Origin of the sequence: Frankia umida (assembly GCF_023242945.1) — a bacterium.
Classification (GTDB): Bacteria; Actinomycetota; Actinomycetes; order Frankiales; family Frankiaceae; genus Frankia; species Frankia umida.
This window is the reverse complement of record NZ_JALKFT010000002.1, coordinates 168,305-275,153: the sequence shown is the minus strand read 5'-3', so window position 1 is coordinate 275,153 and position 106,849 is coordinate 168,305. Positions and strand designations below refer to the sequence as shown.

The following is a 106,849-nucleotide window of genomic DNA, read 5'->3' as shown; positions in this document are numbered from 1 at the left end:
GGCCCCCGGGGGGCCACCCCCCGGCCCCCCCGTCACAGCACCGTCGACCGACGCGCGCGGTAGCGAACTACCCGGCGCGTCGGATCAGCGGGTCAGCGGAAGTCGCCGGAGCTGCGGTAGTCGAACTCGTCGAGCGGAACGGCCTGGCCCGAGCCGGTCCCGAAGGCGCCGTACTCGACACTGCCGGCGTCCTCGTAGGCCCCGACGGAGTACATCGCCGCCCGTGCCTCCTCGGTCGGCTCCACCCGGATGTTGCGGTACCGGGAGATGCCGGTACCGGCCGGGATCAGCTTTCCGATGATGACGTTCTCCTTCAGGCCGACGAGCGAGTCCGAGCGGGCGTTGATCGCCGCGTCGGTGAGCACTCGGGTCGTCTCCTGGAAGGAGGCCGCCGACAGCCACGACTCGGTGGCCAGCGACGCCTTGGTGATACCCATCAGCACCGGACGGGCCGAGGCCGGCTGACCGCCGATCTCCACCACCCGGCGGTTCTCCGACTCGAACCGGGCCCGCTCGCACAGCTCGCCGGGCAGCAGCGCGGTCTCGCCGGACTCGAGCACGTTCACCCGCTTGAGCATCTGGCGGATGATGATCTCGATGTGCTTGTCGTGGATCGACACACCCTGCGAGCGGTACACCTCCTGGACCTGCTCGACCAGGTGGAGCTGGACCTGGCGCGGGCCGAGGATGCGCAGCACCTCGTGCGGGTCGACGGCACCGTCGACGACCTGGTTGCCGACCTCGATGCGGTCGCCCTCGCGCACGCGCAGCCGGGAGCGGCGCGACACCGGGTAGGCGATCTCCTCGCTGCCGTCGTCGGGGACGACCACGACCTTGAAGGTCTTCTCGGTCTCCTCGATCTTCACCCGGCCGGAGACCTCGGTGATCGGGGCCTTGCCCTTGGGGCTACGGGCCTCGAACAGCTCGACGACACGCGGCAGACCCTGGGTGATGTCGTCACCGGCGACGCCACCCGAGTGGAAGGTACGCATCGTGAGCTGGGTGCCGGGCTCACCGATCGACTGGGCGGCGACGATGCCGACGGCCTCGCCGACGTCGACCAGCTTGCCGGTGGCCAGCGACCGGCCGTAGCACTGGGCGCACACACCCATCCGCGACTCGCAGGTCAGGGCGGAGCGGACCCGGACGTTCTCGATGCCGGCCTCGATGATCTGGCCGATCGCGACGTCGCCGGCGTCGGTACCGGCGGGCACGATGATCTCACCGTGCTCGTCGACGGCGTCGGAGGCGAGCGTGCGCGCGTAGGCCGAGGTCTCGGCGTAACGGTCGCGCACCAGGGTGCCGTCGGCGCCGCGGCTGGCGATCCGGGTGAGGATGCCGCGCTCGGTGCCGCAGTCCTCCTCGCGGACGATGACGTCCTGGCTGACGTCGACCAACCGGCGGGTCAGGTAGCCGGAGTCGGCGGTGCGCAGGGCTGTGTCGGCCAGACCCTTACGGGCACCGTGGGTCGAGATGAAGTACTCGACCACGGTGAGACCCTCGCGGAAGTTCGCCTTGATCGGCCGCGGGATGATCTCGCCCTTGGGGTTGGAGACCAGACCACGCATGCCGGCGAGCTGCCGGATCTGCATCATGTTTCCGGCGGCTCCGGAGTTGACCAACACGTAGACCGGGTTGGTCTTCGGGAAGTTCGCCTCCATCGCCTCGGCGATCCTGTTGGTCGCCTCGGTCCAGATCTGGACCAGTTCGCTACGGCGCTCCTCGTCGGACAGGAAGCCGCGGTCGAACTGCTTCTGCACCCGGTCGGCGCGCTGCTCGTAGTCGTCGAGGATCTCGGCCTTGTTCGGCGGCGCGACGACGTCCTCGATGGCGACGGTGACCCCGGAGCGGGTCGCCCAGTAGAAGCCGGCGCTCTTGAGGGCGTCCAGCGTCGCCGCGACCTGGATCTTCGGGTACCGCTCGGCCAGGTCGTTGACGATCGCGGCCTGGGCCTTCTTGTTCAGCTGCTCGTTGATGAAGGGGTAGCCCTCCGGCAGCGCCTCGTTGAGCAGGCAGCGGCCGAACGTGGTCTCCAGGGTGAACACGTCCCCGGTGATCCAGTCCGCCGGCGGCGTCCACTCGGCCGGCGGGGTGGTGTCGCGCAGCCGGACGTTGATCCGGGCCTGCAGCGCGACATCCTTCGCGTCGTAGGCCATCTGCGCCTCGGCGACGGACGAGAACGACCGTCCCTCGCCGATCGCGCCCTCGCTCAGGGTCGAGAGGTGGAACACACCGGTGACCATGTCCAGGGACGGCATGGCCAGCGGACGCCCGGACGCCGGCGAGAGGATGTTGTTGCTCGAGAGCATCAGGATGCGCGCCTCGGCCTGCGCCTCGGCGGACAGCGGCAGGTGCACCGCCATCTGGTCGCCGTCGAAGTCGGCGTTGAACGCCGTGCAGACCAGCGGGTGGATCTGGATGGCCTTGCCCTCGACCAGCTGTGGCTCGAAGGCCTGGATGCCCAGGCGGTGCAGGGTCGGCGCCCGGTTGAGCAGCACCGGGTGCTCGGTGATGACCTCCTCGAGCACGTCCCAGACCACGGGGCGGGCCCGCTCCACCATCCGCTTGGCGGACTTGATGTTCTGCGCGTGGTTGAGGTCCACCAGGCGCTTCATCACGAACGGCTTGAACAGTTCGAGCGCCATCTGCTTGGGCAGACCGCACTGGTGCAGCTTGAGCTGCGGGCCGACCACGATGACCGACCGGCCGGAGTAGTCGACGCGCTTGCCGAGCAGGTTCTGGCGGAACCGGCCCTGCTTGCCCTTGAGCATGTCGGACAGCGACTTCAACGGACGGTTACCGGGACCGGTGACCGGGCGGCCGCGGCGGCCGTTGTCGAACAGCGCGTCGACGGCCTCCTGCAGCATCCGCTTCTCGTTGTTCACGATGATCTCGGGCGCGCCGAGGTCCAGCAGCCGCTTGAGCCGGTTGTTCCGGTTGATCACCCGGCGGTACAGGTCGTTGAGGTCGGAGGTCGCGAAGCGGCCACCGTCGAGCTGCACCATCGGCCGCAGGTCCGGCGGGATCACCGGAACGCAGTCGAGCACCATGCCCATGGGCGAGTTGCGGGTGATCAGGAACGCGGAGACGACCTTGAGCCGCTTGAGCGCGCGGGCCTTCTTCTGGCCCTTGCCGCTGCGGATGGTCTCGCGCAGCGAGTCCGCCTCGGCGGCAAGGTCGAAGTCGGCCAGCCGACGCTGCAGCGCCTCGGCACCCATGCCGCCGTCGAAGTACTGGCCGAACCGGTCGCGCAGCTCGCGGTAGAGCAGCTCGTCCGGCTCCAGGTCCTGGACCTTCATGTTCTTGAAGCGGTCGAAGACCCGGTCGAGGTCGTCGATCTTGCGCTGCGAGCGGTCGCGGATCTGGCGCATCTCGCGCTCGGCCGACTCGCGGACCTTGCGCCGCGCGTCGCCCTTGGCACCTTCGGACTCGAGCTGGGCCAGATCGGCCTCCAGCCGCTTCTGCCGGCTCTCGACCTCGGCGTTCTTGCGGTCCTCGAGCTGCTGCTTCTCGACGCCGATGCGGGCCTCGAGGGTGGGCAGGTCGCGGTGCCGCGCCTCCGTGTCGACCTTGGTGATCATGTAGGCGGCGAAGTAGATGACCTTCTCGAGGTCCTTCGGCGCCAGGTCCAGCAGGTAGCCCAGCCGGCTCGGCACACCCTTGAAGTACCAGATGTGGGTGACCGGGGCGGCGAGCTCGATGTGCCCCATCCGCTCACGACGGACCTTGGCCCGGGTCACCTCGACGCCACAGCGCTCGCAGATGATGCCCTTGAACCGGACCCGCTTGTACTTACCGCAGTAGCACTCCCAGTCCCGGGTCGGACCGAAGATCTTCTCGCAGAAGAGCCCGTCCTTTTCCGGCTTCAGGGTGCGGTAGTTGATGGTTTCCGGCTTCTTGACCTCGCCGTGCGACCACTGGCGGATGTCGTCCGCAGTGGCAAGACCGATGCGCAGCTCATCGAAGAAGTTGACGTCCAGCAAGACTGTCGCCTGCTCTCTCTATCTCGGTCGGGACGCAGGGAGTCGGTCAGACTTCCTCGACGCTGCTCGGCTCACGCCGGGACAGGTCGATCCCGAGTTCCTCCGCCGCACGGAAGACGTCCTCGTCGGTGTCGCGCATCTCGATCTGCACGCCGTCGCTCGAGAGCACCTCGACATTGAGGCACAGCGACTGCATCTCCTTGATGAGCACCTTGAACGACTCCGGGATACCGGGTTCCGGAATGTTCTCGCCCTTGACGATCGCCTCGTAGACCTTGACCCGGCCCACGACGTCGTCGGACTTGATGGTCAGCAGTTCCTGGAGGGCGTAGGCGGCGCCGTACGCCTCCAGCGCCCACACCTCCATCTCACCGAAGCGCTGGCCACCGAACTGCGCCTTACCACCCAGAGGCTGCTGGGTGATCATGGAGTAGGGGCCGGTCGACCGGGCGTGGATCTTGTCGTCGACCAGGTGGAGCAACTTGAGGATGTAGATGTAGCCGACCGCGACCGGGTACGGGTAGGGCTCGCCGGTGCGACCGTCGAACAACGTGGCCTTGCCGGAGGAACCGATCAGCTGGACGCCGTCCCGGTTGGGCAGGGTGGAGTCGAGCAGACCGGTGACCTCCGCCTCGCGGCCCCCGTCTACGACGGGGGTCGAGGGGTGCGGCCGGGGGGGGGGGGCCTCGGCGCCGAGGCCGCGCAGCCGCTCCTTCCACCCCTCGGTGCCGGCGTCGACCTGCCAGCCGGTCTTGGCGACCCAGCCGAGGTGGGTCTCCAGGATCTGGCCGATGTTCATCCGTCGCGGCACGCCGTGCGGGTTGAGCACCACGTCGACCGGGGTGCCGTCCTCGAGGAAGGGCATGTCCTCGGCGGGCAGGATCTTGGCGATGACACCCTTGTTGCCGTGCCGGCCGGCGAGCTTGTCACCGTCGGTGATCTTGCGCTTCTGGGCGACGTACACCCGGACCAGTTCGTTGACGCCGGGGGGCAGCTCGTCGCCGTCCTCGCGGGAGAACACCCGCACGCCGATGACCTTGCCGGACTCGCCGTGCGGCACCTTCAGCGAGGTGTCCCGGACCTCCCGGGCCTTCTCACCGAAGATCGCGCGCAGCAGCCGCTCCTCCGGGGTCAGCTCGGTCTCACCCTTCGGGGTGACCTTGCCGACCAGGACGTCCCCGGTCTGCACGTCGGCACCGATCCGGATGATCCCGCGCTCGTCGAGGTCGGCCAGGACCTCCTCGGCGACGTTCGGGATGTCCCGGGTGATCTCCTCCGGGCCGAGCTTGGTGTCGCGGGCGTCGACCTCGTGCTCCTCGATGTGGATCGAGGAGAGCACGTCGTCCTGCACGAGGCGCTGCGACAGGATGATCGCGTCCTCGTAGTTGTGCCCCTCCCACGGCATGAAGGCGACCAGCATGTTCTTGCCGAGCGCCATCTCACCGTTGTCGGTGCACGGGCCGTCCGCGATGACCTGACCGGCCTCGATCCGATCGCCCTCGTTCACGATCGGCTTCTGGTTGATGCAGGTGCCCTGGTTGGAGCGGCGGAACTTGGCCAGCCGGTAGGTGCGCCGGGTGCCGTCGTCGTGCATGACGGTGATGTAGTCGGCCGAGAGGTCCTCGACCACGCCGGCCTGGCCCGCGACGATCACGTCGCCGGCGTCCTTGGCCGCGCGGGCCTCCATCCCGGTGCCGACCAGCGGCGCCTCGGAACGCAGCAGCGGCACCGACTGGCGCTGCATGTTCGAGCCCATCAGCGCGCGGTTGGCGTCGTCGTGCTCGAGGAAGGGGATCATGGCCGTGGCCACGGACACCATCTGCCGCGGCGAGACGTCCATGTAGTCGACCTCGTCCGGCGGGATGAACTCGACCTCACCGCCCTTACGACGGACCAGGACGCGGTCCTCGGCGAACGTGCCGTCGGGCTGCAGCGGCGTGTTGGCCTGCGCCTTGACGTGCCGGTCCTCCTCGTCCGCGGTCAGGTAGTCGATCTGGTCGATGACCTGGCCGTTGACGACCTTGCGGTACGGCGTCTCGACGAACCCGAACGGGTTGACCCGGGCGAAGGTCGACAGCGAGCCGATCAGACCGATGTTCGGGCCTTCCGGCGTCTCGATCGGGCACATCCGACCGTAGTGGCTGGGGTGCACGTCGCGGACCTCGAAGCCGGCGCGCTCGCGGGACAGACCACCCGGGCCCAGCGCCGACAGGCGGCGCTTGTGGGTCAGACCGGCCAGCGGGTTGGTCTGGTCCATGAACTGCGAGAGCTGGCTGGTGCCGAAGAACTCCTTGATGGAGGCGACGACCGGCCGGATGTTGATCAGCGTCTGCGGCGTGATCGCCTCGACGTCCTGCGTGGTCATCCGCTCGCGCACGACCCGCTCCATGCGGGCCAGGCCCAGCCGGACCTGGTTCTGGATGAGCTCGCCGACCGTGCGCAGCCGCCGGTTGCCGAAGTGGTCGATGTCGTCGACCTCGTAGTCGGCCGGGTCGGCACCCGCGTGCAGCTTGACGACGTACTCGATCGTGCGCACGATGTCATCCTCGGTGAGGACGCCGACGTCGTGGGTCACCTCGAGGGAGAGCTTCTTGTTCACCTTGTAACGGCCGACCTTGGCCAGGTCGTAGCGCTTCGGGTTGAAGAAGAGGTTCTCCAGCAGGGTCTGCGCCGACTCCCGCGTCGGCGGCTCGCCAGGGCGCAGCTTGCGGTAGATGTCGAGCAGCGCGTCGTCCTGGCTGGCCGTGTGGTCCTTCTCCAGGGTCACCCGCATCGACGGGAAGTCGCCGAACCGCTCGAGGATGCGCGCCTCGTCCCAGCCGAGCGCCTTGAGCAGCACGGTGACGGACTGGCGGCGCTTACGGTCGATGCGGACGCCGACGGTGTCGCGCTTGTCGATCTCGAACTCGAGCCAGGCCCCGCGGGACGGGATCACCTTGCAGGAGTAGAGGTCCTTGTCGGAGGCCTTGTCGAGGCTGCGCTCGAAGTACACACCAGGGGACCGGACGAGCTGGCTGACCACCACGCGCTCGGTGCCGTTGATCACGAAGGTGCCCTTGGGGGTCATGAGCGGGAAGTCGCCCATGAACACCGTCTGGCTCTTGATCTCACCGGTGGTGTTGTTGGTGAACTCGGCCGTCACGAACAACGGGGCCGAGAAGGTCATGTCCTTGTCCTTGCACTCCTCCACGGAGTACTTGGGCGGCTCGAACCGGTGGTCCCGGAAGGACAGGGACATGGAGCCCGAGAAGTCCTCGATCGGGGAGATCTCCTCGAAGACCTCCTCCAGACCGGAGGTGATCGGAACATCGTCCCGACCCGAGTCGATGGCCTCCTGAACCCGCTCCGCCCAGGCGTCACTGCCGATCAGCCAATCAAAGGACTGCGTCTGAAGAGCAAGGAGGTCCGGGACCTCAAGGGGCTCAATGATCTTAGCGAACGAGATGCGGGAGGAAGAGCGCGAGGCGGCCAAGGTGGTCCTTCCGGTGGCCTGATCGTCGGGCTGGCGTCGCGGACGTCAAGGATCCGTCGGGGGTGGTCAGGTGATCAGTGTCTCGCTACGGTTGTCGGGAACGGCGGCGGGGGTGCCCCGCCGGTGAGAGGATGACCGCGGGACGTCTCTCGCGGGACGAACGTCGCGGGGTCGCCGGCCGACTGGCCACTGACTCGGCGACCGGTCACGCGGTCGGAGTAAACCCCCGTCCCGCAGCGGGATCCGTCGGTTCCTGGTCCATCGGCCCGCGAAGTCGCACCCGGTCGGTGCGGCTGGCGTTCGGCTGACTGCGGGCACGCCGAAGGGCCGTCGCGGCGCGAGCGCGCGGCGACGCCTGGGTCCGCTGAGAACAACGGGTCGGTGCACGGGCGTTGGGTTCCTCGGTGTGGCTGCTAGAAGCCGTGCCAGGCACCAGCACGGCAGCGCGCCTTCACGTCGAACCGGAATCCGCCGCAGACATGGCTCTGACGAGCAACCGGGGCCACCCGGCGGCATGGACCAGACCCCCACTGGAGAGCCCGACCTCGCCCGGGAACCGACGTCAACGGAACCGATGCAACGAAAAGGGCAGCGCAAACTAGCAGTGTAGCCGACAGGCACACCGCTGGCAAGGCCAGGCGCGGATCAACCGCGCGTAGGGAACGTAGCTCACCGCATCTGCTTCCCGACGAGTGTTCGCGACATGATGGAACCCCGATCCACTGAGGCAGTCAACCCCCTCGGGAAAACGTCACGAACAGCCCGACCTGCCCAAGCCCTTACGTAGCAGCGCATCCGGGCATTTCCGCCGCCGCACATGCCGTGGGCCGGGGCACCTCGGAGGTGCCCCGGCCCACGGTCACAGGTGCTACGACGGGCGCCCAGGCGCCCGTCGGAACTACTTGACGGTGACGCTCGCCCCGGCGCCCTCGAGAGCCGCCTTGGCCTTCTCCGCGGCCTCCTTGGCGACCTTCTCCAGGACAGGCTTCGGCGCGCCGTCGACGAGGTCCTTGGCCTCCTTGAGGCCAAGGCTGGTCAGCGCGCGCACCTCCTTGATGACCTGGATCTTCTTGTCGCCGACGGACTCGAGGATCACGTCGAACTCGTCCTGCTCCTCGACGGCCGCGGCGTCGCCACCCGCGCCACCGGCAGCCGGGGCCGCGGCGACGGCGACCGGCGCCGCGGCGGTGACGCCGAAGGTCTCCTCGAACTGCTTCACGAACTCGGAGAGCTCGAGCAGGGTCAGTTCCTTGAACGCGTCCAGCAGCTCTTCGGTGGACAGCTTCGCCATGATGGCGGTTCCTTCCTGATCGGTCTGTTACTCGGCGCCAGCGCCGATGCCCGGCCTGATGCGGCCAGGGCGGCGTCCGGCGTCTGTCTCGGGGGGTGGTACGGGTTCAGCCTGGTGGTGCGGACGTCACTCGGCGGCGACGGCGGCCGGCTCGGTCTCGCCCTCGGCCGCCGGGGCGGCCTCGGCCTCGACCGCCGGGGCCTCGCTCGCCCGCTGCTCGCGCAGCGCCTCGGCCAGTCGGGCGACCTGCGACAGCGGGGCGGCGAACAGACCGACCGCGCCGGACAGCGAGCCCTTCATGGCGCCGGCCAGCTTCGCCAGCAGCACCTCGCGGGACTCGACGTCGGCGAGCTTGCGGATCTCCTCGGCGCTCAGCGGCCGCCCTTCGACGACACCGCCCTTGACGACCAGCGCCGGGTTGGCCTTCGCGAAGTCACGCAGGCCCTTCGCGGCCTCGACCGGGTCACCGCTGACGAAGGCGACGGCGGTCGGACCGACGAACAGCTCGTCGAGCCCGGTGACGCCGGCCTGGTTCGCCGCGATCTTGGTGAGGGTGTTCTTGACGACCGCGTAGCGGGTACCCGTACCAAGGGCACGCCGCAGCTCGGTGAGCTGGCTGACCGTGAGACCGCGGTACTCGGTGAGCACCGCGGCTGTCGAGGAACGGAAGTCCTCGGCGATCTCCGCCACCGCGGCGGTCTTCTCAGCTTTCGCCATGGGGCTCCTTCAGGATGTGCGCCGGTCATCCGTTCAACCATCCGCGCAGCCCCGGAAACGACGAACGCCCCGGCGCAGGCGCACGGGGCGTGATGAGCGCGGAGCCTCGTCCATGGGCTACCGCAGTCCTTCGCTGACCGTCACCTACGCGGGCCGCCCACAATGATCGGGGCCTTCGGCTGTCGACCCAGCCACAGCGTGCGAGGGGCGTTCGCGATGCCCCACGCGCCATGGAGGACGACGGCGACCAGCGGTCTTCGGTGGAAAAACTGTGATCGTCGTTCAGTGTACGCGATGTGCCGCCGGACCTGGTCCGGCACCCCGGCCCGACCCCGTGCCCCGACATGCCACCAGCCCGGACCAGGTGCGCTGGTCCGGGCTGGTGGGCAGGAATGCGGGCGCCGAGGATCAGGCGGTGACCGCGTCCTCGAGCAGGTTGCGGATGCGGTTCGGGTCGACCGGGATGCCGGGGCCCATCGTGGTGGCGAAGGTGATCTTCCTGAGGTACCGGCCCTTCGCCGCCGACGGCTTGACCCGGACGATCTCGTCGATCGCCGCCGTGTAGTTCTCGATCAGCTGGGCGTCGGTGAAGCTCGTCTTGCCGACGACGATGTGCAGGTTGCCCTGCTTGTCGACACGGAAGTTGATCTTACCGCCCTTGATGTCGGACACGGCCTTGCCGATGTCCAGGGTGACGGTGCCGGTCTTCGGGTTCGGCATCAGGCCACGCGGGCCCAGGATGCGGGCGATCCGGCCGACCTTGGCCATCTGGTCGGGCGTGGCGACGGTGGCGTCGAAGTCCAGGAAGCCCTCCTGGATGCGGGCGACCAGGTCGTCACTGCCGACGATGTCGGCGCCGGCGGCGGTAGCCTCGGCGGCCTTCTCACCGGCGGCGAACACCGCGACCCGCGGCGACTTGCCAGTGCCGTGCGGGAGGTTGACGGTGCCGCGGACCATCTGGTCGGCCTTGCGCGGGTCGACACCGAGCCGGATCGCGACCTCGACGGTCGCGTCGTACTTGGTGGTGGAGGTCTCCTGCGCCAGCCGGACGGCCTCCAGCGGGCTGTACAGGTTATCCGGGTTGATCTTCTCCGCTGCGGTGCGGTATGCCTTGCTGCGCTTCATGCTGTCTCCTCGTGGTGCCGGCGGACGGCCGGACGACGCCACGGTCGCCCGTACGCCCTCCCACGGCGTTGGATCGGTCGTGCGGGGAGGCGGTGGCGGCGAACTAGTCGCCGACGGTGATCCCCATCGAGCGGGCGGTCCCCGCGATGATCTTCTCCGCGGCCTCGATCGTCGTCGCGTTGAGATCGGGCATCTTGGTCTGCGCGATCTCACGCACCTGGGCGGGAGTCAGCTTGGCGACCTTGTCCCGGTGCGGGGTACCGCTGCCCTTGTCGACGCCGGCGGCCTTGAGGATGAGCCTCGCGGCCGGCGGGGTCTTGGTGACGAAGGTGAACGAGCGGTCCTCGTACACGGTGATCTCGACCGGCACGACGTTGCCGGTCTGCGACTCGGTGGCCACGTTGTACTGCTTGCAGAACTCCATGATGTTCACGCCGTGCTGGCCCAGCGCGGGGCCGACCGGCGGAGCCGGAGTGGCCTTGCCCGCGTTGATCTGGAGCTTGATGATCGCGGTGATCTTCTTCTTCTTGGGCGGCATGTGCTCGTCTTCCTGCCGGGGCTGCTGGCTTTCGGGTTACGCGGACCGGATGGTCAGATCTTCGCCACCTGGTTGAACTGGAGCTCGACGGGAGTCTCCCGACCGAAGATCGAGACCAGCACCTTCAACCGCTGAGCGTCGAGGTTGATCTCGCTGATGGTAGCTGGGAGCGTGGCGAAGGGGCCGTCCATGACGGTGACCGACTCTCCGACCTCGTACTCCTGGACCCGGACGGTCTCGACCTTCTTCTCCTTCGGCACCGGCGGCGCGAGGATCGACTGCACCTCTTCCCGGCGCAGCGGCGACGGCCGGTTGGTCAGCCCGACGAACCCGGTCACACCCGGCGTGTTACGCACCGCCGACCAGGACTGGTCGGTCAGGTCCATCCGGACGTAGATGTACCCCGGGTACTTCTTCTGCAGGACCATCTGCCGCTTGCCGTTCTTGACGACCGGGACCTCTTCGGTCGGCACCTCGATCTGGAAGATGTAGTCCTCCATGTTGAGGCTGGAGATCCGGGTCTCGAGGTTCGTCTTGACCTTGTTCTCGTAGCCCGCGTAGGAGTGCACGACATACCACTCGCCCGGTGCGTCCTCGATCGCGCGAAGCAGCAGCTCCGCCTCGTCGACCTCGTCCTCCTCTTCGGGGACGACGGTCGAGGGGGAGCCTGCGGACGGCTCCTGCGATGCGGGCTCGGCGTCGGACGCCTGGTCGCCCGGGAGCTCGTCGGGCTCGGCGCCGGCGTCCGTGCTCGCCACCTCGTCCCGCTCGAACGCCGCCAGGGGATCGAGACGGGCGAGGGCTTCCCCCTGCTCGGAGGAGGCGTGCTCGGGGGACTGGGACACGCGGGCGATCCTTTTCTCGTGAACGCTTCTGGTGCTCTGACTCCGCGCCAGCGGGGACGCTGCGCGGGCATGGTGCGGGCGAGCGGTCGCCGACCGGCCGGCGACCCGGCGTCAGGCAACCGCCAGCCGAGCAGCCCCGTCAGCCGAAGATCGCGAGGATCGCCTTCGTCAGCCCGAAGTCGAGGCTGGCCACGAAGGCCGTCACCACGGTGACAAAGATCAGCACCACCGCCACGTAGGTGACAAGCTCGCTCCGCCCCGGGTAGACCACCTTCCGGAGCTCCGCCATGACCTCGCGGATGAACTGCACGGGCCGGTAACGACGCCGAGTCGCGGCACGCGTGGCCCCCCTCGGACGCGGTGCTGCGTCACGGGTATCGGTCGCCACTCACTCCACCCACTCAGTCGCCGAACCAACCAGACCGTCGAACAGCGCAGGGGCGACAGGACTCGAACCTGCAACCGCCGGTTTTGGAGACCGGTGCTCTACCAATTGAGCCACGCCCCTAGAACACTCCCTGACCCCCGCCGCCACCGCCCCGCACATGACGCGCTCCTACCGTAACGCACGGTTCGAGCTGCGGGCCGGTCACCGGAATGGGTGCCCGGGCGGATCGAGCATACCCCCTGCGCGGCCGAACACCACGGACACCAACCGCGCAGGACCCGATCGACCCGGTCGACCCGCGCACCGACCTGCCCGGACCCGCCCGGAGCGGGACCTGTGGGGTGGTGTGGACCGACCCAAGTGGACCGGGAGCCCGGCCCCGCGTGCTCGGCCGGCCCCCACCGCCACCATGGCAGCATAGGTGCCATGAGCAGGATCTCACGCCGCATCGGCGCCATCGCCCCGTCCGCCACGCTCGCCGTGGACGCGACGGCGAAGGCGATGCAGGCCGCCGGACAGGACATCGTTGTCTTCGGCGCGGGCGAACCGGACTTCCCGACTCCGGAGCACATCGTCGCCGCCGCCGAACGCGCATGCCACGAACCCAGGATGCACCGCTACACGCCGTCGGGCGGGTTGCCGGAGCTGCGCACGGCGGTCGCCGAGAAGACCCGGCGCGACTCCGGCGTCACGGTGACACCGAGCCAGGTTCTGATCACCAACGGCGGCAAGCAGGCTGTCTACGAGGCGTTCGCGACGCTGCTCGACCCGGGTGACGAGGTGCTGCTGCCCGCGCCGTACTGGACGACCTATCCCGAGTCGATCCGGCTCGCGGGCGGTGTCCCGGTCGAGGTCGTGACCGGCCCCGACGCCGATTACCGGGTCACCGTCGAACAGCTGGAGGCGGCCCGCACGGAGCGCACGAAGGTACTGCTGTTCTGTTCGCCCTCGAACCCCACCGGTGCGGTGCACACCCCCGAGGAGGTCCGCGCGATCGGCGAGTGGGCGGCCCGGACCGGTATCTGGGTGCTGGCCGACGAGATCTACGAGCACCTCGTCTACGGCGAGGCCCGGTTCTCCTCGATCCTCGCCGAGGTCCCGGATCTGGCGCAGCGATGCGTCATCGTCAACGGCGTCGCCAAGACCTACGCGATGACCGGTTGGCGGGTCGGCTGGCTGATCGGCCCCACCGACGTCATCAGCGCCGCGACGAACCTCCAGTCGCATGCCACCTCGAACGTCTCGAACGTCGCCCAGGCCGCCGCGCTCGCCGCCGTCACCGGCCCGCTGGACGCGGTCGCCACGATGCGCACCGCCTTCGACCGGCGCCGGCTGACCATGCACCGCATGCTGAGCGAGATCCCCGGGGTGCGCTGCCCGGTGCCTCAGGGCGCTTTCTACTGCTACCCGTCGCTGCAGGCGGTGCTGGGCCGTCCGCTGCGGGGGAAGACTCCGACGTCCAGCGCACAGCTGTGCCAGCTCATCCTCGAGGAGGTGGGTGTGGCGATCGTCCCCGGTGAGGCGTTCGGAACCCCGGGCTTCGCCCGCCTGTCCTACGCGCTCAGCGACGACGACCTGGTCAAGGGCGTGGACCGGGTGGCCGCCCTGCTCGCCGAACTCGACTAGCTGCGGCCAGCTCAGGGCAGTCGGACGGTGGCCCGCGAGGCCATCAGCACCTTCTCGCCCCGGCACCGGGTGGTGAGGTTCACCACTACCCGGTTGCCGTCGAGTTTCTTCTCCACCACCCCGCGCACGGACACCGTGGCCCCCTCGTCGTCGTCGGGCACGACGACCGGCGAGGAGAACTTCACCCCGATCTCCAGCAGCGCCCGCGGATCACCGATCCAGTCGGTGACCAGGCGTGCGGCGGTGGCCATCGTGAGCATCCCGTGCGCGATCACCCCGGGCAGACCCGCCTCGGCGGCCGCTCGATCGCTCCAGTGGATGGGGTTGAAGTCGCCGGACGCCCCCGCGTACCGGACCAGATCGGCCCGGCGCAGCGGGAACAGCCGCTCCGGAAGTTCGGTGCCGACCTCGACATCGTCGTAGCCGATCGTCGCCGTCATCGTCTCCCCCACCCCTGTCTCCCCCACCCTGCCGTCCACCGCCGGTGACGCGCTCATCCGCGCGGCGCGGCGGTCCCGCGGGACACCAGGGTGCAGATGCCGGTGGCGACCTGCTCGCCGCCGGTCGTCTCGTACTGGTACGTGGTCACCAGCAGCTCGTTGCGGCCCACGGCCCGGATGCTGGTCAGCGTCGACGACGTGACCAGCTCGTCCCCGGCGACCACCGGACGGTGCAGCTGGAAGCGCTGCTCGCCATGGACGACGAGGGTGTAGTCGAGGCCGAGCGCCGGGTCGTCAGTGGGCAGGCCCAGCGTCCCGGGCATCGCGTTGATCAGGAACGTCGGCGGGGCGACGAGGTCGGCGAAGCCGGCGGCCCTGGCCGCCGCCACGTCGTGGTACAGCGGGTTGTCGTCACCGACGGCCCGGGCGAACTTCCGGATGTGCTCGCGCCCGACCTGGAAGGGCACCTCGGCGACGAAACACCGCCCGACGAAGTCCTGGTTGAGCGGCATCACAGCTCCGTTTCTGGACACGGTTTCTGGACACGGTTTCTGGACACGGTTTCTGGACACGGTGCGGGAACGAGACGCCCTATCCCACCATGCGACCCCGTCCCGCCGCCCGGACCCCGCTCACCGTCGGCCGGTCACGCCCCGGTGCGCCCGGCACGCCGAACAGCCGGCCAGGCGGGAGGCCTGACCGGCTGCGGTGGAACGACACCAGATGTCGGGACATGCCCGACAGTGGTGGATCTAGCGGGTTTCGCGGTGCTCGGTGTGCTTGCCGCAGTTGGGGCAGAACTTCTTCAGCTCAAGACGATCCGGATCGTTACGCCGGTTCTTGCGCGTGATGTAGTTCCGATGCTTGCACACCTGGCACGCCATGGTGATCTTCGGGCGAACGTCAGTGGCGGCCACGGCGTGATGCCTCTTCCTAAGTCGACTGCAGAACTGGTCGAGCGTCGCGGCAGGCCGCGAGCCCAGAAAGGGCGCGGCCTGCCGCACCCTGGAGTAGCGGTGGCCGGACTTGAACCGGCGACACAGCGATTATGAGCCGCTTGCTCTGCCAGACTGAGCTACACCGCCAGGATGGCCACCCGACCGATCGGGGACCGGACCAGCTTACCCAGGCGAACCGGCGGAACAGCTCAACCCGGACACGAACCCACCCAAAGGCTGGTACGTGGAGCCCCTTTACGGAATCGAACCGTAGACCTTCTCCTTACCATGGAGACGCTCTGCCGACTGAGCTAAAGGGGCGCGAAGTCGCGGTGCTCAGATTACACGACGCTGGGCGCTGGTGGGCGACCCACCCCCTGTTCGTTCGTCCGCACCCCCCGCGCGTCGGGCGTTCGCCCGCAGATCTCCCCTTCCCCCCCTTCGCCCGTGGGCGCGCCGCCGCGCCCGACCCGCCACCCGCGACAGGCCAGATAGTGGCGATTTGCCAGGAAGTTAAAACACTCCGTAGCCATCAATCCAGATCCCCTTGACTTAGGTAGCTGTAAGTAACTCTCTTAATGCTTAGCGTGTGGGCCGTCTGGTGCTGCGTCCCTGCCCGGACGCAACCGGACCGGCTTTCGAGCCACCGCACCGTTGCCTCCCGAGCATCGAGGGTTGCCCATGCGTCTCACGCCGCGTCCCGGTCGGTCTGACCGCCCACACACCGCCCGGACCGCGCTCGCCATCCCCCTGCCACGCCGACTGCTCCCTGTAGCGAGAATCACCGCCGCCACCCTGACCGCCGCCACCCTGACCGTGGCGACCACCGTCGGCGTCGCGCAGGCCGCCGGCCCCTCGCCGCTGTGGCCACGGGGCGTGGACATCTCCTCCTGGCAGCACCCCTACGGCGCCGCGATCGACTGGAACGCCGTGCACGCCGCCGGCGTGAGCTTCGTGTACATCAAGGCCACCGAGAACAGCCAGTACACGAACAAGTACTACGCCGGCGACCGGGACGCGGCGACGAAGGCTGGCCTCGCCGTCGGCGCCTTCCACTACGCCCGGCCGTCCGCCTCGCTGGGGACCGCCGTCGAGCAGGCGAAGCACTTCGTCGCGGCGATCGGCCCGGCCCAGGCAGCGGGCTTCCTCCCGCCGGCGCTGGACCTCGAGGAGACCGGCGGGCTCGGCCCCCGCCCACTCGCCGCGTGGACCAGGGCGTTCCTCGAGGAGGTGGAGTCCGAGACCGGACGGGTGCCGATGGTCTACAGCAGCCAGTGGTTCTGGACCGACCGGATGGCCAACACCCGGGAGTTCACCAGGTACCCGTTGTGGTTCGCGAACCACAACGACAGGGCGACCCCCAACACCATCCCCGGCGGCTGGCCCGGCTGGGCGGTGTGGCAGTACAGCGCGACCGGCACCGTGGCGGGCATCGCGAGCCAGGTGGACCAGGACGTCCTGTGCTGCACCCCGGCCACGCTCGCCACCCTGGCGGACGGCACCCGCAGCGAGATCCAGAAGTGGCACGCCGGCGCCGGGCTCACCGCCCTGGCACTCGGCGCCCCGGTCGGGGTGGAGAACCGGGCCGGTGGGGGTGGCCGCTGGCAGCAGTACGCCAACGGTCTGGAGTTCTGGTCGGTCGCTACCGGCGTGCACGCGCTGTACGGGCCGATCTCCTCGAAGTACCTCGGCCTCGGTGGTTCGAACAGCTTCCTGGGCCGTCCTGTCAGCGACGTCGAGACCGCGACCGCGCCTGGCGGGCAGCAGGCCCGGTTCCAGGGTGGCTGGATCTACTGGGGGCCGGCGACCGGCGCCCACGAGGTCCACGGCCGCATCCTGTCGACCTATCTCGGCCTTGGTGGTTCGGGTTCACCGTTGGGCCTGCCCACCTCGGACGAGTACTCCGTGCCCGGCGGCCGGCAGAGCACCTTCGAACGCGGCCGGCTGCGCTGGGACGCGGCGACCGGCCAGGTCTCCCAGCTCCCCCCGGGTCCCTGAGCTGCACCCGAATGACGGTGCGCGGGGATGACGTTCGTGGACGGTGGGTATCGAAAGGAAGCGGCGGACGGTAGTTGTCTGACTACCAGTGACTACCAGGACGTCGCCGGACCGCATGGTGCGGGCTTCGACCCGCCGCGACCGTCAGGTCGCGCCCGCCGTCCCCACCTGTCCGCCCACTACGGGGTCCGGCGGTCACCAGCCATGCGTGTGCCGGCGGGCAACGGGAGGACCAGATGGCAGGAAACCGGGCGGCGTTCCCACGAAGTGGATGGCTCACCTTCGCCGCCGTGATCATGTTCATCGTCGGATTCCACAACCTGATCTACGGCATCGCATCCCTGCGCGACTACACCGTGATCGTGAACAACCTGTCCACCGGCGACATCAACGTGCTGTACGCCGACCGGCACTTCTGGGGCTGGCTGTTCCTGTGCATCGGCATCGTGGAGATGGTGATCGCCTACGGCATCTACGCCCGCAACGACATCGCCCGGTGGGCGGGTGTGGTGATCGCTTCCATCAACGCCATCGGGCAGCTCGCCTACATGGCCGCCTTCCCGGTGTGGTCGGTCGTGATCATCGCCATCGACGTTCTGGTGATCTACGCGCTGCTCACCCACGAGCAGGTACCCGCACGCGATGGCTACGGCCAGCCGTACCCGAGCGACCGCCCAGGCGTCGGCACTCCCACCGGCCGTGCCACCGGCGCCGGACGACCCGCCGAACACGCGACGACCGCACCCGCTGCCCCCGGCACCACGGCGCCGCCCGGTTACGGCCAGCCCCCCGGCTATGGCGGCCAGACCGGCCAGCCCGGTTACGGCGACCAGCCCGGTTACGGCGGCGGCCCAGGCGGCCATCAGCCCCGGTAAGCCCGGTAGGTCAGCCCCTGGAGCGGCTACTGAACCTGGCCGAACTGGCGGACCTGACCGAGTGTGAGCCCGGCCCGCCAGGCCACGCACCGACGCGCATAGCCCTCGAGGTGACGCTCGGCGAAGACCCGCGGGTCCCAGGCCGAGGTGGATGCCACCGAGAGGTCCCGCCACAGGTAGGCGGACACGGCCCGCCCGTCCACCAGGACGAGCGGGCCAACCTCGTAGGGTGCACCCTCGAACGCGTCGAGGAGGGCCACCTCCGCCTCGACCAACCCCAGCAGCAGCCGCCCGGACGTGCGTGCCGCAGGGTCGGGGACCAGTCCGGGGTAGCGGCGTCCCGGCAGGCTGGCCGCCCGCCAGCCGGCGACGACCGCGGGCTCGATCCGCGGGACCCGGTCGAGCAGGACGGTCAGCACCTCGGCGAACATCAGGGTCCCGTACACGAACAGCGGCGGGCGTTCGGTGGCGGGCGCGGACATGAGATCACGCTAGCCGGGCCCGACGCACTACAGTGCTCGAACGTGAGTGACGACGCCACGCTGGCCGCCCGGGTTCGGACCGCCTCCCACCTGACCGGCACCTTCCTGCTGCGCTCCGGTCGGACGAGCACCGAGTACTTCGACAAGTACCTCTTCGAGGCGGATCCGGCGCTGCTGGCCGCCATCGTCGACCAGATGGTCGACCTGCTGCCACCGGGTGCCGAGGTGCTCGCCGGTCTGGAGCTCGGTGGCGTTCCGCTGGCGACGCTGCTCTCCCAGCGCACCGGCCTGCCGACCCGCTTCGTGCGCAAGAAGGCCAAGGAGTACGGCACCATGCGCACGGCCGAGGGCGGCGCGGTGGCCGGCCGGCACGTCGTCCTCGTCGAGGATGTGGTGACCTCCGGCGGTGCGGTGCTGGACGCCACCCGGGTGTTGCGGGCCGAGGGCGCGATCGTCACGGATGTGGTGTGCGTCATCGACCGTTCCGAGGGCGGCCGCGAGCGCCTGGCGGAACTCGGCCTGCAGCTGCGCCCGCTGTTGACCCGGGCCGACCTCGATGCCGCCGCCGGTTGACCGACGGGCGCGCATCGCCCGCGCTGACATGCGACAGGCCCCGGAGGAGTCTCCAGGGCCTGTGTCGCAGCTGATCCGGGCTGCGCCGGGGGTGGTGGCAGGTGATGGATTCGAACCATCGTAGGCTGAGCCGGCGGTTTTACAGACCGCTCCCTTTGGCCGCTCGGGCAACCTGCCGTCGTGGACGAGCATACCGGTCCCGACGGAGCATCGGGACGCGGGCTGGCCGCAACCGCCACCACATCTTCCGATCATTACGGCGCGTAGTCGCCGCGCCGCGCCATCCGTCCGCATCTCGCACCGAACAGGAGGCCCGCACCCGTGGCCGACCCGTCCTTTGACATCGTCAGCAAAGTTGACGCCCAGGAAATCGACAACGCGGTCAACCAGACGGCCAAGGAGATCAGGACCCGCTTCGACTTCCGGGACACCGGCGCGTCCGCGGAGCTGTCCGGCGAGTCAATTCTGCTGGTAGCGAACACGGACGAGCGAGTGAAGGCGATCCTCGACGTCCTGCAGGAGAAGTTCGTCAAGCGCGGCATCTCCCTCAAGGCGCTGACGTTCGACGAGCCGAAGGCTTCGGGCAAGGAGTTCCGCCTGCCCGTGACCGTGCAGCAGGGCCTGTCCGAGGAGAAGGCGCGCGCGATCGCCAAGAAGATCCGCACCGACGGACCCAAGGGCGTGCAGGCCCAGATCCAGGGCGACCAACTGCGGGTGACCGGCAAGAAGCGGGACGACCTGCAGCGGGTCATCGCGCTGCTCAAGGGCGAGGACTTCGAGGTCCCGCTCCAGTTCGTCAACTACCGCTGAGCGGGCCTGGCCTCGCCGGCAGCGGTGGCGCCAGTGACCGCGGAAACGGCGCACCCCGCCCGATGGGGGGATCGGGCGGGGTGCCTGCGGCGGAACCTGGGGGGTGTGCTCCGCCGCGGTCAGGGGCGCACGGGCGGCGACCGCCGCCGTGCGTCTGGCCACGCAGGGAAATATTACTCCGAATCCTCATCCATAAGCCCGCGACACCACGACAGGCAACAACGTAACCAGCCGGCCGGGTCACCGATACGGATTCATGCGGGACATCTGCTCCAGTCGCGCGATTCGTTCGTTCATGGGCGGATGCGTCGAGAACAGCTTGGCGACGCCACCGCCGCGGAACGGGTTCGCAATCATCAGCGCGGCCGCCGGACCCACCCGGGAGGTCGGCGCGAGCGGCCGGGCGGCGGTACCCGCCTCCAGTTTGCGCAGCGCGTTCGCCAACCCGATGGGGTCGCCGGTGAGCGTCGCCCCGGACTCGTCCGCCTGGTACTCGCGCGCCCTGCTGATTGCCAGCTGGATGATCGTCGCGGCGACCGGACCCAGGATCATCAGCAGGAGCAGCTCGAACATTCCGGGCCCGTTCTCGTCACTGCGACCGCCACCGAAGATGGCCAGGAACTGGGCCATGTTGGCCAGATACACGATAATACTGGCCAATGCTCCGGCCACGGAGGCGATAAGGATGTCCCGGTTGTACACATGGCTGAGTTCATGCCCCAGGACGCCGCGAAGCTCCCGGTCGTCCATGAGTTCCATGATGCCTTCGGTGCAGCAGACGGCCGCCTTGCGCGGACCACGACCGGTGGCGAAGGCGTTGGGCGCGCCGGTCGGGCTCAGGTAGAGCCGCGGCATCGGCATCCGGGCCTGCCGGGCGAGATCGCCGACGATGGCGTAGAGCCGCGGCTGCTCGACCTGGGTGACCGGATAGGCGCTCATCGCCCGCAGTGCGATGCGGTCGGAGTAGAAGAAGGACACGCCGTTCATCGCGAGGGCGAGGAACAGCGCGACGAGCAGGCCAGCGCGACCGAACAGCGAGCCGACCAGCAGGATGGCAGCGGACAGCACGCCGAGCAGCAGCGCGGTCTTCAGGCCGTTGAGGTGGCGATGTGGCATGGCGATCGGTGGTCCGTCCTGTGCGACGACATCCGTCCGCCGGCGGTGGCCCACTCGGACGGCTGTGCACCCGAACCAACGTGGCGGCGCCAGACCAACGTTCCCCGAGCCGGCCCGTCCGATCGGTGATGTGGCTGATTTCTCCCCTGGTTCAACCCTGGCCCCTGGTTCAACCCTGGCCCCTGGTTCAACCCTGGCCACAGCGGTCGGACGGATCGGCGTCCTCGGTCAGTTCGGCCCGCAGCCGCGTGACCTGCGCCTCGTCCAGCGCTCCGGCCGCACCCAGCTCATGCGTGGTGAACAGGGCCAGCGCCCGGTACACCTCGGCGATGGCGGGATCGGCCCGGTCGAGCGCCTGCCGGTGAGCACGCAACGTGGCGACGTCGGCCCGCCGCACCGGTCCGGTCGCCGCCGCCCAGCCACCGGCCAGCGCGTTGTCCAGGGACGCGCGTAGCAGCGGGCCCAGCGCCGCGGCCGGATCGTCGATGCCCACCCCCCCGAGCAGGTCCCGGGCGGCACCGGTCAGGCTGGCCAGAAAGTTCCCCCCGAGCACCAGCGCGGCGTGATATTGCGCACGTCCTTCGTCCGCGATCTCGAGCGGAACACCCCCCAGATCGGCCACCACGCGCCGGGCCGGCTCGAGTGCCTCGGCGTCCGCGGTGACGCCAAACGGAACCCTAACAAAACCATTCAAATCGGCCTTTCCGCCAGTTCCAGGCAGTGTCATGATCGGGTGCAGCGCGGCTCGCCGGGCACCGCATCCCAGTCCGGCGGCGAGCACCGAAAGCCCGTGCCGGCCGCTCAGATGCGCGATCAGCTGGCCCTCCCGGACCGCGCCAAGAGCGACCAGCCGACCCGTGACCTGGGCAATCACATCGTCGGGCACGGCGATCAGCAGGAGGTCGGCGGACCGTAGCCGGCTGGCGATCCGCGCCGCCGGGCCCGTCCACGCCTGGGCGAACCGGCGGGCCGCCCGGGCCCGGGACGACTCGGTCCGCGTGGCCACCGCCACCACCGGGTACCCCACCTCGGCCAACGCGTGCCCCACCGCCACGCCAGCCCGGCCGGCGCCGATCAGACCCACCCTGACCGGGGCGTCGCCGGCCGGGTCGCCGCTGGCCAGGCGGGTGTTGATCGGGTCCGACGCAGAAGTTCGACCGCTCATGGCTCGATGCTCCCGCCGGTGCCACCAAGGTGTCGGATCCACTGTCGTCAAGGGCACTGTGGACCCCGCGAGGTACCCACGTCGGCCGGACGACAGCTCGCCACAAGGCCCTGGGCCGATACGCTCGGTGGAGCGGCCCTTCCTCCGCACGTCCCGCGCATGGTGGCTACAAAGGATGGTGAGTCGCAGGCACAGAGTCATCGCGAGCGCCGGTGAAGCGTCCGCAGGCCAACCGATCCCGCGGTGGGTGGTGCACGTTACGTGGTACACGGAGCACCTCGGTAGTCACGTTCCGAACCGGGCTCAACACGGGTGAGTCCCCCGCAGTGGTGAACCCCTCGGCCGGATACCTCGGCCCGGCACCATCGGCCGCACCCGTACGAACCACCGCGGCGGAACAACGGGGTGCGCATACGCACACGGACGCAAACGCACACAGAGTCGTACACAGAGTCGACAGCCAATCACCCCCAGGGCAGAGAACCGTAGATCATCGGATTCGGGTTCGATCGGTCGGCCGCGTCCGGGCACCTGGCCCGGCCCGGCTCGCCGCACGCACCTCAATGCGGCAGCCGCTACGCTGGTGTGGTACCCGAGGAGGTTACTGAAAGTGTCTGAACAGGTCAGGGAGCGGGAGACCCGCCGACTCGACCGGGTCGTCGTGCGTTTTGCGGGCGACTCCGGCGACGGTATGCAACTCACCGGAGAACAGTTCACCAGCGAGACCGCCACGTTCGGCAACGACCTGTCGACGCTCCCGGACTTCCCCGCGGAGATTCGCGCGCCAGCCGGCACACCGGCCGGAGTCTCCGGATTCCAGCTGCATTTCTCCGACCACGACATTCTTACGCCGGGCGACGCCCCGGACGTCCTGGTCGCGATGAATCCCGCCGCTCTGAAGGCGAATCTGAAGGATCTGCCGCCCGGCGCGAACCTCATCGTCAACACCGATTCCTTCACAGGTGGAAACCTGAAGAAGGCCGGTTATGCGACGGATCCGCTGACGGACGGGACGCTCGACCCCTACGTCGTCCACCGGGTGCCGCTGACCTCGATGACCATCAACGCGGTGCACGCCGCCGCCGACGGTGGCGGGTCGGTCAACAAGAAGGAGGCCGAGCGGGCGAAGAACATGTTCGCCCTCGGCCTCATGAGCTGGCTGTACCACAGGCCGACCGGCGGCACCGAGGCATTCCTGACGAAGAAGTTCGCCAAGCGGCCGGAGATCGCCGCGGCGAACATCGCGGCGTTCCGCGCCGGCTTCAACTACGGCGAGACGACCGAGTCGTTCACCGTCACCTACGAGGTGGCGCCGGCCCGGATGAAGCCCGGCACCTACCGGCGGATCAGCGGCAACCTGGCCCTGTCCTACGGGCTGGTCGCCGCGGGTGAGCTGACCGGGCTGCCGATCTTCCTCGGCACCTACCCGATCACGCCGGCCTCGGACATCCTGCACGAGCTGAGCAAGCACAAGCGGTTCGGCGTACGGACCTTCCAGGCCGAGGACGAGATCGCCGGCATCGGCTCGGCGCTCGGCGCGTCCTTCGGTGGCTCGCTCGGGATCACCACGACGTCCGGCCCGGGTGTCGCGCTCAAGAGCGAGACGATCGGCCTCGCGGTCAGCCTCGAGCTGCCCCTGGTGATCGTCGACATCCAGCGCGGTGGCCCGTCCACCGGCCTGCCGACCAAGACCGAGCAGGCCGACCTGCTGCAGGCCATGTTCGGCCGCAACGGTGAGGCCCCGGTGCCGATCGTGGCGCCCCGCTCCCCCGGTGACTGCTTCGACGCGGCCATCGAGGCCGCCCGGATCGCGACGAAGTACCGCACCCCGGTGTTCCTGCTCTCCGACGGGTACCTGGCCAACGGCTCCGAGCCGTGGCTGATGCCGACCCGCGAGGAGCTTCCGGATCTGGGCGTCACCTTCACCACCGAGCCGAACCACACCGGCGACAAGGGTCCGGAGTTCTGGCCGTACCTGCGTGACCCCGAGACGCTCGCCCGCCCGTGGGCCGTCCCGGGCACACCCGGCCTCGAGCACCGCATCGGCGGCATCGAGAAGTCGGACGGGCCGGGGAACATCTCCTACGACCCGGCCAACCACGACCGGATGGTCCGGCTGCGGGCCGCCAAGGTCGCCGGCATCGCGAACGACGTTCCCCCGCTGGAGGTGGAGGACCCCTCCGGCTCCGCCCGGGTCCTCGTGCTCGGCTGGGGCTCCACCTTCGGCCCGATCGCCGCCGGCTGCCGGCGGGTACGGGCCAAGGGACTGCAGGTCGCGCAGGCGCACCTGCGTCATCTCAACCCCTTCCCGGCCAACACCGGGGAGATCCTGCGGTCGTACGACAAGGTGATCATCCCTGAGATGAACCTCGGCCAGCTGCGGATGCTCATCCGGGCCGAGTACCTCGTCGACGCGATCGGTTACAACCAGGTCCGCGGGTTGCCCTTCAAGGCAGCTGAGCTGGCCGGCGTCTTGGAGGACGTGATCAACCAGTGACCGTCACGACGAACCGTTCCGGGATCAGTAACCGTCTGCTCGATCTGGTGCCCGCGGCACCAGGTCCGCAGAGCCGCAAGGACTTCACCTCCGACCAGGAGGTGCGCTGGTGCCCCGGGTGCGGTGACTACGCCATCCTCGCCACGGTGCAGGGTTTCCTGCCCGAGCTCGGCATCGCGCGCGAGAACGTCGTGTTCATCTCCGGGATCGGCTGTTCCTCGCGCTTCCCGTACTATCTGCAGACCTACGGGATGCACTCCATCCACGGTCGGGCGCCGGCGATCGCCACCGGCCTCGCCACCTCGCGGCCGGACCTGTCGGTCTGGGTCGTCACCGGGGACGGCGACGCGCTGTCCATCGGCGGCAACCACCTGCTGCACGCGCTGCGCCGCAACGTCAACGTCAAGATTCTGATGTTCAACAACCAGATCTACGGGTTGACCAAGGGCCAGTACTCGCCGACGTCCGAGATCGGCAAGATCACGAAGTCGACGCCGTACGGCTCGCTGGACCGTCCGTACAACCCGGTCTCGCTGGCTCTGGGCGCCGAGGCGACGTTCGTCGCCCGCTCGGTCGACTCCGACCGCGCGCACCTGACCTCGGTGCTGCGCGCCGCCGCCGAGCACCCCGGCACGGCGTTCGTCGAGATCTTCCAGAACTGCAACATCTTCAACGACGGCGCCTTCGACACCCTCAAGGACCGCTCGACCCGCGACGACGTGACGCTGCGCCTCGTGCACGGCGAGCCGCTGGTCTTCGGCGCCGAGGGTGACAAGGCCATCCGGCGCGGCGACGACGGCGGCCTGGAGGTCGTCTCCGCCGACGCCCCCGGGGTCCTGGTGCACAACGCCTCGGCCGCCGAGCCCAGCCAGGCGTTCGCGCTGTCCCGGCTCACCGGGGACACCCACGGAGTCACCCCCATCGGCATCTTCCGTAACGTCGATGTCCCCACCTACGACGAGGCGCTCAACAAGCAGGTCGCCGACGCGAAGGCGAAGCAGGGCGACGGTGATCTGATGGCGATGATCTCCGGCGGGGAGACCTGGACCATCGACTGATCCCAGTCCCCACGGGGCAGGTCAGGCCGGTAGTGGACGAGGCCGGGACGCGCACACGACGTGCGGGTCCCGGCCTCGTCGTCGTCGTTGTCGTCGTTTCCCGTACTTCCGGCGGCTTCGTCCGGATGCCCAGAGGGGCCAGGCCGACGGACATCACGCGGCCACAGCGCCGTTACGCGCCCTCCGTCTGATATTTGCCGCTCTGCGTTGGTCGGGTACTGTGACAGTGCGCGTGGGGGTGCCGTGCGGCCCGGGGGGGCTCACCACACCAGTGCAGCCGGAGGCATAGTGCGGGGTCATCGAGCCCTCAGCCCACGACCCGCGGCCGGTCCGCGTTCGCCGATGGGTCCTGTCCATGCGCCCGTCCTGATGGCGGCGCGACCTCGTGTTCCGTCCGGAGGCCCCCGTGGGTAGCCATTCGGCCGGCCGGCACGCCCGGCACGGCACCGCCGACCAGCGCTCCACCGACCAGCGCCCCACCGACCGGCGCCCCGCGGGCCCCGCGGCCCGCCCCGCTCCCCGTCCCACCCCCTGGCCCGTCCCGGCCCGCCCGCCCGTCGCACCCCCAGGCGAGCGAGACACCATCACCGGCCCCCTCTCGGTCAGCACCACCGCCCGCCGCGACCGAGACCTGGCCCCGTACACCCCAGCCCCGTACACCCCAGCCCAGTACACCCCAGCCCAGTACGCACCGAGCCGGTACACCACGAGCTCCGTCCTGGTCCCGACCGCCACCCCGCGGCCCCCGGCCGCCCCCGTCTGGCCCGCCACGGACAGCTGGCCTGACGACGCAGACCCCTACCCCGCCACCGGCGGCCACCCCATCCCCAGCACCGACCAGCTGCCGGACGACGCCTGGTACGAGCAGCCCATGTCCGACGGCGCCCACTGGGCCGATGACGACGCCAACGGTTACGGGACAGACGGTTACGGGGCCCAAAGCCACGAAAGCGGCGGCTACAGCAACGGCGTGGACTTCACAGCCAGTCGGATGCCCGTGCGCCCCGCCGGCATGGTGCCGGCTTCCCGTCCGCGCGACACCCAGGCCGTCCGTCTCCCGGGCGCGCACCGGGCGCCAACGCGGCGCGGCAACGGGCGGGTGCGCCTGGCCGCGGCCGGCACCGTGTCACTCGCGGGCCTGTCGGCCATCGTGGCCGGGGTGACCCTCGGCGGCGAACAGCCCGGATCCGCGACTGTTCCCACCAACGGCGACGCCTCCCGCATCCAGTACAACGGCAGCACCGACGCCCTCGCGTTCGGCGCCTCGCAGTCCCAGGCGGCCCGCGGTTCCATCCGTTCCACCGCGCCGCGCGCCGTGCCCGCGCCGCATCCCGGCCAGAGCACTGACGGCACCTCCAGCGCCGTCACCACCACCACGCTTGGCCCGACGACCGCGCCGATCCCGATCATCACGCTGGTCCCGCAGGGCACCGCCACCGGCCCGACCGACCTGCGCGGGTTCACCCCGGGCACCTCGTCGACCGGCACCCCCGAGTCAACGGCCGCCTCGCCCACCTCGGACGCCACGATCAGCCCGAGCACCAGCCCGTCCGCGACAGGCGACCCCGACACCGGCCTGCCGTTCACCCCGGACACCCCCTCGGCGTCCCCCGCAGCGTCGTCCCCATGGTCGTCCCCATCGTCGTCCCCATGGTCGTCAGTGCTGCAGCCCGGCCCGATCAGCATCACCCCGCTGCTGCCACGCTCCACGACGGCCGCCGGGCACTGAGCCCCCCACACCGGCGGGTGGGGGCACTGTGGCCCCCCGCCCGCCGGGTCAGCCGGTCCGGTCGAGAACGAAGTCGGCCAGCGACAGCAGCGCGGTCTTCGCCGGGCAGTCCGGCAGTGGTGCCAGGCAGTCGCGTGACCGGGCGGACCAGACAGCGAGTTCCCGGCGGGCGCGGGCCATCCCCTCGTGGCCGCGCAACAGCTCCAGCGCCTCCGCCACCCCGTCATCCGGGTTTCCGCCCCCGGCGGCGAAATCGGACGCGATGAGCTCACGCAGTCGCCGAGCCGCCGGATCGTCGGTCTGCAGCGCGTAGAGCAACGGCAGGGTCGGGATGCCCTCGCGCAGGTCCGTCCCCGGGGTCTTGCCGGAGGCCGCCGCGTCCGAGGCGACGTCGATGATGTCGTCGGAAAGCTGGAAGGCCACCCCGAACATCTCACCGAACGTGGCCAGCGTGTCCACAGTGATCGGATCGGCGCCGGCGAGCATGGCACCGAGCCGGCCCGAGGTGGCGATCAGCGAGGCGGTCTTCTCCCGCACGACCCGCAGGTAGTGCTCGACGGGATCCTCACCGCCGGACGGCCCGATGGTCTCCCGGATCTGCCCCTCGCACAGGGTCGCGATGGTGCGGGCGAGGATGCGTGTCGCCTCCGGGCCGAGATCCGCGGTGATGTCCGAGGCGCGGGCGAACAGGTAGTCGCCGGTGAGGATGGCGACGGTGTTCGTCCACCGGGCGTTGGCCGAGGCCGCCCCCCGGCGCCGCGGTGCCTCGTCCATCACGTCATCGTGGTACAGGGTCGACAGATGGGTCAGCTCGATCGCGACGGCCGCGGGAACCACCCCGGGGGCCTGTGGATCGGCGAACTGCGCCGCCAGCAGCACGACGATCGGGCGGAACCGTTTACCTCCCGCGTCGACGAGATGCCTGGAGGTCTCGGTGACGAAGCTGAACTCGCTGCGCACCGAGGCACGCAGCAGCTCCTCCACCTCAGCGAGACCTGCTCGCACGGCTTTTTCGAGATCAGGATCGGTCCTGATCCCCACGACGTCCAGCCCGATAGCGCTCATACCACCGTCAGCGTACGAAGCCGGACGACGCCGCGGTGTTCGCCAGGTCGAGAAGAGGCTGTGGCGCTACTCCCAGGACGAGTGTCGCGAGCGTGCCGATACCCGCCGTAGCGAAGGTGAGGGTGGGTCGGGTGATCACCACGGGCCCGTCCGCGAGCGGCTCGGAGAAGAACATCAGCACGATCACCCGCACGTAGAAGAACGCCGCGATCGCGCTGCAGACCAGTGCGACCACGACCAGTGGGGTGGCGTCTCCCTCGATCGCCGCCTGGAACACCGCGAACTTGCCGGTGAACCCGCTGGTGAGCGGAATGCCGGCGAGGGCCATCAGCAGGAACGAGAACACCCCGGCCAGCAGCGGTGAGGTGCGGCCCAGCCCCCGCCACTGGGACAGGTCGCTGGCCTCCCCGTCGGACGTGCGCACCAGCGAGATGACGGCGAACGCGGCGATCGTGGTGAAACCGTAGGTCACCAGGTAGAACATCGCGCCGCGCAACCCGTCGGTGTTGGTGCCGGCGAGGCCGACCAGCAGGAAGCCGGCGTGGGCGATCGCCGAGTAGGCGAGCATCCGCTTGATGTCACGCTGGGTGAGCGCGAGCACCGCACCGACGACCATGGTGAGGATGGCGACCGTCCACAGCACGGGCCGCCAGTCCCAGCGCAGCGGTCCGAAGGCGATGTAGAAGACCCGCAGGATCGCCCCGAAGGCGGCCACCTTCGTCCCCGCGGCCATGAACGCGGTCACCGGCGTCGGCGACCCCTGGTAGACGTCCGGGGTCCAGGAGTGGAACGGCACGGCGCCGATCTTGAAGAACAGCCCGACCGCGATGAGCCCGACCGCGAGGTACAGATAGGCGTCGGTCCTACCGGTCGTACCGACCGCGGTGGCGATCTTCCCCAGTTCGACGCTGCCGGCGTACCCGTAGGCGAACGCGAGGCCGTAGAGGAAGAACGCCGAGGAGAACGCGCCCAGCAGGAAGTACTTCATCGCGGCCTCCTGCGAGAGCAGGCGCCGTCGGCGCGCCAGGCCCGCCAGCAGGTACAGCGGCAGCGAGAGGATCTCCAGCGCGACGAACATCACCAGCAGGTTGTTCGACGCGACGAACAGCATCATGCCGGTGACCGAGAACACCATCAGCGGGTAGGCCTCGGTCTGCATGTCGGCTGACGTCCGTGCCGCCGTCGACCCCTTCGACCCTGGGGTGATCGCGGCCGAGGCGACGATCGCACCGCCGGCCGAATCCAACTGCCGTTCGGCGACCAGCAGCACCGACAGCAGCGCGAACACCAGGATCGTGCCCTGCATGAACAGTGCCGGAGCGTCGATGGCCACCGCGTTCGCGGCGAGCAGCGCGTGCCGTCCGTGCAGGACCGCCACCGCGACGAACGCGGCGATGAACCCGCCGGCCGCGAGCACCGGCTGGATCACCCGGCGGGCCTCCCGCTGCGCGAAGGCGTCGACGAGCACCCCGATCAGCGCCACCACGAACACGATGAGCAGCGGGCTGAGCGAGGAGTACTCGATCGACGGCGGGGTGATCTTCTCGGTCTGCGCGAGCAGGCTGGCGCTCACGAACGGCCTCCGGGCTGGACGGTGACGGGATGGGTCGGGGCCGGATCGGACTTGCCGACGTCGGTGTAGGTCGCCGTGACCGTCGGCCGGATGATGTCGATCAGCGGCTTCGGGTACACCCCGAGCCCGATGATCAGTGCGATCATCGGTGCGACGACGGCCTTCTCCCGCCAGGACAGATCGGGCAGCGTCCGGTTGGCCTCGTGGGTGATCGGGCCGGTCATCGTCCGCTGGTACAGCGACAGGACGTAGATCGCCGCCAGCACGATTCCGGCGGTGGCGACGATCGCCAGCGCCTTGTTGTAGGTGAACGTGCCGACCAGGACCAGGAACTCGCTGACGAAGCTGTTCGTGCCCGGCAGCGCCAGCGATGACAGACCAGCGATGAGCATCGTTCCCGCCAGCACCGGTGTCACCTTCGCCAGTCCGCCGTAGGCGCCGATGTCGGCCGTGCCGCGGCGGGCGATGAGGAAGCCGACGACCAGGAACAGCAGTCCGGTGGAGAGCCCGTGGTTCACCATGTAGAGCACGGCGCCGGTACCGGCCTGGCTGGTGAAGGCGAACAGGCCGAGCGTGATGAACCCGAAGTGGGCCAGCGAGGTGTACGAGACCAGCCGTTTCATGTCCCGTTGCCCGATCGCGAGCAGCGCCCCGTAGAAGATTCCGATGATCGCCAGGGCCAGCACGAGTGGCGCGAAGTAGTCCGACGCGTCCGGGAACAGCGGGATGCAGTAGCGGATCAGGCCGAACGTGCCCACCTTGTCCAGCAGGCCGACGAGCAGCACCGCTCCCCCGACCGGCGCCTGCGCACCGGCGTCGGGCAGCCAGGTGTGGAACGGGAACAGCGGCGCCTTGATGGCGAACGCGACGAAGAAGCCGAGGAACAGCAGCTTCTGCACACCCGGGGTGATGTCGAGTTGGCGTAGCAGGGCGAAGTCGAACGTGCCGCTGCCCAACTGCTCGGCGGACACGACGTACAGCCCGATCACCGCGGCGAGCATGAGCAGCCCGCCCAGCAGGCTGTAGATCAGGAACTTCACCGCCGCGTACGAACGCTGCGCCTGCTGCCCCGCCGGCCCGAAGCTTCCGATCAGGAAGTACATCGGAATCAGGATCGCCTCGAAGAAGACGTAGAACAGGAACACGTCGGTCGCGGCGAACACCCCGACCAGCCCCGCCTCCAGCACCAGCACCAGCGCGCAGAACACCGGCACCGACCGCCGTGGCGCCACCGCCGCGCCCACCGCCGCAACCGCGTCCACCACCGGCGTCGGCGGCGCCGCCACCAGCACCGCCGTCCCCCCACCCCCAGTACCAGGATCGCCGCCAAGGCCACTGCCACTGCTACTGCTACTGCTACTGCCACTGCCACTGCCGCTGCCACTGCCGCTGCCATCACCCGGCACGACCCCACCGGACGGGCTGGCCGGCCCGTCCGGTTCGCTGTCGAACTCGTCCCAGGACGACAGCACCACGACCGGCACCAGCAGCGCGGTCAGCAGGATCAGCACCAGCGAGATGCCGTCCGCTCCGACCGCGTAGGAGATGCCGAAGGTGGAGATCCAGTCGTAACGCTGGGCGAACTGGAAGCCGGCCCGGTTCGGGTGGTAGGCGAACGTCGCCAGCACCGCGAGCACCAGCACCACCAGGGTGACGGCGAGGGTGAGCTGCTTGGCCTGGGTCGCGAGCCGCCGCGGGAAAGCGGCGACGACGACCGCGGCGACGGCCGGGACGAGCAGCAGAATCGTCAGCCAGGGCACCGAGTTCACGTCAGCCGCCCCACACCAGCAGCAGTGCGCCGACCATCAGGACGGCACCTCCCAACATCGACAGAGCGTAGGACCGGACGAAACCGGTCTGCAGGCGGCGCATCCGCCCGGACAGTCCGCCGATGCCGGCGGCGCTGCCCCGTACGAGCCCGTCGACACCGACCAGGTCCAGCCAGACCAGGAAACGGGTCAGGAACTGGCCGGGGCGCATCGCGATGGTCTCGTTCAGGGTGTTCGCGAACAGGTCATGCCGGGCGGCGACCGTCACCAGGGTGACCTCCGCGTCCGGCCGGGCGGTGGCCTCCACCGGACGAGCCTGGTAGCGCAGCCAGGCCGCGGCGCACCCACCGGCGACCACGACGAGGGTGAGCGCGGTCAGCACGATCGGGGAGAACGTGTGCACGCCCTCGACCCCTTCGCCGGCGACCGGCTCGAGCCAGTTCTGCATGCTGTGGCCCAGAACGAACAGGCCGCCCGCGAACGTCGAACCGATGGCCAGGATGATCATCGGTCCGGTCATCGTCGGCGGCGACTCGTGTGGATGACGGGCGTCCTCACCCTCACCTGACCAGCGGGGCCGGCCGTGGAAGGTCATCAGGAACAGCCGTGACATGTAGAACGCGGTGATGCCGGCGCCGAGCAGCGCGACCGCGCCGAGCAGGTAACCGGAGGTGCCGCCCTTGTCGAAGGCGGTCTCGATGATGCGGTCCTTGGTGAAGAACCCCGACAGCCCCGGGAACCCGATGATCGCGAGGAACCCCAGGCCGAACGTGGCCCAGGTGATCGGCATGTACCGCCACAGTCCGCCGTAGTGGCGCAGGTCCTGGTCGTCGTCCATCGCGTGGATGACCGACCCGGCGCCGAGGAACAGTCCGGCCTTGAAGAAGCCGTGCGCGAGCAGGTGCATGATGCCGATCGCGTAGCCGGCGGGCCCGAGACCCACCGCGAGGAACATGTAGCCGATCTGGCTGACCGTCGAGTAGGCCAGCACCTTCTTGATGTCGTCGTAGGCGCAGCCGATGACGCAGCCGAGCAGGATCGTGATCGCGCCGATGACGACGACGACGGTGCGGGCCGCCTGCGACTCGTTGAAGATCGGTGCCGAGCGGACGATCAGGTAGACGCCGGCGGTCACCATGGTCGCCGCGTGGATCAGCGCCGAGATCGGCGTGGGACCCTCCATGGCGTCCGGTAGCCAGGCCTGCAACGGGAACTGGCCGGACTTGCCGCACGCGCCGAGCAGCAGCAGCAGGGCGATCGCGCTGATGGTGCCGTAGCCGATGACGTTCGCCGCCGCGGCGCCGAAGACGTCCGCGTAGCTCGTCGAGCCGACAGTGGCGAACATCAGCATGATCGCGATGGCCAGGCCGACGTCACCGACCCGGTTCATGTAGAACGCCTTGTTCGCCGCAGTGGCCGCGGCCGGCTTGTACTCCCAGAACTTGATCAGCAGGTAGGACGACAGGCCGACGAGTTCCCACCCGGCGTAGAGCGACAGGAAGTTGTTGCCGAGCACCAGCAGCAGCATCGAGGCCAGGAACAGGTTCATGTAGGCGAAGAACTTCCGCCTGGCCGGATCGTGCGCCATGTAGCCGATCGAGTAGATGTGGATCAGTGTGCCGACGCCTGTGATCAGCAGGACGAAGACGATCGAGAGCTGGTCGACGAGCAGGCCGACGTCGACCTGGAAGCCGTTCACCGGAATCCAGGAGAACAGGTGCTGCGAGACCGCCCGGTCCTCGCCGGAGCGCCCGAGCATCGCGGCGAACAGCACCACACCGACGACGAAGCTCAGCGCCGCGGCTGCCGTGCCGATCAGATGACCGAACCGGTCGGTGCGCCGCCCGCCGAGCAGCAGCACGGCCGCACCAGCCAGGGGCAGCGCGATGAGCAGCCACGACAGCGAGAACGCGCCGGAGGCGGCGGCGTAGTGAACCGGAGTATGCGTCACTGAAGTCTCGTCCGTTCTTCCGTGATCAGTACTTCAGCAGGTTCACGTCGTCCACCGACGCCGAGCGGCGGGTCCGGAAGATGCTGAGGATGATGGCGAGGCCGATGACGACCTCTGCCGCGGCGACGACCATCACGAAGAACGCCATGATCTGGCCGTCGAGGGTGCCGTGCAGCCGGGAGAAGGTGACCAGGGTCAGGTTCGACGCGTTGAGCATCAGCTCGATCGACATGAACACGACAATGGCGTTGCGCCGCACCAGCACCCCGGCGGTCCCGATCGTGAACAGCAGCGCCGCCAGAATCAGATAGTTCGCCGGATTCACTGCTCATCCCCCTTACCCGCGACTCCCTTACCCGCGACTCCCTTACCGGCAGCCCCGGCCAACGCCGAACCCCCATCGTTCGCGGCGGGTTCGGGCGACTCGATGCCCGGGATGCCCCCGATACCCGAGGCCCGCCCGCCCCCGGGTAGCAGCCCCAGCGTGTCCGCCGAGTCGTGCCGGGCGAACACCCCGGGCCCGGGCAGCGGAGTGACCTGCCCGCCGGAGGCGAAGCGCCGCCGCATCCACTCCCGCTGGCCGACCGGGCCGCCGTCACGTTCGCGGTGGCCGAGCACCATCGTTCCGATCGCGGCGACGACCAGCAGCGCCGAGACCGCTTCGAAGACGAACACGTACTGGCTGAACAGCAGCCGCCCGATCGCCTGGACGTTGCCGCCGGTGTTGGCGGTCTCAAGCCCGTCCCCGCGGACGCCGTCGATCGCCGAGCCGATCGGGAAGACCAGCAGCCCGGCGAACCCCAGCCCGAAGATCACCGCGCCGAGTCGCTGCCCGCGGATGGTCTCCACCAGCGAGTCGGACGAGTCGACGCCGACCAGCATCAGCACGAACAGGAAGAGCACCATGATCGCGCCCGCGTAGACGATGATCTGCACGAAGCCGAGGAACGGCGCCTGCTGCAACAGGTAGAACACCGCGACGCAGAACAGGTTCGCCACCAGCAACAACGCCGAGTGCACGGCGCTGCGCACCATGATCATCCCGAGCGCGGCCAGCACCGCGACCGGCGCGAGGATCCAGAACGTCACCGCCTCCCCGGTGGACGTACTGGTCAGCTCGCCCGCGGCCGTCACCAAGGAGCTCATCGGTCCTGGCCATCGGTCTGGCTCGCGACCTGCCAGGGCAGTGGTGCGTCCGGGTCACGCAGGTAGTAGTCGGTCTCGGTCTCGCCGAGGCGCAGCGGATGCGGCGGGGCCTCCATGCCCTCGGCCAGCGGCGCGAGCAGCTGCTCCTTGGTGAAGATCAGGTCCTGGCGGGAGTCGTCGGCGAGTTCGTAGTCGTTCGACATCGTCAGGGCCCGGGTCGGACACGCCTCGATGCACAGCCCGCACAGGATGCAGCGCAGGTAGTTGATCTGGTAGACCCGGCCGTAGCGCTCCCCCGGAGAGAAACGTTCGGTCTCGGTGTTGTCGGCGCCCTCCACGTAGATGGCGTCCGCCGGGCACGCCCATGCGCACAGTTCGCAGCCGACGCACTTCTCCAGCCCGTCCGGATGCCGGTTGAGCTGGTGGCGGCCGTGGAACCGCGGCGCGGTGGCCTTCTTCTCCTCGGGGTACTGCTCCGTCGTCGGCTTCTTGAACATCGTCGAGAAGGTGACGCCAAAGCCCTTGTAGGGATCGAACACGCCCATGTCTCAGCCCTCCTGGCGCGGCTGGTGGTCCACGGCGACGACGGATGCGGGGGTGGCCGTCGGCTGTTGCGGCGGTGGCCACGGAATGTTCTCGAGGCTGGGTGCCTCGGCGAGCTTGCGGCGCTCGGTCTCCTCGAGTTCCCGCTGGTAGCGACCGCCACCGGGATCGATGAGCGCGACTATGACGAGCACACCGACCACCACCCCGATGCCGATCAGCCATGGTGTGCGGTCGTCGACGTCCTTCTGGTAGACCCGGAACACGGCGATGATCAGCACCCAGAGCAGTCCGACCGGGATGAGCACCTTCCACCCGAACGCCATGAACTGGTCGTAGCGCAGCCGCGGCAGTGTGCCCCGCAGCCAGATGAAGAAGAACAGGAACAGCAGCAGCTTGAGCACGAACCAGATGATCGGTACCCAGCCGTGGTCGAGACCGGACAGCCCCGGAATCGGCGGCGGCTGCCAGCCACCGAGGAACAGCGTGGTCGCGATCGCCGAGACGGTGACCATGTTGATGTACTCGGCGAGGAAGAAGAACGCGAACTTGATCGAGCTGTACTCGGTGTGGAATCCGCCGACCAGTTCACCCTCGGCCTCGGGAAGGTCGAACGGCGTCCGGTTCGTCTCGCCGACCATCGAGATCACGTAGAGGACGAACGACGGCAGCAACGCGATGTACCACCGTCCCGACTGGCTTTCGACGATCCCGGACGTCGACAGTGTCCCGGCGTACATGAACACCGCGACGAACGACAGGCCCATCGCCACCTCGTAGGAGATGATCTGGGCGGCCGAGCGCAGCGAGCCGAGCAGCGGATAGGTGGAGCCGCTCGACCAACCGGACAGAATCAGTCCGTACACCCCGAGTGAGGCCGCGGACAGCATGTACAGCACGCTGACCGGCAGGTCGGCGAGTTGCAGCGTGGTGTGCTGCCCGAAGATCGACACCTGCGGTCCGAACGGGATCACCGCGAAGGCGAGGAACGCCGGAATCGCCGAGACGATCGGCGCCAGAACGAAGATCGGCTTGTCGGCCAGCGCCGGGATCAGGTCTTCCTTGAGCATGAGTTTCACGCCGTCGGCGAGGCTCTGCAGCCATCCCCTGGGCCCGTGCCGGTTCGGCCCGATCCGCTGCTGCATCCGCGCGACGACCTTGCGCTCGAACACGATCGCGAACAGCGTCATGAGCAGCAGAAACGCGAAGACCGCCACGGCCTTGACCAGCACCAGCCAGAACGGGTCCTGCCCGAACCCGCTCAGATCCGGGTCCACCGGCGCCGCGAACACCGCCGTGCCCACCGCCGTGCCCACCGCCCCGTTCACAGCCCTCCCTCCGGCCTGACGCCGTTCACCGACGGCTGGCCGATGCTGGACGGTGGCAGCCCACTGGCCGCGATCCGCACCACCGCCCCGGCCGACGCCCCCAGCGACCGGCGCACATGCGAGCCGGCCGAATGGGTTGGCACCCAGACCACCCGATCCGCCATCGCGGTCACCGCGCACGCCAGTGTGATCGACCCGTGCCCGGTGGAGACCCGCACCGGCTCCCCGTCGCGCACCCCGATCTCGGCCGCCGTCGCCGCCGAGAGCCGCACCACCGAGGCACGCGCGGTGCCCGCCAGGTACGGCTCGCCGGCCAGCAGCACCCCGTCGTCGATGAGCTGATGCCAGCTGGCCAGCACCGCCTCACCCACGCCCGGCACCGCCGCTGGCGCGGCGGGTTCCGTCGGTGCCGGCACCCGCGCGATCTGGGAGCCGACCCGTCCGACGCTGCGCAGCTCGCGCGCCGCCGCACCGGTGTCCGGCAGGCGCAGGTCGATGCCCATCTCGGCGGCCAGCAGGTGCAGCACGCGGACATCGGGCAGCGCCGTGGTCGACAGCGCCCGCTGGAACGGCCGCAGCCGTCCCTCCCAGTCGACGAACGACCCGGCCTTCTCCGCCACCGGCGCGACCGGCAGCACCACGTCCGCGATCTCGACGATCGACGAACGCCGAACCTCCAACGACACGCAGAACGGCACCCGGGCCAGCGCCGCCAGCGCCGCCCCCGGGTCCGGCAGATCCTCGGCGTCGACCCCGGCGACCAGCACCGCGTCCAGCCTGCCGCCGACGGCCGCCGCGAGAATCCCGCTGGTGTCCAGTCCCGGCGCTCCCAGCAGCCGCGTCCCCCACACCGCCTCGACCTCGGCCCGCGCGGCGGGGTCGGCCACCGGCCGTCCACCCGGCAGCAGCGAGGGCAACAATCCCGCCGACACAGCACCCCGCTCGCCCGCCCGCCGCGGCACCCAGGCGAGCGCCGCACCGCTGGCGTCGGCCAACCGCAGTGCCGCGGACAGCAGCCCCGGGATCTGCGCCGCCCGCTCACCGACGAGGATGACCGCGCCGGAGGCCCGCACCGCCCGCGCCGTGGCGGCCAGCGGATCGGTCTCCAAGCCTCCCGCCCCCACCGCCGCGAGCGCGTCGAGGATGGCCGGCTCGGCCCCGGGTTCGGCGCTCACCCATGTCGCGTGCAGTTTCGCGAGCCCCCGGCTCACCAGCGGCGCGAGCGCGTGCACCGCCGTGGCCGACTTGTCCGCGGCCTTGCGCAGCCGCAGGAAGACGATCGGGGACTCCTCCTCCGGTTCGAACGCCACCAGCAGCACCGTGGGTGCCGCCTCCAGATCGGCGTAGGTCACCCCGATCCCGGTGCCGGCGACCGCGTGGCCGAGGAACTGCTCCTCCTCGGCCGAATGCGGCCGTGCCCGGAAGTCGACGTCGTTGGTGTTCAGCGCGACCCGGGCGAACTTCGCGTAGGCGTAGGCGTCCTCGCGGGTCAGCCGTCCACCGGCCAGCACCCCGACGCCGTGGCGGCCCCGGCACTCGGCCAGTCCCCGCGCCGCGTACTCCAGGGCCTCGCTCCAGGTCGCCTCGACCAGCTGCCCGGACTCGTCATCGCGGATCAGCGGGGTGGTCAGCCGGTCGGCTCCGCGGGCGTAGGTGAACGCGAAGCGGCCCTTGTCGCAGTTCCACTCCTCGTTGACCGCCGGGTCGTCGCCGGCCAGCCGCCGGGTGACCCTGCCGCGCCGATGGTCGGTACGCAGGCTGCACCCGGACGCGCAGTGCTCGCAGGCCGTCGGGGTGGAGACCAGGTCGAACGGGCGGGCCCGGAACCGGTAGGCGGCGCTGGTCAGCGCGCCCACCGGGCAGATCTGCACGGTGTTGCCGGAGAAGTAGGACGAGAACGGCTCCCCGTCGCTGATCGCGACCTGCTCGTCGGCGCCCCGCTCGAACAGTTCGATGAACGGGTCCCCGGCGATCTGCGCGGAGAACCGGGTGCACCGCGCGCACAGCACGCAGCGTTCCCGGTCGAGCAGGATCTCGGTGGAGATCGCCAGCGGCTTCGGGTAGGCCCGCTTGGTCTCCCTGAACCGCGAGGACGCGCCACCGTTGGCCATCGACTGGTTCTGCAGCGGGCACTCGCCGCCCTTGTCACAGATCGGGCAGTCCAGCGGATGGTTGAGCAGCAGGAACTCGATCGTGCCGGCCTGGGCCTTCTTCGCCACCGGCGAGGTCAGCTGGGTACGGACCACCATGTCGGCGGCGACCGTCGTGGTGCAGGCGGTCACCGGCTTGCGCTGCCCCTCCACCTCGACGATGCACTGCCGGCAGGCGCCGACCGGGTCGAGCAGCGGATGGTCACAGAACCGCGGAATCTCGATGCCGAGCAGTTCGGCCGCCCGGATGATCAGGGTGCCCCTGGGCACGCTGACCGGCTGCCCGTCGACGTTGAGCGAGACGAGATCTGCTGCCGGGGTCGTTGGCGCGACGGTCATGGTGTCAGTGCGCTCCCGCGTAGGCCCCGTCGGGGCTGCTGTCCGGTTTCGTGGTCACCGCGCTCACCGGGATGAACTCGTCCCGGAAGAACTTGATCCCCGACACGATCGGCGAGGTGGCCCCGTCGGCGAGAGCGCAGAACGCTCGGCCGAAGATGTTGTCGCAGGCGTCGACGAGGGTGTCCACGTCCTGCGCGTCGCCCCCGCCGGCCTCGATCCGCTTGAGGATCTTCACCATCCAGCTGGTGCCCTCGCGGCACGGCGTGCACTTGCCGCACGACTCGTGCGCGTAGAACTCGGTGAGCCGGCGCACCACCTTGAGCATGTCCGTCGTCTCATCCATGATCATCAGTGCGGCGGTGCCGAGCAGCGAGCCGGCCTCCTGCATGCCCTCGAAGTCCAGCGGCGCGTCGAGGTGGTCGGCGGTGAGCATCGGCGTGGACGAGCCACCCGGCGTCCAGGCCTTCAGCCGGCGCCCCCCACGCACCCCACCGGCGAGCTCCAGCAGCTCCCGCAGCGTGGTGCCCATCGGCGCCTCGTACTGGCCCGGCCGGGTCACGTGCCCGGACAGACTGTAGATCTTCGGTCCGGGCGACTTCTCCCGGCCCATCGATCTGAACCAGTCCGCGCCGTGGTTGACGATGAACGGCACACTGGCGATCGTCTCGACGTTGTTCACCACGGTCGGCGACGCATACAGCCCGTGGGTGGCCGGAAACGGCGGTCGCAGCCGCGGCTGCCCACGCCGTCCCTCCAGCGAGTCCAGCAGCGCCGTCTCCTCGCCGCAGATGTACGCCCCCGCCCCGGAGTGCACCACCAGGTCAAGATCGAACCCGCTGCCGAGGATGTCGCGCCCGAGGAACCCCGCCGCGTACGCCTCGGCCACGGCCGCCCGCATCCGCCGGGCCGCGTGCACCAGCTCACCGCGCAGGTAGACGTACGCCTGGTTGGCCCGCACCGCGTACGCGGCGATCACGATGCCCTCGATCAACGAGTGCGGATCGGCCTTCATCAGCGGCGCGTCCTTGCAGGTCCCCGGCTCGCCCTCATCGGCGTTGATGACCAGGTAGTGCGGCTTGCCGTCGCCCTGTGGGATGAAGCCCCACTTCATCCCGGTGGGGAAACCCGCGCCGCCGCGCCCGCGCAGCCCGGAGTCCTTCACCAGCTTGATCAGGCTGTCCGGGTCGCCGGCCAGCGCCGTGCGCAGCGCGACGTACCCGTCCAGGCGGCGGTAGGTGTCGATCGTCCACGACTCCGGCGTGTTCCAACGCCGGGTGAGAACCGGAGTGACGGGCATCCTCAGCTCCCCTTCGCCTCGGCGCCCGCCGGCGCCTGCTCGGCAGTCCACCCAGCGGCCTCGGCCAGCAGCAGGCCAGCCACCGACGGCTGCCCGACCCCCGGCCCGGCGACCCCCTCGGGTCGCGGGTCGGCGAACCCGGCGAGCTGGCGGGAGACCTCCGCGAACGAGCACAGCGGCCCGCCCCGCGTCGGCGCCGGCCGCTGCCCCGCGCGCAGACCCTCGACGATGGCCTGCGCGCTGTCCGCGTCGACCTGGTCGTAGAACTCGTAGTTCACCGTCAGCACCGGCGCGTAGTCGCAGGCCGCGAGGCACTCGGCGTGTTCGAGCGTGATCTGGCCATCCGGCGTCGTCTCGTCATGCCCGATCCCGAGCTGCTCCCTGATCCGGTCGTAGACCTCGTCCCCGCCCAGCAGCGCACAGGACAGGTTCGTGCAGACCGAGACGAGGTACTCGCCGACCGGATGGCGCTTGTACATGGTGTAGAAGGTCGCGACCGCGCCGACCTCGGCGGCGGTGAGGCCAAGCTGCTCGGCGCAGAACGCGACACCCTCGGTGGTCACACAGTTCTGCTCGGCCTGCACCAGGTGCAGCAGTGGCAGCAGCGCCGAACGCGACCGGCCGGCCGGATAACGGGCGATGATCTCCGCCGCCGCGGTGTGGGTTTCCGGTGAGAACGTCATCAGCGGTCCACTCCCCCGAGCACCGGGTCGACCGAGGCCACCCCGACGATCACGTCCGCCACCTGGCCGCCCTCGGTCAGCGCCGGCACGGCCTGCAGGTTGACGAAACTTGGATCGCGCACATGCACGCGGAACGGCCTGGTCCCGCCGTCGGACACCACGTGGTAGCCAAGCTCGCCGCGGGGCGACTCGACCTGGGTGTACACCTGCCCCGCCGGCACCCGGAACCCCTCGGTGACCAGCTTGAAGTGGTGGATGAGCGCCTCCATCGAGGTGCCCATGATCTTTCGGATGTGCTCGAGGGAGTTACCCATCCCGTCCGAGCCGATCGCCAGCTGCGCCGGCCAGGCGATCTTCTTGTCGGCGACCATGACCGGCCCCGGCCGCAGCCGGTCCAGACACTGCTCGACGATCTTCAGTGACTCGCCCATCTCGTTGAGTCGCACCAGGTACCGGGCGAACGAGTCGCCGTCGAGCTCGGTCGGCACGTCGAACTCATAGGTCTCATAGCCGCAGTACGGCATCGTCTTGCGCAGGTCCCAGGGCAGCCCCGCCGCCCGCAGCACCGGGCCGGTGACCCCGAGCGCGATGCATCCGGCGGCGTCGAGGATGTTGACGTCCACCATCCGGGCCTTCCAGATCGGCTGCCCGGTGAGCAGCCGGTGGTACTCCTCGATCCGCTTGGGCATCTCCAGAAGGAACTCGCGGATCGCCCGATCGGCCCCGTCCGGCAGGTCCTGCGCGAGGCCACCGGGCCGGACGAACGCGTGGTTCATCCGCAGCCCGGTGATCAGCTCGAGCAGGTCGAGCACCTTCTCCCGCTCCCGGAAGCCGAAGATCATCGCGGTGGTGGCGCCGAGTTCCATGCCGCCGGTCGCCAGCCACACCAGGTGGGACGCGATCCGCTGCAGCTCCATCACCAGCACCCGGATCACCGTGGCCCGTTCGGGGATCTGCTCGGTGATGCCCAGCAGCCGCTCCACCGACAGGCAGTACGCGGTCTCGTTGTACAACGGCGACAGGTAGTCGGCCCTGGTCAGGAAGGTGACCGCCTGCGTCCAGGTCCGGTACTCGCAGCTCTTCTCGATCCCGGTGTGCAGGTAGCCGATGACCAGTCGGGTCTCGGTGACCGTCTCGCCCTCGATCTCCAACACGAGTCGCAGCACCCCATGGGTGGACGGATGCTGCGGCCCCATGTTGACGACGATGCGCTCGGCCTCCTGCTCGCCGTGCCCGAGCACATCCTCCCAGTCACCGCCGGTGACCGTATAGACCCGCCCGCTCCCGGACTCGGCATAGCCAGCCTCATAGGGCTGGGACGTCGTCGTCATCGCGCACCTCGGATCACGAGTAGCTCCGGCGCTCGTCCGGTGGGGGGATCGTGGCGCCCTTGTAGTCGACCGGGATGCCGCCCAGCGGGTAGTCCTTGCGCTGCGGATGCCCGATCCAGTCGTCGGGCATCATGATCCTGGTCAGGCCGGGATGCCCGGTGTAGACGATGCCGAACAGGTCGTAGGCCTCCCGCTCGTGCCAGTCCGCGGTCGGCCACACCGATGTCAGGCTCGGCAGCGTCGGGTCGTCGTCCCCGACGCTGACCTCGACCCGCAGCTGGCGGCGATGGGTCATGGACGTCAGCTGCACCACCGAGTGCAGCCGCCGTCCGGTGAGATCGGCCGGGTAGTCCACCCCGGACAACGACGACAGCAGCTCGAAGCGCAGCCCCGGATCGTCACGCAGGGTCTGCGCCAGCGCCAGCAGCGCCTCGCGCCGCACATACAGCGTCAGTTCCCCGCGATCGACCACGGCCCGCTCGACTGCCTCGCCGAGCTGCGGAAAGACCCGCTCAAGGGTGTCGTAGACGGTGTTCGCGTCGGCGTCGACGAAGGGCCGCTCGCTGCTGGTGAGTACCGGAACCGGCGCCACCAGCCCCCCGAACCCGGAGGTGTCGCCCGTCCCACCGGCACCGAAGGCGTCCTGGGGCAGGCCCGGCCCGCGCGCCTGCCCGCCGGCCTCGACCAGTTCGCCGGCCTCGACCAGTTCGCCGGCCGCGACCAGTTCGCCGGCCGCGTCCTGCGGCGTACCGTTCTCGCCGCTCATGAGCGCGACTCGGCAGGGCCGGACTCGTCGCTGGGCGCCGGGTCGATCGGCGCCCGCTTGTCCCGACCGAACACCGAGGTCGGCGTGACCGCCGCGGGCCGCCGAGCGTCGAAGTCCGCGTCGACCCCACCCCGGCCGGTGGTCGCCGGCGCACCGGCAGGAATCTCGAACCGCTTGCGGTCGTTGACCGACAGCGTGCGCGTGTCGAGCGCCCCCGCCGGCAGCCCCGCCCGCGCGGTGGCCACGTCGATCGGCTTCGGGTATGGCGAGTCACCCGGCTCGGTCCAGGCGGTCTGCCCGCTGACCGGCCCGGCGAGGATCTTCTCGTGCAGCTTGAGGATCGCGTCCATCAGCATCTCCGGCCGCGGCGGGCAGCCCGGCAGGTACATGTCGACCGGAACGATGTGGTCGACGCCCTGCACGATCGCGTAGTTGTTGAACATGCCGCCGCTGGACGCGCACACGCCCATCGACAGCACCCACTTCGGGTTCGGCATCTGGTCGTAGATCTGGCGCAGCACCGGCGCCATCTTCTGGCTGACCCGGCCGGCGACGATCATCAGGTCGGCCTGCCGGGGACTGGCCCGGAACACCTCCATGCCGAACCGGGACAGGTCGTAACGGCCGGCTCCGGTCGACATCATCTCGATCGCGCAGCAGGCCAGACCGAACGTCGCCGGCCACAGCGAGGAGCGGCGGGACCAGTTCGCGAGCTTCTCGACGCTCGTCAGCAGAATGCCGCTCGGCAGTTTCTCCTCTAGTCCCATTCCAGACCTCCCCGGCGCCATTCGTACGCATACGCGACGAAGATCGTCGCCATGAACAGCGCCATCGCACCGAGCCCGAACACCGCGAGACTGTCGAACGCGACCGCCCACGGGAACAGGAAGATGATCTCGATGTCAAAGACGATGAAGAGCATCGCGGTGTTGTAGTACTTCACCGGGAACCGCTGCGGGCCGGCCGGCGCCGGGGAGGGTTCGATGCCACACTCGTAGGCGTCGATCTTCGCCCGGTTGAACCTACGCGGGCCGGTCAGCGCACCGGCCGCAACGGAACCGACCGCGAACAGCGTCGCGATCGCCATCAGTACGAGGATCGGCACGTAGTTCGAAAGCATGCCGAACTCCTCCCCTTCAGAAGAGTGTTACCGGATGTTTTCTGGGGTCCAGCTTCCGGGCACGGCTCACCGCGCGCTCTCGCCGCGAGTGCTCTCGCCGCAGGCGCTGTCGGCTCCGGCGGCGCCCGCCGCACGGCCCCCCCGCTGGCCTCCCCGCCGGCACAACACGTCGATCCAGCCCACCTGGGACACGGCCGGACCGACCCGGGTAACACGTCAGGCCGCGGGGGCGAGGCGGGTCATCGCATTGATCAGTCGGTCCATCGCATCCCCTCCCCGAGGGTCGGTCAGATTTGCCATGATCTTCAGCAGGAACCGCATGAGCAGCGGCCGCGGCAGACCGTACTTCGCCCCGAACGCCATCACCGTGGGATTCCCGATAAGCTGCACAAAGTAACGCCCAAGGGTATAGTAACCCCCATATCGGGCGCGCATCAGTTCCGGATAGTGCGACAGCGCGCGTTCCCGCGCCGGCCCCTGCGCCCGAGCCAGTGCCTGGACTGCGACCTCCGCCGCATACCGGCCCGATTCCAGTGCATAGGCGATGCCCTCGCCGTTGAACGGATTAACCATGCCGCCGGAATCGCCGACCAGCAGGACACCATCCCGGTAGTGGGGGGTACGACTGAAACCCATCGGCAGCGCACTGCCGCGCACCGGCCCGGTCGCGTTCTCCTCGACGAAGCCCCATTCTGGCGGCAGCGCCGCCAGCCAGCGGCGCAACAGATCCTGGTAGTTCGTGTTCTGGAACGCGCTGGTCGTGTTGAGCAGACCCAGCCCCACGTTGCTGGTACCGTCACCCACCCCGAAGATCCACCCGTAGCCGGGCAGCAGCCGACTCTCCCGCGGCCGCCCCTCCCACAACTCCAGGTGTGACTCGAGATGGTCGTCGTGCGTGCGGGTGCTGCGGTAGTAACGGCGCACCGCGACCCCGAGCGGCCGATCCTCCCGCCGCCGGATGCCCATCGCCAGGGCGATCCGCGCGCTGTTGCCGTCCGCCGCGACGACCAGTGGCGCCCGGTAGGTCACCGGCTCGCGGTCCGGACCGGTACGCGCCCGGACCCCGACCACGCGGCCGCTGCGCTCGTCGACCACCGGCGCGGTGACGGACGTGCTCTGCGACAGCCGCGCCCCCGCCTTCTCGGCATGCCGGGCGAGCAGTTCGTCGAAGTCGAGCCGGGGCCGCACCAGACCGTAGCCAGGCCAGTTGGCCAGTTCCGGCCAGGGAAGTTCGAGCCGGACGTTGCCCCCGACGATGCGCAGCCCCCGGTTGCGCGCCCACCCCGCGGACTCGGACGTGTCGATGCCCATCTCGATGAGGCTGCGCACGGCGCGCGGCGTCAGCCCGTCACCGCAGACCTTCTCCCGCGGGAAGGCGGTCTTCTCCAGCAGCAGGACATCCAGCCCCGTACTGGCGAGGTGATAGGCGGCCGACGAACCGCCGGGCCCGGCTCCCACCACGATGACATCGGCGTCGGCCGTCCCACTGCCGCCGCTGCCGCTGCCATCGGTGCCTGCCGTTGCCTTCGCCACCAGCACTCCGGATCTCTACCGAGGGATCGCTACCGATCGCTACCGAGGATGGTCCGTTCGGGCCGCTCGTGAAATTCTTCACGAGCACCCCCGGCGAGTGTAGGCCCTACGCAGGCCAATCGCACCAACCAGGACGCGGAGATGGCTGGACGAGTCGAATTCGAACACCGGGAGACCACTCCCAGCAACAACGATCACCCGTCGGCAACTTTCACGTCCCAAGCCATCCGTACCAGCCTGGTACAATCCCCGACTCAGCCGGCGTGCCCCCGGTGCAGCGCGACAACCCCGCCGGTGAGGTTGCGCCATCCCACCCGCGTCCACCCGGCGTCCCGCAGCAGGTCGGCCAGATCGGCCTGCGCCGGCCAGGCCCGGATCGACTCCGCCAGGTAGACGTAGGAGTCAGGGCTACTGCTCACCGCCCGAGCCACTCGCGGCAGCGCCCGCATCAGGTACTCCAGGTAGACCGTTCGCCACGGCCGCCACACCGGCCGGGAGAACTCGCAGACCACGAGGACACCCTCCGGTCTGGTCACCCGCCGCAACTCCGCCAGGCACCGCCGGGTGTCAGCCACGTTGCGCAGCCCGAAGGAGATCGTCACCCGATCGAACACCGCATCCGGAAACGGCAGCGCCAGCCCGTCGCCCGCGGACAGCACCAGCCGCCCCGCCGACAGCTCCAGCGGCCGCTGGCCCAGCCGTCGCTGCCCCTCCCGCAACATGCCCAGCGAGAAGTCACAGGCCACGACATCGGCCCCCGCCTCGGCGAAGGCCCGCGAGGACGTCGCCGTACCCGCCGCGAGATCCAGCACCCGTAGCCCCGGACGCAGCTCCAACGCTGCTGCCGCCGCACTCCGCCAGACCCGGTCCAGACCACCACTGAGGACGGCGTTGGTCAGGTCATAGCGTCCGGCGACCCCGTCGAACATCGCCGCGACCTCCCGCGGCGCCTTGTCCAGCCCCGCCCGGCTCACAGCGCCACCGCCCCGATCCGCGCGAGCGCCGCCGGCGCCGCCACCCGCGCGGCCCGCTCGACCGCGTCCCAGTCGGTCGCCTCGCCGAGCTTGCGCAGCCCCACCCGGACCGGCTCCTCGCACAGCGCCCCCGCGACCCCCGCCGCGTACAGCTCCCGGGCCGGCACACCCAACCCGGCGGCCACCGCGTACTCGGTCTCCAGATCGGTGCCGAACATCGCCGGATCGTCGGTGCCCAGCGAGCACGCCACCCCCGCGGCCCGCAGCTCGGCCAGTGGATGCTCCTCCAACGTCGTCACCGACCGCGTCCGCAGATTCGACACCGGACACACGTCCAGCACGATCCCCTCGTCAGCGAGGCGCCGCACGAGCGCCGGATCCTCGATCGCCCGCACCCCGTGCCGGATCCGCCGGGCCCCCAACATGTCCAACGCCCCCCGCACCGACTCGACCCCCACCGTCTCTCCCGCGTGTGGGACCGCCGCCAGCCCCGCCTCGCGTGCCCGCGCGAAGACCGGTGCGAACGGCTCCGGCGGATGCCCTGCCTCCGGCCCGCCGAGCCCGAGCCCGACGATGAGCCGCTCGGGATCCCTGCGCGCGAACCGCGCCGACCAGTCCGCCACCTCCATCGCCGCGTCCACCGGCAGGACCCGGTCGATGTCCGGTGTCAACCGCACCTGGACGCCGTACCGTGCCTCGGCCTCGAGCGCACCGTCCAGATAGCCGTGAAAGATCTCCTCGACCCGCACCCCGCGGTGCACCCGGTACCAGGGCGAGAAGATGCCCTCCACGTACACGGCACCGGCCGCCGCCGCCTGCGCGGCGTAGTCCACCACCACCTGGCGGAAGTCGGCCTCGGTGCGCATGACGTTCGTCGTCATCACCCAGACCTGGATGAAATGACTGAAGTCGCGAAACCGGTAGAGCTCCGTGAGTTCCGCCTCCGTGCGCACCGGCAACGCCTCGTTGTTGCGCCGGGCCATCGCCAGCAGGGTCGCCGGCCGTACCGTCCCCTCAAGATGGACGTGTAGTTCGATCTTCGGCCCGGTAACCGTGGGGGCCACCGTCACGTGGTGCTGACCAGCGGCAGCGCCGTCGAGGAGAAGTGCGAGGCGACGCGGTCATCGACCGGGTCGAGCGTCGGGTCACGATGCACGACCAGATGCCGGTAGAGCGTGTCCCGCTGCGCCGGGATGCGCCCGGCCGTGCGGATCAGCGAGATCAGCTCGGACCGGTTTGTCCGATGCCGCGCCCCCGCCGCTGACACGACGTTCTCCTCCAGCATCACCGACCCGAGATCATCCGCCCCCATGTGCAGGGTGAGCTGCCCGACCTCCTTGCCGGTGGTCAGCCACGAACCCTGCAGGTGGGCGATGTTGTCGAAGAACAGCCGCGCGACGGCGACCAGCCGCAGGTACTCCAGTGTCGTGGCCTGGGTCCGCCCGCCCAGGTGGTTGTTCTCCGGCTGGTACGTCCACGGGATGAACGAACGGAACCCCCCGGTGCGATCCTGCACCTCACGGATCATCCGCAGGTGCTCGATCCGCTCGGCGTTCGTCTCCCCCGTACCCATCATGAACGTCACCGTCGACTCGACGCCGAGCCTGTGCGCCGTCTCCATCACCGACAGCCACACGTGCCCCGGCTCCTTCAGCGGTGCGATCGCCCGCCGAGGACGCTCGGTGAGAATCTCCGCCCCCGCGCCGGCGAAACTGTCCAGCCCCGCGTCCCGCAGCCGGACGATGGCCTGCTCCACCGTGATGCCCGAGGTCCGGGAGATGTGCATGACCTCGCTGGCACCCAACGAGTGCAGCGTGAGCTGCGGATACGCAGCCTTGATCGCCGAGAACGTCTGCTCGTACCACTCGATGCCGAACTCGGGATGGTGCCCGCCCTGCAGCATGATCTGGGTCGCGCCCAGCTCGACTGCCTCACCACACTTGGTGACGAGATCGTCGACGTCGCGGACCCAGCCCTCCTCGTGCTTCGGCGCGCGGAAGAACGCGCAGAACCGGCAGGCCGTCACGCAGACGTTCGTGTAGTTGATGTTCCGGTCAATGATGTACGTCGCGATCCCATCGGGATACCGCCGTCGCCGTACCGTGTCCGCCGCGCCACCCAGCGCATGCAGGGGTGCGCGTGTGTAGATCAGCAGCGCCTCCTCGGGTGAGATGCGCCCACCCTCGGCCGCCCGCTCCAGGATTTCGCGGATCTCGCGGGCCTCACCCCCCGCGCCGCCGTCGCCCCGACCCACCGGAATCTCGCCGTCGACATCCACAACACTCACTCCAGGATCGTACGACCTGCCCTCCCACCAACGGGCCGAGTCGCCCCGCCAGCTACCTCACCCACCACACGACCCAGCACCGCCCAGCCCCGCCCGGCGCTGCCCAGCACCGCCGGTGGTTCCGCGGAACCACCACCACCGCCACCTGCCCGTCCCAGCCCACCAGCACGAGAGTCAGTGCCATGTTGGCGCGCCGACACCGGTCCCGATCCGACCGCCGGACTGTTCCGCGGAACCGCGGACGCCCACCAGGGCCGGGACCGGCGCCGCCAAGGCCTCGAGGCGGTTCCGCGGAACCAGGGTCGAACTGTTCGATCTGACGTTCGAAAATCTTCGCTCACATGGTCGAAAAATCCCGCGCCGCGTGAGACACTGGATCTGTCAGCAACCACCCGATCCTCACCCCTGAACCGGTGATGACCATGACGGACAGCCCCAGCCCTGCGCTCGATCCCGAGCAGGCCCCTCTTGATGACGTCGCCCAAGCCCTACGTCGCTGGTCCGTGCGCCTCGCTAAGGCCAGCCACATCTGGTTGACCGCCATCGCCGCCTTCGACCGTCGTGAGGGCTGGAACGACCTCGGTGTCCGGTCCTGCGCCCACTGGCTCGCCCTCCATTGCGGCCTGGATCTACGCACTGCTCGCGAGCACCTCGCCACGGCCCATGCCCTGTCCCGGCTTCCGTCCTTGAGGGCCGCATCCGCCGCCGGTCTGCTGTCCTACTCCAAGCTGCGCGCGGTCACCCGCGTTGCCACTCCCGACAGCGAGGCCGACTGGCTGGACCGCGCCCTCAGGAACACCGCCAGCCGCCTCGAGCGTCTCGTCTCCCGCCGCAGCCAGCAGGCCGCCGACCCCGCGAAGCTGCGCGCTGCCCGCGCCCTCTCCTTCAGCCACAGCCCCGACGGCACCATCCGCCTGACTGCCACGCTCGCCCCCGACGACGCCGCCATCCTCATCGCCGCCATCGACGCCGCTCACGCGAGCCTCGAGGCGAACAGCGGCTCCGAGCCCGTCGGCCCGCCCGCCGACGGCGACTTCGCCCAGGCCCCACGCGGACGCGCCCAGGATGCCGATGCCCTCATCGCGCTCGCCGAGGCGTTTCTTCACCACAACGCCCCGGCCCTCCAGGACTCCCCGCACGCCCTCACCGTCCATCTCACTGCCCCCGACGTCGGCGACGAGCCCGCGCAGGAAGAGTCCCGTCCGCCGAGCTCCGATGACGAGCAGGAGAGGCAGGAGAGGGGGGTCGACGAAGACGAAGACGAGAACGAGGGCGAGGTGGAGGAGCCGGTCCGCCCGCCCAGCCTCTTTCCCCCGGGCATCGCCGCTGTCCTGGGTTGGGGCATCGGGCTACCGCCCGCCATGGTCAGCCGCCTCGCCTGCGACAGCATGATCCGCGCCCTGGTCAGCGACCCCCAGCGCAATCCCCTGCATCTCGGTCGCCGCCGCCGCCATCCCACACGCCGTGTGCGTGACGCCGTCTACGCCCGAGATCAGGGAATCTGTCAGTTCCCGGGCTGTGACCACACTCGGTGGCTCCAGATACATCACTGCCACGAGTGGCACGCGGACAGGGGCGAAACGAACGTCGAGCTGCTCCTGCTCATCTGCGGCGCTCACCACCGCGCCATCCACGACCAGAGCCTCACGGCTCATCGGGATCACGACGGAACGGTCACTGTCCGCGCCCCCGATGGACAATGTCTGCGGAGCAGCCCCCGGAACGTGCCGAGCCCCAGCGTCGTCAATCTCGACGATCCGGTTCTCTGCGATGAAGACGGCCATGGGCTCACCGTCTGAACAGGCGAAAGGCGGGCACACGCGATGTGGCGCATGCCCGCCTCGCCGATGGAGAGAGACCGGCTGTAGATCAGTGGCCGGGGTTCGAGCCCGGGCCGTCTCGTCCGGTGCCGGGGGCGACATCCGTCTCGTAGCCGCTGGTCGGCATAGCGGGCGGATTCGGGCTGGGGCTGGGGCTGCCGTGGGAGTGGGCGCGGTTGGTGACCTTCGCCTGCATGTCCTTGATCTTCTGCCGGTTCTCGGGCTTGGTCGCTGCGGCCTTGGCCTTGTCCACCATCTCTCGGGTCTTCGGGCTGTGCAGAAGTTCGTTGATCTTCGTTGTAATGCTCGCCATGGTGTCGGTGTACCTGCCCGACGGCAGGTTTACGCCTGTCGGGGGTGGGCCTCGAAGTCAGCGGCACTAACCGGACGAGGAACCGGTGAAGGGGTCCTTCGCCTGGTTCCACCAGCTGTCCAGGTGATCGTTGACGCTGTCGCTGATCGAGGTGGTCGCCTTGTCCCAGAATCGGGTGCGCTGCTCGTCGAGCATCGAGGCGATCTGATCGATGGCGGAGAGGAGCAGGAGAACGAACAGGATGAACAAGATCGTTCGCTTGAAAGGGATCCGAAGCCTCAGCCGACGCCGTGGGCGAGGCTCCCGCTGGGCCGGAGGCGAGTACGGCTGGGCCGGCGGGTAGGGCTGGGCGGGCCTGGCCGGATGGGGAGCCGGCGCCGGGGCGGGGCGGGGCTGAACGGGGCGGGGTGGAACGGGGCGGGGCGGAGGCTGCTGGTCCTCGTATTCGACGAATCCGCGGCGGCGGCGGTTGGGCGCGGCGAAGTCGTCCGCGGCCCTGGGCCGGGGTTTGGCCGGTTCAGCGGGGGCGGCGGGGGCGGCGGGGGCGGCTGCGGGGTCCTCCCACCAGTTGCGCTGCTCGCTGGTGCGGGCGATCCGGGTCGGCTCCGGGCTGCGGTCCGCGACGGCGCCGCGGCCCTGCGGCCAGGTGCCGTTGAGGGCGGCGGAGGCGGCGGAGGCGGCGGAGGCGGCGGCTCGGGCATCGCCGTCCGCAGGGAGGCCGTTGCCGAGCAGCGTGAACAGCAATCGCTCGCTGGACGGACGGTCCCGGGGGTCGCGGGCCAGGGCGGCGGCCACGACGGGAGCGAGATCGGCGGGGATGCGGCGCAGGTCGGGGCGACCGTGCAGGATCTTCTCGGCCATCTGCTGGTACGTGCCGTCGCCGTAGGGATGGCCGCCGACCGCGGCGTAGCCGATGACCAGGCCCCAGGCGAAGACATCCACGGCGGGGCCGAGCGGCAGGCCGCCGTCCATCTGCTCGGGGGCCATCCAGCCGATCGAGCCGAGGACGAAGCCGGTCTGGGTGCGGCCCTGGGAGGCGTCCAGCGCTCGGGCGATGCCGAAGTCGATGACTCGGGGGCCGGAGTAGGAGAGCATGACGTTGCTCGGCTTGAGGTCTCGATGGACGATGCCGACCCGGTGGATCGCCGTCAGTGCGCTGGCCACGCCGATCGCCACGCCCTGCAGCGTCGACAGCGGCAGCGGGCCGGAGTCCTCGATCTCCTCGTCCAGGCGGACGCCGTCGATGTACTCGGTGACCAGGTAGGGGCTGCGCGCGTCCGGGTCGGCGTCGAGGACCTGGGCGGTGCAGAACGGTGCGACGCGGCGGGCCGCGGCGACCTCGTCGCGGAAGCGGGCGCGGAACTCCGGGTCCGCGGCCAGGCTCGAACGGATGACCTTCAGGGCGACGTGGGCGCCGCTGGGAGAGCGGGCGAGATAGACGGTGCCCATTCCGCCCTCGCCGAGGCGGCGCACGATCCGGTAGGCGCCGATAACGGTCGGATCGCCGGGGCCGAGCAGGTCGCCCCTGGTCACGCCCGCGGACCGGCGCAGGTCCGTCGATCGATCCACCCTTCCACGCTAGCCCCCTCGGGCCGCCACGCGGCGGCATCTGTCCATCATCCGACCGGTGGGGCCTGTCCGGCAGGTCCGGCAGGATGGGGCTGTCCCGGCCGTACCGGAGCCAATCCCATCCGATGGAGGACTGCGATGCCCGTGGCAACAGCTGATCATGCCGAGCGGATCGACGTGGACATGCTGGACGTGGACATGCTGATCGTCGGGGCGGGGCCGGTGGGGCTGTTCGGGGCGTACTACGCGGGGTTTCGCGGGATGTCCGTGGCGGTGATGGACGCGCTGCCCACGGTCGGCGGGCAGATCACCGCGATGTACCCGGAGAAGGTGATCTACGATGTGGCCGGGTTCCCCGCGGTGCGTGGGCGGGAACTGATCGACGCGCTCGTCGCGCAGGCCGCCCCGTACCAGCCGGAGTATCTGCTCGGCCGGCAGGCGATGGAGCTCGCGTCCGATCCGGAGGCTCAGGCTGTGGTGGTGACCGACGCCTCGGGTGGGCGGGTGCGAGCGCGGGCTGTCGTGGTGACCGGGGGGATCGGGGCGTTCGCGCCGAAGCCGCTGCCCGGGATGGCCGGGCGTCTGGGGCGGGGGTTGTCGTACTTCGTGCCGCGGCCGCAGGAGCACGCCGGGCGCGATGTGGTGGTGGCCGGTGGCAGTGACAGCGCGGTGGACTGGGCGCTGGCGCTCGCGCCGGTGGCGCGATCGGTGACGTTGGTGCACAAACGCGAGCAGTTGCGGGCGCATCCGGCGGCGCTCGCCCGGCTCGAGGCGTCCGAGGTGCAGGTGCGCACACTCACCGACATCACCGCCGTACACGGGGACGACTGGATCGCGCAGGTGGAGCTGGTCGATACCCGCGACGGCAGCCGGCAGACCCGGCCGGCGCAGGCGATCATCGCGGCGCTCGGGTTCGCCACTGATCTCGGGCCGCTGACCCGCTGGGGGCTGACCGTGCAGCGGCGACGCATCATCGTCGGTCCGGCGATGGTCACCGGGGTGGAGCGGGTGTTCGCCGCCGGGGATGTCGTGGACTATCCGGGCAAGGTACGTCTCATCGCCACCGGGTTCGGCGAGGTCGCGACCGCCGTCAACAACGCAGCGCCGATCATCGACCCGAACGCGAAGGTCTTCCCAGGCCACAGCTCCGACGACGGCGCACACTAGGGGCATGCGGGGACTTCTGGTGATCGGACACGGCTCCCGACGGTGGGAGGCGAACGCCACTGTCCGTGAGCTTGCCCGCCAACTGGCGGACGACCAGCGCTGGGAGGCGGCCGTGGCGGCGTTCCTGGAGGTGAGCCACCCCGATATCGCCGAGGGCTATGGCGTGCTCGCCGCGGGCGGCTGCACCGAGATCATCGCCTACCCGTTCTTCCTGTTCGACGGGAACCACACCCATCGTGACATTCCCGCGGCGTTGGAGGCGGCCCGCGAGAGCCATCCGGCGACCCGCTGGGTGCTGTCCGAACCGCTGGGTCTGCACGCCTGCGTCATCGAGGCCGTCCGGGCGCGACTCGCCGACACCCTGGTGCGCACGGCTAGTTCAGGGGATCGCGACTCGCGGTGACGAAGTCGGCGACGGCGGCGGCGAGCGGATGGACACCGGGTTCGGCGGGGACGATGTCGACGCGGATTCCGGCGGCCTCACAGGCCTGCGCGCTGCGGCGGCCCATCGCGGCGACCAGCAGGTCGGGGGGTAGCGGGCCGTAGAGCTCGGCGGTGCCGCGCACCGCGGTCGAGGAGGCGAAGGCGGCCACGTCGAAGTCGCCGTGGCGCAGTTCCTCGGCGATACGGGGATCGGGTTCGGCGGCCACGTCGGTGAGCAGGGTCAGCCGCCGCACAGACCAGGCGTGCTCGGCCGGGCCCAGGTCCGGTTCGGCGCCGGCCACGGCCAGCACGGTGGGCGGGCCCAGGGGGCGGGGCTCGGCGTTCAGCTGGGCGCGCAGGTGCGTACGGGGGACGCTGGCCAGGCCCAGGGAGTCGAGGGCCTCGCGGGCGGATGGGCCGGCGGCGACGAGGGTCCGGCCGGCGAGGGCGCGGACGTCGGTGCCGGCGGAGCGCAGCAGGCTGACCAGGGCGGCGACCTCGTCGGGGTCGGCGAGCAGGATCGCGTTCACGCCGTCGAGGGCTGTGAGCAGGGCCGCGGCGGCGTCGTCGCCACCGGCGGGGGCGGGACGGGCGACGACGGTCTCCACCGCGTCCGCGCCGAGTGCGCGCAGGCGGCGGGCCAGCAGGCCGGGGCGGGCACGGGTGCGGGCGACGAGAACCCGAACGCCGACGAGCGGGCGGGACGCGACGGCGGGACGGGCGCCAGCGGCGGGGGCGGTGGGAACGGCGGCATCGTTGCGGGCGGCTACCTCGCCGATGACGATGACGGCGGGTGAGCGGACGCCGGCGGCGATCGCGTCGACGGCGAGGCCGTCCAGGGTGGTGCGGAGCACGCGCTGGGCGGCGGTGCCGCCGCGTTCGATCACGGCGACGGGGGTGGCTTCGGGGCGTCCGCCGTCGAGCAGGGCCTCGGTGATCGCGATCAGGCGGGCCACGCCCATCAGAATGACGAGGGTCGCGCGGGACGCGGCGAGGCCGGGCCAGTCCACGGTGGAGTCGGGATGGCCGGGGGCGAGGTGGCCGGAGATGATCGCGATCTCCTGGGCGACGTCACGATGAGTGACGGGGATGCCGGCCAGGGCGGGAACGGCCAGGGCAGAGGTGACGCCGGGCACCACGGTGCAGCGCACGCCGGCGGCGGCGCAGGCCTCGGCCTCCTCGCCACCGCGGCCGAGCACGTACGGGTCGCCGCCCTTGAGGCGCACGACCCGCGCGCCGGCCCGCGCCCGCTCCACGAGCAGCGCGTTGATCCGCTCCTGGGACCAGGACGGCGCGGTGGCACTCTTGCCGACGTGGATGATCTGGGCCGAGGGGGCACATTCCGGGGAGGCACCGTCCGGGGGGGCACCGTCCAGGGGGGCACCGTCCAGGACCGCCAGGGCCAGGCGGTCGACGACGATGACGTCGGCGGTGGCGAGCAGGTCGCGACCGCGGACCGTCAGGAGTCCGGGGTCGCCGGGGCCCGCTCCGACCAGCCAGACTTCACCCGCTGCGTGTCCGTCCATCACGGCAGGCAGGTTATCTCTAGTGGATGCCGCACTCGGTCTTGGTGCTACCGACCCAGCGTCCGGCCCGGCCGGCGCCACGCTGCGTGCAGGGGGCGCAGCCGACCGAGTCGTAGCCGTCGGACAGCAGCGGGTTCACGATCACGTTGTGCTCGGCGACGTAGCGGTCGACGTCGGCCTCGGTCCAGGCGGCCAGCGGGTGGATCTTCACCTTGCCGCGCCGGGCGTCCCAGTCGACGACCCGCAGGTTCGCCCGGGACGCGGATTCGGCTCGCCGGGAGCCGGCGGCCCAGGCGCGGTAGGGGGCCAGCGCCCGGTCGAGCGGGATGACCTTGCGCATCCGGCAGCACAGGTCGGGGTCGGTGCGAAACAGGTCCCGGCCGTGCACGGCGTCCTGGCCGACGACGGTGAGCTGCGGGCGGGCGCTGATCAGCGGGACGTCGTAGGTCGCGGCGACGGCGTCCCGGGTGCCGATCGTCTCGGCGAAGTGGTAGCCGGTGTCGACGAAGACGACCGGAATGTCCGAGCGTATCCGGGCGAGCATGTCCACGAGGACCGCCTCCGCCATGGACGCCGCGACCACCAGCTTGGGGCCGAACTCCTCGACGGCCCAGCCGAGGATCTCCTGCGCCGGGGCGCCTTCGAGCTCGTCACCGGCGCGCAGGGCCCGGGTCTTCAACGCGGCGTCCATCTACGGTCGTCTCCTTCGTGGTGTCCGCTCGTGCCGTGCTGTCTGCTACCAGGCTGTCTGCTACCAGGCTGTCTGCTACCAGGCTGTCTGCTACCAGGGCTGTCAGGCTGAGGCGGAAGGCGCGTTGGCATGATCGACATGCCCAGTGGCCGTGCTCCGGCTCGGGGACGAGGGTCTCCTCGCCGCAGTACGGGCAGTAGAACGGGACGGCCCGAGCGCTGCCGGCCATCAGCTCCCGCCACCGGTCAGCGCGGACTCGTCGGCGCGTTGGGCCCAGTCGGCGAAGCTCTCGCTGTCGTCACGTTCGGCCTGGTAGGTGCTGAGCAGACCGGTGACGTAGTCGAGCAGGCCGTCCGCGGTGACCTTCAGGCCGCGGGACTTGCGCCCGAGCCGCGAGTGGGTGCCCAGATGCCCGCCGAGGTGCACCTGGAAGCCCTCGACCATCTCGCCGGTGCTGTCCGGGACGAGTGAGCCCTTCAGGCCGATGTCGGCGACCTGGAAGCGTGCGCAGGCATTCGGGCAGCCGTTGATGTGGATGCCGATCGGCTCGTCGAAGCCGGGCAGGCGCCGCTCGAGTTCGGTGATCAGGTCGCGGGCGTTGGCCTTGGTCTCGACGATGGCCAGCTTGCAGAACTCGATGCCGGTGCAGGCCATCGTGCCGCGGCGGAACACGCTGGGGTTCACCACGAGGTCGAGTTCCGCGAGGGCTGCCTCGAGCGGGTCGACCTGCGCGTCGGGGACGTCGAGGATGACCAGCTTCTGGGTGGTGGTCGCCCGGATGCGGCCCGCGCCGTGGCGGTCGGCGAGGTCGGCGACGGTGCGCAGGATCGTCCCGGTCAGACGACCGGCGCGCGGGGCGAAACCGACGGCGTTGCGTCCGTCGCGCTGGCGGTGCACACCGACGTGGTCTCGGCCCTCGTTGCGGGGCGGCGCCGGCGGCGGGCCGTCGGGCAGCGCGGCGGTGAGGTACTCCTTCTCCAGGGTGGCCCGCACCCATTCGGCGCCCATGTCGGCGACGAGGAACTTCAGCCGGGCCCGGGTCCGCAGCCTGCGGTAGCCGTAGTCACGGAACAGGCGGGCGACACCGTGCCACACCTCGGCGACCCGCTCCGGTGGGACGAACGTGCCCAGGCGCACGGCGAGCATCGGGTTCGTCGACAGTCCCCCGCCGACCCACAGGTCGTAGCCGGGGCCGAGTTCGGGATGCACGACCCCGACGAAGGAGATGTCGTTGATCTCGTGCATGGCGCAGTGGTCGGCGCAGCCGGAGATCGCCGTCTTGAACTTGCGGGGCAGGTTCGCCAGCGTCGGATCGCCGATGAAACGCTCGACGATCTCGTCGATGACGGTGGTGCCGTCGATGACCTCGTCCCCGTCGACACCGGCCAGCGGGCAGCCGAGGATGACGCGGGGGGTGTCGCCGCAGGACTCGGCGGTCGTCATCCCGGCACCTTCGAGCGCGCCCCAGATCGCGGGGACGTCCTCGATCCGAATCCAGTGCAGCTGGATGTTCTGCCGGTCGGTGACGTCGGCGACGTCGCGGCCGTAGCGGGTGGAGATGTTGGCGATGACGCGCAGCTGGTCGGCGCTCATCCGGCCTCCGTCGAGACGGATCCGCTGCATGAAGTAGGAGTCGTCGAGCTCCTCGGGTTCGAGCACCGCGGTGCGTCCGCCGGAGATCCCCGGCCGGCGCTGGGTGTAGAGCCCCCACCAGCGGAACCGGCCGCGCAGGTCCTGCGGGTCGATGCTGTCGAAGCCGGTCTTCGGGTAGACGTTGAGGATGCGCTCGCGCACCTCCAGGCCGCCCTGGTCCTTCTTCATCTGCTCGTTGGCGTTGAGCGGCTCGGTGTAGCCCAGCGCCCACTGGCCCGCGCCCTTGGGACGGGACGCAGGCGCGGCGGAACGGGCCGGACGGGCAGCAGAAGGCATGAATGATCTTTCGACGCGCGGGGATGCGCGGCACCGTCGACACGGCACCGCGCGGGGACGTCAGCGGGAGCGGCGACAGCCGGCGCTGGAAACCCGCAGCAGGTCAACGTGCAGACGGGCGACGAGCATCGGCTCGATCACCAGGCACGGGGCTGCGGGGGACGACACAACGCCGCGCCGGAATGCGATGGCGACCGAACGGCCAGCCCTACGCACAACCGGCGCCCCGAGGGTGAGGGCGCGCGCGACCACCCCGTCATGCTTCCACAGATGTGGAGCCGATGGGTGGGTTGTGAGGCCCCTGACGTCAGGTGGCCGCAGATTGACCCACCTAAGGGCGGGCAAAACGGGCGAAAACGCTACGACGGTGTTACTACGGCGCCGCGATCAGGCATCGAGACAGGACGACAAAACCTACTCTACCCCACCGGTAGGAAAAATGAACAACGCGCGTGATCCGGGACGGGCAGCCGTCAAGGCCGGGGGCTCAGACCGGGGGATGGAAGGCGTGGGACAGTCCGGCCTGCTGGGACAGCGGGCGACGGCTGTCGCCGCCGAAGCGATCGATGCGGCCCTTCACCAGCGCGATGAGGCGGGGCTGGCTCGCTCGCCCACCGGGCGCCGTGAGCATCTCGGCCAACGCCTGGGTGGCCGCGTCCGCACCGGCCGACTGATCGAGGTCAGCCCAGCTCTGCTCCGCGACATCGCTGGCGCTGGCGCTGGCGCTGCGGGCGGCGGCGTCGATCAGGTCGTTGACGGCGAGGGTCCAGGCCCGCAGACCCTCGTGGCCGGTGAGCTCGGTGAACACGGCCGCCTCCAGGCAGCAGGTGCTCGCGCCGGCGAGTTCGTCCACGTCCAGCAGGGAGATCGCCAGCAGGCCGGCGAGGTGACCGGCGAGCATGAACAGGCGGAACTGCTGGTGTGGAAGCAGTGGTGTACGCAGCAGGGTGTCGACCACGCTCTGGTGATCGAGCACGAGCGCGGTGACGTCCACCGGGTCAAGACCGTCGGCCCGGGCGATGAGGTCGGCGACAAGGCGGTCGAGGTAGTCCAGCTCGCCGTCACTGCGGCGATGGTCGAGCAGGTCGGACACGCGGCGGCGCGACTCGGCCTCCGGATCGGGACCGCGCCGAAGCCGCTCGGCCCGGGCCGCGACGGCGGCCTCCCGCAGGTCGATCAGCGCGCCGCCGGCCTCGAGCGCCGCATCCACCGCGGCCATCACCGGCCGGGCGGGGATGCCACGGCTGGGCTGCTCCAGCTGGGCGACGTACTGACGGCTGTAGCCGGTGCGCGCGGCGAGCTCGTCACGGGTCAGGCCACGCTCACAGCGTCGCCGACGTACCTCGCCGGGGAGCAGGTCCTCGGCGGTCGCCGTGCCGTGACGGCCTCGGCTCCGTTGCCGCATCTGCGCTGTCCTTCCGGCACGCCCGGCCGGGCCATCCGGCTGGATTCACTTATAGTGATCAGATTACTCCATGGAGCACCCTTGTAGGCTAGGGGCAGAAAGTCCCATACGCGAGAGATCCCGGTGATGACTCTCAGTAATCACAGTGCGGGGCGAGATGGGGCGGAGCGAGGGCGGGCCGGCCGCCCATCGCCGCATTATGCCGGCCATCTTGTGTTCTTGTTGGGAAACAAGAGGGATGGTGTCGAAGTTCCGCCGGAAACATTGAGAATCCCGGCGAGCCGACCTGATCGGAGTATTCCGCCAGGTGTCACACCATGTCTCTGTGCCATGTCATGGGTGCCATGTCATGGGTGCCATGTCATGAGTGCCATGCCCGGCTCGGCAGGTATCGCGATGATGACCGGTCTGGGTCATCCTCGAAAACCATCCCGAATGACGATGCACATGGCCGACCTGCGCGCGTACAAAAGAATGGTGGATACCGGCCGTCTGATGGACGCCCGCGCTGTTGGGCCAAAGCCCGGCGAGGCCACGACCGATCCCGGTTCGCCGGTCGCCCCGGGCCCATGCCGGGTCGTCGTCGCCGACGACGCCGACGGTGTGCGTGACCTGCTGTGCCTACTACTCGGGACCGAGCCGGACTTCACCGTCGTCGGCGTGGCCGCCGACGGTGCGCAGGCCATCGACGAGGTGCATCGCACCGATCCGGATCTGGTGCTGCTCGATCTCGCGATGCCGGTCCTGGACGGTATCGGTGCGCTGCCTCGGATTCGGCGCATCGCGCCGCGGGCGGTCGTCGTGATTTTCACCGGTTTTTCGGAGGAGACCCTGCTGGATCAGGTGCTCGCCCTCGGCGCCGACGCGCTCCTGGAAAAGGGCCTTGCCACCGGTCCGCTGGTCGACCAGCTGCGGCAGTTGTACGCGGCGCGACGGCCGGCCTGAGCAGAGCCCAGACTCGGAGCAGCTCAGACTCGGAGCAGCTCAGACCTGGGCGAAGGTCATGGTCCGTAGCGGCGGTACGTCGCCGCGGCGGGCGGCCCGGGCCGCGAAGGCCCGGATGCCGGCCTGTTGCCGCTCACCCAGGGAGAAGTCCAGCGTGGTGAAGTAGCGGGCGAGCGTCGCCGGGTCGAACACCTCGAACCGGGCCGCCCGGGCCGCGACCGCCGCCACGTCGCCGAGCGCGAGGTCGAGGCCGGCGCGGAAGGCGTCATGCACCTCCTTGACCACCCCGGGGTGCTGGTCGGCGAAGGACCGGCGGGCCGCCCACACCGCGAACACCATCGGCAGGCCGCTCCAGTCCCGCCAGGCAGCGCCCAGGTCGATCAGACCGAGCGGATGCGCTGCCCCGTCCCGCTCGGCCTCGTAGGTCTCCCGCAGCGCCACATCGCCGATGATCACCGCCGCGTCCGCCTCCCGCAGCATCAGCGGCAGGTCGGGCGGCATCGTCACGTAGGTCGGGGTGAGGCCGTGCAGTTCCTCCAGCAGCATCCGCGCCAGCAGCACACTCGTCCGGGACGTGGAGCCGAGCGCGACCGTGCGCACCTCGGCCAGCGGCACCGCCGTACTGAGCAGCACGGACAGCACCGGCCCGTCCGACCCGACGGCGAGATCCGGCAGGACGACCAGCTCGTCGGCATGGCGCAGGTACTCGACCAGGCTGATCGGCCCGATATCCAGATCACCGGCGACGAGCGCCTCGGCCAGCCGGTCCGGGGTGTCCTTGGTCAGTTCGAGGTCGAGCAGCGCGCCCGAGTGGACCAGCCCCCAGTACAGGGGCAGGCAGTTCAGGAACTGGATGTGCCCGACCCGTGGCCGCGCCGGCCCGCTGTTCAACGCTGCCCGCCGTGCCGGTTCTCCATCGCGTCGATGACGGCCCGACGTTGTCGCAGCGCCAGCGGGTAGCTGGCCAGCCCACTGATCGCCAGCGCCAGCAGGAAGGCGAGCAGGCCGCCGAGCCCGAGCAGCAGCACGACGGCCAGCACCACCCCGAACAGCAGTGCCCGCACCGCGAAGTAGCGCACATTGATGGCCAGCAGCCCGCGCTGTGGCCGTGGGCCGGGCCGGTTGGGCCACTTCATCAGGACCTCCGTTTTCTCGCCGGCACCCAGCCGAGGCGGCGCAGCACGGTCGGGAAGAAGCCCAGCCCGACGAAGACCGCGAGCAGCCCCAGCAGGGCCGCCGGGCCGATCGGCACCCCGACCCAGGCCAGCAACGCGTCGACCACGATGCCGGGGACGAGAATGACCACGAACGCCAGCGCGAACACCCACCCCGTGCCCGGTGCCCCCGGCGGGCGGGACGGATACCGCGGGTTGCTGCTCACCATCGCGACGGCCCGCCTCAGGCGTCGATGGCCGTGGCGACCTCGCGGCGGGCCGGATCGGGCCCGTCGTAGGCGCGGATCTCCCGGTAGCGGGTGTCCCGCTCGACCGGCCGGAACCCGGCGTCCCGGATGATGCCCAGCAGGTCCTCACGGGTCATCGTGGTCGGGGTGCCGAACCGGTCCGCGTCATGAGTGATCTTGTACTCGACGACGGAACCGTCCAGGTCGTCAGCACCGAAGTTCAGTGCGAGCTGGGCGGTCGTGAGGCCGTGCATCACCCAGAAGCACTTGACGTGGTCGACATTGTCGAACAGCAGCCGGGAGACAGCGAAGGTCTTCAGCGCCTCGGCACCGGTCGCCATCGGCTGGTTCATCAGCCGGTTGCGCGGGTCGCCGGCCGCGTCGTGCTGGAACCGCAGCGGGATGAACACCGCGAACCCGCCGGTCTCGTCCTGCAGTTCACGCAGCCGCAGCACGTGGTCCACCCGGTGCCGGGGCTCCTCGATGTGGCCGTAGAGCATCGTGCACGGCGTGCGCAGCCCCTTGGCGTGCGCGAGCCGGTGGATGCGCGACCAGTCCTCCCAGTGGGTCTCGTGGCCGACGATCTTCTGCCGGACCTCCCAGTCGAAGATCTCCGCGCCGCCGCCGGTGAGCGACTCGAGGCCCGCGTCGATCAGTTCGTCGAGGATCTCGTCGGCAGGCAGCCCGCTGATCTTCTCGAACCAGTGGATCTCGGTGGCGGTGAACGCCTTGAGCGCCACCCCCGGCAGCGCCTTGCCCAGCTCGCGCAGCGAGCGCGGGTAGTAGCGCCACGGCAGGGTCGGGTGCAGGCCGTTGACGATGTGCAGCTCGGTGATGCCGGCCGGCTCCATCTCCTTCGCCAGCCGGACGGCCTCCTCGATGCGCATCGTGTACGCGTCGGACTCGCCGGGCTTGCGCTGGAACGAGCAGTAGGCGCAGGACGCCGAGCACACGTTGGTGAGATTCAGGTGCCGGTTGACGTTGAAGAACGTCCGGTCGCCGTTCTTGCGGGTGCGGACGTCGTGCGCCAGGCCACCCAGCCAGGCCAGGTCGTCGCTGCCGTACAGCGCCTCACCGTCGGCTCGGCTCAGGCGCTCACCGGCCGCGACCTTCGCCTCGATCTCCCGTTTGAGCCCAGCATCCATACGGTCCAGACTAGCCCGATCGTCGCCCCGCTCCGCCTGTCTCGGCACGGCTGCCCCATCACAGCCCCCCTCGTCGCAGGGGTTCACTACTGGCGGTCGCGCCTGGCCGCCCGCCGCTGCAACCGCCCCAGCGGCCAGGTCAGCAGCCCCGCCACGACGAACCCGATCAGCACCGCCAGCAGCACGCTCACCCCCATGAGCGCCAGAACCACCGTGACCAGCACCAGCACCGCCAACCGCGCCACGAAGTACGGCAGCTGCGCCCGCAGATCGACATCGGACGGCGGGGCCACCTTCGCCTTCGCCTTCTTCTTCGCCGAGTCGCCGCCCGCCATATCCGTCACCCTCGCCTGTCCAGGAACGCCTCGCCTGTCCAGGAACACTGTGCTCCCTCGGAGGCTGGTTCCGCCAGGGAGCCTCGGGGGTGGCTGTGGGGCGATCATCGGCCTGGATGCCCGAGGTCGCCAGCCGGTTCCGCGGAACCGTTTCGGGGCTGCGTGTCGCCGCGGGCGGCGCCGAGTTCGCCGGACCAGCGGCGGTAGAGCGTGTGCGGGACGCCGGCGGCGTCCAGGACTCGTCCGGCGACGAAGTCGACCAGGTCGGCGGCGTCGCGGGCGCCCGCGTAGAAGCCGGGGCTCGCCGCGGCCACGACCGTGCCGGCCTCGTGCAGGGTGAGCATGTGCCGCAGGGTCGCCCCGGTGTAGGGCATCTCGCGGGGGACGACAAGCAGGCGGCGGCCTTCCTTGAGGGTCACGTCCGCGCAGCGTTGGAGCAGGTCCTTGGACAGGCCGAGGGCGATGCCGGCGAGGCAGGCGGTGCTCGCCGGGACCACGATCATCCCGCGGGTGGGGTAGGAGCCGCTGCTGGGCCCGGCCGCGAGATTGCCGGGGGCGTGCACCCTGACCTGCGCCGCGAGCAGTTCCCCGAGCCTGGACGCCGCCCCGGGTCCGGACGGGACAGCGGAGGTGGCTGCGGCGCCGAAGGGGGCGCGGAGCCAGGCGGCCAGGACCGGCGGCCAGGCACTGTCGTGCCAGGCGAGGCCGGTCTCGTCCAGCAGGGTGAGCCGGGCGGCGCGGGAGAGCACCAGGTCGACCGGATGGCCGGCGGCGAGCAGGCCGCCGAGCACCGCGGCGGCGTACGGGGTGCCGCTGGCGCCGCTGACCCCCACCACCCAGGGCACCCTCGGCACGTCAGACCGACAGACCGCGGCTGAACAGGTCGGCGACGGCGAAGGCGAACAGGGCGATGCCGACGAAGCCGTTCGCCGTGAGGAAGGCCCGGTTGACCCGCGAGAGATCGTTCGGGGAGACGATGGCGTGCTCGTAGGAGAACGCGGCCGCGGTCACGGCGAGGCCGGCCCACCAGAACGCGCCGGTGCCCTCCATCAGGCCGTACGTCACGAACAGGGCGAACGTGACGATGTGTGTGACCGTCGAGCCGATCAGCGCGCCGCGGATCCCGAACCGGGCCGGGACCGACCGTACGCCGATGCGGCGGTCGATCTCCGCGTCCTGGCAGGCGTAGATGAGGTCGAACCCGCCGATCCAGGCGCCGACGGCGAGGCCGAGCACGACGGCAGCCCACGACCAGTGGCCGGAGACGGCGATCCAGGCACCGACGGGGGCGACGGCCTGGGCGATGCCGAGGACGGCGTGCGGGAAGTCGGTGAAACGCTTGGCGTACGGGTAGACGACCAGGGGGGCGACGGCGACCGGAGCGAGGGCCAGACACAGCCAGCTCAGCATCGCCGCGGCGGGGAGGAACACGGCGAGCGCGACCACCGAGCCGACCACGGCGGTGCGCACCGACACCGCGCCGGTGACCAGTTCCCGACCGGCGGTGCGCGGGTTGCGGGCGTCGATCGCCCGGTCGATGATCCGGTTGGCGGCCATGGCGAAGGTGCGGGCGGCGACCATCGCGATCGTGACCAGCCCGAGGTCCGTCCAGTGCACCGAGCGGGACGCGTCGAAGCAGGCGGCCAGCGCCGCGATGTAGGCGAACGGCAACGCGAACACCGAGTGTTCGATGACGACCAGCCGTAAGAACGCCCGCACGTGGCCCAGTTCGTGCTGCCCGCCGCCCCCGGAGGAGCCGGACAGGCCGCCGGACGGTTCAGGCAGGAAGGTCGCGTCACTCACAGGCCGTACTCCTTCCAGCGCCGGGTGACCCGGTCGCGTACCGCGGCATCCATCACGATCTCCTCGGGCCAGCCGCCGTCCCGGCGGTAACCCTCGGTCGGTAGCTTGCGGGTCGCGTCGACCCCGACCTTGCCACCCCAGAACTGCTCGTACGAGGCGTGGTCGAGATGATCGACCGGGCCGATCGTGGTGAGCAGGTCGTGGGCGTAGTCCACATTGCCGAACGCCCGCCAGGCCACCTCGTGGTAGTCGTGGACGTCACAGTCCGCGTCGACCACGACGATCAGCTTGGACAGCGACAGCAGCCCGGCGCCCCAGATGGCGTGCATCACCTTCTGGGCGTGCTTGGGGTAACGCTTGTCGATCGAGACGATGCAGCAGTTGTGGAACACGCCGGCTTCCGGCAGGTCGTAGTCGACGATCTCGGGAATCATCATCCGGATCAGCGGCAGGAAGATGCGTTCGGTGGCCTTGCCCATCGGCCCGTCCTCCTGCGGCGGGCGGCCGACGACGATCGTCTGGAACACCGGATCACGCTGCATCGTCATCACGTCGACGTGCAGTGCCGGGAACGGCTCGACGGGCGTGTAGAAGCCGGTGTGGTCGCCGAACGGGCCCTCGGGCAGCCGCTCCCCCGGCTCCAGCCAGCCCTCGAGCACGATCTGCGCGTTCGCCGGCACCCGCAGCGGGACGCTGCGGCAGTCGACCATCTCCACCCGCTCGCCGCGCAGGTAGCCGGCGAACAGGTACTCGTCGATGTCGGCGGGCAGTGGGGCGGACGCGGCGTAGGTGACCGCCGGGTCGCAGCCGAACGCGATCGCCACGGGGAGCCGCTCGCCGCGCCGCTCGGCGACGGCGTGGTGGGCGTTGGAATCCTTGTGGATCTGCCAGTGCATGCCGACGGTGCGGGCGTCGTGGCGCTGCAACCGGTACATCCCGAGGTTGCGGGCGCCGGTCTCGGGATGACGGGTGTGGGTCAGCCCCAGGTTGAGGAAGGCGCCGCCGTCGCTCGGCCAGGCGTGCACCCCGGGCAGGCGGAACAGGTCGACGTCCGACCCTTCGAGAACGACGTCCTGGCAGGGGGCCGTGCGCACCCGGCGTGGCGGCAGTGACGTCAGCGACGCGGCCTTGCCCAGGGCGTCGCGCAGGCCGGACAGGCCGACCGGTAGTTCGGGGCGCAGCAGGGCGGCGATCCGCTCGCCGATCTCGTCCAGACGCTCGACGCCGAGGGCCGCGGCCATCCGCGCCTCGGTGCCGAACACGTTGATCGCCAGCGGCATGTCCGACCCGAGGGGGGCTTCGAACAGCAGCGCCGGGCCGTGCTCGCGCACCACCCGGGTGACGATCTCGGTGACCTCCAGCCTGGGGTCGACGGGCACCGACACCCGTCGCAGGTCACGCCGCCGTTCGAGGTGCGCGAGAAACGCGCGTAGATCCGCCCAGGCCATTGCCCCATCCTCGCAGCCGGCACCGACAACCGTAGGCTCCCCCACCACCGGTGACGATCGGCGCACCCAGCGCTGCCGGTCGGGGCGACGCCGACGACGCTGTTGCCAACCGGCCGGACGTGACCCCGGGAGGAGGGGCACACTAGGGATACACGGGCCGGCCATCTTCGCGACACGTGCGCCCTCCGGGGGCCGCCTTCGGGCAGCCGCGGACAGCGGGGGAGCACACCGTCCGGCCCGTCCGAGTCGCCGCGCACGGCCAGGACCCGCAGGCCGCGGCGGCTGCCCCGCTGGGCCACGGTGACCGCCCGGCGGACCGGGACTACTAACCCGCGTGCCGACGTTCATAGCCCATATGCCAGGCGAAACCTGACAGGACGTAATCGGTCACGGAGAGCTGGAAGGAGCGACCAGCAGGTGCTGGGCCTCGCGCTGACGTTTGTGATCATCGGTGTCTGGGCGTACGCGATCATCGATGTGGTCGGGACGCCCCCGGACGAAGTACGAGTGGGGTCGAAACTTCTCTGGATCGTGGCGGTCGCGCTGTTCTGGATCCCCGGCGCGGTCGGTTGGTTCCTGTTCGGCCGGCCGCGGGTGAACGGCTACGGCGCACGCGCGCCGCGACGCGCCGTCTCCGACCATCCGGCGTTCGGTCAGCGATCCGCCTGGGAGGTCACCCGGCGTGAGGCCGGTCTCGGCCGGCCCGGCTCGCGGATGGGTACCCGCCGTCCCGTCGCCCGTCCCAAGGGCCCGGACGACGACCCGGAGTTCCTGCGGGAACTCACCGAGCGCATCCGCGGCGGCGAGTCCGAGCCCCCCTCGCCCTCCCGCGGCTGACAGCCGCCCCCCGTCCAAGGCGCCCCGACCGAGGGGCGGCCTGGACGAGGGGATCTTCTGTGCCGGCGTCCGGTCAGACGCCGGCGTAGGAGTGCAGGCCGGTGATGACCAGGTTGACCAGGTAGTAGTCGACGAACAGAGCCGTGAACGCGACCAGTGAGATGGTCGCGGCGCGGCGGCCACGCCAGCCGGCGGTCGCGCGGGCGTGCAGGTAGGCGGCGTAGCAGACCCAGGTGATGAACGACCAGGTCTCCTTGGGGTCCCAGCCCCAGTAGCGACCCCACGCCGCCTCGGCCCAGATCGCGCCGGCGATGATCGCGAAGGTCCAGATCGGGAAGGCGAACGCGATGATCCGGTAGGTGAGGGTGTCCAGCGCGGCTGACGAGGGCAGCCGCATGACGATCCCACCGCGGTTCTGCATCGCCCGACTGGCCTCGGCCCGTCCGGTGGCGACCTCGGCCAGCCGGTTCTCCCAGCGTTCCTTGATAAGGAACAGCAGCGTGGTCACCGCGGAGACGAGGAACACCCCGCTCGCGACGATCGCCCCGACCACGTGGATCTTCAGCCAGTACGAGTTGAGTGCCGGCACCAGCGGTCCGGGCGCCACGTAGAGCACCGTCCCGGCGAAGCCGAGGTAGAGCACCACCGGCACCATGACGAAGACGCCCAGCCAGCGCACGTTGTGCCGGGTGATCAGGCCGAGGAACGTCGTGACCGCGATCAGGCAGATCATCGACGAGTACTCGTACATGTTGCCCCACGGCACCCGGTCCGCCGCGACCCCGCGGGTGATGACCGACGCGAGATGCAACGCCCAGCCGACGGCGGTGGCGCCCACCGCGAGCCGGCCGATCCAGCGGGCCCGCGCCGAGACCCGCAGGTCACCGTCATCACCGCCGGCGAGCGAGTGCGCGGCCCGGTCCCGCCGGCGGACCGCCTCGATCTCACGGGCACGCTCCGCGGCGTCCGCGGCCGGACGGTCGATCACGCTGCCCGCCGACGCGGCGGCCGAGGCCGCGACCAGCACGGCGGACCGGTCCGCCGACGTACGTGCGGCCGGGACGGCAGAGGTCTCGGTGGAGGTCTCGGTGGAGGTCTCGGTGGAGGTCACCGCCTCGCCGTCACGGGTGCCCAGGCGGCTGAACGCGAACTCGGCCGCGAAACCGAGCATCGCGGCCGAGTACACCGCCATGCCGCTGCCGAACAGATGGTTGGACAGGCTGGCGAAGCCCTCGTTGACCGCCATCAGCGCTCCCGTTCCCTGCTCTTCGGCTCTGCTGCCTCAGCTGGCTGTGCTGGCTGTGCTGGCTGTGCTGCCTTGTCCCGCGGTGGTGCTCCGGTGGCCTCGCGGACGCCGGTGGTGAGGTCGGCGAGTTCGGTGGCGAAGCCGTCCCCGTGCGAGCGGGACAGGCCGCCGATCTCGACGATGGACCCGCCGCCGGACGCCGGACGCGCGCGGACCCAGACCCGGCGGCGGCGCACCCGCAGGCTCGCGATCAGGCCGACGATGATGAGCACCGCGAACACCAGCGCCTCACGCTTGGCCGGGTCGGCCTTCACCTGGAAGGTGGCGAACTCGGCGACGCTGTCGACCTCGAGGCTCAGGCCGCCGGGCAGGCCGGTCAGCGTGCGCTGGCGGGGGTTGTTCGGGGCCAGGATCTGCGCGGTGCGGCCGGCGCCGGCGGGACCGGTCAGCGGGATCTGCTTCATGTCCCGGGTGTCGACGGTGTAGACGTTCTGCGGCACGCCCTCGTCCAGGTGCAGGTTGCCGACGAAACCGGTGATCGTCATCCCGGGGGCGGTGGCCGCCGGGAAGATCGAGACGTAGCCGCGGGTGGGGTCCAGCCGGGTCGTCGGGGTGAAGACGCCGCTGAAGGCCAACTGCTGCGGTTCACGTCGGGTACCGACGGGCGCGAGGCCGGCGTCGGGGATCTTCACCGTGCAGGTCGAGGTGAACATGCCGTCGCGTGGCGTGCAGGGCACGTTGTTCTGCCAGACGACGGTGCCCTTGGCGTCACGCAGGACGAAATGCGGCGCGTACCCGTGGCCGATCAGGTAGACCTTGGCGTCGTGGAGGATCAGCGGATGGTTGACCCGGATCGTCGACGTCCGGGTCGGGGCATCCAGGTCGGTGGCGTAGCTGACGTCCGCGCGGAAGTCGGCCGGTTCGCCGTTGGGCTGGTAGGACGCCCGGAACCGGTCCAGGGTCAGCGAGAAGGGCTGCAGCTTCGCGGTGTTGACGAGCTTGCCGCCACTGAACTGGTCATAGGAGACGAGCGTGTTGGCGAATCCGTCGCCGGAGACCACCAGGGTCGTCCCCGAATAGCCGAACCAGGAGCCGAAGCCGACCGCGGCGAGCAGGCCGACCAGCGCGACGTGGAAGACGAGGTTGCCGGTCTCGCGCAGGTAGCCCTTCTCCGCGGCGACGGAGTGGTCGGGGGTTCCGTCCGGCCGGCGGGCGTCGGCGGGCGCGACGCTGGCCCGGAACCGCCGCCCGCGCAGCACCCCGCGGGCGATCTCGGCGGCCTCGTCCGGCGGCAGCGGGGACGTCCAGGAACTGCCCCCGGGCAGACGACCGGGACGCGCCGGGGCCTTCGGCGGGGCGGTGAACAACGCCCGCGCGTGCCAGCGGATACGCGAGGACAGGCAGCCGATCAGCGAGATGAACAGCAGCAGGTAGATCGCGGCGAACCAGGGTGCGGCGAAGACGTCGAACCCGGAGAACCGGTCCAGCACCGGACCGATCGTCGAATGATCCTTGAGATACTGCTCGACCCGCAGCGGGTTGATGTTGCGCTGGGGCAGCAGCGAACCCGGCACGGCGGCGAGCGCCAGCAGGAACAGCAGCAACAGCGCGGTGCGCATGCTGGTCAGCTGCCGCCAGCTGCGCACCGCGAGCGCCCACGGCCCGGACCGTCCCACCGCGGCCCCGCCGGGACGCGTCCCGCTCGCCCGCGACGGCGCGTCCGGCTCGGCGGCTCCCGCGCCGGTGTCCGCGCTGGCGCTGGTGCGGGTCGGTGGGTCGAACGCCTCCGGACGGGCGGTGGCGGCCGCGTCGGCATGGCCGTCGGGGAGCCGGCGGGTGGGCGCGGACTCCTGGTCGAACCCGGCGTCCTCGCTGGTCTCACGCGTGGACGAGGTGGAGCTGGCAGGAGAGGTGGAGCTGGGAGGAGGGGTCACAGCGGCGTCTCCGAGAAGCCGGGAGCGTAGGGCCGCAGGAAGATGATCAGGTCGGCCCAGGCCCCGGTGAGTTGGAGCATTCCGACCGCGACCAGCAGGAGCCCACCGGAGACGGTCAGAATGCGGGAGTGCCGGCGCAGCAGGAGCAGGGCACCAGCGGCCCGCCGGAAGGCGAGCCCGACCGCGAGAAACGGCGCCCCGAGCCCGAAGCAGTAGACGGCGGACAGGAACGCGCCCCGGCCAGCGGTCGCGCTCGTCGTCGCGAGCCCCAGCACGGCGGTGAGGGTCGGACCGATACAGGGCGCCCAGCCGACACCGAACATCACCCCGAGCAGGGGCGCACCGATCAGCCCGGGACGCGGCAGCCGGTGGAAACGCCATTCCCGGTTCGCCCAGGACAGCTGGGAGAACAGCCCGGCGAACGCGAGGCCCATCACGACCGTGAAGGCACCAAGAATCTGGTTCACCCCCACCTGGTGGGCCAGCAGTCGGTTGCCGAGCCCGCCGAACGCCGCGCCGTAGGACACGAACACCGCCGTGAACCCGAGCACGAACAGTCCCGTGCCGGCGGTCACCCGTCCGCCCCAGCGCAACTGGCGCAGTCGCGCCCGCGGTCCCGGTTCCCGCCGCCCGGCCAGACCGGGGTTCGCGGGCAGCACCGCCCCACCAGCTGACACCGCCCCCACGAGTACTGGTTCGGCCGGTTCGGGGAGGGCGTCGCGGCGCTCGCGCTCCTCGAGTTCCTCACCGGACAGACCAGTGACGAAGCTGAGATAGCCGGGGACGAGCGGCAGCACGCACGGAGAGAGAAACGACATCAGTCCGGCGGCGGCCGCCACAGGTGCCGCAAGCAGCACCGAACCGTTGGTGACCAGGTCAGCGGCGCTCATGAGCGGATCACGTCTCGGCCTGCAACCGGGTCAGCACGGGGGCGAGTTCCTCGGGCAGGACACCGCCGGTGAACCGGGCGGCGATCCGACCGTCGGCGTCGAGCACGAACGTCGACGGGAGCCCGGGCGCCACCGGCCAGCCGGCGGCGAGTGTGCCCAGCCGGTCGACGACACTCGGATAGGGCATGTCGAAATCACGGGCGAACGCCTTCGCGCTGGACGTGCCATCCTTCTCGTTGACACCGAGGAAGGCGACCGACCGCTCCTGACGGGCGAGCTTGGCCAGGCCCGGTGACTCGGCGCGGCACGGCGCGCACCAGGAGGCCCAGAAGTTGACCACGACGGCCTTGCCCCGCAGCGAGGCCAGGTCGATCGGCTTGCCGTCAAGATCCTTGCCGGACAGTCTGGGCGCGGCGTGCCGGTTGCCGACACTGACGTAGTCCGTCCCGGCCGACTGCTGGACGAAGCCGTAGCCGTCGCCACCCGTCGCATCGGTCGCGTTGCCGTGCGCGGAGCAGGCGGCGAGCACACCGACCAACGCCATCACCAGCGCCAGCAGGCGCCCCACCCGGACCGGTCGAACACGGGCCGGTCGAACACGGGCCGGTCGAACACGGGCCGGTCGAACGCGGGCATGGCCAGTCCGCGGCGAGTCCGGACCATCAGCTGATCTGAACCGCCGTCCCATCTCTGCCACGCGCACCAGTATGTGCCCTGCCCCTCTCGGCTCCCGCACCCGTCTACGACCCACTGTAGAACTACGACCAACTGTAGAACTCGACTCAGCGTAGGCGCGAGTACCCACCGGTGCGCGTGTGGTTCCCCACGGCCGCGCCGGTGTCAGCAGCCGCGGCCGCCGGCTACCATGCCGCCCTGATCGAACCGGCCAGTCCGGGCGACCCGGCGTGGAACGGGTGCAGCCGGAAGCTCGCGGTGACGGGCACGGTGGCGCTCTCGAGGTCGCTCCCCCAGGCCGCGGCGGCGGCCTGACACAGGTCGTCGCGGGTGCGATGGTGGCCGGTGGGACCCATCAGGGCGAGGTCGACGGCGGCGGTGACCGGGAGTGTGAGCGGGACGTCCAGCTGCTCGACCGGGCCGGGGCTGAACTGTTCGGTGAGCCGTCCCGCGAGCTGGCCGTCCTTGTCGGGGTGCAGGCCGACCAGACCGAGCGGGCCCCTCAGCTCGGCGAGATGCGCGGGTCCGGGTGTGACGACGAGCAGCAGCCCGCCCGGGCGCAGCACCCGGCGCATCTCACCCGGATGACGCGGGGCGAACACGTCGAGCAGCACGTCCACCTGGCCGTCCGCGACGGGCCACTGTTCGGCGGCGTCGAAGGAGACTGCCCCGATTCGCGGATGCGCCCGAGCCGCGCGACGCAACGCCGGTGGCGCCACGTCCACCGCGATCCCACGGGCACGGTGCCCTCGAGCACCCTGCTCCAGGGCGCCGTGCTCCAGGGCGGTCAGCACGCCGGCCAGGTGGTGGCCGGTGCCGGCACCGATCTCCAGGATCGTCGGTGCGGCCCGGCCGTCGGCGCGGGCCGCGGCGGTGAGTGCGCCAAGCCGGGCGGTCAGCGGCGCGTAGTACCCGGCGTCCAGGAAGGCGGCGCGGGCGGCCACCATCGCCGAGGTGTCGCCGGTGATCCGCCGTGACCGGCCGCCGCGCAGGCTGAGGTAGCCACCGCGGCCAAGGTCGAAGCTGTGCCCCGCCGCGCAGCACACCTCACCCGCACCCGCACCAGCACCGCCCAGCTCGCCGGCGCACACCGGGCAGCGCAACGCCGACAGGATGCCGGTCAGGCCCGGGTGGGCGCCCACCGCGCTCAGGCGCCGACCGAACCGGGCGTGTTGCCCGTCGGGCCGTTGGGCTCGGCGTACTCGACGCCGACGAGCTGGCTGCCCTGGTAGACCGCGGTGGTGACGCTGGCCAGGGCGCACTGGCGCCGGTCGGGACGGTGCCACAGGTGGACGCCCTCCAGGGCGCGCCGGGCCGTCCACACCGGGAGCTGGTGGCTGACCAGCACGATGTGGCGGCCGGGGTACTGGTCGCGCCAGTCGGCGACGGCGGCGAGCATGCGCTGCGCGATCTCGGTGTAGGGCTCCCCCCAGGACGGCCGGAACGGATTGCGCAGCAGCGGCCACATGGCGGGGCGGCTCAGGGCCGCCGGGCCGGCCTCGAAGGTGCGGCCCTCGAACGCGTTACGGCTTTCGATGAGGCGCGGATCGACGCCGACGGGCAGGTTGTGGGCGGCGGCGATCGGCCCGGCGGTCTGCTGGGCGCGGTCCAGAGGGCTCGCCACGACGGCGGCGATGTCGAGGTCGGCGAGGTGCTCCGCGGTGATTTTGGCCTGGCGGTGCCCGTTGTCGGACAGGCCGAAGCCGGGCAGCCGACCGTAGAGCACCTTGCCCGGGTTGAACACCTCACCGTGGCGGACCAGATGCACCCGGGTGCGCCCGTCCAGGGGCGTCACGACGCGCCTCCGGCGGCGACCGGGGTGGCGTCGGGGACGGCGGCGGCGGCACGGGCGGCGGCCGGGGCGGCGGCGGCGATCCGCTCGAGCACGACGTCGTCGTGGGCGGCGGAGACGAACCAGGCCTCGAACGCCGACGGCGGCAGGTAGATGCCGGCGTCGAGCATGCTGTGGAAGAACGCGGCGTAACGGGCGGCGTTCTGCGCCTGGGCACCGGCGTAGTCGATCACGGCGGTGGCGTCGGTGAAGAAGAAGCTGAACAACGAGCCGGCGCTGGCCGGCAGGTGCGCCACGCCCTGTTCGGTGAGCGCCGTGGACACGATGCCGGCGACGTCAGCGGCGCGGGCATCCACTGTCGCGTACACCTCGTCGGTGCAGGCCCGCAGGGTGGCAAGGCCGGCGGCGACCGCGATCGGGTTCCCGGACAGCGTGCCGGCCTGGTAGACGGGCCCGGCGGGAGCCAGCCGTGACATCACGTCGGCCCGCCCGCCGAACGCCGCCGCGGGCAGCCCACCACCCATCACCTTGCCGAAGGTGAACAGATCCGGCGACCAGTCCTCAAGGTCGCCCTCGATGCCCCACCAGCCGGCCCGGGAGATCCGGAAGCCGGTCATCACCTCGTCCAGAATCAGCAGTGCGCCGTGGATGTCGCACAGCCGGCGCAGGCCCGCGTTGAAGCCCGGCAGCGGCGGGACGACGCCCATGTTGGCCGCGGCGGCCTCGGTGATGACGGCGGCGATCGTGGCGCCCCGCTCGGCGAAGACCGCCTCGACCGCGGCGAGGTCGTTGTAGGGCAGCACGATCGTGTCGGCGGTAGCGGTGCCGGTCACGCCCGGGGTGTCGGGCAGGCCGAAGGTGGCCAGGCCCGAGCCCGCGGCGGCGAGCAGCGCGTCGACGTGCCCGTGGTAGCAGCCGGCGAACTTGATGATCGTCGCACGGTTGGTGAAGCCACGGGCGAGCCGCACGGCACTCATGGTCGCCTCGGTGCCCGAGTTGACCAGCCGGACCTTCTCCACCGGCCCGACCCGCTCCACGATCAGCTCGGCGAGTTCGACCTCGCCGGGCGTCGGCGTGCCGAAGCTGGTGCCGGCGGTGACCGCCCGCGACACCGCCTCGACCACGGCCGGGTGCGCGTGGCCGAGGATCATCGGCCCCCAGGAGCAGACCAGATCGACGTAGGTACGGCCGTCGGCATCGGTGAGATAGGGACCGTCACCGGAGACCATGAAGCGCGGGCTGCCACCCACGGCACGAAAGGCTCGGACAGGCGAGTTGACCCCGCCGGGAACAACACGCTCGGCGCGCCGGAACAGCTCCTCGGAGGCCGGCGCGGCGGAGGGAACCACCATGCCCCGATCCTCGCAGGTCCCTACGACAGTTCGCGCCCCGCATGGACGTGCCGCCGGTCTCCGCCTGGCCCGGATGGGCGCCACCAGCACCGACGGGCTCAGGCCGCCGGCGGACGGGGGTCTGCCCCGGCCGCCCACCGGCGGCGGTCTGTGCGCCACACGCCGGGAATCAGGCTTTATGACCGTGTTGCCCTGATATCGTCCGGCAGGCCGCAATGTTCCTGGTTGACCCTACCGAGGGGCGGTGCCGCCTCGCCCGATCGGGGGCCCGCGCCGTGGCCCACGCCGTGGCCTGCGGCGCCGGCAATGCCGCCTGTTCAGCGCATCCTCACCCCAGACACCGACCCGCCATGACAAGAGTCACCCTTGTTCCGCACGACCATGACGGCGGTGGACGGTCATCGGCAGCCCACCAGCCGGGCGAAGAGTGACCTGCGGGACAGGCACCACATCGGTGCCCGGCACCGGGGCCAGCGACCAGTGCCGGGAGATCGCGGCCAGCGCGAGCGCGCCCTCGGCCAGAGCGAACGTGTTGCCGATGCACTGACGCGGCCCCCCACCGAACGGGAAGTACGCGAACCGCGGCCGGCCCGACTGGCCCGACTGGCCCGTCCAGCGGGTGGGGTCGAAGACCTCCGGCCGCGGCCACCAGCGTTCGTCGCGGTGCACCACCCACTGGCTGAGGATGAGAGTGGAGCCGGCGGGCAGGCGGTAGCCGGCGATGTCCCGGTCGGCCAACAGGTGCCGTCCCATCGCCCAGACGGGCGGGTACAGCCGCATCGCCTCGGCGAGGACGGCGTTCGTACAGGGCAGTCGGGTCAGGTCGTCCATGGTCGGGCACCGCTCGCCGAGGACCTCGTCCAGCTCCGCGTGCAACGCGGCGCGGACGGCGGCGTCCCGTCCCAGCAGGTGAAACGTCCAGGCCAGGGCGTTCGCGGTGGTCTCATGTCCGGCCAGCAGCAGGGTGAGCGCCTCGTCCCGGATCTGCTCGTCGCTCATCGGCGCGCCGGTTTCGTCGTCGCGGGCGGCCAGCAGCAGGGACAGCAGATCGTCGCCGGTGGCCCCGGCGGCTCGGCGGGCGGCGATCATCGCGTGGATCGCCTGGTCCAGTGCGGCGCGCGCGTCCCGACGGGCCCTGGACGCGGGAAGCGGCAGCCGCTCCAGGGCTGTGAAACCGGGTAGTCCGGCCCGGCGGGCCGCCGGCATCGTCAGGTCGATCGTGGTGCGGACGATGTCCACGACCTCGCTGTCCAGGTCGACGTCGAACAGGGTCCGGGCGACGATCGCCAGGGTCATCTCGGTCATCTCGGCGTGCACGTCAAGACGCTGGCCGTCGCGCCAGGTGGCGGCCCTGCGCTCGGCGATCCGCGCGAAGGTCGCGGCGTGACCGGCGATGCGCTGCCGATGGAACAGCGGCTGGATCAGCCGGCGCTGTCGCCGGTGGACGTCCCCCGCGCTGGTCAGCAGCCCCTCGCCGAGCAGCAATGTCAGCGGCTGCACCACCGTGCGCCGGCCCGCCGGCCCGCGCCGCACCGCTCCCTTGCCATAGGCCCGGTGCCCGCTGACCAGCACGTCGGCGATCGCGTCCGGCTCGGCGACGAGATACGCCGACACCGGCCAGCTCGCCACCCGCACCACCGGACCATGCTCGCGAGCCAGTTCGGTGAGCCGCCCAAGCGGATCGGCCCGCAACCGCCGCAGCGCCACGATCGCGTTGTCCGCGGGCCCCGGTACCGCGAGCGGCACCGCCGCCAGCCGCGGCACGGACTCGACGGACGGCGCCTGGGACGTTCGGCTCATCGTGGAGGCTCCCTTCGGCACAGGTGCACCGGTGCGTTCTGGATGCACCGGTAGGCCGAGAACATCAGGCTTACGTGTGAGTCGCCTGCGTGGAACATGTGCGGCGGATGCGAGTCCGACGCCGCCACCGACGCCCCTGGCCGGAGACAGGTGTTCCGCGGAACCGCCCGGACCGCGAGCGGCGGGTCAGGGCGGCGGGTCAGGGCGGCGGGGTCAGGTGGTGGCGGGTGCGGGCGGCCTGGCGGGTGAGGTGGTCGCGTTCGGCCACGCTGGTGGCGGCGTGGGCGGCCTGCGCGTAGAGGTCCGCGGCGTGGGCCAGGTCGCCGGCGCGTTCGTGCAGGTAGGCCGAGGTGGCGGCGTATCTGGGCAGGTCGGGGGGTACGGCGGCGAGGGCGGCCAGGCCGGCCTGTGGGCCGTCGGCCTCGCCCAGGGCCACGGCTCGGTTGAGGCGGACCACCGGGCTGTCGGTCAGGCGCAGCAGTTCGTCGTACCACTCGACGATCTGTACCCAGTCGGTTTCGGCGGTGCTGGGGGCGTCCGCGTGCAGGGCCGCGATCGCGGCCTGCGCCTGGTACTCGCCCAGCTGATCACGGGCCAGGGCGTGTTGCAGGATCGTCACACCTTCGGCGATCGCGGCCGTGTCCCAGCGGGTACGGTCCTGGTCCGCGAGTGGCACCAGGTCGCCGGACGGGCCGGTCCGCGACGCCCTGCGGGCATGGTGCAGCAGCATGAGCGCGAGCAGACCCGCCACCTCGGGCTCGTCGGTCAGCTCGGCGAGCTGGCGGGTCAGCCGGATCGCCTCGGCGGCGAGGTCGACGTCCCCGCCGTAGCCCTCGTTGAAGACGAGGTAGAGCACCCGTAGCACGGTCGCGAGGCCACCGGCGGTGTCCAGGGGGAGGCCGGCGATACGCCGTTTCGCCCGGCTGATGCGCTGCGCCATGGTCGCCTCGGGGACGAGGTAGGCCGACGCGATCTGCCGGGTGGTCAGGCCGCCCACCGCACGCAGCGTCAACGCGACGGCCGACGCCGGCGCCAGCACCGGCGACGCGCACAGGAAGTAGAGGCGCAGGGTGTCGTCGGTGGCGGGCACCGGGCCCACCTCCGGCTCGGAGTCGACGACCTGTTCGCGTCCACGTCGGGACGCCTCGGCCCTCGTCGCGTCGAGGAAACGCCGCCACGCGACCGTGACCAGCCACGCCTTCGGGCCCCGCGGGGAATCCTCGGGCCAGGTCTCGAGCGCTCGGATCAGCGCCTCCTGCACGGCGTCCTCGGCCGATGCGAAATCCGCCCCGCGTCGGACGAGGACGCCGATCACCGTGGGCACCAGCTCCCGCAGCAACGACTCGTCCACCATGCCCCTGATCACCCGCCACCTCCGGTCACCCGACAACCCTGGCCTTTCATGCCCTGGGACGGAGCCGCCGCCGTGTTCTCGACATCGGCCGGCGGGGTCAGTGTCGGCCGGCGGGGTCAGTGTCGGCCGGCGGGGTCAGTGTCGGGGAGCGGCCGTCCGCGGGCTGGTGTGGATGGTCGCCGCGGACAGCCGGCGGATGTGGTGCAGCAGATGGGCCTGGGCGGCATGGGCGACGTCGTGGGCGGCGGCCAGGGTGAGGGTGGCGTCCACGGTGACGTCGACCTCGGCGCGCAGGCTGTGGCCGATCCAGCGGATGCGCAGCTCGCGGATGGCCTCGACGCCGGGGGTGTGCAGCAGGGTGCGGGTGGCCTCGGCGACGATCGCCGGGTCGACGGCGTCCATGAGCCGGGCACCGACGACGCGGGCGGCCGAACGCAGCACCCCGAGGATCGCCACGGTGATCACCAGGCCGATCACCGGATCGGCCCCTCTCCAGCCGGCCGCCACGCCGGCGGCGCCGAGCAGAACCGCGAGACTGGTGAACCCGTCGGTGCGGGCGTGCAGGCCGTCGGCGACCAGCGCCGCCGATCCGATGCGGCGTCCCACCCCGATCCGGTAGCGGGCCACGATCTCGTTGCCGACGAAGCCGATCAGACCGGCGGCCGCCACCGCGCCGAGCTGATCGATCTGCTGGGGGTGCAGCAGCCGGTCGATCGCCGCGTAGGCCGCGACCCCGCTCGACAGCGTGATCATCGCCAGGACGGCGAGGCCGGCGAGGTCCTCGGCCCGTCCGTAGCCGTAGGTGAAACGGTCGGTCGCCGGGCGGCGGGCCACCGTGAACGCGATCAGCAGCGGTACCGCGGTGAGCGCGTCGGCGACGTTGTGCAGCGTGTCGCCGAGCAGCGCCACCGACCCGGACAGCACCACCACGATCGCCTGCGCGGCCGCGGTCACCGCCAGACCACCCAGGCTGATCAGCAGCGCCCGCCGGCCGGCCGCGTCCGCCTCGAGCGCGTCGTCGATCTGGTCGGCGCTGTCATGGCTGTGGCTCCCGAACAGATGCCCGCCGAACGGATCCGAGAGCCGGTGGCGCAGCCGTGGCCACCATCGGGTGGACCCGTCCAGATGAGAACGGGCATGGGGATGGCCGTGGGGGTGATCGTGGCTGTGGGTGGGTGCTGGTCCCATGGCCTGGGACGGTAACCCAAAATGATCAATGCGGCATGATCGCAGCTGCCAGTCCGTCGCACCTGTGCGTCATCCGGCGCGGCGTAGGATCTGGCTGTGTCGACGACACGGGTCAACGCCGAGGCGACGAGCAGCCGGATGATGCTGATGCACATGCCATCCGGCCTCTTGCGCGCGTCCTGACAGACCACCGATGAGGCCCCGGGCGGAGCCTCCTCGGGTGAGGCCGCGGCGGGGCGGGAGGATCCGAAACCGATGGGTCGCTACTTCGTGACGACGGCCATCCCGTACGTCAACGGCAAACCACACGTGGGGCACGCGCTGGAGCTGGTCGAGACCGACGCCTACGCTCGCCACCTGCGGGCGCGCGGCGAGGAGGTCCGGTTGCAGACCGGCACCGACGACAACGCGCTGAAGAACGTCCAGAGCGCCGAGGCCGAGGGCATCACCCCGGTGGAGTACGTCGAGCGGGTGGCGGCCCGGTTCATCTCGCTGCGCGAACCGCTGGACCTGTCCTTCGACGACTTCATCAAGACCAGCACCGACCCGCGGCACCGGCCCGGGGTGGAGAAGCTGTGGGCGGCGTGCGCCGAAGCCGGCGACTTCTACCGCAAGAGCTACGCGGGCCTGTACTGCGTCGGCTGCGAGCAGTTCTACGGCGAGGACGAGCTGGTCGACGGGCGCTGCCCGGAGCACGGCACCGTCCCGGACCTGGTCGAGGAGAGCAACTGGTTCTTCCGGCTCAGCCGCTACGCCGACCAGCTGCACGAGCTCATCTCCACCGACCGGCTGCGCATCGAGCCCGCCACCCGCAAGCGTGAGGTGCTGTCGTTCATCGAGGCGGGGTTGGAGGACTTCAGCGCCTCGCGGAGCATGACCCGCGCGCGGGGCTGGGGCATCCCGGTGCCCGGCGACCCCGACCAGGTCATCTACGTCTGGTTCGACGCGCTCGGCAACTACATCACCGCCCCCGGCTACGGTACGGACGAGGCGAGTTTCGACCACTGGTGGACGAGCAGTGACGCGCGGGTGCATGTCATCGGCAAGGGCATCATCCGCTTCCACGCCGTCTACTGGCCGGCGATGCTGCTCTCCGCGGGCGTGCGGCTGCCGGACACCATCTTCGTCCACGAGTACCTGACCGCCGACGGGATGAAGATCTCCAAGTCGGCCGGCAACGCCGAGGACCCGGCCGACATCGTCGCCGCCTACGGTTCCGACGCGCTGCGCTGGTGGATGCTCAGTGACGTGGCCCGAAGCGGCGACACCGACTACACCACCGAGCGTCTGGTCAACCGGGCGAACGAGGATCTCGCGAACAACATCGGCAACCTGGTCAACCGCACGGTGTCGATGGTCCGCCGCTACCGGGACGGGGTGATCCCCCCGGTCCCCGCGGACAATCCGGGCGCGGCCGCCCTGCGCAGGGCGCGCGCGGACGCGCCCGCCGCGATCGACGCCGCCTTCACCGCGTTCGACTACCGGCGGGCCGCCGAGGCGATCACCGCGATCGGCGACGAGGGCAACCGTTACGTCGAGGCGGCCCGTCCCTGGGAGCTGGCGAAGGCCGAACGCAAGCAGGACGCGCCCCCCGCCGCCCTCGACGCCGTACTCGCGGAACTGGTCGCCACCTGCCGTGAGATCGCGACGCGCCTGGTCGCGTTCCTCCCGGAGGCGGCCGCGCGCATCGCCGCCCAGTGCGGCGACGGCGGCGACCAGGTGGCCGAGCCCACGCCGGTCTTCCCCCGGCTGGAGCTGGCCAAGACCTGAGTCCGCCAGCCGGCGGACCCGCCGGACCGGCCCCGCGCGCCGGACCAGCCCAGCGGGGCCGGCTCGGCGGGCGGGGGCTACGGCGGAGTCGGGCGGAAGCGGCGCAGGCGCAGGCTGTTGGTCACGACGAACACCGAGCTGAACGCCATCGCGGCGCCGGCGATCATCGGGTTGAGCAGGCCGGCGGCGGCCAGCGGCAGAGCCGCGACGTTGTAGCCGAACGCCCAGATCAGGTTGCCGCGGATCGTGCGCAGGGTGGCGCGGGACAACCGGATCGCGTCGGCCATCAGCCGTGGATCGCCGTGCACCAGGGTGAGGTCGGAGGCCTCGATCGCCGCGTCCGTCCCGCCGCCCATGGCGATGCCGAGATCGGCCTGGGCGAGCGCGGCCGCGTCGTTCACCCCGTCACCGACCATCGCGACGGTGTGGCCGTCCTGCTGGAGCTGGCGCACCGCGGCGACCTTCTCCTCGGGCAGCACCTCGGAGATCACCTCGCCGGCGGCGATGCCGACCTCGGTGGCCACCGCCCGCGCGACGGCCGTCGAATCCCCGGTCAGCAGGATCGGACGCAGACCGAGGCGGCGCAGGTCGGCGACCGCGGCGGCCGCGGTGGGCCGCACCGTGTCGGCGACGCTGATCAGCCCGCGGGGCTGCCCGGCCCAGCCGACGACGACGGCGGTCCGGCCAAGTTCCCGCTCGCCCGCCAGAGCCCCGGCGAGCACGGGGGGAAGCTCGCCGAACAGGCTGTCCCGGCCGACGACCACCCGATGGCCCTCGACCACCGCGCGCACGCCCAGGCCCGCGTCCCCGGCGAACTCGGTCGCCGGCGGCAGCGTGGCGTCGGCCCGCGCGTCCCGTGCGGCCCGCGCGATCGCCCGACCGATCGGATGCTCGCTGCCGTCCTCTGCGGCTCCGGCGATCCGCAGCACCTGGGCGGCGTCCTCCCCCGGTGCCGGATGGACCTCCGTGACCCGCATCCGGCCGCTGGTGAGCGTCCCGGTCTTGTCCAGCAGCACGACCTGGATGCGACGGGTCGACTCGAGGACCTCCGGTCCTCGGATGACGATGCCCAGCTGCGCGCCGCGTCCGGTGCCGACCAGCAGCGCGGTCGGTGTGGCCAGGCCCAGCGCGCACGGGCACGCGATGATCAGTACGGCCACGGCCGCGGTGAACGCGTCGGTCGTCGACGCGCCGGTAACCAGCCACGCCACCAGTGTGATGAGGGAGGCCACCAGCACGACCGGGACGAACACGGCCGAGACCCGGTCGGCGAGCCGTTGCACCTTCGCCTTGCCGCTCTGGGCCTGTTCCACCAACTGCCCGATCCGCGCGAGCTGCGTGTCGGCGCCGACCCGGGTCGCCCGCACCACCAGCCGCCCGCCGGCGTTCACGGTCGCGCCGACGACGGCGTCCTGCGGTCCGACCTCGACCGGCACCGACTCCCCGGTGACCATGCTCGCGTCGACCGCGGAACGCCCCTCGACCACGACCCCGTCGGTCGCGATCTTCTCGCCGGGTCGCACGACGAACTCCGCGCCGATGCGAAGTTCCTCGATCGGCACCCGGACCTCGACGAACGTGTCCTGAGGACGGTCCGCCGACGCGGCTGGCGCGGCCGGTCGCGTCACGTCGGCGGGACGGCGGATGGTGACCTCCCGCGCGCCCAGGTGCAGCAGGGCGCGCAGCGCCGCCCCCGAACGCCGGCGGGCCCGCAGCTCCAGGAACCGCCCTGCCAGCAGGAACACCGGGACACCGGCGGCCACCTCGAGATAGATCGCCGCGTCGTCCGTGCCGCCGGCGGCCCCGCCGGCCGGTGTCATCCCCGGCATGTTCGCCATGCCTGGCATGTCGTCCATACCGGGCATGGCGGGTGGGGTGGGGTGGGTGCCGATGTCGCCCAGGCCGCCGGTGAACGAGAAGCCATGGCGCATCCCGGGATCTCCGGCGCCGCCGAAGACCAGCGCGTAGAGCGACCAGCAGAAGGCCGCGAGCGTGCCGAGGGAGACCAGGGTGTCCATGGTCGCCGCGCCGTGCCGGGCGCCCCGGGCCGCCGCCGCGTGGAACGGCCAGGCCCCCCAGGTCACCACCGGCACCGTCAGGGCCAGGCTGACCCACTGCCAGTAGTCGAACTGCCAGGCCGGGACCATCGCCAGCGCGATCACCGGCGCGGCCAGCACCGCCGAGACGAGCAGACGGCGGCGCATCAGGCGCAGATCAGCGCCGCCGGGTTCCGCCTCGGGCCGCCCGGCGGGTTCGGCGACCCTGTCCGGATCGGCCCCGCCCCGGTCGGCAGCGGGGCTGTCCGGCTGGGCGCCGGCCGTGGGCTCCGCTGTCGGGGCTGCCGGTGAGAACGCCGGTGCGGCCGTCGCCGTGTAACCGGCGGCACGCACGGCCGCGATCAGATCGTCGACGGACAGTCCGAGGCTGGTGGGCTCGGCGCCGATGGTCTGACCGCTGGCCGCCTGACCATCGGCCGCCGCCGTGTCGGTGTTCAGGATGTCGGTGTTCAGGGTGTCGGTGTTCAGGATGTCGGTGTTCAGGGTGGGAGCGACCCGGGTGATGGTGGCCTTCTCGGTCGCGTAGTTGACCGTGGCGGTGATGCCGTCCAGCCGGTTGAGCTTGCGTTCCACCCGTGCCGCGCAGGACGAGCAGGTCATCCCGCCGATCGCGAGCTCCACCCGGTCAGGGTGCGTGGAGTCGGTGGCGGGCACGGTCAGGCGCGCCCGACGAGTTCGAACCCGGCCTCCGAGATCGCGGCGCGGACGTCCCCGTCGGCCAGCTCCTGCTCACTGACCACGGTGACCCGACCGTCGGCCAGATCGACCGTGATGGTCGAGACCGAGGGCAGCCGCTCCAGCTCCTCGGTCACCGACTGGACGCAGTGGCCGCAGTTCATCCCGGTCACGGTGTAGGCAGTGGTGGTCATCGGCGACCCTCATCCCTTTCTCGGTCTTCGGTCAGCGTGCTCCGCGGGCGACGTCCTCGCCGGGCGGAGCACCCGGGCGGGCACGTCCGGCATGCCGAAGGTACCCCTCCCCCGTATCGTCCACCACTACCCCCGGGGGGTACCAGATCCGAAGCGACGGATGTCACGACCCCGACGCGGACAGAGCCGCCTGCGACCCTGACGCGTCCGCCCGCCCCGGCCCGAGCCGCGCGCGTCACGACACCTGCCGCCACCTGCGTCAACGGTCCGCGGCCACATGGTGACGCCGGTCCGCCACGATGGGCATCCGCGTGACGGCGGCCGCCAGGACACCGACCGTCACTTTGGACGGAGCACCGTCGTCCGATAAACCGCGAAAGTACCAATTTATTGACATGATGCCCGCCTCCCACCATCTGGCCACGAGGGGCCAGCGCGGCAGGGGATCAGTACGACAAGGGGATCAGCGGGTGGACCGCAGGCCGCGGGCGACCTCGACGGCCCAGTAGGTCAGGATGATGTCGGCGCCGGCACGGGCGATGCCGGTGATGGTCTCGGCGATCATGCGGTCGCGGTCGATCCAACCGGCGGCCGCGGCGGCCTCGATCATCGCGTACTCGCCGGAGACCTGGTAGGCGGCGACCGGCACGTCCACCGCGTCGGCCACCGCACGCAGGATGTCCAGGTAGGCCAGCGCCGGCTTGACCATCACCGCGTCCGCGCCCTCGGCGAGGTCCAGCGCCACCTCGCGCAGCGCCTCCCCCACCGACCGGGCCGGGTCCTGCTGGTAGCCGGCCCGGTCGCCGAACCGCGGCGCGCACTGCGCGGCCTCGCGGAACGGGCCGTAGAACGCCGATGCGTACTTCGCCGAGTAGGCCAGGATCGGCAGGTGGGTGAAGCCCCCGCCGTCCAGGGCCTCCCGGATCGCGGCGACCTGGCCGTCCATCATGCCGCTGGGCGCGACGACCTCGGCGCCGGCCCGGGCCTGGGCGAGGGCGATCTCGGCGTAGCGCACGAGCGTGGCGTCGTTGTCGACCTCGCCGTCGGCGGTGAGCAGGCCGCAGTGTCCGTGGTCGGTGTACTCGTCCAGGCAGAGGTCGCTCATCAGCACGACGTCGCCGCCGACCTCACCGGCGAGATCCGCCAGCGCCAGTTGGACGATGCCGCCCGGATCGTCGGCGCCCGAGCCGCGCGCGTCCTTGTCCGCCGGCACCCCGAACAGGATCAGTCCGCCGACACCGGCCTCGACCGCCTCCACCGCGGCCCTGCGCAGCGAGGAACGGCTGTGCTGGACGACCCCGGGCATCGAGGAGATGGGGACGGGTTCGTCCACGCCTTCCCGGACGAACATCGGCAGCACCAGGTCGGCGGGGTGCACCCGGACGTCGGCGACCAGCCGGCGCAGGGCGGGCGTCCGCCGCAGGCGCCGGGGCCGTGCCGTCGACCAGTCCCCCAGCGGCCCGCCGGGCAGCCCCCCGGACACGCTCACCGCCGGGCGCCGCGCCGCGGCTTGGGCAGGCGGGCGGCGAGCGGGCCGATCTTGCCGAGTTCCTCGCGGTGTTCCGCGGCGAACTCGGCCAGGGCGCCGACCAGCGCCGGGATGGACGCCTCCGGGGCCTGGACGTCCACCCGCAGACCGAGTTCCTGGGCGGTCGCGGCGGTGGCCGGGCCGATCACGGCGATCACGGTCGTCTCGTGTGGCTTGCCCGCGATCCCGACCAGGTTGCGCACGGTGGACGAGGAGGTGAACACGACCGCGTCCACCCGGCCGCCCTTGAGCGCCTCGCGGATCGGGGCGGGCGGCGGGGCGGCGCGCACCGTCCGGTAGGCGGTGACGTCGTCGACCTGCCAGCCGCGGTCCTTCAGGCCCGCGACGAGGGTCTCGGTGGCGATGTCGGCCCGGGGCAGCAGCACCCGGTCAAGCAGGTCGAGGGACTCGTCGAAGTCCGGCCAGTCCTCCAGCAGACCCTCGCTGGTCTGCGCCGCCGTGGGGACGAGGTCCGGTCGGATGCCGAACGCCCGCAGCGCGTCCGCCGTGGCCTCGCCGATCGCGGCCACCTTGACCCCGGCGAACGCCCGGGCGTCCAGGCTGCGCTCCTCGACCTTCTCCTGGACGGCGCGCACCGCGTTCACGGAGGTGAAGGCCACCCACTGGTAGCGCCCGGAGACCAGGCCGGTGATCGCCCGCTCCATCGGGGCCGCGGTACGCGGCGGCTCGACGGCGATCGTCGGCACTTCCAGCGGACTCGCGCCGTGCGAACGCAGCAGGTCGGACAGGGTGGCCGCCTGCTCCTTGGTGCGGGGGACGAGCACCGTCCAGCCGAACAGCGCGCGGGTCTCCCACCAGGACAGCTTCGCGCGGGTGGCGACCACCGGGCCGACCGAGATGACGACCTGGGAGACGGGTGCCTGGCTGGCGTTCAGCAGCGGCGCGACGTCGGCCTCGAGGCGGTCCAGCGTGGAGGTGACAGTGCGCTGGTCGGTGGTGGTGCCATCGACGGTGACGGCGACCGGGGTGTCCCCGGGCCGGCCGTGTTCGACCAGGGCGGCCACGACCTTGCCCGTCTCGGTCGGCGCCGCGGTGATGACGAGGGTCCCCGGGGTCTGCGCCAGGGCGCCCCAGTCGAGGTCGCCGGGGGCGGGCGGCGGAGCGCCGAAGCCACCGAAACCACCGCCACCCAGGCCCAGCGGCGAGCCGAAGCCGCTGCCCAGACCCCCACCGAGGCCGCTGCCCAGCCCGGTCATCGGCCGGGCGCCGAGCCGGCCGAAACCGGGTGCGGTCAGCGGCCCGACCGGGTCGCTGCCGCCGAACGGCGACGGCGCGGGCAGCGTGCCCGAGGAGGAGAAGTCACCGGCAGTGGTGGCGAACGTGATCGGCGAGCCGGGTGCGACGCCGGCGTAGGTGGCGACCGCCGCACCGGTGAGGATGCCGGGCACCACCCGGTAGGGGATGCGGGCCTTCGCCAGCGCCTGGGCGTCGGCGGCGCCGATCCGGGTCAGCCACGGGTCGGACGCGTAGAGCCGGACCACCCGGTCACCGGCGCGGGCGCGGCTGACCACGGCGGCCGTCGCGGCCTCGGCGTCCCGGATCGGCTTCGACGCCTCGAGGTCACCGATGCGCAGGACCTCGGCGGTGAGGTGGTCCAGCACGGCGGGTGCGACGTCGGGATCAGCGACGACGAGATCGGCCGCCGCCAGGGTCTCGACCGCGAGCACCGTCAACAACCCGGGGTCGCGGGGACCGGCGCCGACCAGTGCGACCGGGGAGACGGGCTTCTTCGTGCGTCGGGTGGCCATGCTCAGCTAGTTCCCATCAGCGAGTGTGCTCCGGCGGACAGCATGTCGTCCGCGAGGCGCTGCCCGAGCGCCTCCGGGTCGACGGCGGACCCGGTCACGTCACGCCGGAGGACCGTGCTGCCATCCGGCGCGGCGACGACCGCCCGCAGGCGCAGTCGACCCGCGGGGGACGCATCACCGGCCGTTGCCACTGAGCCGGCGCCCACCAGGCCCGCGTCCGCCACCGGCGCCGGCTGTGCCACTGCCAGGGCGCCGACCGGGGCGGTGCAGCCGGCCTCGATCGCGGCGAGGAACGCGCGTTCGGCCCTCACCGCGATGGACGACGATGCGTCATCGAGCACAAACCGTAGCAGCTCGGCGAGGGCACCATCGACGGGCTGACCATGATCTGGCCACGTTTGGCCACCGGTCGATCCCGCAGACGCGCGCCACGCCGCCGTCACGTCCTGGATCTCCCGGTTCACCCCTTCACGTTCGGTCATCGGCGCGCCGACCAGAACCCGCCCCGGACCGGCCAGCACGAGCCCGCCACCACCGCCGCACTCGATCGCGAGCGCCCCCTGGCCGGGCGCCGGCAGCATCACCTCCGGGTCGATGACCTCGGTGACGGCGTCGAGCCGGTCGAGGCGGGCGAGCCCGGCGTAGGCGAGCACGACCGCGTCGACCTCGCCGTCGATGGCCTTCTTGATCCGGGTGTCGACGTTGCCGCGGATCGGGACGACGTCAAGGTCCAGCCTGAGCGCCCGCAGCTGCGCGGCACGGCGCGGCGACCCGGTCGCGACCCGAGCGCCGCGCCCGAGCTCCCGCAGCCGCCGGCCGCTGGGTGAGACCAGCACATCCCGAGTGTCCTCCCGGGGCGGGACGGCGGCCAGGACGAGGCCGGGCGGGGTCGCGGTCGGCAGGTCCTTCAACGAGTGCACGGCGAGGTCGATCTCCTGCGCCAGCAGCGCGTCCCGCAGCGCGCTGACGAACACGCCGGTGCCACCGATCTGGCTGATCTCCGCGGCCGAACGGTCGCCCGCCGTGACGATCGGGATCAGGTCGACCTCGCAGCCGACCTGCGCGCGGAGCTGGTCGGCGATCATCCCGGACTGGGCCATCGCCAGCGCCGATCGGCGGGTGCCCAGCCGCAGTCGACGCCCGGCGAAGTGGGCGCGCAGCTGCGCGCGCCGCCTCGCGGGTTCGACGTGGTCGCTGGTCGGGTCGGTCGCCGTCACGAATGCTCCACAAGATCAAGATCGGGCGCGGACACCACTGCGGGTACCTCGCGCGGCAGGTCGAACAGTTCCCGCAACGCCTCCGCGTAGGAGTCGCCGCCGGGTGCGCCGGCCAGCTGCTGGACGCGCACGGTCGGGGCGTGCAGCAGCTTGTCCACGACGCGGCGGACCGCCCCCTGCACCTGTTCCCACTCTCGACTGTCCAGGTCAGGCAGGCGGGTACGCAACCGGGCGAGCTCCGCGCCGACGACGGAGTCGGCGTGGGCGCGCAGCGCCACCACGGTCGGCGCGACCCGGTCGGCGCGGCGCCGGTCGAGGAATCCCGCGACCTCGGCCGCGACCAGCCCGCGGACCGCCTCGACGTCGTGCGCCACCTGCGCCCCGTCCAGGGCGACCCGCAGCGTCTCGATGTCGATGAGGCTGACCCCCGCCAGCTCACGCACGCCCGGGTCGATGTCGTGCGGGAGCGCGAGGTCGAGGAAGACCAGGGGTCGCCCACCGCGCCCGGCGAGGCCGGCGGCCGTCATCTCCTGGTCGACGACCAGGCCCGCGGCACCGGTGGAGGAGATCACCAGGTCCGCCAGCATGATCTCGTGCGGCAGGTCCGACAGGCTCACGACCCGCCCGCCGTGCAGCTGCGCGACCCGGTCCGCCCGGGCCGCCGTACGGTTGGCGATCACGATGTCGCTGGCTCCGGCACGCCGCGCCGTCTGCGCCGCCAGCGAGCCGACCGCGCCCGCGCCGATGAGCAGCACGCGGGCACCCGCCAGCGGCGGCTGCGCGGGCTGGGCGGGCTCGGTCAGGGGTGCGACCGGGGTCTCCGCCAGGACACCGAGACTCACCGCGGCCAGTTGGATGCCCACCGCTACGATGGACGCACCGGCGGCGTCGATCGACGTCTCGGAATGGGCCCGCTTACCGACCCGCAGCGCCGCCTGGAACAGGCCCGACAGCGCGGCACCACTGCCCCCGGCCTCCTGCGCGGCCCGGTACGCGCCACGTACCTGCCCGAGGATCTGGGACTCGCCCACCAGCATGGAGTCGAGCCCGCAGACGACGGAGAACAGGTGCCCGACCGCCCGCGCGTCGTGGTGGACGTAGAGGTGCGCGGCCAGGTCGGCGAGGTCGATGCCGCAGATCCGGCTCAGCTGGTCGGAGATGTCGGCGACGCCGCCGTGGAAGGTCTCGACCTCCGCGTAGAACTCGGTGCGGTTGCAGGTGGAGAGCACGACCGCCTCGTTCACGTGCGCGGCCGCCGTCAGATCGTGCAGGACCTTGGGGGTGTCCGCGGGCGAGACCGATGCCTGCTCCAGCAGGGAGGTCGGCGCCGTGCGGTGGTTGAGTCCGACGACCAGCAGGCTCATGCCCACTCCCCACCCGGACCACCCGAGGCACTCGGGCGGGCGGCGAACATCGGCGGCGCGGCCACCACACCGCGCGGCAGGACCGGCGGTGTCGGTTGCCCCGACCAGCCTGGTTGCCCCGGCCAGCCTGGTTGCCCCGACCAGCTCGGTCCGATCTCGTGCACGACCTGCGCCGGCCGTGCCTGTCCGGCTTGACGAGTCACCCGCACGACCCCATCCGTCTCGCTTGTCACCCTGTCCGGCCGGGAGTTCACCCCACGTGCCGCTGTCGTCGGGGGCGGATCGCCCAGCCGGTCGCGATCCGCGACGGGTGGCTCCGCCGTCGGCGTCGTCGCCAGCCCCGGACGCGGTTCGCCCACCGCCCCGGCCAACCTCCGCGGCCGCGCCCGCGCTCCGCTGTGGACCTCGAGGGCGCCACGGGCACTGACCGTCGTGGCGGAATCCGCGGCCTTGCCGGTCCGCACGGGCGGGGCGGGGCTGGACGACCCGTCGGCGGCGGATGCCGCCGGTCGTTTGCGCGCCTCGTGGAACGAAAGGATCTGCAGTTCCACGGCGAGGTCGACCTTACGCACGTCCACCCCTTCCGGCACCATCAGAACCGTGGGGGCGAAATTGAGAATGCTCGTGACCCCCACGGCCACCAGCCGGTCACACACCCGTTGTGCCGCAGCCGCCGGAGTGCAGATCACCCCGATCGTGACGGCACACTCGGCGATCACCTGCTCCAGCTCGTCGACGGGACGGACGACCACCTCGCCGACCCGCTCGCCGACCCGGTCGGGATCCGCGTCGACCAGAGCCACGATACGGAAACCCCGCGCATGAAACCCCCCGTAACCGGCGAGAGCATGGCCAAGATTGCCCACCCCGACCAGAAGGACGGAACGGTCCTCGGTGAGCCCGAGCCGCGTGGCGATGCAGTCCAGCAGGACATCCACCTCGTAGCCCACCCCACGGGTGCCGTAGGAACCCAGATAGGACAGGTCCTTGCGGACTTTCGCCGACGTCACCCCGGTGGCGGCGGCCAGCGTGTCGGACGACACAGTGTGCACGCCATGATCCGCCATGGTCGTCAGTACGCGGAGGTAGAGCGGGAGCCGGGCCACCGTCGCCTCCGGCACCGATGATCGGTTGGCCGCCGGTTCACTGCGCGCACGTCGCCTGATGACCGCTGGGCGACGCCGTGGCTGGCTCATCCGCGGCTCCGATCTGCGGGCACGCGTCCCTCGCTGCGAGGACGGGAGATCCCGTCAGAAGTCGCGGGCCCATCTTTCGTGGCCTTGCCGATCCTCGTCGAGGTGCGGCACCACAAGTCAGATGTCGTCGGGCAGTGTACGACTTCGTGAAGCGATTCACGAAGTGCACGAAAGTGCTCTGGACATGGATCAGGGACGGCCGCTGGGACGCATCGACCATCGGCCGCCGCCGACGAGGGCCTGGCGCAGCCGCTCCTGCTCCACCCGCCAGTAACCGTGCTCGCGGCCGTCGACCAGGGTGACCGGCACCCGGTCGCCGTACTCGTCGGCGAGCCGGACGTCGGAGTCGACGTCGACCTCGTGCCAGCCGACCCCCTCCTGCGCCGCGACGCGAATGATCGCGTCGCGGGCGGTGTCACACAGGTGGCAACCCACCCGGGTCAGGAGCGTGATGCGGGCCTCGCCGTCCGGTTCCGCGGAGCCTGGGCCGTCGGGTCTCATGCCCCCGATGGTAGGTCCAGGCCGTGCTTGGGAGGGCCGGTGCGGGGCGGCCGCGGGCGACCCGGATGCGATCCCCGACTGCCACCCGTACGCGGTACAGCTACACTCAGCTACCTGAGTCCTTGTCCACCGAGGCCTCGCGGCCGTCCTGGCGCGACCGAACCTCCGGAGTCCGGACTGTGACCGACTGCACGTTCACCAACGTCGCCGCCGGCCCTGCCAGTGCACGGCGAGGCCGGAACGTGCGACCGGCCCCTGCGCTGTCTCCCGCGACCGGCCGACCGGTCGGCCGGGTTGGCCGGGTTGGCCTGCCTGGCCTCGTCCGGCTCGGCCGCTGGCTGCTCGCCACCTCGGTGGCGTCGACGGGCGCGTCACCGCCCATCGACGCACCCGCGGAGCGCACCGCCGCCGATCCCACCGCCGCGATACCCGGCCCGGACCGCCCCGGCCGCAGCAGCGACAGCCCGGACGCCCCCAGCAGCTCGACCGCCCCGGCGGGCGGACCGGACCCGGCCGCGGAACCCGACCGGCACGAACCCGCCGACCAGCGTTGGGCGGCCCTGGTCGCCCGGGCCAGCCGGGGCGACAGCGATGCCTTCGGTGAGCTCTACGACCACTACGCCGATCGGGTGTTCCGCTACGCGCTCTACCGGGTGGGCGGTGATCCGGCGGCGGCCGAGGACGTCGTCAGCGAAACGTTCCTCCGGGCACTGCGGATGATTGGTGCCTTCACCTGGCAGGGCCGCGACATCGGCGCCTGGTTCATCACCATCGCCCGCAATCTGCTGGTTGACCAGGCCCGTTCCGCGCGGCGTCGCTTCGAGATCCCGACCGCGGACATCCTCGCCGCCGCCGACCGCGACCACCGGCACGTCACGCCCGGCCCCGAGGAGCTGATCGTCGCGGGCCTGACCCGCCAGGAACTGCTGGAAGCGATCCAACGCCTGGGGCCGGACCAGCGGGAGTGCATCGCGCTGCGGTTCCTCGAGGAGATGTCGGTGCGCGAGACCGCGCTGGCGATGGGCCGCAACGAGGGCGCCGTGCGGGCCCTGCAACTGCGCGCGGTACGCACGTTGGCGCGCTCCCTGCCCGCGCACAGATCGGCCTGAGTACCGATCCATCGGATCGGACTCGCGATCCGCGGAATTTTCCGGCGAATCACCGACCCGCCCTGCGCGTTGTTGTTGGCGGGAGCACCTTCGCGCCATCAGATCCCCGCCGGGAGCCGTCCGCAGACAGCATCGCGCCGTAGTCTGACGACACGTTGACGGGCGCAGGACCGCATGGAGATGACCGGATGAGGGTGCGACGCAAGGGTGCGGCCGAGATCAGGCAGGCGGCCGAGGCTGCGGCGATCGCCGCGCTGAAGGTCGCGGCGCAGGAAGTCCCTCGTCCACCGTTCGACGAGTCCACGGCCGCCTTCTTCGACGTCGACAACACGGTGATGGCCGGCGCGTCGATCTTCTACTTCGCCCGCGGTCTGGCCGCCCGGGACTTCTTCGACTCCCGCGATCTGCTCCGCTTCGGGCTGGCGCACCTGACCTACCGGCTGCGCGGGCAGGAGAACCCCGACGGCATCCAGGACGCCCGGGAGACCGCCCTCGCCTTCGTGGCCGGCCGTTCGGTCGCGGAGATCGTCCGCTACGGCGAGGAGATCTACGACGAGCGGATGGCGGAGCAGATCTACTCGGGCACCCACGCGCTCGCCCAGCAGCATCTGGACGCCGGCCAGCGGGTCTGGCTGGTGACCGCGACCCCGGTGGAACTCGCCTCGGTGATCGCTCGCCGCCTGAGCCTGACCGGTGCGCTGGGCACCGTCAGCGAGGTCCGCGACGGTTCCTACACCGGCAGGCTGGTCGGCGGGCTGCTGCACGGCCAGGCGAAAGCCGAGGCGGTGGCGGCCCTGGCCGAACGTGAGGGGCTGGATCTGTCCCGCTGCTGGGCGTACTCCGACTCGATCAACGACCTTCCGCTGCTCTCCCTGGTCGGCCATCCGGTCGCCATCAACCCGGACCCGGATCTCAAGGCGATCGCCCGGGAACGGGACTGGCCGGTCAAGGATTTCCGGACGGCCCGCAAGGCGGTCCGGATCGGCATTCCGGCGGCCGCCGGCGCGGGCGCGCTCGCCGGCGGTGTCGCGGCCGGGATGGCGCTGCGGCGGCGGGTCGTCAGCGCCTGATCCGCCCACGACCCACTGGCCGGCTGGCCCCTGTCAGAAGAAGACCGAACGGCGCTGCATCAGCAGGCTGTACAGCGTGTGCTGAATCGTCTCCCGGATACTGTCGGTGAGCTCGAAGACGAGCATCGGATCGTCAGCCGCCTCCGGCGGATGAACATCGGTGGCGACCGGCTCACCGAACTCGATGTACCACTTCGATGGCAACGGGACCAGACCGAACAACCCCAGCCAGGGGAAGGTCGGTGTGATCGGCAGATAGGGCAGTCCGAGCAGTCGGGCCAGTGACTTCGCGTTCCCGATCATCGGATAGATCTCCTCCGCGCCGACGACCGTGCACGGAATGATGGGCACGCCGGCCCGCAGCGCCGCCGAGACGAATCCGCCCCGGCCGAAACGCTGGAGGGTGTAGCGATCCCGGAAGGGCTTTCCCACCCCTTTGAACCCCTCCGGCCACACGCCCACGAGATGGCCCGCACCCAGCAGCCGCTCGGCGTCGGCCTGACAGGCCAGCGTGTTACCGATCTTGCGGGCGAAGGGCGCCAGGAACGGCACCGCGAACACGAGATCCGCCGCCAGCATCCGCAGGTTGCGGTGGGCGGGATGGTGGTCGAGGATCGCCATCGCCATCATCAGGGCGTCCACGGGCAGGGTGCCGGAGTGGTTGGCGACCACCAGGGCACCACCGGTGTCGGGAATGTTCTCCAGACCCCGGGTCTCGACGCGGAAGTAGTCGCGGTAGATCGGGCGCAGCAGCGGAGCGAGCACGTGCTCGGTCAGATCGGCATCGAAGCCATGCTCGTCGATGACGTAGTCGCCGGTGATCCGGCGGCGCAGAAAGGCGAGCACGCCCGCCAACGCCGACTCGAGGTCACCGGTGCCCGCGCCGGGTCGCTCGGCGTCGTCCGCCGGCCGGTCGGCATCGTCGGCCGTCCGGTCGGCGTCGCCGACCGCGGGCCGCGGGCCCATCTCGGTGACCGTGGCTGGCGGATCGGCCGACGCGGGGCCGTCCAGCGTCCTGCGGCGGGCTCGAGGTGCCCGCGCTACCTCACCGGTCGCACCGGTCCGGCCACGCGACGGTGTTTCCGCGGCCGTGCGGGAGGCCGCGGGGGTCCGGTTCGCATCCCGCGGGCCGGCGGCGTCCGGGCCGACACCGCGCAGGGGGGACTCGCCACCGTCGTCGGCGTCGGGGGTGGCACGTGCCGCGGCGGGAGCGGTCGGCTTGGTCGCGGCGGTCGGGGTGGTCGAACGGCGCTGTGCCGGCTGGGTGGTGCCATGCGCGGTGGTGCCACGCGCGCGGGTCCGGTCACGGCGGGTGGCACCGGGCCTCGCGCCCTCCTGGTCCGGATGTCGGTCACCGTTGAGTTGGATGATCTTCGCCTCGCCCTGTGTGGGCTCGGGTACGTCACCGTCGGACATGAACGCCGCCGCCTTCCCTGGCTTCCCGCCGGGCATGGCGGAACGTCGCGAACCGGGCCGTCATCGCGCCGAACCCGCCAGCCGTCGCCGGTTCAGCGAACCGAGCAGACCATGTTCGACGCGGGAGACCAGCTCGTGATCGATGGTGAATCGAAGGTCCCGGTACCGCACGAACGCGTCGAAGGTCTCCACCGTCGAATACCGCGGGCGGTAGCCGAAAACCCCGATCAGCCGACTCGTGTCCACCGCCCGCCCATGCGTGAGCAGATCGAGCTGCTCCGCGGAGTAATCGATGATCCGTAGTCGGCGGGCGAGCCCCCCGAGCAGTTCGATGGCCGGGAAGGGAGCGGGAACACTCGGCCGGCCGGCCCGTCGAATCGCCTGCGACAGCAGCATCACGCCATCCCCCGCGACGTTGAAGGTACCCGCGTGGTGGCCGCGCGCGGCGCGCAGCAGCACCGCGAGCGCGTCGGTGGAGTGCAGCAACTGGATGCGCGGGTCGAAGCCCAGCACCGTCGGCACCACCGGAAGATCCAGGTAGAGTGCCAGCGCGTTGTCGGAGTGCGGGCCGAGGATGTTGGTGAACCGCAGCACGGTGACCGCGATGTCGGGCCGGCGCCGGCTGAATCCGCGCACGTAGCCCTCGACCTCGACGGCATCCTTCGCATAGCCGGCCACGGGCAGCGCACGTGGCTGTGTGTCCTCGGTGAACAGCGCGGGATCACGCGCGGAGGAACCGTAGATCGCGGTGGTGGACTTCACCACGAGCCTGGTGACCGTGGTCGATTTCTGGCACGCGGCGAGCAGCTGCATCGTGCCGATCACGTTCGTCTCCTTCATCGCGGCTCGACCGCCGGCTCCCAGCGGCGTCGCGATGACGTTGAGATGCAGCACCGTGTCAATACCGGTCGCGGAGATCACCTTGGCGATCAGCGGATGGCGGATATCGGCACGAACGAAATGAGTACGGCCGAGATCGGCCGTGGGAACGGTGGTGTCAACACCGATCACCGATTCGATCTCGGGATCGGCTGCCAGCACGGAGGCGACCTCGGCGCCCAGCGGACGGGCGACACCGGTCACCAGAACCCGGCGTGGTCTCATCGCAGTCTCCCCGGAACGGCCCGGCCCCGACGCGGTGACGTGCCACGCCACGGCTGATCGCGAGATGCCCCCGCAGACCACCAGCCACCCGTCCACCATCCACCGGGTGCTCGTGGCTGCGCCATCGTCCTCGTCATCGTACGCGCACACACGCCGCATTCACTGCGCAGCGTAAGGATGCGGCGGCGCGTTAGCTACTCTGAGTAGCCATTTCGCGGTGGTGGGCGGCCGCCGGGTCAGACGGACAGGGGCAGATCCCGGACTATCTGAAAGGGAGACGTCTCGCGGGGCAGTTGGCTGACGACGACGGCGTCCTCCCGGCGCAGCCGCAGCGCGTCGCTGGCACGCCCGCAGTTGACCGCGATCATCAGACGGCGCAGCGCGTCCTCGCAGATCGTCACGCCACCCCGGGGCACCTCGCCGTAGGTGTGGGTGAAGGTCAGCCGCATGGCCCGACTGCCGGTGCGGACCTGCACGGGATCGCCGAGCAGGATGCCGGCGGCCTCGAGGTCGTTACGCGTCATGTTCAGCGACAGGTTGCCGAAGTGGTCGATCGAGACGACCTCGCCGTGCACATGGTCGTCGTCGACGACGCAGCTGCGGGGCCGGAACTGGATGAGGCTGGCCGCGTCGAGGGGCGGGCCGACCTGGGCCAGGTCGAGGCCCCCGGCGATCCGGGCGGCGACCGGCGCGTAGACGTCACGCCCGCGAAAGACCGCGGTCGGCAGCGGCAGCCACAGTTCCCGGTTGGCGATCTCGCGAACCTCGACGATCCCGCCGCGGGCCTCCCAGGCCAGCGAGGCGACGCCGTTGTCCGGGCAGACGAACACCGAGCCGTCGGCGGCACGAACCGCGATTCCCCGGGTGTACCCGTCCGCGTCGAGGCGCTCGACAACGACGAGATGGATGCCGATCGGCAGGTAGCCCACCGCATCGGCCAAGGTTATGGCGGCATGACCGACGTCCTGCGGTGCGATCCCATGACAGAGATCAAGCACGCGGGCCGACGGGGCATGCCTGGCGATCACACCGTGACAGACGCCGACAGAGGCGTCGTCCACACCGTAGTCGGACAGGAAACTGATCCACGAACTCGCCATCTCACTCCCCTGCCTGCGTCAGCACGCGGCAACGCCACCTTGTGACGCCAGCCTGCCACACCGCAATCGTCAGAGCACGTAGAGCGATATGCCGTGCTTCCCTGAGGTACATGACAGGGTGCTGGTGGCGGGCCGGTGACCAGGCAGGCGCCCGTGCTGGACGCGGTCAGCCGGATCGTCCGACGGACGGGCTCGGACGAGCGGAGTCACAGGAGCGAGACGGCGGGGCCGTGCCTACTTCTTGTTACGACGCTGGACGCGCGTGCGCTTGAGCAGTTTGCGGTGCTTCTTCTTGGCCATCCGCTTACGACGCTTCTTGATGACTGAGCCCACGTACCCGACCGATCTATGTTGAGGAGGTTACCGAGCGAGCCTACCCGCCTCGGCGGGCAAACACGGGAGCCCGGTGCTCCGGGCTGCCAGCGACGACGCTGGTCGGCTAGGTCTGGCCGAGTTCGCGGGAGCGGTCGCTGGCGGCCAGGCAGGCGTCCATCAGCGCCGCGCGCACCGCCGCGCGATCCAGGTGATGGAGCGCGGCGATGGTCGTACCGGCCGGCGAGGTCACCGCCTCACGCAGCAACGCGGGGTTCTCGCCGGTCTCGGCCAGCATCCGCGCGGAGCCGGTCGCGGTCTGGGTGACGAGCTGCGTCGCCAGCGCCCGCGGCAGCCCGAGCCGCACCCCGGCCTCGACCAGAGCCTCGACCACGTAGAAGAAGTAGGCCGGCCCGCTGCCCGACAACGCGGTCACCGCGTCAAGGCTCGCCTCGCTCACCCGGACGACCTGACCGACCGGCTCGAGCAGCGCCTCGGCCGCGGCCAGATGCCTGTCCCCAGCGTGCTGACCGGCGCAGATCGCCGACATCGCCGCCCCGACCAGCAGCGGCGTGTTGGTCATGACCCGGATGACCGGCGGCTTCGACGGCAGGTGCCCCTCGATCGCCGCGGTCGTCACCCCGGCCGCCAGCGACACGACCAGCGTGTCGGCGGCCACCACGGGGGCGACCTCGGTGAGCGCGGCGGCGACGTCCTGCGGCTTGACCACGACCAGCAGGACGTCCGCCCGCTGCGCGACGACCGTCGGCGGATGAACCTCCACCCCGTGCTGACCCGCGATCTCGGCCGCCCGGGCCGCGTCCTTCTCCGCCACGACGACGTCCTCGGCGGCGTGCCCGGAGGCGAGCAGGCCGGCGAGCACCGCGCTCCCGAGCCTGCCCGCCCCCATGACCCCGATGACCATGAACGTCCCTTTCCTCAGCCCTTGATCCAGCGTGTCCAGTTCGTCCAGCTTGCCGGCCAGGAGAGTATGGCCCACCCGGACGTACCCCCGCAGCCGACCGCCCCCCACCCACGCCCGGCCACCGCCGGACCCGCGGGTCAGCCCGCCAGGGGCCGACGCGAGACGCCGCGCGATGAGTGCCAGGGGTCCTCCACGCGTGCGGGAACGCCCGTCTCGCGGGGTGCGACGATCAGCTCACCGGGGTACACCTCGTCCACGTACGCCGGATCGGCGGGCAGCCGACTCGGACCGGTCACCGGATCCCAGCCGGCCACCGACCACCGATGATCATATGCCGGCGGGGCGGGCGGACCGGGGACGGCGCCCACCGGATCCACCGGGACATCGGCGTAGCGGACGTCGCCGTGGGTATCCATCCCCCGGGCGGCGTGGCTCGCGTACCCGACGGGGACACGCGCATAGCCCTCATCCACCCAGACGTCGTCGGTCTCCGGTTCGCTGGACCACGGGTATCCCAGCTCGGATGACCGCGTCGGGCTGCCGCGCCGGAGGGCGAGGGTGTCCTCACCGGCGCGGACCATGCCCGCCCGGGGGCTCGGGCGGCCCTCGTCCGCGGACTCCCACCGCCAGCGCAGCCCGGCGGTGTCCTCCACCCGCCGCTCGGCGGGATGCGCGAACCGCTCCGCCACGGCGACGGCCGCCCGTCGCGGGCCACGCGGGGTGTCCGCCCACCCCGGACGCATCCGCTGCGCCGGGCGCTCGATCAGACGATGGGAGAAGTAGGCGACGAACGTGCTGGCCGCCGCCGCGCAGACGACTGCCGGCCACAGGCCGATCCGGGGCACCAGCTGTCCGTTGGCCGCCGAGATCACCGGGTAGTGCCACAGGTAGACGCTGAAGGTCATCTTGCCGAGGGACGCCATCCGCGGCCGGCCGAGCAGCCGCACCCAGGCGGCATCCCGGCGAAGGTCGGCGCTGAGCACGACGATCGCGGCCAGCAGCGCGCTCGGCAGGTAGGCGGCGCGGTCGAGCCAGTTCGCGGCGTGGACGTTCTTGTTCGGGCCGAGGAAGGCGAACAGGACCAGCCCGATCGCGGCGGCGAGCCCCAGCGCCGCGATGCGTCGTCCCGCCGGCCACCGTCGTACGACGGCCGCGGTGGCACCAGTGGTGCTGTCGCTACCGGTCCGAGGTCGCGAGGCGTGTCGCCGATGGCCCTGAGCCCTCGCCGCCGACCAGGTCGACGCGACGCGACGTCCGGACGGCCCGGGTGGCGTGGACGGCAGCGGCAGCGGCAGCGGTGGCGTGGGCGGCACGGGCGGAGCGAGGTCCTCGGCCCGGGACAGGGCGCGCAGGCGGGTGTCGCGCCACACCGCGAGCAGGCATCCGATCAGCAGCGGGGCGACATGCGTGTCGAGAGCGAGGTAGACGCGGGTGTGCGGCGCACCGTCGCCTGCCAGGACGTAGGTCCAGCCGGCCAGCATCAGGACCAGGCCGAGCAGGATCAGCCCGAGGTGCCGGCGCAGCCGCGCGGACCGGCGCACCAGCACGAACATCACCGGCCACAGCAGGTAGAACTGCTCCTCCAGGGAGAGCGACCAGACGTGGGCGAGCCAACGTCCACCCGCCTCCGGGTGCGCGACCTTGTACCAGTTGTTCACATTGAAGAAGGCCGATGTCGCACTGCCGACGAAATCGTCACGGAACGCGGTGTCGTCCCATTTGAACAGCGCCGTGACCAGAAGCCCCACGAACAGGTAGACCCACATCGCCGGCATGAGCCGGAAGGCTCGCCGGACCAGGAACCGACCGATCGAGACGGTTCCGGTCCGATGATGTTCGGCCAGCAGCAGCGCCGTGATCAGAAATCCGCTGAGCACGAAGAAGACATCGACCGCGACGTTGCTCGCTCGAATCGCACCCATGTGACCGGCGAGGATCACATAGATACAGATCACCCGTATACCGTCCAGAGCCGGATGGTAGGCGAACTTCGCCGCGGCCTGGGCTGCCTGGGCGGCCTGTCCCGTCTGTCTTGCATCGGCCCGATGGCCCGCCGATCCGCCGGCGGGTCGGCGGTGCGACGGAACCGTCACCTGTGGTTTTGACTTGGTAGCACCCCGCACTAGGGCCGTCGCCTCCTCGATCAGCGCGCCGACGGGCGGCACCCTGCGTCCGGGGTGGGCATACGACGGCGGGATGAGCCGTGCACTGTCATCCCCACCGGAGGCGGCGCGGCGGCGAGGCCCTGCGGCCAGACCATCCACGCACTGCACCGGCGAAGTACGACTCCACCCCGCGATCGCGGCCAAGACTAACGGATCGAAGCACGAGAGAGAAACCGACGATGAATCACACGACTCGATTCGACGTGACGTATTCGATTCATTACAAACAAGCACACATCCAAAGCAAAACGGGACCACTATCGGGGTGCTCGAAGGTCGTCCCGCGTTACATCTGGAGATAGCCGAGCGGGGGTACCCGAACAGCTACCCTCCGGGCGGCTCGTACTACTCGGCGAGCGTCGACGACCCGGGTTGCGCCGGGACGCGGGCAATCACCAACAGGGTACGGAAGGGCTCGACGACGATCCCGTCCGGAAAGGCGCGCAGGACGCTGTCGCGCTCGGCCTCGAGATACTCGCCGAGGTCGGCGCCGATGGCTGCCACATAGGACTTCGAGCGCTGCCAGGTCAGGTAGTCCTCGAGGGCGATCCGCCGCTGCCACCGCCCGGTGAGGGTGACGACCTCCTCGAAGTGGCCCGTCCAGCGCAGTTCGTCGGCGTAGGGGCGGGTGCGGTAGTCGCGCCGGTAGCCGGGGCTCATCCGCTCGAGTCGATCCTGCTGACGTTGCCACCAGCGGGCATCCGACGCGTCGACGTCGTTCCACCAGACGGCGAGCACGCCACCGCCCCGCAGCACCCGGGCGGCCTCCGCGGCGGCGACCGGCACATCGACCCAGTGCCAGGCCTGGGCGTAACAGACGAGGTCGACCGCGTCGGCGCGCAGCGGCAGCGCCTCACCGTCCCCACGCACCGCGGGGAGCCCGGGAGTGGCGGCGAGCAGCCGGGCAAGCATGTCCGGCCCGGGTTCGACCGGCAGGACCCGCGCGCCGCGCCGCAGCAGCAGCCGGGTGGCGATGCCCGTACCGGCCCCGACGTCGACGACATCCGCGCCGGCCAGGGGTCGTCCAAGAATCCGCTCGATGTCGAGCAGGATCTGCTCCGGGTAACCGGGGCGTGTCGCCGCGTACGCGTCCGCCAGCGCGTCGAAGATCGAGCCGGTGGCGGTACGGGCACCGGTCACGGCCTGATTGTGCCGAGGGCTTCGGCCGCTGTCAGCCCCCACCGGGTCGCGAACCACCTGGCCGGACGGTCATCACGACCGAACGCCGGGAGTGTTGGCGGTGCCGCTGTCGGTGCCGGTGGCGGTGGTGTTCGCGGCGCTGGCGAGTGCGGGGGCGGCGAAATGCAGGCGGGTGAAGGCCAGCGCCTCGGCCAGGTCGGCCTCGCGCTGCACCCGGGATTCGGCCCGCCGGGTGTTGATCTCGACCACGATCGTGCCGTCGAATCCGCTGGTCGCGAGTTGTTCCAGCAGTTCGGCGCAGGGCTGGGTGCCCCGTCCCGGGACGAGATGCTCGTCCTTGGCCGAGCCCATACCGTCGGCCATATGCACGTGGACGAGCCGTTCCCCGAGCTCACCGGCCATGGCCATGGCATCGGAACGGGACACGCTGGTGTGGGAGAGGTCGAGGGTGACATGGGCGTAGTCGTCGTCCACCGGCGACCAGTCGGGTGCGTAGGCCGAGACCTCCCGACCGCGGGCGCGCAGCGGAAACATGTTCTCCACCGCGAACCGGACGTCGGTCTCCCCCGCCATCCGCTCGATGCCGGTGATGAACTCACGCGCGTAGTCGCGCTGCCAGCGAAACGGTGGGTGGACGACGACCGTCCCGGCGCCGAGCGTCTCGGCGACGCTGCGGGCGCGCACCAGCTTGGCCCACGGATCGGTGCCCCAGACCCGCTGGGTCAGCAGCAGGCACGGCGCGTGGATCGCCAGGATCGGTATCCCGTGGTAGTCGACCAGGCGACGCAGCGCCTGCGGATCCTGGCTGACCGGATCCGTCCAGACCATGATCTCGACACCGTCGTAGCCGAGCCGGGCGGCCATCTCGAACGCGGACGCCGTCGACTCGGGATAGGTGGACGCGGTGGACAGCGCCACCCGCGCCGCCGGCACCCGCAGCGCCGAGCCGCTCTCGCGCTGCGCCGTCACGATGGCCGGACGACCAGCCCGCCCAGCCGAGGCGACCGGAGCCGAGCGGACCGGGGTCGAGGGAGCCGGGGTCGAGGGGACCGGAGCCGAGGGGCGTGGAGCCGAGGGGCGTGGAGCCGAGGGGCGTGGAGCCGAGGGTGGTGGGGTCGAGTCCGGCGCGCAGGAGTCGGCTGGAACCGGCCATCGGGAGACGGCCGAGTCGGCCGACGGGGGCTCGGGCAGCGGCACCTGGGACGGGGGCGGGCCGGCGGCATCCGACCGGGCCGCATCGGCCGGTCGTGTGCTCGGACGCCTCGCCCGCAATCCATCTCCCTGCCGTAGAAGCCGGCGGCCGGAGCTGCCGGGTGCCTTCCTCGTCCAGGCTAGGCCATCGCCGCGGGTTCGCCCATGCCGCGGCTCGTCCACCGACAGTACATAGCCTGATATCGCACGTGACAGCGGCCACATCCGATCATCATCGCATCCCGGCGGATCCCCCACAACCCGAAAAGTACTTTTTTCCCCTTATGGGCGGATGCTGTCAGCCGGAGTTGAGCCAGTCGAGCCGGCGCAGGATGACTCCCTCCCGCAACGCCCAGGGGCAGATCTCCGCCTCCTCGACGCTGAACAGATCGAGCGCCTCCGCGGCCACGATCGCGCCCGCGACCAGTTGCCCGGCCCGGCTCGCCGAGACCCCGGCGAGCGCCGCCCGTTCCTCGACGGTCATCCGGGTGATCTTCGCGACGACGTCCGCGAGGTCGTCACGACGCAGCACCCGGCGGGTGTAGGGGCCGCGGCTGTACGGTTCGGCGCCGGCGATCCGGGCCAGCGAACGGAAGGTCTTCGACGTCGCCACCACCCGGGTGTGCTCGCCGAGGTGGTAGATCGTGCCGACGACCGGAGCGATCTGCGCCCGCACGTAGCGCCGCAGTTCCGCGAGGTCGGCACGTCGGGGCGGGTCGTTGTCCGCGCCGGCCAGCCAGTCGCGGGTGAGCCGGCTCGCGCCCAGCGGCAGCGAGGCGACGACCTCGGGATCCTCGTGCATGCCGGCGCCGATCTCCAGCGAGCCACCACCGATGTCCAGGGCCAGCAGCCGCCCGGCGCTCCAGCCGAACCAGCGCCGCGCCGCGAGGAAGGTGAGTCGGGCCTCCTCCTCACCCGAGAGCATGCCGATCCCGACCCCGGTCGCCGCCCGGACCCGGGCGAGAACCTGATCGCCGTTGCTCGCGTCGCGCAGCGCCGACGTCGCGAACGCCGCGAGGTCCTGCACCCCGAGCGCCTCGGCCTGCTCCCGCATGTCCCGCACGCACGCGGTGAGCGCCTGTTCCCCCTCGGTACCGAGGGAGCCGTCGGCCTCTAGCAGTTCGACGAGGCGCAGCGGCACCCGGACGCTGGCCGCCGGCTGTGGCTGCCCGCCACGGTGGGCGTCCACGACCAGCAGGTGCACCGTGTTCGACCCGATGTCGATCACGCCCATCCGCATCGGGCCGGGATGCGGCCCGGCCGGCAGCGGCCCAACACCGATGCCCGCCCGTGGGCGCCCGGCGCCCGCGGGCCGCACCGGGACGGCATCCCCGGCGAGCACCACCGCCCCGGCCAGCACGACCGACCCACCCGGTGGCACCGACCCACCGGATGTCGCCGGACCCGGCGCGGAACCGTCCGACGCGGCGGGGTCGGAACCCGACGCGGCCGGCGAACCCGCGGGCACCTGGCCCACGGGGTCGCCCAGCCCGGTCAGCTCGACCGCTGCGACCAGTCCCGCTCCCGCCGACTCCACCGGATCGGCCGGCTCGGCCGCGTCCGCGGGCCCGGCCGTGGCCACCGTGGTGGGACGGTCCGACTCGCCGACCCTCGACCGCGCGGCCGCACGATGCGACCCGAGCGGGAACCAGCCCGCCGGACGAACGCCTCCGAGCACCCGAACACCGCCCCTCCGCCGGACCGGCCAGCGGTCACGGCTCGAACTTGTAGCCCAGGCCCCGCACCGTCACGAGGTGACGCGGGTTCCCGGGTTCGCGCTCAATCTTCGTCCGAAGCCTCTTGACATGTACGTCCAGGGTCTTGGTGTCACCCACGTAGTCGGACCCCCACACCCTGTCGATCAGCTGCCCCCGCGTGAGTACCCTCCCGGCGTTACGCAGGAACATCTCCAGCAGCTCGAACTCCTTCAGCGGCAGGGTCACCATCGCGCCCTCGACCGTGACGACATGGCGTTCGACGTCCATCCGCACCGGCCCGGCCTCGAGCGTCGTGTCCGAGACCTCCTCCGTCTCCGAGCGGCGACGCAGCACCGCTCGAATCCGCGCGACGAGTTCGCGCGACGAGAACGGCTTGGTGACGTAGTCGTCCGCGCCCAGTTCCAGGCCGAGCACCTTGTCGATCTCGCTGTCGCGCGCGGTGAGCATGATGATCGGCACACTCGAACGGGTCCGCAGGGTGCGGCACACCTCGGTGCCGGACAGCCCCGGCAGCATGAGGTCGAGCAGGACCAGGTCAGCGCCGCGGCGATCGAACTCCGCCAGGGCGCTGGGACCATCGGCCACGACGCCCACCTCGAAACCCTCCCGTTCCAACATGAACGACAACGCGTCGGAGAACGACTCCTCGTCCTCCACTACCAGCAGCCGGGTCACCCGATCGCTCCCCATGTCCCGTCCGACGGACCGGCCGACCCGGACCGCTTCCCGCGTTCCCCCCGGAACTCAGCATCATGATCGCCCCGGGCCTGATCGCCGTCGACCTCGGTGGCACCCTCGTCCCGGACGGACGCCTCCCA

93 protein-coding genes and 4 tRNA genes (1 of these 97 only partly in view) are annotated in these 106,849 nt (G+C 70.9%); 16 read left to right on the top strand and 81 right to left on the bottom strand.

Annotated elements, in window-relative coordinates; all coding sequences use genetic code 11:
* Positions 1 to 92: 92 nt before the first annotated feature.
* The 9 genes from MXD59_RS03390 to MXD59_RS03350 all read right to left on the bottom strand — a co-directional run bounded on the left by MXD59_RS03390 (position 93) and on the right by MXD59_RS03350 (position 12,479).
* Complete coding sequence (locus MXD59_RS03390; protein WP_248823393.1) at positions 93 to 3,983, bottom strand: DNA-directed RNA polymerase subunit beta'; 3,891 nt, start codon at positions 3,981 to 3,983, stop codon at positions 93 to 95.
* Positions 3,984 to 4,029: 46 nt separating this feature from the next.
* Positions 4,030 to 7,455: a DNA-directed RNA polymerase subunit beta gene (gene rpoB, locus MXD59_RS03385; protein ID WP_248823392.1), complete on the bottom strand. Its 3,426-nt coding sequence runs from the start codon at positions 7,453 to 7,455 to the stop codon at positions 4,030 to 4,032.
* An 898-nt stretch (positions 7,456 to 8,353) separates the two neighbouring features.
* The gene (gene rplL, locus MXD59_RS03380) at positions 8,354 to 8,746 is read right to left on the bottom strand and encodes a 50S ribosomal protein L7/L12 (RefSeq protein ID WP_163547624.1); all 393 of its coding nucleotides are present in this window, start codon (positions 8,744 to 8,746) and stop codon (positions 8,354 to 8,356) included.
* Between the two features lie 126 nt (positions 8,747 to 8,872).
* Entirely contained in the window at positions 8,873 to 9,463 is a 591-nt protein-coding gene (gene rplJ, locus MXD59_RS03375) for a 50S ribosomal protein L10 (protein WP_248823391.1), read from the bottom strand.
* Positions 9,464 to 9,871: 408 nt separating this feature from the next.
* Positions 9,872 to 10,588: a 50S ribosomal protein L1 gene (rplA, locus tag MXD59_RS03370; RefSeq protein WP_248815339.1), complete on the bottom strand. Its 717-nt coding sequence runs from the start codon at positions 10,586 to 10,588 to the stop codon at positions 9,872 to 9,874.
* A 103-nt stretch (positions 10,589 to 10,691) separates the two neighbouring features.
* The gene (gene rplK, locus MXD59_RS03365; protein ID WP_163547621.1) at positions 10,692 to 11,126 is read right to left on the bottom strand and encodes a 50S ribosomal protein L11; all 435 of its coding nucleotides are present in this window, start codon (positions 11,124 to 11,126) and stop codon (positions 10,692 to 10,694) included.
* 53 nt (positions 11,127 to 11,179) lie between these two features.
* Entirely contained in the window at positions 11,180 to 11,971 is a 792-nt protein-coding gene (nusG, locus tag MXD59_RS03360) for a transcription termination/antitermination protein NusG (RefSeq protein WP_248823390.1), read from the bottom strand.
* A gap of 139 nt (positions 11,972 to 12,110) precedes the next feature.
* Positions 12,111 to 12,281, bottom strand: coding sequence for a preprotein translocase subunit SecE (gene secE / locus MXD59_RS03355; RefSeq protein ID WP_225438050.1), 171 nt, complete (start codon positions 12,279 to 12,281; stop codon positions 12,111 to 12,113).
* A 125-nt stretch (positions 12,282 to 12,406) separates the two neighbouring features.
* Positions 12,407 to 12,479: transfer RNA gene (locus MXD59_RS03350), tRNA-Trp, on the bottom strand.
* Positions 12,480 to 12,785: 306 nt separating this feature from the next.
* Here MXD59_RS03350 and MXD59_RS03345 point away from each other — a divergent pair.
* Positions 12,786 to 13,985: a pyridoxal phosphate-dependent aminotransferase gene (locus MXD59_RS03345; protein ID WP_248815340.1), complete on the top strand. Its 1,200-nt coding sequence runs from the start codon at positions 12,786 to 12,788 to the stop codon at positions 13,983 to 13,985.
* Positions 13,986 to 13,996: 11 nt separating this feature from the next.
* Here the strand turns inward: MXD59_RS03345 and MXD59_RS03340 are convergent, their stop codons facing one another.
* From MXD59_RS03340 to MXD59_RS03320, 5 genes are all read right to left on the bottom strand, one after another.
* On the bottom strand, positions 13,997 to 14,425 hold the full coding sequence (locus MXD59_RS03340) for a MaoC family dehydratase (RefSeq protein WP_248823456.1): 429 nt from the start codon (positions 14,423 to 14,425) through the stop codon (positions 13,997 to 13,999).
* A 53-nt stretch (positions 14,426 to 14,478) separates the two neighbouring features.
* The gene (locus MXD59_RS03335; RefSeq protein ID WP_163547617.1) at positions 14,479 to 14,937 is read right to left on the bottom strand and encodes an FAS1-like dehydratase domain-containing protein; all 459 of its coding nucleotides are present in this window, start codon (positions 14,935 to 14,937) and stop codon (positions 14,479 to 14,481) included.
* Positions 14,938 to 15,177: 240 nt separating this feature from the next.
* Positions 15,178 to 15,342 carry a 50S ribosomal protein L33 gene (rpmG, locus tag MXD59_RS03330; RefSeq protein WP_009740545.1) on the bottom strand — a complete coding sequence of 55 codons (165 nt, stop codon included), beginning with the start codon at positions 15,340 to 15,342 and terminating at the stop codon, positions 15,178 to 15,180.
* A 94-nt stretch (positions 15,343 to 15,436) separates the two neighbouring features.
* A tRNA-Met gene (locus tag MXD59_RS03325) sits at positions 15,437 to 15,510 on the bottom strand.
* 98 nt (positions 15,511 to 15,608) lie between these two features.
* Positions 15,609 to 15,684, bottom strand: a tRNA-Thr gene (locus MXD59_RS03320).
* A gap of 360 nt (positions 15,685 to 16,044) precedes the next feature.
* On the opposite strand from MXD59_RS03320, the gene MXD59_RS03315 reads away from it, so the two are divergent.
* Positions 16,045 to 17,361: a GH25 family lysozyme gene (locus tag MXD59_RS03315; RefSeq protein WP_248823389.1), complete on the top strand. Its 1,317-nt coding sequence runs from the start codon at positions 16,045 to 16,047 to the stop codon at positions 17,359 to 17,361.
* A 236-nt stretch (positions 17,362 to 17,597) separates the two neighbouring features.
* Positions 17,598 to 18,236 (top strand): DUF7144 family membrane protein, encoded by a 639-nt coding sequence (locus MXD59_RS03310; RefSeq protein ID WP_248823388.1) that lies wholly within the window; start codon positions 17,598 to 17,600, stop codon positions 18,234 to 18,236.
* A gap of 26 nt (positions 18,237 to 18,262) precedes the next feature.
* Here MXD59_RS03310 and MXD59_RS03305 read toward each other — a convergent pair whose 3' ends face one another.
* A complete protein-coding gene (locus MXD59_RS03305) occupies positions 18,263 to 18,718 on the bottom strand; it encodes a gamma-glutamylcyclotransferase family protein (RefSeq protein ID WP_248823387.1) in 456 nt (151 codons plus the stop codon).
* Between the two features lie 42 nt (positions 18,719 to 18,760).
* Between MXD59_RS03305 and pyrE the strand changes: the two genes are divergently transcribed.
* On the top strand, positions 18,761 to 19,291 hold the full coding sequence (gene pyrE, locus MXD59_RS03300) for an orotate phosphoribosyltransferase (protein WP_248823386.1): 531 nt from the start codon (positions 18,761 to 18,763) through the stop codon (positions 19,289 to 19,291).
* A gap of 92 nt (positions 19,292 to 19,383) precedes the next feature.
* On the opposite strand, the gene MXD59_RS03295 is transcribed toward pyrE, so the two are convergent.
* Positions 19,384 to 19,468, bottom strand: a tRNA-Tyr gene (locus MXD59_RS03295).
* 144 nt (positions 19,469 to 19,612) lie between these two features.
* Between MXD59_RS03295 and MXD59_RS03290 the strand changes: the two genes are divergently transcribed.
* Positions 19,613 to 20,101, top strand: coding sequence for a YajQ family cyclic di-GMP-binding protein (locus MXD59_RS03290; protein WP_163547612.1), 489 nt, complete (start codon positions 19,613 to 19,615; stop codon positions 20,099 to 20,101).
* A gap of 240 nt (positions 20,102 to 20,341) precedes the next feature.
* Here MXD59_RS03290 and htpX read toward each other — a convergent pair whose 3' ends face one another.
* Positions 20,342 to 21,217, bottom strand: coding sequence for a zinc metalloprotease HtpX (gene htpX, locus MXD59_RS03285; RefSeq protein ID WP_248823385.1), 876 nt, complete (start codon positions 21,215 to 21,217; stop codon positions 20,342 to 20,344).
* A gap of 187 nt (positions 21,218 to 21,404) precedes the next feature.
* The gene (locus MXD59_RS03280; protein ID WP_248823384.1) at positions 21,405 to 22,382 is read right to left on the bottom strand and encodes a Rossmann-like and DUF2520 domain-containing protein; all 978 of its coding nucleotides are present in this window, start codon (positions 22,380 to 22,382) and stop codon (positions 21,405 to 21,407) included.
* Between the two features lie 610 nt (positions 22,383 to 22,992).
* Between MXD59_RS03280 and MXD59_RS03275 the strand changes: the two genes are divergently transcribed.
* The 3 genes from MXD59_RS03275 (at position 22,993) to MXD59_RS26255 (ending at position 27,666) form a co-directional block, all read left to right on the top strand.
* Positions 22,993 to 24,879, top strand: coding sequence for a 2-oxoacid:acceptor oxidoreductase subunit alpha (locus MXD59_RS03275; RefSeq protein WP_248823383.1), 1,887 nt, complete (start codon positions 22,993 to 22,995; stop codon positions 24,877 to 24,879).
* Positions 24,876 to 25,937, top strand: a complete 1,062-nt coding sequence (locus MXD59_RS03270; RefSeq protein ID WP_248823382.1) for a 2-oxoacid:ferredoxin oxidoreductase subunit beta — start codon at positions 24,876 to 24,878, stop codon at positions 25,935 to 25,937. The genes MXD59_RS03275 and MXD59_RS03270 overlap by 4 nt, the downstream gene beginning before the upstream one ends.
* A 406-nt stretch (positions 25,938 to 26,343) precedes the next feature.
* On the top strand, positions 26,344 to 27,666 hold the full coding sequence (locus MXD59_RS26255) for a hypothetical protein (protein ID WP_283096270.1): 1,323 nt from the start codon (positions 26,344 to 26,346) through the stop codon (positions 27,664 to 27,666).
* A gap of 48 nt (positions 27,667 to 27,714) precedes the next feature.
* Here the strand turns inward: MXD59_RS26255 and MXD59_RS03260 are convergent, their stop codons facing one another.
* The 19 genes from MXD59_RS03260 to mqnC form a co-directional block, all read right to left on the bottom strand.
* Positions 27,715 to 28,731, bottom strand: a complete 1,017-nt coding sequence (locus MXD59_RS03260; protein WP_248815350.1) for a polyprenyl synthetase family protein — start codon at positions 28,729 to 28,731, stop codon at positions 27,715 to 27,717.
* A gap of 7 nt (positions 28,732 to 28,738) precedes the next feature.
* Positions 28,739 to 30,304, bottom strand: a complete 1,566-nt coding sequence (gene nuoN, locus MXD59_RS03255) for an NADH-quinone oxidoreductase subunit NuoN (RefSeq protein WP_248815351.1) — start codon at positions 30,302 to 30,304, stop codon at positions 28,739 to 28,741.
* The gene (locus MXD59_RS03250; RefSeq protein ID WP_248823381.1) at positions 30,301 to 32,073 is read right to left on the bottom strand and encodes an NADH-quinone oxidoreductase subunit M; all 1,773 of its coding nucleotides are present in this window, start codon (positions 32,071 to 32,073) and stop codon (positions 30,301 to 30,303) included. The genes nuoN and MXD59_RS03250 overlap by 4 nt, the downstream gene beginning before the upstream one ends.
* Before the next feature lies 1 nt (position 32,074).
* Positions 32,075 to 34,024 carry an NADH-quinone oxidoreductase subunit L gene (gene nuoL, locus MXD59_RS03245; protein ID WP_163548233.1) on the bottom strand — a complete coding sequence of 650 codons (1,950 nt, stop codon included), beginning with the start codon at positions 34,022 to 34,024 and terminating at the stop codon, positions 32,075 to 32,077.
* A gap of 25 nt (positions 34,025 to 34,049) precedes the next feature.
* Positions 34,050 to 34,349 carry an NADH-quinone oxidoreductase subunit NuoK gene (gene nuoK, locus MXD59_RS03240; protein ID WP_163548232.1) on the bottom strand — a complete coding sequence of 100 codons (300 nt, stop codon included), beginning with the start codon at positions 34,347 to 34,349 and terminating at the stop codon, positions 34,050 to 34,052.
* On the bottom strand, positions 34,346 to 35,170 hold the full coding sequence (locus MXD59_RS03235) for an NADH-quinone oxidoreductase subunit J (RefSeq protein ID WP_248823380.1): 825 nt from the start codon (positions 35,168 to 35,170) through the stop codon (positions 34,346 to 34,348). Before MXD59_RS03235 ends, nuoK begins: the two co-directional genes overlap by 4 nt.
* Positions 35,167 to 35,715, bottom strand: coding sequence for an NADH-quinone oxidoreductase subunit NuoI (nuoI, locus tag MXD59_RS03230; RefSeq protein ID WP_248823379.1), 549 nt, complete (start codon positions 35,713 to 35,715; stop codon positions 35,167 to 35,169). Before nuoI ends, MXD59_RS03235 begins: the two co-directional genes overlap by 4 nt.
* A 3-nt stretch (positions 35,716 to 35,718) precedes the next feature.
* Positions 35,719 to 37,029, bottom strand: a complete 1,311-nt coding sequence (gene nuoH, locus MXD59_RS03225; protein WP_372511896.1) for an NADH-quinone oxidoreductase subunit NuoH — start codon at positions 37,027 to 37,029, stop codon at positions 35,719 to 35,721.
* Positions 37,030 to 37,037: 8 nt separating this feature from the next.
* Positions 37,038 to 39,530 (bottom strand): NADH-quinone oxidoreductase subunit G, encoded by a 2,493-nt coding sequence (locus MXD59_RS03220; protein ID WP_248823377.1) that lies wholly within the window; start codon positions 39,528 to 39,530, stop codon positions 37,038 to 37,040.
* Between the two features lie 4 nt (positions 39,531 to 39,534).
* Positions 39,535 to 40,827, bottom strand: coding sequence for an NADH-quinone oxidoreductase subunit NuoF (gene nuoF, locus MXD59_RS03215; RefSeq protein WP_248823376.1), 1,293 nt, complete (start codon positions 40,825 to 40,827; stop codon positions 39,535 to 39,537).
* Between the two features lie 2 nt (positions 40,828 to 40,829).
* Entirely contained in the window at positions 40,830 to 41,510 is a 681-nt protein-coding gene (gene nuoE / locus MXD59_RS03210; RefSeq protein ID WP_248823375.1) for an NADH-quinone oxidoreductase subunit NuoE, read from the bottom strand.
* Entirely contained in the window at positions 41,510 to 42,841 is a 1,332-nt protein-coding gene (locus MXD59_RS03205; RefSeq protein WP_248815360.1) for an NADH-quinone oxidoreductase subunit D, read from the bottom strand. The genes nuoE and MXD59_RS03205 overlap by 1 nt, the downstream gene beginning before the upstream one ends.
* A 13-nt stretch (positions 42,842 to 42,854) precedes the next feature.
* Positions 42,855 to 43,607 carry an NADH-quinone oxidoreductase subunit C gene (locus tag MXD59_RS03200; RefSeq protein ID WP_248823374.1) on the bottom strand — a complete coding sequence of 251 codons (753 nt, stop codon included), beginning with the start codon at positions 43,605 to 43,607 and terminating at the stop codon, positions 42,855 to 42,857.
* Entirely contained in the window at positions 43,604 to 44,374 is a 771-nt protein-coding gene (locus tag MXD59_RS27230) for a NuoB/complex I 20 kDa subunit family protein (RefSeq protein ID WP_372511886.1), read from the bottom strand. Before MXD59_RS27230 ends, MXD59_RS03200 begins: the two co-directional genes overlap by 4 nt.
* Entirely contained in the window at positions 44,365 to 44,727 is a 363-nt protein-coding gene (locus MXD59_RS03190; RefSeq protein ID WP_163548224.1) for an NADH-quinone oxidoreductase subunit A, read from the bottom strand. Before MXD59_RS03190 ends, MXD59_RS27230 begins: the two co-directional genes overlap by 10 nt.
* 216 nt (positions 44,728 to 44,943) lie before the next feature.
* Entirely contained in the window at positions 44,944 to 46,260 is a 1,317-nt protein-coding gene (locus MXD59_RS03185) for a geranylgeranyl reductase family protein (RefSeq protein WP_248823373.1), read from the bottom strand.
* A gap of 254 nt (positions 46,261 to 46,514) precedes the next feature.
* On the bottom strand, positions 46,515 to 47,234 hold the full coding sequence (locus MXD59_RS03180; protein ID WP_248823372.1) for a demethylmenaquinone methyltransferase: 720 nt from the start codon (positions 47,232 to 47,234) through the stop codon (positions 46,515 to 46,517).
* A complete protein-coding gene (gene add / locus MXD59_RS03175; RefSeq protein WP_248823371.1) occupies positions 47,231 to 48,298 on the bottom strand; it encodes an adenosine deaminase in 1,068 nt (355 codons plus the stop codon). Before add ends, MXD59_RS03180 begins: the two co-directional genes overlap by 4 nt.
* Positions 48,299 to 48,300: 2 nt before the next feature.
* The gene (mqnC, locus tag MXD59_RS03170; protein ID WP_372511884.1) at positions 48,301 to 49,521 is read right to left on the bottom strand and encodes a cyclic dehypoxanthinyl futalosine synthase; all 1,221 of its coding nucleotides are present in this window, start codon (positions 49,519 to 49,521) and stop codon (positions 48,301 to 48,303) included.
* Between the two features lie 422 nt (positions 49,522 to 49,943).
* On the opposite strand from mqnC, the gene MXD59_RS03165 reads away from it, so the two are divergent.
* Positions 49,944 to 51,320: a DUF222 domain-containing protein gene (locus MXD59_RS03165; protein ID WP_248823370.1), complete on the top strand. Its 1,377-nt coding sequence runs from the start codon at positions 49,944 to 49,946 to the stop codon at positions 51,318 to 51,320.
* Between the two features lie 70 nt (positions 51,321 to 51,390).
* Here the strand turns inward: MXD59_RS03165 and MXD59_RS03160 are convergent, their stop codons facing one another.
* Both MXD59_RS03160 and MXD59_RS03155 read right to left on the bottom strand, forming a co-directional pair.
* Positions 51,391 to 51,654 (bottom strand): hypothetical protein, encoded by a 264-nt coding sequence (locus MXD59_RS03160; RefSeq protein ID WP_163548219.1) that lies wholly within the window; start codon positions 51,652 to 51,654, stop codon positions 51,391 to 51,393.
* A gap of 66 nt (positions 51,655 to 51,720) precedes the next feature.
* Positions 51,721 to 53,223, bottom strand: a complete 1,503-nt coding sequence (locus tag MXD59_RS03155; RefSeq protein ID WP_308301634.1) for a serine/threonine-protein kinase — start codon at positions 53,221 to 53,223, stop codon at positions 51,721 to 51,723.
* A 138-nt stretch (positions 53,224 to 53,361) separates the two neighbouring features.
* On the opposite strand from MXD59_RS03155, the gene MXD59_RS03150 reads away from it, so the two are divergent.
* The gene (locus MXD59_RS03150) at positions 53,362 to 54,390 is read left to right on the top strand and encodes an NAD(P)/FAD-dependent oxidoreductase (RefSeq protein WP_248823369.1); all 1,029 of its coding nucleotides are present in this window, start codon (positions 53,362 to 53,364) and stop codon (positions 54,388 to 54,390) included.
* A gap of 4 nt (positions 54,391 to 54,394) precedes the next feature.
* A complete protein-coding gene (locus MXD59_RS03145) occupies positions 54,395 to 54,793 on the top strand; it encodes a sirohydrochlorin chelatase (protein WP_163550675.1) in 399 nt (132 codons plus the stop codon).
* Here MXD59_RS03145 and cobA read toward each other — a convergent pair.
* The 5 genes from cobA to MXD59_RS03125 form a co-directional block, all read right to left on the bottom strand.
* Positions 54,765 to 56,339: a uroporphyrinogen-III C-methyltransferase gene (gene cobA, locus MXD59_RS03140; RefSeq protein WP_248823368.1), complete on the bottom strand. Its 1,575-nt coding sequence runs from the start codon at positions 56,337 to 56,339 to the stop codon at positions 54,765 to 54,767. The genes MXD59_RS03145 and cobA overlap by 29 nt on opposite strands.
* Positions 56,340 to 56,358: 19 nt before the next feature.
* Positions 56,359 to 57,030 (bottom strand): phosphoadenylyl-sulfate reductase, encoded by a 672-nt coding sequence (locus MXD59_RS03135; protein WP_163550282.1) that lies wholly within the window; start codon positions 57,028 to 57,030, stop codon positions 56,359 to 56,361.
* A 228-nt stretch (positions 57,031 to 57,258) separates the two neighbouring features.
* Positions 57,259 to 58,959, bottom strand: coding sequence for a nitrite/sulfite reductase (locus MXD59_RS03130; protein WP_248823367.1), 1,701 nt, complete (start codon positions 58,957 to 58,959; stop codon positions 57,259 to 57,261).
* Positions 58,960 to 59,019: 60 nt separating this feature from the next.
* Complete coding sequence (locus MXD59_RS27225) at positions 59,020 to 59,100, bottom strand: putative leader peptide (RefSeq protein ID WP_368861893.1); 81 nt, start codon at positions 59,098 to 59,100, stop codon at positions 59,020 to 59,022.
* A 346-nt stretch (positions 59,101 to 59,446) separates the two neighbouring features.
* A complete protein-coding gene (locus tag MXD59_RS03125; protein WP_248823366.1) occupies positions 59,447 to 60,364 on the bottom strand; it encodes a helix-turn-helix domain-containing protein in 918 nt (305 codons plus the stop codon).
* Between the two features lie 435 nt (positions 60,365 to 60,799).
* On the opposite strand from MXD59_RS03125, the gene MXD59_RS03120 reads away from it, so the two are divergent.
* The gene (locus MXD59_RS03120) at positions 60,800 to 61,309 is read left to right on the top strand and encodes a response regulator transcription factor (protein ID WP_225438662.1); all 510 of its coding nucleotides are present in this window, start codon (positions 60,800 to 60,802) and stop codon (positions 61,307 to 61,309) included.
* 39 nt (positions 61,310 to 61,348) lie between these two features.
* Here the strand turns inward: MXD59_RS03120 and MXD59_RS03115 are convergent, their stop codons facing one another.
* The 8 genes from MXD59_RS03115 to MXD59_RS03080 all read right to left on the bottom strand — a co-directional run bounded on the left by MXD59_RS03115 (position 61,349) and on the right by MXD59_RS03080 (position 67,442).
* Entirely contained in the window at positions 61,349 to 62,200 is an 852-nt protein-coding gene (locus MXD59_RS03115) for a menaquinone biosynthetic enzyme MqnA/MqnD family protein (RefSeq protein ID WP_163547773.1), read from the bottom strand.
* Positions 62,197 to 62,445, bottom strand: a complete 249-nt coding sequence (locus MXD59_RS03110) for a hypothetical protein (RefSeq protein ID WP_225438086.1) — start codon at positions 62,443 to 62,445, stop codon at positions 62,197 to 62,199. Before MXD59_RS03110 ends, MXD59_RS03115 begins: the two co-directional genes overlap by 4 nt.
* The gene (locus MXD59_RS03105; protein WP_225438085.1) at positions 62,445 to 62,693 is read right to left on the bottom strand and encodes a hypothetical protein; all 249 of its coding nucleotides are present in this window, start codon (positions 62,691 to 62,693) and stop codon (positions 62,445 to 62,447) included. Before MXD59_RS03105 ends, MXD59_RS03110 begins: the two co-directional genes overlap by 1 nt.
* 14 nt (positions 62,694 to 62,707) lie before the next feature.
* Positions 62,708 to 63,856, bottom strand: a complete 1,149-nt coding sequence (gene mqnE, locus MXD59_RS03100) for an aminofutalosine synthase MqnE (RefSeq protein ID WP_248823365.1) — start codon at positions 63,854 to 63,856, stop codon at positions 62,708 to 62,710.
* Positions 63,857 to 63,942: 86 nt separating this feature from the next.
* Positions 63,943 to 64,191, bottom strand: a complete 249-nt coding sequence (locus tag MXD59_RS03095) for a hypothetical protein (RefSeq protein ID WP_248823364.1) — start codon at positions 64,189 to 64,191, stop codon at positions 63,943 to 63,945.
* A gap of 104 nt (positions 64,192 to 64,295) precedes the next feature.
* Complete coding sequence (locus tag MXD59_RS03090; protein ID WP_248823363.1) at positions 64,296 to 65,027, bottom strand: UbiX family flavin prenyltransferase; 732 nt, start codon at positions 65,025 to 65,027, stop codon at positions 64,296 to 64,298.
* 19 nt (positions 65,028 to 65,046) lie between these two features.
* Positions 65,047 to 65,994: a menaquinone biosynthesis prenyltransferase MqnP gene (mqnP, locus tag MXD59_RS03085; RefSeq protein WP_372511883.1), complete on the bottom strand. Its 948-nt coding sequence runs from the start codon at positions 65,992 to 65,994 to the stop codon at positions 65,047 to 65,049.
* Entirely contained in the window at positions 65,991 to 67,442 is a 1,452-nt protein-coding gene (locus MXD59_RS03080; protein WP_248823362.1) for a menaquinone biosynthesis decarboxylase, read from the bottom strand. Before MXD59_RS03080 ends, mqnP begins: the two co-directional genes overlap by 4 nt.
* A gap of 417 nt (positions 67,443 to 67,859) precedes the next feature.
* On the opposite strand from MXD59_RS03080, the gene MXD59_RS03075 reads away from it, so the two are divergent.
* Positions 67,860 to 68,279, top strand: a complete 420-nt coding sequence (locus MXD59_RS03075; protein ID WP_248815375.1) for a PLD nuclease N-terminal domain-containing protein — start codon at positions 67,860 to 67,862, stop codon at positions 68,277 to 68,279.
* A gap of 73 nt (positions 68,280 to 68,352) precedes the next feature.
* Here the strand turns inward: MXD59_RS03075 and ccsB are convergent, their stop codons facing one another.
* From ccsB to MXD59_RS03025, 10 genes are all read right to left on the bottom strand, one after another.
* Positions 68,353 to 69,525 carry a c-type cytochrome biogenesis protein CcsB gene (ccsB, locus tag MXD59_RS03070; RefSeq protein ID WP_248823361.1) on the bottom strand — a complete coding sequence of 391 codons (1,173 nt, stop codon included), beginning with the start codon at positions 69,523 to 69,525 and terminating at the stop codon, positions 68,353 to 68,355.
* Positions 69,525 to 71,459 carry a cytochrome c biogenesis protein ResB gene (gene resB, locus MXD59_RS03065; protein ID WP_372511881.1) on the bottom strand — a complete coding sequence of 645 codons (1,935 nt, stop codon included), beginning with the start codon at positions 71,457 to 71,459 and terminating at the stop codon, positions 69,525 to 69,527. Before resB ends, ccsB begins: the two co-directional genes overlap by 1 nt.
* Positions 71,456 to 72,349 carry a cytochrome c biogenesis CcdA family protein gene (locus MXD59_RS03060; RefSeq protein WP_248823360.1) on the bottom strand — a complete coding sequence of 298 codons (894 nt, stop codon included), beginning with the start codon at positions 72,347 to 72,349 and terminating at the stop codon, positions 71,456 to 71,458. Before MXD59_RS03060 ends, resB begins: the two co-directional genes overlap by 4 nt.
* A 7-nt stretch (positions 72,350 to 72,356) precedes the next feature.
* Positions 72,357 to 72,917: a TlpA family protein disulfide reductase gene (locus tag MXD59_RS03055; protein ID WP_248815378.1), complete on the bottom strand. Its 561-nt coding sequence runs from the start codon at positions 72,915 to 72,917 to the stop codon at positions 72,357 to 72,359.
* A 292-nt stretch (positions 72,918 to 73,209) separates the two neighbouring features.
* Positions 73,210 to 74,166: a methyltransferase domain-containing protein gene (locus MXD59_RS03050; RefSeq protein ID WP_248823359.1), complete on the bottom strand. Its 957-nt coding sequence runs from the start codon at positions 74,164 to 74,166 to the stop codon at positions 73,210 to 73,212.
* A gap of 5 nt (positions 74,167 to 74,171) precedes the next feature.
* Positions 74,172 to 74,819, bottom strand: coding sequence for a histidine phosphatase family protein (locus MXD59_RS03045; RefSeq protein WP_248823358.1), 648 nt, complete (start codon positions 74,817 to 74,819; stop codon positions 74,172 to 74,174).
* The gene (gene hemL, locus MXD59_RS03040) at positions 74,816 to 76,168 is read right to left on the bottom strand and encodes a glutamate-1-semialdehyde 2,1-aminomutase (RefSeq protein WP_248823357.1); all 1,353 of its coding nucleotides are present in this window, start codon (positions 76,166 to 76,168) and stop codon (positions 74,816 to 74,818) included. Before hemL ends, MXD59_RS03045 begins: the two co-directional genes overlap by 4 nt.
* Before the next feature lie 360 nt (positions 76,169 to 76,528).
* Positions 76,529 to 77,968 (bottom strand): cytochrome P450, encoded by a 1,440-nt coding sequence (locus MXD59_RS03035; protein ID WP_248823356.1) that lies wholly within the window; start codon positions 77,966 to 77,968, stop codon positions 76,529 to 76,531.
* Between the two features lie 199 nt (positions 77,969 to 78,167).
* Complete coding sequence (locus tag MXD59_RS03030) at positions 78,168 to 79,322, bottom strand: RNA polymerase sigma factor (protein WP_248823355.1); 1,155 nt, start codon at positions 79,320 to 79,322, stop codon at positions 78,168 to 78,170.
* Between the two features lie 135 nt (positions 79,323 to 79,457).
* Complete coding sequence (locus MXD59_RS03025) at positions 79,458 to 80,510, bottom strand: cation diffusion facilitator family transporter (RefSeq protein WP_248823354.1); 1,053 nt, start codon at positions 80,508 to 80,510, stop codon at positions 79,458 to 79,460.
* Between the two features lie 255 nt (positions 80,511 to 80,765).
* Between MXD59_RS03025 and MXD59_RS03020 the strand changes: the two genes are divergently transcribed.
* A complete protein-coding gene (locus MXD59_RS03020; RefSeq protein WP_248823353.1) occupies positions 80,766 to 82,280 on the top strand; it encodes a methionine--tRNA ligase in 1,515 nt (504 codons plus the stop codon).
* Positions 82,281 to 82,357: 77 nt separating this feature from the next.
* Here the strand turns inward: MXD59_RS03020 and MXD59_RS03015 are convergent, their stop codons facing one another.
* The 8 genes from MXD59_RS03015 to MXD59_RS02980 all read right to left on the bottom strand — a co-directional run bounded on the left by MXD59_RS03015 (position 82,358) and on the right by MXD59_RS02980 (position 92,781).
* Complete coding sequence (locus tag MXD59_RS03015) at positions 82,358 to 84,997, bottom strand: heavy metal translocating P-type ATPase (RefSeq protein ID WP_283096308.1); 2,640 nt, start codon at positions 84,995 to 84,997, stop codon at positions 82,358 to 82,360.
* A complete protein-coding gene (locus tag MXD59_RS03010; RefSeq protein WP_248815386.1) occupies positions 84,994 to 85,206 on the bottom strand; it encodes a heavy-metal-associated domain-containing protein in 213 nt (70 codons plus the stop codon). Before MXD59_RS03010 ends, MXD59_RS03015 begins: the two co-directional genes overlap by 4 nt.
* Before the next feature lie 463 nt (positions 85,207 to 85,669).
* Positions 85,670 to 86,695, bottom strand: coding sequence for a porphobilinogen synthase (gene hemB / locus MXD59_RS03005; RefSeq protein WP_248823352.1), 1,026 nt, complete (start codon positions 86,693 to 86,695; stop codon positions 85,670 to 85,672).
* Positions 86,692 to 88,503, bottom strand: coding sequence for a bifunctional uroporphyrinogen-III C-methyltransferase/uroporphyrinogen-III synthase (locus MXD59_RS03000; RefSeq protein ID WP_248823351.1), 1,812 nt, complete (start codon positions 88,501 to 88,503; stop codon positions 86,692 to 86,694). Before MXD59_RS03000 ends, hemB begins: the two co-directional genes overlap by 4 nt.
* 2 nt (positions 88,504 to 88,505) lie before the next feature.
* Positions 88,506 to 89,720, bottom strand: coding sequence for a hydroxymethylbilane synthase (hemC, locus tag MXD59_RS02995; RefSeq protein WP_248823350.1), 1,215 nt, complete (start codon positions 89,718 to 89,720; stop codon positions 88,506 to 88,508).
* Positions 89,717 to 91,084 (bottom strand): glutamyl-tRNA reductase, encoded by a 1,368-nt coding sequence (locus tag MXD59_RS02990; RefSeq protein ID WP_248823349.1) that lies wholly within the window; start codon positions 91,082 to 91,084, stop codon positions 89,717 to 89,719. Before MXD59_RS02990 ends, hemC begins: the two co-directional genes overlap by 4 nt.
* Positions 91,081 to 92,280 carry a redox-sensing transcriptional repressor Rex gene (locus MXD59_RS27700; protein ID WP_248823348.1) on the bottom strand — a complete coding sequence of 400 codons (1,200 nt, stop codon included), beginning with the start codon at positions 92,278 to 92,280 and terminating at the stop codon, positions 91,081 to 91,083. The genes MXD59_RS02990 and MXD59_RS27700 overlap by 4 nt, the downstream gene beginning before the upstream one ends.
* Positions 92,281 to 92,469: 189 nt before the next feature.
* Positions 92,470 to 92,781 (bottom strand): glutaredoxin family protein, encoded by a 312-nt coding sequence (locus MXD59_RS02980; protein WP_248823347.1) that lies wholly within the window; start codon positions 92,779 to 92,781, stop codon positions 92,470 to 92,472.
* A gap of 179 nt (positions 92,782 to 92,960) precedes the next feature.
* Here MXD59_RS02980 and MXD59_RS02975 point away from each other — a divergent pair, with 179 nt between their 5' ends.
* Together MXD59_RS02975 and MXD59_RS02970 are read left to right on the top strand one after the other, a co-directional pair.
* Complete coding sequence (locus tag MXD59_RS02975) at positions 92,961 to 93,890, top strand: sigma-70 family RNA polymerase sigma factor (RefSeq protein ID WP_248823346.1); 930 nt, start codon at positions 92,961 to 92,963, stop codon at positions 93,888 to 93,890.
* Positions 93,891 to 94,078: 188 nt separating this feature from the next.
* Positions 94,079 to 94,960, top strand: coding sequence for an HAD family hydrolase (locus tag MXD59_RS02970; protein ID WP_248823345.1), 882 nt, complete (start codon positions 94,079 to 94,081; stop codon positions 94,958 to 94,960).
* Positions 94,961 to 94,993: 33 nt separating this feature from the next.
* Here MXD59_RS02970 and MXD59_RS02965 read toward each other — a convergent pair whose 3' ends face one another.
* The 11 genes from MXD59_RS02965 to MXD59_RS02915 all read right to left on the bottom strand — a co-directional run.
* Positions 94,994 to 96,376, bottom strand: a complete 1,383-nt coding sequence (locus MXD59_RS02965; RefSeq protein ID WP_248823344.1) for a lysophospholipid acyltransferase family protein — start codon at positions 96,374 to 96,376, stop codon at positions 94,994 to 94,996.
* Between the two features lie 60 nt (positions 96,377 to 96,436).
* The gene (locus MXD59_RS02960) at positions 96,437 to 97,480 is read right to left on the bottom strand and encodes an NAD-dependent epimerase/dehydratase family protein (protein WP_248823343.1); all 1,044 of its coding nucleotides are present in this window, start codon (positions 97,478 to 97,480) and stop codon (positions 96,437 to 96,439) included.
* Between the two features lie 236 nt (positions 97,481 to 97,716).
* Complete coding sequence (locus MXD59_RS02955; protein WP_248823342.1) at positions 97,717 to 98,580, bottom strand: SAM hydrolase/SAM-dependent halogenase family protein; 864 nt, start codon at positions 98,578 to 98,580, stop codon at positions 97,717 to 97,719.
* Positions 98,581 to 98,814: 234 nt separating this feature from the next.
* Positions 98,815 to 98,913 carry a 30S ribosomal protein bS22 gene (locus MXD59_RS02950; protein WP_003948845.1) on the bottom strand — a complete coding sequence of 33 codons (99 nt, stop codon included), beginning with the start codon at positions 98,911 to 98,913 and terminating at the stop codon, positions 98,815 to 98,817.
* 106 nt (positions 98,914 to 99,019) lie between these two features.
* Complete coding sequence (proC, locus tag MXD59_RS02945) at positions 99,020 to 99,817, bottom strand: pyrroline-5-carboxylate reductase (protein WP_248823450.1); 798 nt, start codon at positions 99,815 to 99,817, stop codon at positions 99,020 to 99,022.
* A 137-nt stretch (positions 99,818 to 99,954) separates the two neighbouring features.
* The gene (locus MXD59_RS02940; RefSeq protein WP_308301632.1) at positions 99,955 to 101,910 is read right to left on the bottom strand and encodes an acyltransferase family protein; all 1,956 of its coding nucleotides are present in this window, start codon (positions 101,908 to 101,910) and stop codon (positions 99,955 to 99,957) included.
* A 417-nt stretch (positions 101,911 to 102,327) separates the two neighbouring features.
* Complete coding sequence (locus MXD59_RS02935) at positions 102,328 to 103,122, bottom strand: class I SAM-dependent methyltransferase (RefSeq protein WP_248823340.1); 795 nt, start codon at positions 103,120 to 103,122, stop codon at positions 102,328 to 102,330.
* Between the two features lie 72 nt (positions 103,123 to 103,194).
* A complete protein-coding gene (locus MXD59_RS02930) occupies positions 103,195 to 104,091 on the bottom strand; it encodes a sugar phosphate isomerase/epimerase family protein (protein ID WP_372511879.1) in 897 nt (298 codons plus the stop codon).
* Between the two features lie 520 nt (positions 104,092 to 104,611).
* Positions 104,612 to 105,895, bottom strand: a complete 1,284-nt coding sequence (locus MXD59_RS02925) for a Ppx/GppA phosphatase family protein (protein WP_504858285.1) — start codon at positions 105,893 to 105,895, stop codon at positions 104,612 to 104,614.
* Positions 105,896 to 106,025: 130 nt separating this feature from the next.
* Entirely contained in the window at positions 106,026 to 106,706 is a 681-nt protein-coding gene (locus MXD59_RS02920; RefSeq protein ID WP_163549896.1) for a response regulator, read from the bottom strand.
* Positions 106,703 to 106,849: the end of a sensor histidine kinase gene (locus MXD59_RS02915; protein WP_248823338.1), read on the bottom strand. 1,260 nt of this gene lie beyond the right edge of the window; the window shows 147 of its 1,407 coding nt (coding positions 1,261-1,407); the start codon falls outside the window, past its right edge — the gene reads right to left on this strand; the stop codon is at positions 106,703 to 106,705. The genes MXD59_RS02920 and MXD59_RS02915 overlap by 4 nt, the downstream gene beginning before the upstream one ends.

What these genes read in the sequence shown, in the direction of transcription:
- rplL (WP_163547624.1), bottom strand. Translation starts at nt 8,746, where the DNA reads ATGGCGAAGCTGTCCACCGAAGAGCTGCTGGACGCGTTCAAGGAACTG.
- rplJ (WP_248823391.1), bottom strand. Translation starts at nt 9,463, where the DNA reads ATGGCGAAAGCTGAGAAGACCGCCGCGGTGGCGGAGATCGCCGAGGAC.
- rplA (WP_248815339.1), bottom strand. Translation starts at nt 10,588, where the DNA reads ATGAAGCGCAGCAAGGCATACCGCACCGCAGCGGAGAAGATCAACCCG.
- rplK (WP_163547621.1), bottom strand. Translation starts at nt 11,126, where the DNA reads ATGCCGCCCAAGAAGAAGAAGATCACCGCGATCATCAAGCTCCAGATC.
- MXD59_RS03345 (WP_248815340.1), top strand. Translation starts at nt 12,786, where the DNA reads ATGAGCAGGATCTCACGCCGCATCGGCGCCATCGCCCCGTCCGCCACG.
- MXD59_RS03340 (WP_248823456.1), bottom strand. Translation starts at nt 14,425, where the DNA reads ATGACGGCGACGATCGGCTACGACGATGTCGAGGTCGGCACCGAACTT.
- MXD59_RS03335 (WP_163547617.1), bottom strand. Translation starts at nt 14,937, where the DNA reads ATGCCGCTCAACCAGGACTTCGTCGGGCGGTGTTTCGTCGCCGAGGTG.
- MXD59_RS03315 (WP_248823389.1), top strand. Translation starts at nt 16,045, where the DNA reads ATGCGTCTCACGCCGCGTCCCGGTCGGTCTGACCGCCCACACACCGCC.
- MXD59_RS03310 (WP_248823388.1), top strand. Translation starts at nt 17,598, where the DNA reads ATGGCAGGAAACCGGGCGGCGTTCCCACGAAGTGGATGGCTCACCTTC.
- MXD59_RS03305 (WP_248823387.1), bottom strand. Translation starts at nt 18,718, where the DNA reads ATGTCCGCGCCCGCCACCGAACGCCCGCCGCTGTTCGTGTACGGGACC.
- htpX (WP_248823385.1), bottom strand. Translation starts at nt 21,217, where the DNA reads ATGCCACATCGCCACCTCAACGGCCTGAAGACCGCGCTGCTGCTCGGC.
- MXD59_RS03280 (WP_248823384.1), bottom strand. Translation starts at nt 22,382, where the DNA reads ATGAGCGGTCGAACTTCTGCGTCGGACCCGATCAACACCCGCCTGGCC.
- MXD59_RS03260 (WP_248815350.1), bottom strand. Translation starts at nt 28,731, where the DNA reads ATGAGCGCTATCGGGCTGGACGTCGTGGGGATCAGGACCGATCCTGAT.
- MXD59_RS03235 (WP_248823380.1), bottom strand. Translation starts at nt 35,170, where the DNA reads ATGAGCTCCTTGGTGACGGCCGCGGGCGAGCTGACCAGTACGTCCACC.
- nuoI (WP_248823379.1), bottom strand. Translation starts at nt 35,715, where the DNA reads ATGGGCGTGTTCGATCCCTACAAGGGCTTTGGCGTCACCTTCTCGACG.
- MXD59_RS03220 (WP_248823377.1), bottom strand. Translation starts at nt 39,530, where the DNA reads ATGACCGTCGCGCCAACGACCCCGGCAGCAGATCTCGTCTCGCTCAAC.
- nuoF (WP_248823376.1), bottom strand. Translation starts at nt 40,827, where the DNA reads ATGCCCGTCACTCCGGTTCTCACCCGGCGTTGGAACACGCCGGAGTCG.
- nuoE (WP_248823375.1), bottom strand. Translation starts at nt 41,510, where the DNA reads ATGACGTTCTCACCGGAAACCCACACCGCGGCGGCGGAGATCATCGCC.
- MXD59_RS03205 (WP_248815360.1), bottom strand. Translation starts at nt 42,841, where the DNA reads ATGACGACGACGTCCCAGCCCTATGAGGCTGGCTATGCCGAGTCCGGG.
- MXD59_RS03200 (WP_248823374.1), bottom strand. Translation starts at nt 43,607, where the DNA reads ATGAGCGGCGAGAACGGTACGCCGCAGGACGCGGCCGGCGAACTGGTC.
- MXD59_RS27230 (WP_372511886.1), bottom strand. Translation starts at nt 44,374, where the DNA reads ATGGGACTAGAGGAGAAACTGCCGAGCGGCATTCTGCTGACGAGCGTC.
- MXD59_RS03190 (WP_163548224.1), bottom strand. Translation starts at nt 44,727, where the DNA reads ATGCTTTCGAACTACGTGCCGATCCTCGTACTGATGGCGATCGCGACG.
- MXD59_RS03165 (WP_248823370.1), top strand. Translation starts at nt 49,944, where the DNA reads ATGACGGACAGCCCCAGCCCTGCGCTCGATCCCGAGCAGGCCCCTCTT.
- MXD59_RS03160 (WP_163548219.1), bottom strand. Translation starts at nt 51,654, where the DNA reads ATGGCGAGCATTACAACGAAGATCAACGAACTTCTGCACAGCCCGAAG.
- MXD59_RS03150 (WP_248823369.1), top strand. Translation starts at nt 53,362, where the DNA reads ATGCCCGTGGCAACAGCTGATCATGCCGAGCGGATCGACGTGGACATG.
- MXD59_RS03145 (WP_163550675.1), top strand. Translation starts at nt 54,395, where the DNA reads ATGCGGGGACTTCTGGTGATCGGACACGGCTCCCGACGGTGGGAGGCG.
- cobA (WP_248823368.1), bottom strand. Translation starts at nt 56,339, where the DNA reads ATGGACGGACACGCAGCGGGTGAAGTCTGGCTGGTCGGAGCGGGCCCC.
- MXD59_RS03135 (WP_163550282.1), bottom strand. Translation starts at nt 57,030, where the DNA reads ATGGACGCCGCGTTGAAGACCCGGGCCCTGCGCGCCGGTGACGAGCTC.
- MXD59_RS03130 (WP_248823367.1), bottom strand. Translation starts at nt 58,959, where the DNA reads ATGCCTTCTGCTGCCCGTCCGGCCCGTTCCGCCGCGCCTGCGTCCCGT.
- MXD59_RS03125 (WP_248823366.1), bottom strand. Translation starts at nt 60,364, where the DNA reads ATGCGGCAACGGAGCCGAGGCCGTCACGGCACGGCGACCGCCGAGGAC.
- MXD59_RS03120 (WP_225438662.1), top strand. Translation starts at nt 60,800, where the DNA reads ATGACGATGCACATGGCCGACCTGCGCGCGTACAAAAGAATGGTGGAT.
- MXD59_RS03110 (WP_225438086.1), bottom strand. Translation starts at nt 62,445, where the DNA reads ATGAAGTGGCCCAACCGGCCCGGCCCACGGCCACAGCGCGGGCTGCTG.
- MXD59_RS03105 (WP_225438085.1), bottom strand. Translation starts at nt 62,693, where the DNA reads ATGGTGAGCAGCAACCCGCGGTATCCGTCCCGCCCGCCGGGGGCACCG.
- mqnE (WP_248823365.1), bottom strand. Translation starts at nt 63,856, where the DNA reads ATGGATGCTGGGCTCAAACGGGAGATCGAGGCGAAGGTCGCGGCCGGT.
- MXD59_RS03095 (WP_248823364.1), bottom strand. Translation starts at nt 64,191, where the DNA reads ATGGCGGGCGGCGACTCGGCGAAGAAGAAGGCGAAGGCGAAGGTGGCC.
- MXD59_RS03080 (WP_248823362.1), bottom strand. Translation starts at nt 67,442, where the DNA reads ATGGCCTGGGCGGATCTACGCGCGTTTCTCGCGCACCTCGAACGGCGG.
- ccsB (WP_248823361.1), bottom strand. Translation starts at nt 69,525, where the DNA reads ATGGCGGTCAACGAGGGCTTCGCCAGCCTGTCCAACCATCTGTTCGGC.
- MXD59_RS03060 (WP_248823360.1), bottom strand. Translation starts at nt 72,349, where the DNA reads ATGAGCGCCGCTGACCTGGTCACCAACGGTTCGGTGCTGCTTGCGGCA.
- hemL (WP_248823357.1), bottom strand. Translation starts at nt 76,168, where the DNA reads ATGGTGGTTCCCTCCGCCGCGCCGGCCTCCGAGGAGCTGTTCCGGCGC.
- MXD59_RS03035 (WP_248823356.1), bottom strand. Translation starts at nt 77,968, where the DNA reads ATGAGCCGAACGTCCCAGGCGCCGTCCGTCGAGTCCGTGCCGCGGCTG.
- MXD59_RS03030 (WP_248823355.1), bottom strand. Translation starts at nt 79,322, where the DNA reads ATGGTGGACGAGTCGTTGCTGCGGGAGCTGGTGCCCACGGTGATCGGC.
- MXD59_RS03025 (WP_248823354.1), bottom strand. Translation starts at nt 80,510, where the DNA reads ATGGGACCAGCACCCACCCACAGCCACGATCACCCCCACGGCCATCCC.
- MXD59_RS03020 (WP_248823353.1), top strand. Translation starts at nt 80,766, where the DNA reads ATGGGTCGCTACTTCGTGACGACGGCCATCCCGTACGTCAACGGCAAA.
- MXD59_RS03010 (WP_248815386.1), bottom strand. Translation starts at nt 85,206, where the DNA reads ATGACCACCACTGCCTACACCGTGACCGGGATGAACTGCGGCCACTGC.
- MXD59_RS03000 (WP_248823351.1), bottom strand. Translation starts at nt 88,503, where the DNA reads ATGGCCACCCGACGCACGAAGAAGCCCGTCTCCCCGGTCGCACTGGTC.
- MXD59_RS02990 (WP_248823349.1), bottom strand. Translation starts at nt 91,084, where the DNA reads ATGAGCCTGCTGGTCGTCGGACTCAACCACCGCACGGCGCCGACCTCC.
- MXD59_RS27700 (WP_248823348.1), bottom strand. Translation starts at nt 92,280, where the DNA reads ATGAGCCAGCCACGGCGTCGCCCAGCGGTCATCAGGCGACGTGCGCGC.
- MXD59_RS02980 (WP_248823347.1), bottom strand. Translation starts at nt 92,781, where the DNA reads ATGAGACCCGACGGCCCAGGCTCCGCGGAACCGGACGGCGAGGCCCGC.
- MXD59_RS02970 (WP_248823345.1), top strand. Translation starts at nt 94,079, where the DNA reads ATGAGGGTGCGACGCAAGGGTGCGGCCGAGATCAGGCAGGCGGCCGAG.
- MXD59_RS02965 (WP_248823344.1), bottom strand. Translation starts at nt 96,376, where the DNA reads ATGTCCGACGGTGACGTACCCGAGCCCACACAGGGCGAGGCGAAGATC.
- MXD59_RS02960 (WP_248823343.1), bottom strand. Translation starts at nt 97,480, where the DNA reads ATGAGACCACGCCGGGTTCTGGTGACCGGTGTCGCCCGTCCGCTGGGC.
- MXD59_RS02955 (WP_248823342.1), bottom strand. Translation starts at nt 98,580, where the DNA reads ATGGCGAGTTCGTGGATCAGTTTCCTGTCCGACTACGGTGTGGACGAC.
- proC (WP_248823450.1), bottom strand. Translation starts at nt 99,817, where the DNA reads ATGGTCATCGGGGTCATGGGGGCGGGCAGGCTCGGGAGCGCGGTGCTC.